The sequence below is a fragment of the Methylocapsa sp. S129 genome, assembly GCF_009765995.1.
In the GTDB taxonomy this organism is placed as follows: Bacteria; Pseudomonadota; Alphaproteobacteria; order Rhizobiales; family Beijerinckiaceae; genus Roseiarcus.
The window spans coordinates 56362-170044 of the sequence record NZ_LMUI01000047.1 but is presented as its reverse complement, the minus strand read 5'-3'; the positions used below and the strand labels follow the sequence as shown (position 1 = coordinate 170044).

The following is a 113683-nucleotide window of genomic DNA, read 5'->3' as shown; positions in this document are numbered from 1 at the left end:
CGCACTCCCGAGTTCGTAGACAGGGCGCTTGATCACCGACATCGCCGGCGCAATCACCTTTGCCCACGGCGAATCATCGAAGCTAATCAGCGACACCTCCTTGCCGATGGTGAGGCCGAGTTCGCCGCAGGCCGCTAGGACGCCCAGCGCCATCTCCTCGTTGGTCGCAAGTATAGCGGTCGGGCGCGGCCGCTGCCTCAAGAGCTCCAGCGCGGCGTCGCGACTCGCCTCAAGGTCGCTGCGGCTGTAACGGATAATCGGCTCGGGAGCTCCATTTGCAGCAAGCGCCTCTAGCGCGCCGGCTGCGCGTTCCCGCACTGTAGAAACAACGCCTTCGGGCTGCGATGTTTCGGCGCCATGCGCAGCCGCCGTCGCCAGTAGAAGCGCGATCCGGACATGCCCACGTTCAAGAAAAAGCTCTATGGCGGCTTTGGCGCCGCCTCGATCGTCGGTGCAGGCGCTGGCGACGCCAAGCCCAATCACGCTGCGATCGAGCAGCACCAGCGGCTTCGCCAAGTCGTCGTTCAGGACAAGATGATCAAAGCTTGTCGCCGACGATGGCACGACGATGAGTCCATCCACGCGTTTCTCGATAAGCAGACGCACGGCGTCGATCTCTTTGGCGAGATCGTCGTCAGTATTGAGAACGAGGGTCTGGTAACCGGCTTGCGCTGCGGTGTCGATGATGGCGCGGGTTGCGTAACTGAAGAACGAATTGCTGATATCGGCGACGACGACCCCGATGGTCTGGGTCGTGCCCGCGCGCATGGATCGCGCCACGACATTCGTGCTGTAATTCAACTCGCGAGCGGCCGCCGCTACGCGTTTGCGTGTTTGCTCGCCGACGAAACCATAGCCGCCCAGCGCTCGCGCCGCGGTGGCGCGGGACACTTTGGCGCGCCGGGCGACATCGATCAAACGAGCCGGCCGCTCGACGTTGCCCTTGCCGTTCCCGTTCGCCTTGTCCGCCACTTATTCCACCACCGCTTGTTCTTGTTGCAATTTAGACACCTAATGCGAACGCTGCCAGAGGCGTCGGCGTCGCCATTGGCGGGCCTTCGACGTCATGCAATGTTCCGACGGTGCGAAATGAAAAGCGGAAGCGCCGCGAGAGACGCTTTGCCAGCCGACATTGTACGGGCGGCAGGTCCTTCCCCCCGGCGATAGACCATTATTGAGAGCTTACGCTCGGAAGGCGGAATTGTCGACGATCCTGAATTGCTCCCCTTCGCTGAGGACAAGTGGACGGCTTCACGCGCTCAGCGATGGGCCAATCACACAGTCTTGAACGCATCCCATGCAACCGGGGAGCGCGCATCAATCGTTAGGCGCGCCCGTTTAGCATTGGCAAGCGTCATTCCGGGCGCGCCATCGCTTAAACGCCATATCAGCGCGAAGGTCGAGAGCCGCGGTTGCTGTCATCTCGGCTTGCCTGGAACCCGGAACGTTCGCAAATTGGGCTCGAACCAGTGACCATCTGGCGAATGTCGGTTAGACTTCATTGGCGGCGACGCAAGCCGCGACAATCCTCGACGCATCCGATCGTCAAGCGAGCAAAGGCTGATGGCCGAAAGTCAGACCGATCAAGAGAGCAACAAAGACCAATCCGTGACGGGCGAAGCGGCGGCCGGCGAACCCGGCAATTCCGCTGCGCAAGCGCCTGGCAAGGCCAAGGGTGGTCGGGACGACGCGGATAAGGGAGGCGACGCGGGCGAGGCCGCCCGGCGCCGCCGCCGCCCCGTCGTCTGGCTGATCGGCGTCGCGGTCATCGCTTTGCTCGTCGCTGGCGGCGCCTATTACTGGATCACCACCCGCGGCCTCGAAAGCACCGACGACGCCTATACCGACGGCCGTGCGGTCGACATCGCGCCGCAGGTCGCCGGCGAAGTCGCCTCGCTCGACGTGAAGGACAATCAGTTCGTGCACAAGGGACAGGCGCTGATCCACATCGACCCGCGCCAATATCAGATCGCGCGCGATCAGGCCGAGGGCGCCCTGGAGACGGCTAAGCGCCAATATCAGGGCCAAGTGTACGGCGCCGAGATCGCGCGCAAGAATTTTCCAGCGCTGCTGGAGCAGGCGCAGGCGCAACTCGCCAGCGCCAAGGCGAACCAGCTCAAGGCCAAGGCCGACGACGACCGCCAGAAGAGCCTGCCGAAACTCGCCACGACACAGCAGGAGGTCGACGCGGCCAACGCCGCGCTCGCCCAGGCCGACGCGCAGGTGATGCTCGCCGACGCGCAGGTCCAGCAGAATTCGCCGGTGCAGCAGCGCATCGGCGAGACGGACCAGCAGGTCGGACAATTGAACGGACAGGTCGAGCAGGCCGAGGCGCGGCTCAACCAGGCCAATCTCAACCTCTCGTGGACGATCGTCAGCGCGCCGCAGGACGGCTGGATCACCAAGCGCAACGTCGAGATCGGCAATTATGTTTCGCCGGGCCAGCAGATCTTCTCGATCGTCTCGCCCGACGTCTGGATCACCGCCAATTTCAAGGAGAACCAGCTCGCCCAGATGCGGCCGGGCCAGTCGGCCAAGATCAGGGTCGACGCCTATCCGCAGCTTGACCTGCGCGGCCATGTCGACAGCATCCAGATGGGCTCGGGCTCGAAATTCGCCGCCTTCCCCGCCGAGAACGCGACCGGCAATTTCGTCAAGATCGTGCAGCGCGTGCCGGTCAAGATCGTCATCGACAGCGGGCTCGATCCCGACCTGCCGCTGCCGCTCGGCCTATCCGTCGACCCGACAGTGACGGTGACGGGGCAATGAGCGACGCGCACGCGGCGGGCGCCGGATGGAAGCCGCGGTTCAATCCGTGGCTGATCGCAGTGTCGGTGACGCTCGCCGCCTTCATGGAGATTCTCGACACCACCATCGTCAATGTCGCGCTGCCGCATATCGCGGGCACCATGTCGGCGAGCAGCGACGAGGCGACATGGACGCTGACGTCCTATCTCGTCGCCAACGGCATCGTGCTGACGATTTCCGGCTGGCTCGGCGACCTGCTCGGCCGCAAGCGCTATTTCCTGATCTGCCTGACGATGTTCACCGTCTGCTCGTTTCTGTGCGGCATATCGACCAGCCTCGGGCAGCTCATCGTGTTTCGATTGATGCAGGGCTTTTTCGGCGGCGGCCTGCAGCCGAACCAACAGTCGATCATTCTCGATTCCTTTCCGCCGGCAAAGCGCGGCGCCGCCTTTGGCGTGGCGGCGATCGCCACCGTTGTCGCGCCGATTCTCGGGCCGACGCTCGGCGGCATCATCACCGACAATGCGACATGGCGCTGGGTGTTCTTCATCAACGTGCCGGTCGGAATCATCGCGGTGTTCCTGAACTCGATCCTGGTCGAGGACCCGCCCTGGGAGAAGAACAAGAAAAGCCGCGGCATCGACTATGTCGGCCTTTCCCTCATCACCATCGGCCTGGGCTGCCTGCAGATCGTGATGGATCGCGGCGAGGACGAGGATTGGTTCGGTTCGTCGTTCATCGTCACGATGTCGGTGATCGCCTTTGTCGGCATCGTCGCCGCCGTTCTCTGGCTGCTCGTCGCCAAGGACCCGATCGTCAACCTGGACGTCTTCAAGGACAAGAATTTCACCGGCGGCTGTCTGATGATCGCTGCGATGGGCGCGATCCTCTACGCCAGCGCGGTGATCATCCCCGTCTTCGCGCAGCAAATCCTCGGCTATACCGCGACCTGGTCCGGTCTCATCCTGTCGCCCGGCGGAATCGTCGTCATCCTGCTCATTCCGGTCGTTGGGCGGCTGATGACGTTCATGCAGACACGGGTGGTGATCGCGATCGGCTTCTTCATCATGGGCTGCGCGATGGTCTATTCGAGCGATCTCGTGCCCGACATCGATTTCACGACGCTGGTGCTCATGCGCAGCTTTCTGACCGCCGGCCTCGCCTTCCTGTTTGTGCCGATCAGCACGGTCGTCTACCTGACGCTACCGCGCAACTTGCGCGGCGACGGGGCGGCGCTCTATTCGATGTTCCGCAACGTGTTCGGGTCGATCGGCATATCCGCCTCGACGGCGCTCGTCGTGCAGCGCAGCCAGATCGAGCAATCCTATCTCTCGCAATGGTTGTCGCCGTTCCACCAGCCCTATAACGTGCTGGTGGCCAAATACGAGCAGGCGCTCGCGGCGCTGGGCCACAATGCCGGCAGCGTGCACGCGATCGCGGTGGGGCGCGTCTATCGCGACTTCATGACGCAGGTGGCGGTGCTCGCCTATTCCGACGTCTTCTTCCTGCTGGCGATGGTTTCGTTTGCGGTGGTTCCGTTCTGCTTCCTGCTGTCGGGCAAGACCGCGAGCGCGGGCGCGGCCGGCGCGCATTAGACGGCGCGGCGGATAGGGTTGGGACGATAAGGTCTATTCCGGCCAATCGATCTCGCCTTAGTCTATTGGAAAAGCGCGGCTGCGGCGGCGCGGGGTTCGCGTGCGATCGTCTCGATTGAGGCGACGCCCGCCGGCGTGAGGTTGTTCGCTATGTCAAAGAAGCGCATCGCCGCCGTTGCGGTCGCAGCGTCGGTTCTCGCGGCCTGCAACGTCGGGCCGGATTTTACGCCGCCGGACTCCGGCCTGCCGCAAGCCCGCTTCGCCAACCCAGCGGCGGCGACGTCGGCCAAGGAGGCCTCGCCGAGTTCGGCAATCTCCAGGCCGCCAGACCCCACTTGGTGGAAGGCGTTCGGCGATCCTGCGCTGACCAGCCTGGAGGCGCGCGTGGCGACCGCCAATCTCGACCTGAAAACGGCCACGTTGCGCATCGCCGAGAGTCGCTTCCAGCGTAGCGCCGCGGCGTCGGCCGAACTTCCGTCTCTCGAGGGGACCGCCAAATACCAGCGCGAACTTTACAGCCAGAACGGCATCGCCAGCCTGCTCTCGGGCCTGCTGCCGAGCGGGGGCGCGGCGCCGGCGCCGATCGGCGCGATCAACGAATACACCACGGGGTTCGACGCCTCCTGGGAACTCGATCTTTGGGGCCGCGTGCGGCGTCAGGTCGAAGCCGCCGATGCCCAGGTCGAGGCCTCCGAGGACCAGAGACGCGACACGCTGGTGTCGATCCTGGCGGAGGTGGCGCGCGATTATATCGAACTGCGCGGCGCTCAGGCGCTGCTCGGCAACGCCAACGAGAATCTGAAGATCGAGCGGGACCTCCTGGACTTGACCCGCACGCGCCAGGAAAAGGGCCTGACGACCGGCCTCGACGTTGAGAACGCGGCGGCGCAGGTCGAGGCCGTGCGCGCCCAGATTCCCGGTTTCGAGCAGCAGGAGGCGCAGCAGATCAATGCGCTGAGCCTGCTGCTCGATCTGCCGCCGAACGGCCTGCGCGCCGAGCTTGCGCGCGCCAAGGCGGTGCCGCCGACGCCGGCCCGCGTGCCGATCGGCATCCCCTCCGAACTCGCGCGCCGGCGCCCCGACATCCGGCGCGCCGAAGACCAGTTGCACGCTGAGACCGCCGACATCGGCGTCGCCGTCGCGTCTTTCTACCCGACCGTCCAGTTGAACGGCACGCTCGTCCTCGACTCCCTCACTTCCAGCAATCTGTTCAAGGGAAGCTCGCTTCAATATTTAGCGGGCCCGAGCCTCTCACTGCCGATCTTCGAGGGCGGCAAACTCAAGGCGATGCTTGAATTGAGCAAGGCGCAGCAGCAGGAAGCGGCGATCGCCTATCGCAAAGCCGTCCTGCAGGCGTGGCACGACGTCGTCAATGCGCTGATCGCCTATCGCACCGAGCAGCAAAAGCGGAGCCGCCTGGCCAGTCAGGTCGAGCATTCCCAGCAGGCGCTGACGCTGGCGCGCGCGCGCTACAACGACGGCGTCGCCGATTTCACCACCGTGCTGGACACCGCGCGCACCGTTCTCCAGGCGCAGCAGCAATTCGTGCAGAGTACGGTCAACGTCTCCGTCGACCTTGTCCAGCTCTATAAGGCGCTCGGCGGCGGCTGGGAGCCGACCTATCCGAACCCCGCGACGGCGTCGCCGGTCGAGCAAGCGCAGGTCGACAAGTGAGCGGGCGTCGAGACGTCGTGGCCCCGCCGGACAACGCTTTGCGCGCTTCGCCGACCTCCTCGAAGGACCGAGCGATCCCGACATGATGGCGCGGCTATGCCGGGGCGAAAACATCGCCCGGCCGATCGGCTTGGCGTCAGCCCGTCGGCGGCAGGCCGAAGGCGGCGAACAGGTTCGCGCCGAGCGGCGGGGCGTAGAGGACGATCTCGCCGACCTGTCCGCCGCCCGCCAGGACATGCAGGGAATGCGGTAGATAAGGCGCTTCGCCGCGGCGGGTGTAGACGGCGGCCGCCGGCTGCCCGTTGGCGACGACGGCGACGGCGCGGAAGCCGTCATAGCGCGGCCAGACGCCGGTCATGAAGCGCGCGACCGCGTCGCGGCCAATGAATGTGCGGCGCCACGGCGGCATGGTCAGGACAATGTCCCTGCGCAAAAGGCCGATCAGCGCGCCGACGTCGCCCGCGTTCCAGGCGTCGACATAGGCCTCCACCGGCGCGTCGTCCCCCGCCGCGACATCGGGCGGGGGCAGGGCGGTCCGCGCCCGCTGTAGGGCGCTGCGCGCCGCCGCCACGCTGATGCCGAGCGCGGCCGCCGCCTCCGCCGCCGTCATGCCCACGCCCTCGTGCAGCAGCAGCACGGCGCGGGCGCGCGGCGACAGCCCGTGCAGCAGCGAGACGAAGGCCAGCCGGATATCCTGTCCACGTTCGGGCCCGGTCGGGGGAACCTCGCCCGGCCATGGTTCGACCCACGGCTCCGTCCCCGGCTCGATCTCATCGAGGCTGGGGCCGAACAGGGTCTGTCGCCGTCGGCGCGTGCGCAGGGCGTCGAGACAGACGCGGGTGGCGATGCTGTAAAGCCACGATCGCCCCGCCGTCCCGTCGCGCAAGCTGGCGAATTCGCGCCAGCCGCGCAGCAGCGTCTCCTGGACGCAGTCTTCGGCGTCCTGCAAGCCGCCCATCATGCGATAGCAATGGCGCTTGAGCTCGCTGCGCATGGCGCCGGCCAGCGCGGAAAAGGCGCCCGACGCATCGGGCGCGCCGGAAGCATCGGCTATGGCGATCGACGTCTCCATTCGCATCAGCTTAGCGCCGCTACGCCATCGGGGGAAACGATGAAATTGCCGCCCGGCGGCGCATCCGCGATCAGGTCGAGCAGCGCGTCGGCGACTTGTTGCGGCGTCTGTCCCGGGCCCATCGCCTGGAGGAAGGCGGCTTCGCTGGCGCCGGTATAGGCGGCATAGCCCTTGACCCCCGCCGCGCCGATATCCGTCTGCGGCATCAGGCGCGCCGGAGCCAGCGATAGGAACCGCAGGTCGAGGCCGGCGCGGTCGGCCGACTTCTGGGCATAGCCGGTCATGAAGATCTGCATCTGTTTGGCGCCGGCATAGCCGCCGGAAATCGGCGAGCCCTGGCGCACGGCGCCGCTGGTGATGGTGACGATGGTGGCGCCCGGCGGCAGAGGCCGCTTCAGCGCCGCCTGCAGGAAATGGAAGCTCATGCGCACATCGTTGTTCCAGTTGTCGCTGAACGCCTCCCAGTCGACCTCGGGGAAGGGGCGGCATGGCGGCATCGCGCCGCCGCACAGGATCAGGATGCGCGGCGCCTGGACGGCGAAGACGCGGTCCGGCGCATCGGCCGCCGATGCGTCGCACGCCAGCACCGCTGCGCCCGGCAGGTCGCGCGCCAGGGCGTCGAGGCCGGCCTGGCCTCGCGCCACAACCAGCGCCTGCGCGCCGAGACGATGAAAGTTTTCGGCCAGGACACGGCCAAGACCGCGGCTGGCGCCGATGAGAGTGACGGGGATGCGGGATAAATCAACCATTGCGGGGCTCCTCCATGCGAGTGACGTGGAGTAGGACGCCCCGGCGCCCGGCGATGCATCGCGCCGGCCGGAATTATTTTCAGCGCTCGCGCTTTACCCTGGCTTTACGGGTATTGCGGCGACGGCCTGGACAGCGCTCCCTCAGATGGCTGGCTCAACGACAATCTCCCTTCCTCCGGGGAGGAAGGGAGCGATTTGCGGCGGGCGTGTCCGCCTCAGATCACTTCACGCCCCAGATTTTCTTGTATTCGTCGCGATAGCCGTTGTCGGGATCGAAGATGTTCTTCGGGCCGCCGTCGAACGCGATATTGTCGGGCGTCACGAGATGGATGCCGGAGATGAAGCCGGACCACGGCGCTTTATTGAAGGCGCGATTGAGTTCGTCGACGAGCTGCCAGCCCTGCTCGTTCAGCGGCTCGGGCACCGTTCCCGCCTGATATTGCTTGGCGCGAATGCGCTGGAAAGCCGATTCCGAGCCGTCGCCGGCCGAGATCGCTTTGGGCGCGCCGTCGCCCTTCATGCCGGCCGCCGCGAGCGAGGGCCCCATGAAGTCGAAATAGAGATCGTTGATCGCCAGCGAATAGGTCCATTTGGCGCCGTATTTCTGCAGCAGCGTCGTCGTCAATTGCGGCATGCGTTGCGAACTTTCGCCGATCGGCGAATCGACGAATTCAAGCACCGTGCAGCCGCCGCATTTCTTGATCGCAGCCTCCATCGTGCGCGCCTTGAACACGGCGATTTCATATTGCGTGTCGGTAAAAATGACGACGCCCGCCTTGCCGCCGGAATCGGCGATCGCCTGAAAGGCGGCTGTGTCCGAGACGTCTTGCGGCGAGGTCGTCACATTGGCGTAAATGCCGGCCTCGGGTTCTGGCCCTGGACGGGTTCCCGCGTGCCAGCCAACCACAATGGCTCCCGCTTTGGCGGCGGCGTCAAAAGCGACCTGTTGCTCCTTGGTGTCGAACCCGCCCACGACAATGCCGTCGGGCTTGAGCGTCAACGCCTGGTTCATCGCGGCGGTGCGCGCTGAAACGGACCCTTGCCCATCGACGACCGTCACCTTCCAGCCGGCCGCCGCCGCCGCTTCCTTCAAGCCCTCGGAGGCGCCCAGAATGCCGCCGTTCTTGAGGTCGCCGGCGACAAAGACGATGGTTTTGTTGGAGACGATTTTTGGTCCTGTCGTCGGGCCGTCCCATTTATCGGCATGCGCGGTCGCAGCCTTGGCCTTCGCCGCCGCCATGTCGCTATATTCGTCAGCGCGGGCCGCGCTGGCGTTGACGGCCAGCGCGCACACGCTCGCCAAAAGAACTGTCTTCAACATGCTCATTCTCCCTTGGGGGTCGCCGCGGGCTTGTTTGAATTCCCGTTGGCTTGCGCCAGTGACGCTGGCGCGCGTAGTGCGCCGACTCCGCGCCTTCTCTGCGCGTAGCCGGCAATGCCGATGGCGACCAAGAGAGTGGCGCCGTTGAACAAGGGTTCGACGAAAAACGAAGCGCCGAACTGCTGGATGCCTGAAATGCCGATGGCGAGAATGGCGACGCCGACGATCGTGCCCCACACATTGACGCGCCCCGGTTTGATCGTGGTCGAGCCCAGAAACGCGCCGACCAGCGCCGGCAGCAAATATTCGAGTCCGACGCTGGCCTGGCCGATGCGCAAACGGGAGGCGAGCAGAACGCCGGCAAAGGCGGTCAGCGCGCCCGACGAGACGAAGGCGATGATCGTGTAGCGCCGCACCGGAATGCCGTTCAGCGCGGCGGCCTTCGGGTTGGCGCCGATGGTGTACAAATAACGCCCGATCGGCAGATATTCGAGAATGACCCAAAGAGCGAGCGTCAGGGCGAGCACGTAATAGCCCGTGATCGGCAGATCGAGGAAAAACGATCCGGCGATCGCATAGAAACCGTCCGGCGCGACGCCGATGACCTGATGTCCTTGCGTGTGCCACATGGCGATGGCGTAAAGGACGGTGCCTGTGCCCAATGTCGCGATGAAAGCATCGATCTGCGCGATTTCGACCAGCACCCCGTTGAGGAAACCGACAAGACCGCCCAAAGTCAGAACGGTGAGAACCGCGAGCGGCCAAGGAAAGCCGTATTTTGTCTGCAGGGAAATCGCCAGAATGTGCCACAGGACGATCCCGTAGCCGACGGTGAGATCGATCTTGCCGGTGACCATCGGGATCATCACGGCCAACGATAGAATGGCGATGATCGCCTTATCGCCGATGATCGAGCGCAAATTGATCATCGTCGGAAATGTCTCGGGAAGCAGAATCGAAAAGAGCACGCCGAGTAGAACGGCCAGAATGACAAGGCCATAGACCGGCGCGAATCGTTTGACGCGCTCAAAGGGCGTCGCGTGCTCCATCTCGAAACGTGTCGGCTCCAGAGCGGTGGATTTGATCGACGAAGCCAATTCGTCCTCCCTTAAGCAGCGCGCCCGGAAACGGAGGCGGCGTGTATCAAGCGCTCGATAGTGATGTCCTTGTCCGACAATTCGGCGACGATTTCGCCGCGCGAGAAAACCAGGGCGCGATGGCACAAACGCGCGACTTCCTCGAAGTCGGTCGAGACAACGACGACGCAAAGCCCCGTCTTCAGCGCCTCATCGAGCAAACGGTAGATTTCGGCCTTTGCGCCGACGTCCACGCCCGCGGTCGGATCCTCCGCGATGAGCACCTTGCCGCCGATCGCCAGCCAGCGGCCGACGACAACCTTTTGCTGGTTGCCGCCCGACAGAGCCTCGATCGGTAGGTCCGGGGCGTTCGGCCGCAAGCCGACGCGCGCGCCGATCTCACGCGCCATGCGCGCTTCTCTGCGCGGCGATAGAAAAGACGCAATCCCTCGCCCGACAGCGCCGGGATTGACGAATGTATTCTCGCGAATGGACAGGCCGGCGGCGGTCGATTCATCGACCCGTTCACGCGCGACGAGGCCTATTCCCGCCGCCATCGCCGCCGCGGCGTCGATCAGGTTGAGCCGCTTTCCGTCAAGCCATATTTCGCCCTTATGCGTCATGGAGCCGAACAGAGCCCGGCCGATCCGTTCGTGGCCGGCCCCGCGCAATCCCACCAAACCGACAATTTCCGATTTCGCCACCGCGAAATCAACCGGGCCTGCGCCTTCGACCGCGAGCTTTTTGGCCTCCAGCCGCGGCGCGTGGTCCTCGACGCGCGTCGAACCTTCGAAGCGCTCCAGCGCCTTGCCGACAATCAGCGAAACGAGTTCTTCGGGTGACGTCTCCGCAACGCTGCGTTCGCCGACAAGACTGCCGTCGCGCAGGACGGCGATGCGGTCTGCGATCTCGAAGACCTCGTCGAGGCGGTGGGAGACATAGATCATGCCCACGCCCCGCGCCTTGAGCGGACGCAAGGCGTCGAACAGACGATGCACTTCATCGGCGGGCAGGGAGGCCGAAGGCTCGTCCAGAACGAGCACGTTTGATTCGACCGCAAGCGCGCGGGCGATGGCGACAAGCGACTTTTCGGTGCGCGTCAGGTCGCGCACGCGCATTGTGGGATCCAGCGGGCAATTGACCTGCGCCATCGCAGCGCTGGTCGCCGCTTCCGCGGCGCGCCAGTCTATGATTCCGCGTTTCTGCGGATAGCCGATCGCGAGGGCGATATTTTCGGCGATGGTCATCCAGTCGACCAGGCCGAGATCCTGATGGATGAAGGCGACCGGCTGGCGCTGGCCGAAAGTGGGCGGACGATGTCGGTAGGGCGCGCCCCGATAGTAGATGACGCCCTCGTCAGGGTCGTGAATGCCGGCGAGCGTCTTGATTAGGGTGGACTTCCCTGCTCCATTTTCTCCAAGGAGCGCCAGAATTTCGCCCGGGCGAACGCTGAGAGTCACGCCTCTGACGGCCGTCACGCCGCCAAAGCGCTTCACGATCCCATCGAACTGGATGAGCGGCGTTTGCGTCGCGCTTGTTTGGTTGTGCACCGCTCCTCCCCCCGCCAATCGCGTTTGTTTTTAGTTTCGCTCAATCGACGAAGGATGTTATCGATAACATCGATCTCGTGCAAGCGATCGGTCGTGGTGGCCTCAATGATGAAAGGGCGGCTGTCTCTTTGGCGGCGAGACGGCCATGAAATTTAAGTCGTCTCACGCGCGATTACCTTAAATTCCATCGTCACCCGCGCAGGCGGCATAGCCCCTCGCCGGTCGCGGGCCCCTATGGCGTCCAATACGATCTCCGCCGCACGTTCCCCGATGCCGACGCAGTCGATTCCGATTGTCGTCAGGCGCGGCCATGCGCAACGTCCGACGTCAAAATCGCCAAATCCAGCAATGGCGAGTCGGCCGGGCACCGCAATGCCGCGGCGGTGGCACTCCATCAGGACCCCAAAGGCGGACAGGTCCGAGACGCAGGCGACCGCGTCAACATCAGGCCATTGCTCGAGCATCAGTCCCAAGGCTTCGCCTCCCTGCTCGATCGAGACAGGCGGCTTCCCGAAGGCGACAATCCGCCCTTCCGGGAGGCCAAGTTCTTTCACCCCCTTGATGTAACCGGCGCGGCGCTCCGACCCGCGAATGTCACGGTTGGTCGTTCCGCCGATGAAGCCGATGCGCCGGCGCCCGCGATCATAGAGATAGCGCACCATAGCGCGACCTGCCGCCGCATTGGAGAAGCCGACGACATGTCCGAGCGGCGCTTTCGGCAGATCCCAAATTTCGACAATCGGAATATCCGCGGCCGCGAGCATTTTGCGGGCTTCCGGCGTGTGCACGCCGCCCGTCAAGACGATCGCTTCAGGCCGCCGTTTCAACAATATGCCGATGAGAACTTCCTCGCGCTTCAGGGAGTAACCGGTGTCGCCGAGCAGGATCTGCAGTCCAGCCCGCTCGAAGGCGCCAGTCATACCGCGCGCGGTATCGGCAAAATTTGAACTGTTGATTGAGGGGACGAGCACCGCGACAAACCCGGACCGGCCCGAGGCGAAGACGCGCGCCGTGGCGTCGGGCACGTAACCGGTCTGCTTGACGACCTTGAGGACGCGGTCTCTCGTCAGCGGCGAAATAACGGCGTCGCTTTTGAGCGCACGCGAAACCGTCATCGCAGAAACGCCGGCGAGTTTTGCAACCTTTTGCATGGTGATATTTGGCGGCGAACCGTGAGATGCGCCATTGCGGGCGGCGCCCTGCTTGGGCCTTCTGCCAGCAGAAGACTTCTTCGATTTCATGCGCGCAACTTCCTCGACGTCGTAGAGCATCGCGCCGGCAATGTGATCGATACCATTCTTCGCCGTCTTTTGCATCATTTGGCGTTCGCAAACGTTGGCAAGGCCGGGGAGGTTGGTCGGGCCGCGGTCTGGCCGGGAGCCGACAGTGGTCAATGTTTCCCTATGGCGCCATTCGGCTCTATATTGCGCGGCCTAAGCGGCTGTGCAGGGCGTTGCGCCATAGCCGGGCCCTCGCCACGCCCCCAATTGGCGTCTTTTGCGTTTTCAGAGGGAGAGCGGCGGCATGTCCGACAAGCCAAGTTTCAAAACTCCGACGGAAGCGGCTGCGATCATGGCCGCCATGCTCCGCGTGCAGCTTAAGCCGCATGAGGAAATGAAGCGGGGAAAATCCAAAGGCCAAATCGGCCCCAAGAACAAGCCGCCGCGGCGGGGACCTGGCAAATAATTTTGAAAAAAGCAAACCTCTCCAACATCTACAGAGACTACATCGCTTGCCTTAATCAGCAGGACTGGCCGAGGCTGGAGCAGTTTGTCGACGATGAAGCGCGCCACAATGGTCAGCGGCTCGGAATATCGGGCTATCGCGCGATGCTGGAAAAAGATTTTTATGAAATTCCAGACCTTTATTTCCATATTCAACTGCTGGTTGCCGATCCCCCTTACATAGCGGGCCGGCTGGAATTCAACTGTGCGCCAAAAGGAAAATTCCTTGGGCTCCCTGTCAACGGGAGGAAAGTTTCCTTTACCGAGAACGTATTCTATGAATTTCGGAGAGAGAAGATTTTCGAGGTATGGTCGGTTATCGATAAGGCGGCTATCGAAGCTCAGCTTTAGCGCGAAAAATCATTCCGGATGACCGGAATTGGCTTTACCGCGCGCTCCAGTAAAGCGTCGCCGCAATTCCGGTCGTTGGTGCTGGCGACCGCCATCAATGTCCGCAAAAGTGCCTGCCAAGCGGGCAGACCAACATATTGTTGGGGCAGCAGCGCGTATCCCCTGGCGCCGCTTGCCATGCGGGATTGTACGAGGTCCCGTACGAGGGGCGGTAGACGACATAGCGTCGTCGATGGATCGTCTGCCCGATCTGCGCACTTGCAGCGGACGCTTGTCGCAGCATCGGCAAACGCGCCGGTATCGGGTCGCGGCTTTCCGGGTCGACTTGCTGCGCGCGAAGGCGAAGCGCTCCGGCCTTTTCCGGATTGGGCGGCCCGAGATAGCCGCTCTCGTACATGTTGGCCAGGAACTTCATCGACCGTCCGTCGCCGATGTCCGCGGCTTGCTGAAGATATTGCGCCGCCATCGGATAGTCGCGAGGCACGCCAGCGCCATTGAAGTAATGATCCGCGACGATCTTGAGTCCGAACGGATTGCCGGCCTCGATCGCTTTCTCGGCAAGATCCAACGATTTGGCGTCGTCCCTGGCGACGCCGACGCCGTCGCCATACATGGCCGCGAGATTGGCCATTCCGCGGTTCGACCCCGCGGCCGTAGCCTTGCTGAAGTAGTCGAACGCGGTTGGGTAGCTTTGGATCACGCCGTGCCCTAAATAATAAAGCGCGCCGAGGTCGACCATCGCTTCTGTGAAGCCTGCGCCGGCGGCGGTTTTGTAGTCGCGCAACGCCTCAATGTAGTTCTTCAGATGGTCCTGCGCGCGGCCGAGCTGGTATACAAAACGCATCTCGTCAGGATGCGCCTGCACTTCCGCCGCGCAAGCCTCGACGCCTTGGCGCCAGTCGGTTTCGTTTATCTCATGCACCGCGTCGGGCGACGAAAACGGCGCGCGCAGCGCGGCGATCTTGTCGCATTCGGTGGCGGGCGCCGACGGCGGCGCGGAGGCGTCGCGCGGCTCGGCTGGCGCCTCTTTGGGAGTGAAGGGCGCAGGCGTCCGTGTGTTGGCGAGAGGCGCCGCGGCAGCCGGCGCTTGTGGGGTGGAGTCCGCAAGATAGACGCCATCGGCCCCGGCGAGCCGGTCAGAAAAATCATGCGTCGCCTCGGCCATCGCATCGCGATGCGCGATGACGTCGAACCCGACGCCCCCAAGCGCCTGAACCAGATCCTGGGCGTCGTTTGCCGAATTTCCGGGTTCAGGGGCGTTTTGATGCTCGCCGTCGCTCAGGATGAGCGCCGGCCGCGCATCGGCCGCCGCCGGTCCGGGCGCGGCCAGAACAAGAGCAACGGCGGCGCAAAGTCCCAGCGCCGTCCTCCGAAACAACAAGGACATTCTTACCCCGAAATCAGCCCAAGCCACGGCGTCTATCCGGCGTCCCAGCAGACGCGGCGAACGCCAAGACGGCGCACGATGTACGATCTTGACGGAGAAGGGAAGCGCAAAAGGGCGCGCGAAACCTCTGCACCGAACGGACCAGCGCCAGGTCCGAAGCCCTTCAGGATCGGCGACCCCATGATCACGGGCAGGCCCTTGACCGCCGCCAGGTGTTCTTCACCGCGAGCGGAAAGGCATGCAACGGCCACGGAATCACGCCAGAATCTTGCGTTCGTTTCGCGCATGAGGTTGCGGCGACGCGACGGTGTTTGTCCAATGCGGGAGCCCGAGAGAAATGGGACGCAGAAGTCAGCGATGCGCCGGAACATTGCTCATCATCGCGATGTGACGAGCCTCCGTTGCTTCATCGGCCGGAAACATGCACTCGATACGCAATTCCTGCGCGGCGATCGTTTGCGGGGTTCCGACGGTCGTGACCATCGAAAAATAATTCATCGCCTTGTCGTCTTTAACAAAGCTGATGGGTATGACGGGCATGGCGCGCAGAGCGATGGGCGTCTTCCATTCGGTTTTCACATCGGGATAGGCGAGCAACGCGGCCAGCAGTTCTTTGGTTCTTTCGTCGATGACGCGCCCGACGGATTCACGATAGACGCGCTCGAACAGGCTTTTCGCGACGTTTTCCCAATTGGCGATAAACGGGCGCATGCCTTCCGGGTCGAACATCAGATGCAGCATGTTGCGCGGACTCCGACGCGCGGCCATATCCGTGAAGCAATTGAAGAAGCGCGGCGCCGATTCATTGGTCATCAGCACGTTCCAGTAGCGATCCATCACCAATGAGGGGAAAGGGTCATGCTGGCGCAAAATACGCCCGAGCGCGCTCGTTACGCTTTGCATTTCCGGACCATTCCAGGCGCCCTCGGAATAGATGGGGGCGTAGCCCGCCGCCAGCAGCAATGGGTTGCGATCGCGAAGGGGAATATCGAGCGCTTGCGCAATATCCAGCAATGTCTGGCGACTGGGAACGCTGCGCCCGCTTTCGATGAAGCTGATGTGCCGCTGCGACACGCCCGTATCGAGGGAGAGATCGAACTGGCTTTTGCCGCGCCTGTCGCGCCAATGGCGCAACAGCACGCCCAACTCGTTAGCGAGCGGCTTTATGTTGAGGTTTGATGCCTTCATCAGCGTTCATTCTCTATTGCGGCGAACGCGCATGGCGCGGCGCGAACCGAGCCATGCGCGATCGCGCTATTCAGGCGGCGGCCCAGATATGGGCCTTGAAGCGGTCGTCGACCGGCGTGCCCGCCATATTCGTCGTCGTGGCGGTGATCATGGAAATGCCGAGGCCCAGGACCACTTCGAAAATTTGAGCCTTCGAATATCCAGCCGAAGTGAACTTTTCGATTTCGACCTCGGTCGCATTCCCTTTGCGTTCGAGAAGCGTCTTACTGATTTCCGAAAGCGCGGCATATCGGGCGTCTTTGGGGAGCTTGCCGTTGCGAATGGCCATGACGTCGCTCTCCGGGACGCCATCTTCAACCGCAAAAGTGGAGTGAGCCGCAATGGTCCATGGGCACTTGAGGGCGACCGCATTGGTCAGCAGCAAGATCTGCTTCTCCGCCTCATCGAAGCCTCCGCCATGAAAGCTTCCGAAACTGGCGGCGAACCCATTGAGGAGAACCGGGTTCTCAGCCATTGTTCCCATGATGTTTGGCAAAAATCCAAACTTCTGTTGCATGCCGCTCAGCGTCTGCCGCGACTTTTCCGGGGCCGACTCGATCGTGTGAACGTTAAATTTCTGCATTTTCTTGGTCCTTATTTACGACGCGAAACATGATTGCATGGGCATCTTCTCGGCCGCGCTGTTTCTTCCGCACGGCAGGCGACAGAAGACGCTCGCTTTATTATCGATCGCCCGCAGCGGTTCAATTACATCGCAGGTAATAAAGCGCATCCGCACGCCGCCGAACCGGAAGGCCATGTCGCAAGCGCGCTGGAGCCGCCGCGTCGCGTCAATAGCTCCGGGTGGGGCGGTCCATGACGCGGCGGCCCATCAAACTCGCCACGAGATCGACGATCAGCAAGGCGGTGCGCCCGCGCTCGTCGAGAAACGGATTGAGTTCGACAAGGTCGAGGCTCGCGACAAGCTGGCTGTCGTGCAGCATTTCCATCACCAGATGCGCCTCGCGAAAGGTCGCGCCGCCGGGAACGGTGGTGCCGACGCCGGGCGCGATGCCGGGATCGAGGAAATCGACATCGAGGCTGACATGCAGGATTCCATTCGCCGCTGCGACGCGCTGCAGGAAACGGTCGAGCAGCGGCGCAACGCCTTGTTCGTCGATCGCGCGCATGTCGTGCACGACGATCCCCGTCGCGAGCGCGGCGCGCTCGGCGGAATCGACGCTGCGGATTCCCATCATGCAGATGTTCTGAGGATTCACTGGCGCGGCCAGCGGCGGAAACAATCCGGCAAAGCCAGGCTGTCCCGTCGCATAGGCGATCGGCACGCCATGCAGATTGCCGCTGCGCGTCGTCTCGAGCGTGTGAAGATCCGGGTGGGCGTCGAGCCATAGGACAAAGAATTCCCGCCCGTCCTCGGCGGCGCGGCGTCTCAGGCCCGAAAGCGTGCCGGCCGCCAGGCTGTGATCGCCGCCGAGCACGATGGGCATGCCTTCCGCGCTCGCGCGATAGGCCGCATCGGCGATCGCCTCAGTCCAGGCGACGATCGCCGCAAGATTCCTGATCGCGGCATTGGGGTGGCTGATCGTGTGCATCGGCGCCGGCGCAATATTGCCGCGGTCGAGCGCGGGATAACCCAATTCTTCAAGCGCGGCAGCCAGTCCCGCCGCCCGGAACGCGCTTGGCCCCATGTCGCAACCAAGCCGTCCGGAGCCTTCCTGCACGGGCGCGCCCAAAAGAATGCACGGCTTTCTGGTCATTCGCTCATCCCTCGACGCATCGACGGCGTTTATCGCCGGCGCGATGAGTTTTGATCGGCCTTACGGGTCGCGTCAAAGCCGTTTTACCGCGTAGGCCGGCATAGACGCACGTGTCATCCTCAACGCGCCGCGCGCGCATATTGCGCGGGCGTGACGCGCATGGTCTTCTTGAAGTGCCTCGTGAAATGGCTTTGATCGCCGAAGCCGAGGATATGCGCCGCTTCCGCAGGGGGCGTTCCGTTTCGCAGCAGCGTCCGCGCGCGTTCGATGCGAACCCTTATCTGATAGGCGTGCGGCGGCGCGCCGACATGCCGCGTGAAGCTGCGCACCAGATGAAACGGGCTGAGCCCGGACAGCGCGGACAATTCGTCAAGCGTCACCGGTTCGCTGAACCGCTCCAGCAGGCATTCCTTGACGCGCGTGATGGCGCGATGGCCGCCGATCGCCGCTTTCGGCAGGCTTTGCTCGACGTGCCGCAGCGCGACGCGCAGACATATCGCGAGGCGCGATTGCTGTTCGAGGACGGTCTCCTGATTTTCGACGGATGCTGAGAACTTGTACACCGCATCGATGAAATGCGGATCGTCGACGAATCCGGCGCGAAAATCGGGAATGGCCGACAAGCCATGTTCGCGGCCAGCCGCGTCGAATTGAGCAGGTGTGAGGTAGACGACCTTAAAATTCTGCGGCTGCAACACTGCGGGATTGCGATGCGATTCTCCCGGCTCGACAAGGAATGTGACGCCGTCGCGCAACGTCAGCCTTTTTCCGCGATAGATGAGGTCGGCGGACGCCGAATCGCAGGCGCAAAAGCCGTAGGTTTCGTGAAAATGATGCCACGCTGTCTGGTCGTTCTTGGCGACCAGAATATCGACTCCTGGCGACTCGGCGGGAACCAGCCATTCGATCTTCGCGGCTTGCGGCGACGACATGACCGACCCCGTTCTATCGCACCGCGCGCGCATATTGCGCTGGCGTGACGTGCATGATTCTTCTGAAGTGCCTTGTGAAGTGGCTCTGATCGCCGAAACCGAGGAGGTGCGCGGCTTCGGCGGGCGCAGTCCCGTTTCGCAGCAGCGTTCGCGCGCGCTCGATGCGAACCCTTATCTGATAGGCGTGCGGCGGCGCGCCGACATGCCTTGCGAAACTGCGCACCAGATGAAACGGGCTGAGCCTCGATAGGACAGACAGCTCATCGAGCGTCACCGATTCGTCGAACCGCTCCAACAAATAGGCTTTGACGCGCTTGATCGCGTCATGTCCGCCATCCGCCGCTTTCGGCAGGCTCTGTTCGACGTATCGCAGCGCAACGCGCAAACAGACGGCCAAGCGCGATTGCTGCTCGAGGATCGTTTCCCGATCTTCGACGGATGCGCAGAGCCGGTACGTCGCCTCGAGAAAATTGGGATCATCGACAAATCCGGAGCGAAAATGCGGAGTAGCCGACAACCCGTGCTCCCGGCCGGCGGCGTCGAATTGAGAGGGAGCGATGAAGACGACTTTAAAGCTCTGAGGCCGCGGCACCACAATATTGCGATGCGACTCGCCCGGCTCAAGCAGGAAGGTGGTGCCGTCCTGCAACGTATGTTTTTTTCTCCGATAGAGGATATCGGCGGACGCCGAACCGCAAGCGCAGAAGCCGTAGGTCTCGTGAAAATTGTGCCAAGCCGTCAGGTCGTTCTTCGCGATCAGAATATCGGCTCCCGGCAAATGAGCGGGGACCAGCCATTCGATCTTCTCGGCTTGTTGCGACGACATAATCGCCTCTTCACTATTGATCGCCAATGCGGCCGATGCCGTATTAGCGGTCTTCTGCAACAACGGGATTTCAGCGCGCCGCAGCAAGAACGTTCTATCCGATTTTTCGAACTTATCATAGAACTCGCGCAAGTACAGTGAGAAAAACAGCGTAAGGAAAACCGTTTTCTTCTGAGATACGGGACGTATTTCTTTGTCGCCTTGCAGCCATGCTGCTGCGGAGGGGCGCCTTCTTGCGCCCATGCTGTGGTCGGTGTGTGCGGGCTTGTCTAAATTCGGGGGCTGTATGCTGAATAATATTCGCTCGGCAGGCGAGCGTGCGGATGCTGACGCCGCGGGGGCCGAGTCGGTGGCGGCCGAGCGTGGAATTGGGAGGCGCTATTTTCTCTGGCCGCAATTTCCGCAAGCGTCGCTGTTCAAGTTTCGCCAACGCGCTTTACGCTTCGAGAGGCCGGGCCGCTCGCTTCTTTGCGCTTTGCTCGGCGCGACCGCGCTCACGCCGGTTGGGGCGCAATGGGCGCACACTCAGACTGTTCCCGTTTCCGGTTATGCGGCCACCCCGCTGACGGCGTCAGGCACGACCGCCGCGGGAACGGCGATCGACCATACGGTGGGCGTCGGAATCAATGCGAACGAAGGCCCCCCGGACGGCTCCTCCGGCAGCTTTCTCGTCATTGGCGAGGCCTTCGATTCCGCGGGACATGAATTCCCGGTCTTTTGGTCGGCCAATGGCGGCGCGATGCAATTCGGGCAGGCGCCGCTGCTTCCCTACGCGGTCGCCGCCTTTACCGACAGCTCGCAGGCGCCCGGCTTTTCTTCGTTCAATCCGTATGCCGCGGTTGAAGGCGTCGCCGCCGACGGCAAAAGCGCCGTCGGCTATTCCCTGACGGAAGTCGGCGGCGTCGCCACCGCTCACGGCGTCCTCTGGTACAATGCGACGCCGGGCGGAAGCGAAACCATCCAACCCTTCGATTTGGGCGTCTTGAGCAGCGACCCGGGCGGCTCGTCGAACGCGCGCGGAATCAACGCCAACGGGACGATTGTCGTCGGCAACGCCAGCACAACGCCCGGGCAAAGCACAACCCATGCAACGGCCTGGTATCTGACGGGCGTCGAGACCGGCGGCCCGGCGCTCAACGCTGTCGTCAATCTCGGCGTCCTGCCCGGTGCGCCGGCCGGCGCCAATTCGCGCGCATTTTCGGTGGACGCGGCCGGCGACGCGATCGTCGGCTCCAGCAATTTCTCCGGCGAGACCTCATCAAGCGTACTGCAGGCGACCGTCTGGACAGGCCTCAGCGCGACCGGAGCCGGAACTGTCGCGGCGACCGATCTTGGCGTGCTGAGCAGCGTGCCGGCGGGCTCTGTCGCGGGCGCGAGTTCTTACGCCTATGCGATCAATCAGGCCGGCACGATCATCGTCGGCCAGTCCAACACCGGTTCGACTTACGCTTCAACCGTCAATGGCGCGCAGCCGATCTTCAGCGCCGTCGAATGGACGGGAAGCGCTGCAAGCGGCTTCGGCGCGCCGATCAATCTGCAGACGGGCCCCTCCCTCACCATCACGGACGGAGGCGGAACACACAATTACGAATCTTCGTCCGCCGCGGCGATGAGCGACACCGGCCTCGTCGTCGGCCAGATGTACGATATGGATTCGACGCTGACTTCAAGCAGCATCAGCGGTGGTTCTTATTCGCGGTCGCGCGCGTTCATCTATAACTTCAACAGCAGCGGCGCGATGCAATATCTCGGCGCGGCGCTTTCGAGCGCCGGCGTCAATATGAGCGGGATCATCCTCTCCACGGCGCAGGGGATCACCGCCGACGGCAAGTATATTGTCGGCTCCGGAGAGTTCAACGGCCAGACCGGCGCAAGCGCCGCGCAGGCCTATGTCGCCACGCTCGTGAGCGTATCGACGCCAACTCCCACGCCCACGCCCACACCGACCCCGACGCCTACACCTACTCCCACGCCCACCCCAACGCCGACGCCAACTCCCACGCCGACACCGACGCCAACTCCTACGCCGACACCAACACCGACGCCGACTCCCACGCCAACGCCAACTCCCACGCCGACACCAACTCCCACGCCAACGCCGACACCAACGCCAACTCCCACGCCGACACCAACTCCAACACCGACACCAACACCAACACCAACACCAACACCAACACCAACACCAACACCAACACCAACACCAACACCAACACCAACACCAACACCCACGACAAGATGGATCGGCGGCCTCACCACGGTCGGCTCGGTGCAGAATTCGGTCGATCAGCTCGCGCGCGGCGCGAATGCGGCGCTCGCCCAGCAGCAAGGGCTGATGTCCTATCTGCTGTTCCGCAACGATCCGATCGCCCGCGGCCAGGGGTCGCAAGCGGGCGCCTTCGCCGCCGGCGGATCGGCGATGGGCGGCGTGCGCGGCCAGGTCAATTTCGGCAACGGGTTGTCCGTGCTCGGCGGCTTCGCCTATGGCGAGGAATTTTATGAGAGCGCCAGGCTGAACGACAGCCCGTGGGGCGCGCTCGCCGCCCGCTATGTCTGGAATTCCAGCAGCGCCTTCCGGCCGTTCGCCGAAATTGGCGGCTGGTGGGCGCCGTCCGCTTCGCTGAGCTTCACTCGCACCTATATGAACGGCGCGGGGACAGCAGTCGGGACGAGCGGTACGACCGGCGCGCTGAGCTATTATTACGGACGGGCCGGCGCCGCCTATGAGCTTGGCCCGACCGACGAAGCCGGCCTAGCGCTCGAATTGGGGCGCGCCGACATCCACGTCAACGGTTATACGGAAACCCTGTCCGCCCAGAATCCGTTTCCGGCGATCGTGAACTCCGGCGACGATGTGATGACGATCGGCAAGGTGGAGGGTCAGTGGACCCATGCGTTCACCGACGCCGTGGACGGTACGCTCTCGACCGGCTACGCGCATGGTTGGGTAGGTAAGTCGGGCATCGTGGCCGACGTGCCTGGCGTCGGAGTGCTCACGCCGATCGGCAATCGGAGCCTGAATTGGTTTGAATATGGACTGCGGCTGGGCTACCGCCTCTCGCCTGCCGTGCGGCTTGACGTCTTCGCCGACGGCGAGGCGGGCGGCCAGGGCATCGGCGGAAAGATCCATATCGGCGTCGGCGTCAACGCCAAGTTCTGAACGCTCGGCGACGGGATCAGCGGTAGACCATGTCCGATTTTTTGTCGTCGTTGCCAGATTTCCATTGCTTCCGGGAATATGCGGATCCGCCGCAGATCATTCCAGGTCGCGCGGACCGCGACTGGATGGACGCGACCGCCAGCCGTTTCGCCTATCGTTGCACGCCGCTGCCGATCGCCAACGCCAGCGGCTGGGAAATCATCCTGCCGATGTCGTTCACGGCGACATGGACCGGCGGCGCGTCGACGTCCGACGTCAAGATCGTCTCCACCGATGGAAATCCCCGACTCGGCCAGGTCGTCTCTTCGGTTTTCGGTCATGGAATCCTGACGTTCCATCCGGGCTATCTGTTTCGCACCAGCCCCGGCTGGGCGATCTGCGCGCGCGGCGCGCCCAATACGATCAAGGACGGGATTGCGCCGTTGGAAGGCTTGGTGGAGACCGATTGGCTGCCCTTCACTTTCACGATGAATTGGCGATTCACGCGCCCGACCGGCGCGCGGTTCGAGAGAGGCGAGTCGTTTTGCTTCCTCTCTCTGGTTCCTCACGCGCTGCTCGACGCAATTCAGCCGAAGATCCGGGATTTCGCCGACGATCCCGCGCTGAAAGGGGCTTATGACGCTTGGCGTCAGTCGCGCACCGATTTTCAGGCGCGCGTCGCCGGGGGCGAGCCCGAGGCGCTCAAACAAGGATGGCAGCGCGGTTACGCTCAGGGGCGCGAGCCGAGCGGAGCATCCGAGCCGCTCTTCCATCTGTCGCGCCGCAGGCTCAAGGCGCCGCGTTAGGCGATGTCATTCCTTTGGCTTGTCGCATTGCGTTCAATCGCAAGACACGTGAGCGGGGATCGGAGAAAGTTTTAAGTCCGCCTCTTCGCCATTCGCATAACAAGGGCGAATGGCCGGGCAAACAAGAAAAGAGCCCCTAAGCACAAGATGTCGGCGCCGCGCGCCGAATTGACCGCGGTCAGAAATTGCGAGTGATGTAGAAGCGCCCGGCAAAGCCATCCGTATTGTTGGGGAACGGCGAGAGCTTGCCGTCGATCGTGCCGACCGTCGGCGTGTAGAGGCTCGGCGTCGACTGATGGGTGTTCTCGTACAAAAGCTCGAAGGCGAAATCGAGCAGCGGCGCTGGGTCCCAATGAGCGACGCCGCCGACGATCCAGCTTTGCGAATTGGACGAAAGCTGCCCCATCGAGCCGCTCCAGTTCAATTGCGCGTAGGAAATCTCTGGATCGATAGAGAAAGCGGCCGAGAAGTGATGCTCGTAGAGCGCCGCCGCCGACCAGGCCGACGGCGTCGCCCAACGTCCGCCGCCGACCGAATAAGTGTCGCCGGCCGACATGGCGAGACCATTGCCGTTGGCGGCGCCGTTCTCGCCCCACAGGCCTTCGGGTATGCCCGAATACCAGATCGCGTTTCTTGTGTAGACGCCGTCGATCGAGAGCTTGTCGCCCGCTCCGAGCGTCGGCAGGTTGAATGACGCGCCGCCCAATATTCCCCAGCCCCATTTATCGAGCGAATTGCCGACGGCGTCGTAGACATGCACCTGGTGGGCGACGCCCGACAATTGCGCCGAACCCCAGCTCTGATCGACGCGGATATTGGCGACGAAATCGGGAAACGTCATGCCGTAATTGGTCGTATTGATATTGAAGTTTGCGCCGCCGCCGCTGGAGCCATTGTTCGTCAGACCGGTGGCGGAAAACGAGTTCGCGCCTGGGCTCTGGATGGAGGCCGTCGCCGAGAAGCCGCCGCCGAAGGTTGCGGTATAGGCGAGCACGTCGGGCTCGTTGGAGCCTCCCTCAGCCTGGGCGGGAGAAAAGATGTTCGCCCAGCCATAACCGCCGCCGAAGAAACCAAAAAACGACGCCGTCTTGCCGGCCGTGATGCCCGCCCATTGAAGATAGGCGACATCGATATAGGCGCCCGTGCCGTCCGTATCGAAACCGTTGCCGTTCTCAAACCGGATCTGCGTGTAGCCGCGCAGCACGCCATAGGACGTCTGCTGGCGTATATCCAGATCGAGCTCGGCGCGGGTGGTCCAGCCGAACGAGCTTCTCAGGCTCGCGGGGCTCGAAATGAGCGCTGTGCCCTGTCCGCCGGGGCTCCAGGAATAGCCCTTCTTGAGGTTGCCCGCCTCGACCTGTGCGCTGACGTAACCGCCAATCTTCAAGCAGGTGTCGCTGCCGGGGATGACGAAGCCAGCCATGCCGCCGACGTTGCAGATCTTGACATATTCCGCTGGCGCCGACTTTCGCGTCGGAAGATCGGCGGCGTGGCTGGCCGCCGCGCCCACAATGCACGCCGCCGAACTAAGCAGAGTGCCTCTTGCGCTCATCATCATTTGATCTCCGACGTCCGCGCGATTTGACCGCGCGATGATCCCAGACTACGGCGCGGCGCCTATGTTTGTCCAATGACGCGACGAAAGTCGGCGAAGCGCGTTCTGAGGCAAAGACGCGCGTATCGTCGACGAATGGAGGCGGGGGATCGGACGTGGTCAACGACCGCGTCTAAACCTCTGCCGTAGCGTCCGGATTCCTCGTGATCTTCGACAACACCAGCCGCACGTCGGCCTGCATCTGGGCGATCGCTTGCGCGTCGCCGGACAGGTGCTTGAGCAGGCATTGCTGAAACAGCCCGTCGATCATCGCATAGATCACCGGGGGCGGCAGGGTCTGTGGCTCGCCGGTCAGTTCCGCGAAGCGGCACATGATGCGCCAGATCATGTTCTCGAGACTCTTGTCGAGCTCCGCGACATCGGCGCGGAACGCCGTCTCGAACAAAGTCTGCGAGCGAATGTCGTACCACAGGCGGTGCATATGCGCCTCTTCGCGCATCGTCTGGGCGAGGACCGTCACAAAGCCGGTCATCAGCGCATCGTATGAATCCGCATCGGCGGTGATCTGATCATAGCGCGTCACGCATCGCGTCTTGTATTGGCGCACGCTGCACAGGATCAAATCGACCTTGTCGCTGAAGTAATAGTGCAGGACGCCGTGCGTGAATTCGGAGTTCTGGGCGATCTCGCGCAAGGACGTGCGGGCGTAGCCGAGCTCCGAGAGCGTCTGCAGAGCCGCCTCGGCGAGTTCGGCTCGCCGCTCGGCGAATTTGTCGACCCGCTGGCGCGGAACCCTGTCCAGTTTTGTCACGGTCTGCGACGTCATTGCGGTTTTGCCACCCGTTTATGTCTTGCGCGAGAGGGATAACACGGAAGCGGGCGAGATCAAGGCCGGTCCCGCGACCGCGCTTTCCCGAGACCGCGACCGTCCCGGTCGCTTTCTCGAGTTGTGCTTGACGATTGTCCAAAGATATTTGTACGACTGTATAATAAATACTTGACACCTGTCAAAATTTTCTCTTCCATCGCGAAGTCCCCGCCAGAGGGACCATCGGAAAAGGGGAGGAAGCCATGAGTAAATTCGACCTGACGGGCCGCAAGGCGCTGGTGACCGGGGGCGCGCGCGGGCTTGGCGCCGGAATGGCAGAGGCCCTGGCGAAAGCCGGCGCTGCGGTGATGATCGGCGATATCCTTGACGAAGCGGGCCGCGCGACGGCCAAGACGATCGCCGCGAGCGGCGCCAAGACTGGTTTCGTCAGGCTCGATGTGACGGACGACGCGAGCTGGCAAAAGGCGGTCGCCGCGACGATCGCCGAACTTGGCGGCTTCGACATCCTCATCAACAATGCTGGCATCGAAATCACTTCGCTGCTGATCAATGTCGAGGCGGCCGATCTGCGCCGCATGTGCGACGTCAATATCGTCGGCGCGAGTCTGGGCATGAAACATGCGTTCCGCGCGATGCGCCCGGAAGGTCCGGCCGGGAAGGGCGGCGCCATCGTCAGCATTTCCTCCGTCGCCGCGACCATCGCCTTCCCCGGCATCGCTGGTTATTCCGCGACCAAATCGGGCGTCGATCGGCTCACCCGGGTCGGCGCGATGGAATCGGGCAAGCTTGGATATGGCGTGCGCGTCAATTGCATCTATCCCGGCCTCGTCCCCACCGACATGGGCATGCAACTCGCCGGCGATGTCGTGGCGGCCGGCCTGTTCCCGAGCGCCGAAGCCGCGATCGGCGGCGTGATCGGCCAGACGCCGCTGGCCCGCCTCGGCGAGGTCGCCGATATGGCCGACGCCGTCGTGTTCCTGTGTTCGGACGCGGCGCGCTTCATCACCGGCGCCGGGCTGCCGGTCGATGGCGGCATGGGCATGTGACGATCGGTTCGGATCAAAAGAATCCGGCCAGCAGAGGAAACACAAAGGAAGGATCATGACATGAGCGACAAGAAACCCGTCGTCGTCTATGGCGCGTCCGGCTATACCGGCCGCCTCGTCTGCGAATATTTACGCGAACTGCATATGCCCTTCATCGCCGCCGGCCGCGATCGCGCCCGCGTCCAGGCGGTGATGGACAAAATCCCGGGTATCGAGACCGCCGATTACGAGGTGGCCGCGGTCGAGCACAATGTCGACGCGCTGACCAAGTTGTTCCGCGGCGCCAAGGTCGTCAGCAATATGGTCGGCCCGTTCAGCAAATATGGACCCGAAGTCGCTGAGGCATGCCTTGCCGCCGGATGCCACTACACCGACACGACAGGCGAACAGGATTGGGTGCTCGACGCCAAAACGCGCTTTGGCGCCAAATTCGCCGAAAAAGGCCTGCTGCTGTCGCCCGGCGTGGCGCAGATGTACACGACCGGCGAAATCGCCGCCAACATCTGCCTGGAGACGCCCGGCCTCGATACGCTCGACATTCTTGTGCTGTGGAAGGGCCTGCCGACCTATGCCTCCACGCAAACCATTTTCGCGATCCTGCAGGCCAAATGGTACTATCTCGAGCAGAACAAATATGTCGAATGGGCGCAAAACACCCATTTCGACGTCAACGTTCCCGGTCAGCATGTCCATGCTTTGGTGACGCCCTGGGCCGGCACTTCGCATCCCGTCTGGTTCAAAGACGACCCGCGGGTGGCCAATTGCAAGGCGCTCGGCGGGGTCTTCGCGCGCGAAGTGATGGAGGGCTTCGTGTCGACGCAAAAAATGTTCGAGGAGCAGATCAAGCCGCTGCCGCCGGACCAGCAGCAAGCCACGCTCGCCAATATCGCCGCCTCGATTCAAGCGGGCATACCGCCGCGCGAGAATCCGCGCGTCAACATCTCGCTCGATTCGGTCTACGCGTCGGGGCCATTGGGGCGCGCCCATTGCGTGATCCATGGCGTCAGTAATTACAAGCAGACCGGCTTGCTGCAGGCCCATGCGGCTTATTCCTTGCTGCAGACCGCGCCGAAGAAAGCCGGCTTCGCCTCGGCGTGCCAGGCCTTCGGACACCGCGAGCTTCTCGGCGTGCTGAAAAGCTTCGGGCTCGTCATGGACCCGGTTGTCACCATCCACAAATGAACGGACGCGTGGCAGGGGCGGCGCCGCCGCCGCCTCTGTCCAGCGCGGAGAGCGCCATGCGGTTGATCGACTATCTCGACAAGGGCGCCACGCTGGGCGCCGCCGCGCCATGCCTGACCATGGGCGAAAAGGACATGTCCTATGGCGAGGCGCAACGCTTCACCTACCGCGTCGCGCGCGCGCTGCGGCGCTCGGGCGTCAAGCCGGGCGATAAGGTGGCGGTGCTGTCGGGCAATGACCCGATCGCCTTCGCCTGCGTCTTCGGCATCTCGCGCGCCGCGGCGGTCTGGTGTCCGATCAATCCCCGCAACGAGGTGGCCGAAAATCGCTTCATCCTCGACGCTTTCGACTGCACGAGTCTGATCTTCCACAGCGCCTATGCGCCGCTGGTGGAGGAGATGCGCGCCGATCTGCCCAAATTGTCCCTCCTCGTCTGTCTCGACAGGCCCATGCCTTTCGCGCCGGCGCTGGAGACCTGGCTGGAGGGCGTCGGCGATGAACCTCTGCAAGTCGAAACCATCGACGACATCGCGATGATCGCCGGCACCGGCGGCACTACCGGCCAGCCCAAAGGCGTCATGCTTTCGGGGCGCAATCTGGAGACGATGTCGGCGCTGACGCTGATGAGCTATCCGTTCGACGGGCGCCCCGTCTATCTCGCGCTGGCGCCGCTGACTCACGCCGCCGGCGTCTTGTGCTTCCCGATCCTGGCGCTGGGCGGCCGCGTCGTCGTCATGCCCAAGGCGGACCTCACCGAATTTCTCGACCTCATCGCGCGCCGCCGCGTCACCCATACGTTCCTGCCGCCGACCCTGATCTACATGCTGCTGGAGCATCCCAAACTCGCCGCGACCGATCGACGCTCGCTGCAATGCTTCTGGTACGGCGCGGCGCCCATCTCCGTCGCGCGGTTGGAAGAGGCGATCGTCAAGATCGGGCCCGTCATGGCGCAATTGTTCGGCCAGACCGAGGCGCCGATGATGATCTCGACGATGGCCCCGAAGGATCATTTCAATCCTGACGGAACCATCGCGCGCACGCACCTGGCTTCCGCGGGGCGGCCAGCGCCGTTGATGCAGGTGGGCGTGATGGACGAAGAAGGCAATCTTCTGCCGATCGGCGTGCGCGGCGAGATCGTCGTGCGCGGTTCCCTGGTGATGGAGGGTTATTACAAAAACCCCGAGGCGACGGTGGAGGCTTCCCGCCATGGCTGGCATCACACCGGCGATGTTGGCTATCTCGATGAGGACAATTTCCTCTATATCGTCGACCGCGCCAAGGACATGATCATCACCGGCGGCTTCAATGTCTATTCGATCGAGGTCGAGCAGGCGTTGCTACAGCACCCGGATGTGATGGACAGCGCGGTGTTCGGCCTTCCCGACCCGAAATGGGGCGAGCGGGTCGCGGCCGTCGTGCAGCTTCATGCTGGTCGCGCGCTAAGCGCCGAGGAGATCAAGGCCTTTGTCAAAGGGCGCATCGGCAGCCTCAAAACGCCCAAGCAGATAGACATCTGGCCAGACCTGCCACGCTCCAAAGTCGGCAAGGTGCTCAAGAAGGAAATTCGCGCCAAGGCGCTTGGGGAGATCGAGCGGATGGGCAATAGGCAATAGGCAGTGGGGAATATCCACTATCTCAGTCACTGCTCACTACCGCCCACCGCCTCCCGCACAGAACTCATCCCGCAATTGCGCGGCGGCCCCTCCCAACCGCCGCGCATGCGCCCATCTCAGTCGGCGGTGACTTTGTCGTCGTGAACCCGAATGTGGCTGATTTTGCACCAGTCGACTGTATATTGTTCGGTCTCGATGTCCTTGTAGATGATGCGGAACGGCACGTTGCAATCGCCTGCGCTGGACTTCCAGTCCATGCCGATCGCTTCGCCGGGCGCAATGTCGACGCCCGTCCACTTGCTCCACTTGCCGTCCTCATAGGTTTCGAAGCCGGTGATCGCGTATTTCGAGTCGTTGTGCATCGTAAATTTGTAAGATTCGGCCAAGGCCGGCGTAATAATCAGGGCGCTAAACAGGCCAAAGAACGTAAAAAAGCGACTGGACATGCAAATCTCCCCCTCAAGCGAGCCGCCGCTTTTACGACGGAAGTCATCTGGGATAGAGTATGGGACCCCCGCACGCAATGTGGGTTCTCTGCGCCTTATCGCTCCGGCCGGACTATTTTTGGGCTCGTTTCGCTCTAAACGGTAGCCGCTTTGCGTTGCTGCAGCAGCGCGCGATAGATTTCGTCGTCGCCGCACAGGCCGGCCATGCGGCCGAGCTGGTCGACGAGCACGATCGGATTGCCCGACGCGCGCCGGAGTTCGATCGCCGAGCGCATCCTGAGATCGATGGGCGCGACAATGACGTCGGAATCGGCCGCGGCTTTGGGCGACAGCCCGACCTCGCCGTCCGCCACCGCCAGCAGGCCCGCCCGCCCGTCCAGCGTACAACTCATCGGCCTGCCTTCCGCGCTGAGCTGAACGCGAATGCGCCCGTTGGCGTCGAGATGAACTTCGCCGTCCGCCTGCTTGAGCGATGCGGCGGGGGTCATCAGCGCGCTGCCGCGCAGTACATTCAACGGATTCATGTGCTTGACAAATTCGGCGACATAATCGTCTGCAGGCCGCAGCAGAATGTCCTCCGCCGTGCCGCATTGAACGATGCGTCCGCCTTCCAGAATCGCGATGCGGTTGCCGATCTTCAACGCCTCGTCAAGATCGTGACTGACGAAGATGATCGTCTTCTTCAGCTCCTTTTGCAGGATGAGAAGCTCGTCCTGCAGTTTATCGCGGATCAGCGGGTCAAGGGCCGAGAACGGTTCATCCATCAGAAGGATGTCCGCATCCGTCGCAAAGGCGCGTGCGAGGCCGACCCGCTGCTGCATCCCGCCCGATAATTCGTGCCCGAATTTTTCAGCCCATTTCGATAGGCCGACCATCGCGAGCTTTTCGTTGACGATGCGGTCCATTTCGGCTTTCGGAACGCCCCGCAATTCGAGCCCGAACCCGACGTTCTCGGCCACCGTGCGCCAGGGCAAAAGCGCAAATTGCTGGAACACCATCGCGATCCGGCTGGTGCGCAGCATCCGCAACTGGTCCGCGCTGCAACTTGCAACATCGATCGCGCCATCGTCATGGGCGACCAGCACCTTGCCGCGCGCAACCTTGTTGAGCCCGTTCACGGCGCGCAGGATCGTCGACTTGCCCGAGCCCGACAGGCCCATCAGCACGCAGATCTCGCCCTTTTCGATCGCGAGGTTGATGCCCGCCGCGCCAAGCACGGCGCCGGTCGCGGCAAGGATTTCGTCGCGCGTCTTACCCTGGTCGATCAGGGCGAGCGCCTCGCGGATACGCTTGCCAAAGACGATGTCGAGATTCTCGAAGACGACTGCGGGCATTCAGGCGCTCGCCTTTCGTTCAGGCCGACGGCAAACGCGATCAAGCACGATGGCGAGCAGCACGATCGATATGCCCGCCTCGAAGCCCATCGGAATATTGACCTGGCCGAGCGCGCGCACGACCGGCGTCCCCAGGCCTTCGGCGCCGACCAGCGCCGCGATGACGACCATGGAGAGGCTCAGCATGATGCATTGGGTGACGCCCGCCATGATCGTCGGCAGGGCGTAGGGAATCTCGACCTTCCAAAGAAGCTGGCGCTTGGTGGCGCCGAACGCCTCGCCCGCTTCCTTCAGCGGCAGAGGCACCGACGTTATGCCCAGATGCGTCAAGCGTATGGGGGCGGCGATCGCGAAGATCACGGTCGATATCAGGCCGGGCGCGGCGCCTAGGCCGAACAGCACGAGGGTGGGAATGAGGTAGACGAAGGTGGGCAGCGTCTGCATAAGATCGAGCACAGGGCGCAACGCCGCGTAGAGCCATGGGCGGTGCGCCGTCGCGATGCCGAGCGGCACTCCGATCGCGACGCTTGTGATCGTCGAAAAGCCGACGAGGGATATAGTTTGCACCGTCGCCGTCCAATAGCCAAGATTGGTGATCAGCAGAAAAGCGATAATGACGAAAAGCGCGAGCTTCCAGGAGCGCTGCAGCCAATAGGCTAACGCCGCGACCGCGAGAATCAGCAGCGCCGCCGGCACATGCAGGAGGATCGCGGTGAGGCCGTCCACCGTGAAGCCGATCCCATCGGTGATGAGGTCGAAAAACCAGCTCGCATGGGCTTGCAGCCAGGCGATGAACTGCTTCACGGCCCAACCGAGCGGCAATTTATGTCCTGTGAGCCAATCTTCCACGACGCGCCCCCTCGCCAACCGACGCCCGATAGGTCGGGAGCGCACTCGCCGCGCGCTCCCTGAAGCAAGCTTGGTTCAGAGGCCGAGGCTCTTCTTGACCGCGGGCAGCCCCGGCTGGCCGTCGAATGTCGTCACGCCCGCGAGCCAGGCGTCGAGCTGACCCGGATTGGCCTTCAGCCATTCCTGCGCCGCCTTCGGCGCCTCTTCGCTGTCGGTGAGGATCTTGTTCATCACAACGTTTTCAATATCGACGGTAAACTTCAAATTGCTGATGAATTTCGCCGCGTTCGGACAATCGGCGGCAAAGCCGGCGCGCTCGTTGGTGTAAACGACGGCGCCGCCAAAATTCGGGCCGAAGCTGTCGTCGCCGCCGCTCAGATATTGAATCTTGAAGTTGACGTTCATCGGGTGCGGGGCCCAGCCGAGGAAGACGACATCCTCGTTGCGGCTGGTGGCGCGCTGGACCTGGGCGAGCATGCCTTGCTCGCTCGATTCGACGAGCTGGAAATCCTTCAGGCCGAACTTGTTGTCCTTGATGATGTCGAGCACGAGCCGGTTGCCGTCATTGCCGGGCTCGATGCCATACATCTTGCCCTTCAGGGAATCCTTGAATTTGACGATATCGTCAAAGCTCTTGAGGCCCTTGTCGTAGGTGTATTGAGGGACAGCCATCGTATATTTGGCGCCCTCCGGCAGATTGGCGCCGACGACGACGACCGATTTGTCGTCAACATAGGGTTTGCGGTCGTTGTCCATGCTCGGCTCCCAATTGCCGAGGAAGACGTCAATGTCCTTGTTTTTCATCGAAGCATAGGTGACCGGCACGGCGAGCACGTCGATCTTTGGGGTATAGCCGAGACCTTTCATGATTTCGGTGGTGATGGCGGTCGTCGCCGTAATGTCGGTCCAGCCGACGTCGGAGAACTTGACAGTCTTGCAGCTTGCCGGATCGGCCGCCGCCGAGGGATGCGTCATCCCGACAAGAGCGCCTGCCGCCATAATGAATGCAAAAGAGACTCTCATGACTCGATCTCCCTGTTTCGTGGCAATCGGCAACAAGCGGTCGCCGCGAGAATGCCTGACCGGGGAGACTAGGGGTCATGACGATCCTCCGTCAAATCCTGATTTGCGGGCGGTCGTCCGATGTTTTCGCGTCCATGGAAAAATAGCCTTGAAAGACTCACGGCTCCAGGGTTTCGCAAGCGGCCCTTCGCCAAGTTGATATCTTCGAAGCGTGGACGCGGATGGCGACGCCGTCGCGATATTGCGGTCTGGCCAGGACGCTTGTGAAGGACGATGGTTGGGGGATTGCGAGCCCGTCGCGCTCCATTTCGTCGAGATGAACGGCCAAAGCTTCGGCGGCCGCGTCTGAGGCTTCTTCAAATGTTGCCGCGGATGCGACGCACCCCGGCATGTCGGGGAACACGACGCCGAAACCGCGGTCAGGATCATCGAGGATGACGGCGATGAACTGACGCATCACAATGACACGGTTTTGCGCATTCACGGTCTATCCCGGCGTCATCGCCTTGCGCGCAGCCGGCGCCACCTCTGCGCGCGGCGCCTCGGCCCCCACATTATGAGGCCGCGCAGCCATTCCAGCAGCCGTTTCATGATGAATCCTCAGCGCGATCAGCCCCGCCGCCGCCAGCAACGCGAAGGCGACGATCAACGAAATCCCAAACTGGCGGCGCGCCATGACATTGACGGCGCCGTCAGTCAGCGCGACGTCAACATGATCGCCGTCGAAATATCGACCATTCGTCATGTTCGCTTTCCGTCTTTAACCGACGCCAACCGGATAGCCGCCCGGCGCGAGGCCCGTAACCTTGGCGCGCGTCGCGCCGAAGATGCGTGTAGTCTTGGTCAATCTCGATCGTGGTGACGGCCGTGGTGCAGGAACTCGCGGAACAGCAGGCCGAAATCACGCTTCTGGCCATCGTCGAGGCTCACATAGAGCGGGGTTGCGGCGTCGGCGAGCGCCTTCAAATCCACCGAGCCTTTGGCCAGCCGATCCGACCGCATGCGCATACGATCGATCGGCGAAGGCTGCTCGTCCGCATCCTGCTGCTTGCGCATTTCGCGGAAGCGCTCGGCGCGAGCCTTGGCGGCGTCGCGCACCGCAGTTTCGAACGGGGTCCAACTCTTCTCCTGATCGGCGTTGAGCTTCAGGCCGGCCTTAAAGCCGGCAAGGCGCGCGTCGAGCAATGCGGCGCGCTCCTCCATCCAATGATGATGACCCTCGGCCGACGAATCGTCCGCTGCGGCATAGGCGCTGATTGCAAGGGGGGAGCCGGCGAGAGCCGCGATTACGAGGCTGGCGAGGACGAGTTTTTTCATGGGACGCCTGATGAGCTAGAGTGAGAACTGACAATTCTTTTGAAGAGGATAAGCGCGCGATTGGCGAGCGCCTTTCACCAGAATTGCCTGCGATGTCCGAACTTAAGAGCGAGGCGAGAAGAAGTCACATTAAGTGATGTTAAAACATGTTTCGGTTGCGCGGCCGCAGGTTGCGGCTCGCGGCCAGAGGAAACAAAAAAACACATTTCACAGGCTGACGTGCGCATAGAGATCGACGAGATTGCGGAGACCGAGGTGCGACTTATGCTTGATACGCCAATGTCATCCACCCCATCGACCGTCGCCGAAGCGCCCGTTCGCATATTGCTCGTGGAGGACGATTCAACGATCTCCGGGATGCTGGCGGAGATTCTCGCGGAAAATGGATTCGCCGCCAGCGCCGTTGGCTCGGCCCCTGAGATGGACCGCGCCCTGGAGCGGGGCGACGTCGATCTCATCGTGCTCGACGTGATGTTGCCGGGCGAAGACGGGCTTGCAATTTGTCGGCGGTTGAGAGCGGCCTCCAGCGTGCCGATCATCATGCTGACGGCCCTTGGCGAGGAAGTCGACCGGATCGTCGGGCTTGAAATCGGGGCGGACGATTACGTCACAAAGCCATTCAATTCGCGCGAACTCATCGCGCGGATCCGTGCGCTTCTGCGCCGCTGCCGCGCGACCGGCGCGCCAACCGCAACCGGCGCCCGCTTGCGGCCCTTCCGCTTCGCAGGCTGGCGCGTCTATCCGGCGGAGCGTCAACTCTATAGTCCTGAGGGCGTGCGGGTGACGACGACAAGCGCCGAATTCGATCTGCTTCTCGCCTTCTGCCAGAATCCCGGGCGGGTCCTTTCACGCGAGCAATTGCTCGATCTGACGCATGGCGGGCTCGCAGGACCGATCGAGCGCACCGTCGATGTCCATGTCAGCCGCATCCGGCAGAAGATCGAGGCCGATCCGCGCGACCCGGTCCTGATCAAAACCGTGCGCCTGGGCGGCTACGTCTTCACGCCTGGCGTGGAGGCGGCTTAATGGGCTTTCTTCGCCGTTTCGCGCCGCAGACCATAACGGCGCAAATCGCCGGCCTTGTCGTCGTCGCCGTGCTGCTGGGCGTCAGCCTCGCTTCGGCGGTCCTCTTGTATTTTTTCTACACGGGGCAACCCGGGGTGAGCCCGGAAATCATGGCCGCCGTCCGCGCCGCGCGCATCGCCGCCATCGTCAAGGAGGCGGAGGCGGCGCCATCGCCCATAGAGCTCGCCCAGGCGCTCAAGGCGGCGCGATCGCACAGTCAGGATGTCGAATTGATTCCGATCGCCCGTCTTGTCCCCGTGCCGGAAAGCGCGCCGCGCCACCCCGCCATCGCAAGATTGGTCAAAGCCGCATTGGCCGATACATGGGGGATCGTTCCGCTTGCGAGCGCGCCTCCTTCCGACGATAAGGACTCTATCGTCATCAAGATTAGCGACGACAACGCCTTGGTTTTCGAGGCGCCCTCGCACACGCCGTTTTACAATCTTGTCCTCGTCCAGACCACTTGCGCCCTCGCGATCGTCATTTTCATTATCTCGTTTTTGTCGCTCTATGCCGTGCGCTGGGTAACCTCCCCGCTATCGTCGATCGCAGCGGCGGCGCGCTCGTTCGGGCATTCTTCCGCCGAGGACGGAACGCTGAGCGCGGATGGGCCGCGCGAGATCGCTCAGGTCGCGGAGGCGTTGAACGACATGCGCAAGCGCGTTCGCTCGCTGGTCGATGAGCGGACACAAATGCTCGCCGCCATCAGTCACGATCTGCGCACGCCGCTCACGCGATTGCGTCTTCGCACCGAGCGCCTGACGGATGTCAATTTGAGAGACAGCATGTTGCAGGACATCGCGACGGTGAACGACATGCTCGGCGAAACCTTGGCCTATCTGCGCGAGGGCGGCCAGCTCGAGCCCGTCCATCTCGTCGATCTCCCGAGCCTGCTGCAGACGATCTGCGCGCAATTTACGGATTTCGGTTATGACGTGTCGTATCAGGGCCCAGACCGGTTCGCCTTCGCCTGCCGCGCTCACGCCTTGAATCGCGCGGTGACGAATGTCGTCGATAACGGAACCAAGCATGGCGCGATTGTCACGGTGGCGCTGCGGGTTCTTAATGAGACGTCGGTGCAAATCGAAGTGTCCGACGATGGTCCCGGCATCCCGCTCGCGCTGCGGGACAAGGTTTTCGAACCGTTCTTCAAGGGCGATAGCGCGCGACCCTCTTCGGGACGCGTTGGTTTCGGCCTCGGCCTTTCGATCGCGCGCGACATCGTCAGGCGTCACGGCGGCAAGATCGACCTGCTCAACGATGCGCCGCAGGGGCAGATTGTCCGGCTATCCGTCGCCGGACAACCCGGGGCGAAAATATGGAATTTTGCCGTCGCCGCCGACGCGTGATGTGAGACAATACGGATGAAAGAAGCCCGCATGCCTGGCATGCGGGCTTCTTTCATGTTTGCTGGTGGGGAAGCGGGCCGGGGATTACCTTCGGCGGTCCCGCCGCCGCGCCGGCGATCAGTTCTTTGAAGGCGCCGAGTTGGCGGAGGCGCCGCCGTCATCGTTCTTGTGATGGTGATGGCGATGTTGCGTCGTATCGCTCTTGGCTGCGCCCGATGTTCCGGCGGCGCCTGACGTTCCTGAATTATCCTGGGCGAGCGCCGGGACGAGCATGAGCGCGGTCGAGACGCCGAGTGCGGCGAGAAATTTCATCATCGATGTTCTCCATGGGAATGCGGCCTGCGTTCGCGCGGGCCGCGACGCCGGCAAACTGGGCGCGAACTATGGCCGCCCGGCGCCGCCGATCGGGCGGAAATGAAATGAAATATTCTCGAGCAAAATGAAATATTCCGCCGACAGGACGCGCAGCAAGCGTCGCCAAATTAACTGCCCGTGGTTCACGCTGGACACGCGCCTGACGGGAGGAGACAATCGCCTTCATGCCGACGCTTCACCCCGCTCTCGCCCGCGCGCAAGCCTTCTGCAAGGCCCATGATCTTCGCATTCCGATCCTGCTGGCGCCGATGGCGGGGGCGTGTCCGCCATCGCTGTCGATTGCGATCGCCAATGCGGGCGGGCTTGGCGCCTGCGGCGCGCTGCTGCTGCAGCCTGCTGCGATCAAGGCGTGGGCGTCGGAAGCGCGCGCCGGCAGCAATGGCGGCTTCCAGATCAATCTCTGGGTTCCCGATCCGGCGCCGACGCGCGACGCCGCCGCCGAAAGTGCTGTGCGCGCCTTTCTTGGCCATTGGGGGCCTGACGTGGCGCCCGAAGCCGGCGACGCGGCGCCGCCGGATTTCGAGGCGCAATGCGAAGCGATGCTCGAAGCCGGCCCTACCATCGTCTCCTCGATCATGGGCCTTTATCCCGTCGCCTTTGTCGAAAAGATGAAGGCGCGCGGCATCAAATGGTTCGCCGTCGCGACCACGGTCGCCGAGGCGAAAAGCGCGGAAGATGCGGGCGCCGATGCGATCGTGGCGCAAGGCATGGAAGCGGGCGGCCATCGCGGCGCATTCGATGCGGCGAAGGCGGAGGCCGGCATGATCGGCCTGTTCTCGTTGCTGCCGGCGATCGTCGATTCTGTGAAAATACCGGTGATCGCGACGGGCGGCGTCGCGGATGCGCGGGGCGTGGCGGCGGCCTTGATCCTGGGGGCTTCGGCCGTCCAGATCGGCACGGGGTTTTTGCGCTGTCCCGAGGCGAAATTGCCGCCCGCATGGGCCGACGCCATCGCAAGCAGCGCGCCGGAGCAAACAATGGTCACGCGCGCATTCTCGGGCCGTCCGGGACGCGCCATCGCGACCGCCTATGCGCGCGCGGCGGCGGGCGCCGACGCGCCCTCGCCGGCGCCTTATCCGGTGCAGCGCGGGTTGACGCAGGCGATGCGCAACGCGGCGACCCGGGATAACGACATCGATCGGATGCAGGCTTGGGCGGGACAATCGGCCGCCCGCGCACTGGCGCGCCCGGCCGCCGAAGTCGCGCGTGAATTATGGGAAGGCGCTCAAGCCATTCTCGGTTAGGCGCGTCGCGTCATTCTTCACGGCGGCGACGATCGCGGCGAGCGCCGCCGGCTCGCGCACGGCGCCCATATGGTCGATCCCGGCCAGCAACGAAAGATGGACCTTGCCCGCGAAAGGTTCGAGGGCGGCCTGATAGCGGCCCGCGTCCATCAATTCGTCCTTCTCGCCCTGGATGACTTCGATCGGCGCGGCCGTCGCCGCGAAGGCGCCCTGCCAGTCGGTCGGCGGCCCGAAATTTGTGGCGAGCCGGTAGGAATAACGCGAGGTGACGTTCTTATGAGCGCTCGGTGCGTTGGCGAAGGCGACGACGGGCAGGGATTGCGCCCAATCGACGCCGATGCGCCGCAGCAGCCCGAGAGCGATGATGCGGGGAACGTCGGCGTCGGCCCAACGGCCGGCGCCTTCGGATGGACGGTTGGTCGGCGCGAAATAGCCGAGATAGGGCGCCAGCAGAACGAACCGATCGAACAGCTTGCCCTCAGATTCGCCGGCGATGCGCAGAGCGAAGCCGCCCCCCGCCGAATGGCCGATCAAGCTGAGGCGCGCGGACGGATAGGCCTCGCGCAATTGTGCGACGAGATCGGCAAGATCGTCGTCGAGCTGGCCGATATAGGCGATGTCGCCGCGCGTTCCCGAGGCGCCATGGCCGCGCGTATCGATCGCCGCGGCTGCGACGCCATTGTCGGACAAAGCTTTGGCCACCGCGTGCATATCGGCCGACGTCCCGGAGGAGCCGTGAACGACAATCGCCAGCCGGTCCGTCGCGCCGTTCTTGGCGGGATAGAGGCGGTAGGCGAGCGACGTGCCGTCGCGCGCCTGGAAGCGGCTGAGGGCTGGGCGATCGACGTCGCCGATCGCGACGGCGCCTTCGTGGACAGAGGCGAGTACCGGCGGCTGCGAGAGCGGCGCCGCGAGCAAGCAGGCGATCGCCAGCGCGCCCGCGCCGGCGGCCGACAGCGCCCAGCCGATCGGGCGCAACAGGGTAGGGAGGTGCATGATCAGTTCTTTATTCAGATAACTCTGTATAATAGAGTAATCTGAAATTGTCAAAGAGAGATCAATGCGGTTCAAGCCTTGCGGCGGCGAAACGGCGCGCGGGCGAAGGCTTCGCATCCGCTCGCGGGCGGCCGAGGTCCGTGCATCAAATGCGACCTGAGAGCCGCGCTTTCAAAATCCAGGCGTCAGCCGTTTGCTTTGCGGATTACCGGCGCGCCATGCGCGCCAATCGCTCCGGGCGCGGTGCGGATGCGCGATGTTGGCTGACGCGCCGCCGCGGCCGCATCGTCGCCGGCTGCGACGGCCGGCCGGAAGGCGTGCGGCGCAATCTTTTGCAGTTCGCGGCGCATCGAAGCGTCGTCCGCCTGCGAGCCGACCTGGAACCGGCCGATCAGAGCGGAAAGTTGTGAGGTCTCTTGCGACAGGGAACGGCTTGCCGCTGTCGATTCCACGACCATCGCTGCGTTCCGCTGCGTCATTTGATCGACCAAATTGATCGCGGAATTGACCTCGTCGAGCCCCGTCGCCTGCTCTTTGGCCCCCGCGGCGATGCCGATGATGACATTATTGACATCGGCCACCTGCGCCATGATCCGCTCGAGCGACTTGCCCGTCTCAGCCACCAGCTTGACGCCGTGATCCACCTGAACTGTGGATGCGGAGATCAGGCCCTTGATCTCCTTGGCCGCTTCGGCCGAACGTTGCGCGAGCGCGCGCACTTCGGAGGCGACCACCGCAAAGCCGCGACCCGCCTCGCCGGCCCGCGCCGCCTCGACCCCGGCATTGAGGGCGAGCAGATTGGTCTGGAACGCGATCTCATCGATGGCGCCGATGATCTGGCTGATCTGCCGCGCCGATTGGGCGATGGCGTCCATCGCCGCGACGGCCTGGCGGACCACCAGCGTGCTTTTCTTGGCGTCGTTGTCGGCGGCGGCGACGACCGCGCGCGCATGGCTGGCGCCCTCGGCCGCCTTCTTCACCGTCGCGGTGATTTCATCGAGCGCCGTCGCGGTCTGCTCAAGACTGGCCGCTTGCTGCTCGGTGCGTCGCGACAGATCGTCCGACGCCTGCGATGCTTCTTCCGCATTGACGCTGATCCGTTGGGTCGTTCCGGATATGACCGTCATAGTCTGCTGCAATTGCGCGATGGCGGCGTTGAAGTCGCCCTTCAGCTTCTGATAGTCCGGCGCGAAGGCCTGTTCGATACGGAACGTCAGATTGCCCTGCGACAATTGCTCGTGGCCAGCAGCGACGATGGCGACGACGCGCTCCTGCTCGCTGGCCCGCGCCGCGCGCTCCGCCTCGTTGCGCTGGCGTTCGGCCTCGGTCATGCCGCGTTGGTCGTGCGCTTCATGTTCGAGGCGCTCGCGGTCCATCGCGGCTTCCTTGAACGTCTGGACGGCCTTCGCCATCTGGCCGATTTCGTCGCGCCGGCTGAGCGCCGGAATCTCGGCGTGCAGATCGCCGCCCGCGAGGCCGAGCATCGCGTCGCGCAACTGGCCAAGCGGTTTGGCGGTGGTGCGCCCGACGAAGAGAGCCGAAGCGAGACCACCGGCGAGCGCGAGAAGCATGGTGATCAGGATGATTTTCTTCGTCAGCGCTTCGGCCGCCGCCAGCCTTGCGCCGGCCGCCTCGCCTTCGGCCGATACTTTCGCATCGAGATCCTGCAATATCGGGCCGATCAGATCGAATCCGCCCGTCACTTTCTCCGCGGCGAGCATGAAATCTTTTTCAGCCGCGCTCCAGGCCCTGAAAGCGTCGGCATATTGCCTGAAGACGCCCTCGAGGCTCTCTTTTGTCTCCTGGGGGATTTCGATGCGCTTGAGAACGCGTTCGAAGCGGCCGAAACTGACCTCCCACTCGCCCGTCAGGCTGTAATCGAACGTCGCCTTGAATTCGGCTTGATCGCGCCGCATCGCGGTCAGAGCGCCAAGCAGGCGTTCGGCGTCGATCGTATCTTCGTCGGAGATGAGCGCCTTGATGCGCGTCGTCAGCGTCTGGCTGGACTGCTCGACCTGATCGGCAAGCCCTCCCGATCCCGTGGCGCCGAGTCCTTCCTGCAATTTCTGCACGATCGCGAATTGCTGCGTAATCGCGCCTATCTCGGCTTTCATGGCGGAGATTTGCTGGCTGAACGCTTCGCCGCGCGGCGCCTTGGCGAGCGCGTCGACGCCGTCCGAAAGCTCTGTCGCCCCCTGGCTGAATTTTTGCAGGTCGATCGAGTCGCGTCCAAAGCGGACGTCGCGGCTGGCGACCTTCAACGCGATTGTCGAAGCCGCGACATCGCTGGTCCTGTGTTCCAGCGCAGCAAACGCTTTGGCGTCTTCGAATGCGGCGGCGACCTTGCCGCTCCCGATGAGATAGACGCCGCCGATGATAACCAGTCCCGCGATGAAGGCGACGCTAACTAGGGCGATGCGGACCTTGATTGTTAAACGATTTGAAAGAAAAGACATGCGCTGCGCCCCGCCAGCTCAAATAGAGGATCGAATATACTTGTTTCGTCCTAACGTCTGGTCAACGATGCGGCGGTGCACCATTCCAGCCTGCAAGGCTTGCGTACGACATCGACATCTTTCCCCTGGATACGGACGAAGAGGGAGGCCAGTCGTGGAGCCGTATCGCGAACGCGCTTCCGACCAGCGCCTCCTTGACGCAACCGCGGGCAATTCCCTGCGGCCTGGTTCGCCGAGCGAGATTCTTCGCGTCTTTTTGAAACTCGGCCTCACGTCTTTTGGCGGTCCGGTCGCGCATCTCGGCTATTTCAGGGCCGAATTCGTCGAGCGTCGCGAATGGCTGAGCGAGTCCGCCTATGCCGACATCGTCGCGCTCTGCCAGTTCCTGCCGGGTCCCGCCAGCAGCCAGGTCGCCGTCAGCCTTGGCGTTTTGAGGGCCGGGCTGGCGGGCGGCCTGACGGCCTGGTGCGGATTTACGCTGCCCTCCGCTCTCATTCTGATCCTGTTCGCCTATGGCGTCGACCGGGTCGGCGACCTCAGCCACGCCCATTGGCTTCATGGTCTGAAGATCGTGGCGACGGCTGTCGTCGCCCAGGCGATTTGGGCCATGGCGCGCAACCTTTGTCCCGACCGCCAGCGCGTCACGCTGGCGGTCGGCGCGGCCATGCTGGTGTTGGCTGCGCCTTCAGCCTTGGGGCAGGTGGGCGCCATTATCGCCGGGGCGTTGATCGGGTGGCGCTTCTTGCCCGCGGCGCCGGCGCCGATCGCGGGCCGTCTTGGCTTTGGATTGAGCCGCCGCCTCGCGCTTGCGGCGCTGGCGCTGTTTTTCGCCTTGCTGTTGCTTCTGCCTTTGGCGAGCGCGGCGTCGGGCAGCCATGCGCTGGACCTGATCGCCAGCTTCTACCGCTCGGGCGCTTTGGTGTTTGGCGGCGGCCACGTCGTGCTGCCGCTGCTGCAACAAGCTGTCGTTCCGCCCGGATGGATCGGCAACGACGGATTTCTCGCCGGCTATGGCGCCGCCCAAGCGGTTCCCGGTCCTCTCTTCACTTTCGCCGCTTATCTCGGCGCAGCGATGAACGGTTCGCCGAGCGGCTGGCTCGGCGGCTTGATTTGCCTGACGGCCATCTACCTGCCGTCCTTCCTGCTGCTCGTCGGCGTCTTGCCATTCTGGGACAGTCTTCGGCAGCGGGCGAGCGTGCAATCGGCCCTGAAGGGCGTCAACGCCGCTGTGGTCGGATTGCTTCTGGCGGCGCTCTACACGCCCGTCTGGACCAGCGCCATGGGCTCGTCGACCGATTTCGCGATCGGCCTTGCCGCTTTCTTGCTTCTCGTATTCTGGCGCGCGCCGCCATGGCTGGTTGTAATCCTCGGCGCGGCGACGGCCTGGGCGCTGAGCGCCTAGCCGTTTCGTATCCGCGCGCCAGCGCCTTCATGTCCCTGTCACACGATTCCCTTAGCCGCTAGTCATCGCAGTCCGGCTTCAGAGAATCATGTGGCAAATTCGACGCGGGTGATTCGGCGCGCGACCAATGAGGGATTGAGCGCGGCTGTCCATCAGAACAAGGCCCTGTCGAAGACAGGCGTCCTGGAGCGCCTGTTCACCTTCGCCTTTCAGCATCTGGTCTATCCCCAGATCTGGGAAGATCCGCTGGTCGATATGGAGGCTTTGCGCATCCGGTCCGACGATCGCATGGTCGCGATCGCTTCGGGCGGCTGCAATGTCCTGTCCTATCTCACGGCCGACCCCGCGCGCATCACCGCCGTCGATCTGAACGGCGCGCATATCGCGCTGAACCGGCTGAAACTGTGCGCCCTGAAGAACCTGCCTGACTACGAGGCCTTTTTCAGCTTCTTCGGTCGCGCAAACAATCCGGCCAATGTCTCGGCCTATCAGACGCAATTGCGCGCTTTGCTCGATCCCGACACGCGCGCCTATTGGGATGGACGCGGCATCGGCGTGCGGCGCCGCATCCATGGATTCGCCGATAATTTCTATCGCCACGGCCTGCTTGGCCGCTTCATCGGCGCCGGCCATTGGCTCGCGCGTCTCTATGGCGTCGACCTCGGCGCCATCCTCAAAGCGCGGACCATCGAGGAGCAGCGCGCCGTCTTCGACAAGCAGCTCGCGCCTGTCGTTGACAAGCGCTTCGTGCGCTGGCTCGCGCGCCAGCCGGCCACGCTTTACGGCCTCGGCATTCCGCCTTCCCAATATCGCGCTCTGAGCGGCGATTCGCCCGACGGCATCGCCGCCGTCCTGAAACAGCGCGTCGAGCGCCTTGCTTGCGGCTTTCCGATCGGTGACAATTATTTCGCCTGGCAGGCGTTCGGGCGGCGCTACGCGCCGGATGCGAACGCGTCTCTGCCGCCCTACCTCCAGCGCGACAATTTCGACGCCGTGCGCGCGCGCGCCGATCGCGTTCGGCCCCATCACGGCTCCATGACCACGTTCCTCGCCGAGAGCCCGGCCGAAAGCCTCGATTGCTACGTCCTGCTCGATGCGCAGGATTGGATGAGCGACGCCGACCTGACGGCTTTATGGACGCAGATCCTGCGCACCGCGCGTCCCGGCGCGCGCGTGATTTTCCGCACGGCGGCCGATGAGCGGCTGCTGCCGGGACGCGTGCCGCAGGACATTCTCGGCGCCTTCGTCTATGACGCGGATCTGTGCCGGACGCTGGGCCGCAAGGATCGCTCCTCCATCTATGGCGGCTTCCATCTCTACACGCTGGCGGACCGGCATTGACGGAAGCTTTCGCCGAACGGGATGACGCCGCCCGCTTGATGGATCGGATGTATCGCCATCAGCGGCACTTTTACGATGCGACCCGCAAATTCTACCTGCTCGGCCGCGACCAGCTCATCGCCGATCTCCATCCGCCGACGGGCGGCCGCGTGCTCGAAATCGGTTGCGGCACTGGGCGCAACCTTGTGCGCGCCGCCAGAGCCTGGCCTTCGATCCAGGCGTATGGAATCGACGTCTCGGCGGAAATGCTGGCGACCGCGCGTCGTTCCGTCGCCGCGGCCCATCTCGATGGGCGCATCGCAACGGCGCAGGCCGACGCGACATTGCTCGATCCGCAAGCTCTGTTCGGCGTCGCGACCTTCGACAGGATTTTCATCTCCTATGCCCTCTCGATGATCCCGGCGTGGAAAGAGGCGCTGGCGCGCGCCTGCGATTGTCTGGCGCCGGGCGGCTCTTTGCACATCGTGGATTTTGGCGATCAGGCCGGACTTCCCGCGCCGTTCCGGTCGGCGCTGGCGCGCTGGCTGGCGCTATTTTCCGTCCATCCCTGCCTGACCCTCGAGGCCGAGCTGTCGCAATTCGCCGCCGCGCGAAATATGCGCTGCCGTTTCAGCGCGCGCTTCCGCCGCTATGCCTTTCTGGCGACGCTGGAGGCAGGCGCGAGAGCTTCCTGATCTGCCGGCGCCTCGGCTATCGCGAAGCGGCCTTCCGATAATAGTCGTCAAGAAATTCATAGCGATCGCGGCGCCATTCGCCCTGGACACCAATGTCTTTGCCGAGTTCCATCACCCGCCCCGCGCCGCCCGGTTCGTAGGTGGGCCATGGCGGCAGCCCGTCGCCGTTGGGATTGCCGGTCTTGGCGAAATTGACCCAATAAGACGCCATGGCGTCGGCGAGCCGGCGGTCAGCGGCTTCCCATGGCCAATCTCTGATCTGAAGGCAGTCCCAGACGTAACAGATTTCAGCGCTGTGATAGGAGCCCGGCGCCGTCAGCGGGTAGATCGACAGTTCGGGCGCCCCTGGCGGCCGGCGGTTGAAATAATAGCGGTAGACCGGCGCCGCGCCCGTCGCGGCCGTACGTTCGGCCCAGGCCCATCCGCCATAGGAAATGATCTCGTCGCCAAACAGCGCGGCGAACGAAGCCTTGTCGTCTTCGAGCGTGGCGCCGGGCGGGTAAAGCGAGAGAACCCCCTGCGCATGGTCTTTATACTGCGTGCGAATGCGCTCGGCGTAAGAGGGCAGGTCGGGCCCCCAGGCGACCATGCGGGCGGCGAACAACGTTCCCTCATCCGCATTCCAGCCGACGAGCAGCGGAACGGCGTGCTGCTTGCCCTCGGCATAGATTTTGGCGGGATGGTCGGGCACGACATAGCCGTCGACAACGCCAAATCCATAGGCGATCGGGCTCGCGAGCGCCGCCTTCAGCACGTCTTGCGCCGGCCTGGCGCGAAGCTCGGCGATGGAATCCGCCCCCAAGCCTCGCGCGAACTTCAGTCCGTCTTCTTCGCCGGTCCGTAACGGCTTGGGTCCGAAGACAGCGGCGGGCTTCAGCGCGCCGCCGCTTTGCCCGATCGCGCGCGCAAACAGGCCCTTGGTCAAAGGCGAGACCATCAGCAGGCTGATGTTCATGGCGCCGGCGGATTCGCCAAACACCGTGACTGCTCCGGGATCGCCGCCGAAAGCGGCAATGTTGTTTTGCACCCATTGCAGCGCGGCGATTTGATCCAGCAGCCCATAATTTCCCGAGGCGCCGACGCCGGACTCCCTGGTCAAATCGGGATGCGCGAGGAAGCCGAACACATCGAGCCGATAATTGATCGTGACCACCACCACGCCCCTGCGGGCGAGGGCGCCGCCGTCATATTCCGGTTGCGATCCGGCGCCGGTATTGTTGCTGCCGCCATGGATCCAGAACAGGACCGGCAATTGGTCGATCGCCGACTGCGCCGGCGTCCAGATGTTCAAATAGAGGCAATCCTCGCTCATGCGCTTGTTGAGCGGGTCGATGTCGCCAAGGCGGTCGCCCTGCATGCCGCGCGGGCCCCAGTCGTCGGCCTTCAACACGCCGTCCCATGGCTTGACCGGCTCAGGCTTCCTCCAGCGCAATTCCCCGACGGGCGGCGCGGCATAGGGAATGCCCTTGAAGACGCGAATCCCCGAGGCGTCCCCCGCCCGATCGGCGATCTCTCCGCCCTCGATCCGAAGAGGCTTCGCGCGCGAGTCGGACAGGGTCATGTTTTCTCCTCAACTTGCGGTGCGGCTTTGCAGCGGGGCGCGCCCTTCGCGCCGATGATGCCACGCGCGATAGGGCGCGCCAAACGTGGCGCCGCGCGCACGGGTGCGGAGAGTGGAGCGGGAAGGGCCGCGGAATAGCCGAGGCCCTGGAAGGAACCGACTCGGAACGTCAAAACCGCCGCTAAGTCCTTGATTCTCACGGGCGCGGAAGCGTGGTTCTATCCGCGAAACGAGCGATATCAAGGGCTTAAACCCATTCGGCCTTCCCTTTCGAAATTTCGGGCGTGAAACGCGGCTTGCGGCGCGCGATGACCCGGCGTTCAGGCGAAGAAAACGGGGAGCGTTCAAGGCGAAACTCTTTGCGGACAGGCTTTAGAAAACGAGCCCTCGAAGACTACCATTGATTCTAATTTTCAGAAATAACTTTTTGGCTCTTATGGCGTTAGCTGTTGTTTCAAAAATCATAGACAGAGCGAGATGAGAATTGATTGAATCGAACGGCCATCGGCGGCAGCTTCGTTATTGAGCCATTGTTCGCATGGAGGCATTTTTTTCACCTCAGAAGGTTCGTCAAGTGTCGCCTTTCAGGCGACCGCCGGAGGCGGCGCGCCTTTGGGCGCGCACTTGACGAACCTTCTGAGGTGAAACACGCTCCGCCATGCGAAACGATGGATCACCCTCGACCGTTTCGATCAAAAATCATCAGGCTCTAATTCAAAGCGATATCCAATTGATAGGGGTGGGGATTGGCGTATCCCTCCCAATCACTTCGCGAAAAGGAGGGCGAGCCCTCCGGCCAACCCGCAGCGCGCCAGATCGTATCCAACGTTGAACGAAGCACGACGCCTAATGGCCGCGCCATCTGGATGAGGTCAAGCACCTCTGTCGAAATAAACGGCCGATCGAAACCTTTTGTGTGGCCGGCCGTCGACTTGGCGATCCTGAGACCGAGGACACCTATCAGTTCCACCTGGACGAAGGCAGGCGATCGCAATTGCAGCTTTTGGTACGCATCGCAGACAGCATCTAGAGTGCATACAATTGCTCGTTCGAGTGGATGCCCTCGAATAACGCCGGCGCGCCGCTCTTCAGTTTCCTCAAAAAGCGTCTGCGCGACCTCAACATAGCCATTCCAGTCTAAACGACTGTGCCACCAGGAAACCGGGTTGGGGAGGCCAATCGGTGTCGGCGGGTCACGCCAGGTCCAGCCCTCCTTGCGCGTCCGATCCTCGTATTTTTCAAATCCATCGGGAGAAAGGAGGTGACCGAGCAGTCTCGGTGCAGCGTGCTCAATGTCACGGCCACCTTCGAGCCCCGACAAAGGCACAACCCTCAACACCAGCTTGGGACCTCGTCGTAGTACGGCCGGAACGTCTATTCCGGCGTTCATGTGAGCCGCTCGCCCGGCAAAGAACTCTGCCGCACGCGCAAGGGTGTCCGGTGAGACGGGCTGTGGCGTCACTCCTTCCTGGGGTTCGAGCAAAAATTTCACTCGTCGGCTTTGGACAGGCGCCTCCGCTAATCCTCCCAAATAAAAAATCTTCTTGGAATTCGTTTTGAGATCGATGAACGAGAGTTGTCGCGCTGCCCATTGGAGAGAATGGGCGGCGGAGGAATCAATGCCCGTTGCAAGCAGATAGGCGGGGGCGACGAAGCGGCGGTATGATGCAGCTCCACCTGCGTCTTTGATCGTCTCAATATGAGCATCAAACAGAGTGATGGTCTTGCACGGGATGGTTAGTTGGTCCGATGTTTTATTGAGGTAGTGAGCGGCGAGTGTGATGTTTTGAACGCTCCAACTGCCGAGTTGCGGATGCGGCCAGAGCTCAAGAGCCTTTTCACGATTTACATGCAGATCGGAGTAGTCTCGCAGGGCTGACCGTGCGATTTGGTTCACATGCACGTCCCGTTCATGCCCATCTAAAAGGAAAACAAATGTGAACCGCGCTGCTCGCCAATAGGTGGCGTCGATGGCCGCAAGGCTTCTGAAACTCGTCGTCACGCCACGACTTATCTCTCGCCCCCAAGCCTGCAGTTGGCCCGAGGAAAGCTTGTCTAAGACCTCCTCGGCCGCCTCGTCCCAAAGCGCTGTCGGTCCGGCAGGATCAAGCTTCGACCGGAGATACAAAAACAGATCCTGAATCGTCCAGTCTGGAGTGCCGGCTATTGGCGCGGCTACCGAAAGGGAATTGAAATGTATCGCTTCGGTATTGACAGTATTTGCGGTTATCCCGCCCGATTGATTCGTTGATGATACTGTCTGATTGAGAAAAAGATACATCGCTTTGTCGACAATTTGTTCGTCCAAGCGGGCAGGGTTGCTCTCGTGTTCGGTCTTACGTCTTGTAAGAAACTCGACGGTAAAAGCTTCCTCATTGTCATCAACGATCGTGTGATGCGGCCCGCACATGAGAATGAGATTCGCGAACCCGTGCCGGTCGTCGGCCGTTTGTTGATTATCATAGCGAGGGCCGCCTCGGCTGGCCGCTTTGATGTGGCAGACCTCTCCGACAACTGTCTCCCCGACAATTAGCGGGCATGTGCAATGCCGGAAGGCGCAGCGATTGCTTGAGAGCGCGAAAAGCCGCTTGATCGTGCTCGCTGTCGGTCCTTTCAGCCCCAATTTTTCTTGCACAATACACCTTTCGAACGCGGCGCCGTTGGTCGCTATTCTGCTACATCTCCATCAGGGTGGTTCGCCTGGAACCAGTTTGCGGAATGTTCCGACCATGCGGCGCTTGATGAGCGGTGAGAAGCCCTCAATATGTTGCCTTGGCCGTTCTCGGCCGCCGCGCGCGCCGCGCCGCCTCAAACCAGCCCAGCGCCCGTCTTGCCCGCTCGCCCCGAAACAGGCTTCGCCGCTTTCGCCGCTTCAAGGATCGCGGCGCGCGTGCCCAGCGCTTTGGCGAGGCGGCGGGAGAGGGCGGTTTCTTTCGATAGGGGATGGCCCATATCCTCGGTCGCCCCCTTCATGCGGCGCATGAGGTCGTAATCATGCTCGTCGCGATAGGGCTTGAGGTCGAGATCGCCAGGCAATTTGGTCAGGCGCTCGTCGCCCATTTCCTTGACATATTGCTGCATGAAACGGTCGTAGGCGCGCCATGAAACGCCGTCGGCGCGCACGGCGGCCTCTTCGGCGCGCGTCGCGATCTGGTGGGCGTGCTGATAATGCAGGTCGAGCTGGTCGATCAGCGTCTTTTCGACCTCCTCATGCAGCAGGAGATAGCGGTCGACCTCGATCTTGCGGCCCTTGTAGAGGAAGCTCGGCGGCAAATGACGGTCGATATAGATCCGCTTGCCGTCCGTGCTGTAGCCGGCGAGATAGGGAATGTCGTGATTGCGGTCGATCGCGCCGGCGCGGCGGGCGATGGCGTTGAGCGCGCGGTCGAGCATGAGGCTCGACACGTAGGTGTCGGGCAGGCGCAGGCGCTTATGCGCGCCGACGGGGTGACAGCAATTGGCAGGCATGAATCCTCCCAATAATCACGCGTAGCGAGAGCGCCGCTCCTGCAAACCATGGAGCGGCGCATGGTCGGCGGCGGCTGAGGCCGTCAGCCGCCGGTCAGTCTCAAGGACGCTTCTCGTTCTTGGCGGCGACGGCTCCGGCGGCGGTCGCGTCGGCCTCGCACATATAAGCGCCTCTCTTCGTCTTCCCGTAATCGGCGGCGTTAGCGTAATGATATTTCTTCGACTTGGTGTTCACCCAGACGACGGTGTCGGACGGGCACTTGGCCTTGGCTTCCGTATCGGTCGTAAACTGTCCCGGCGCGGCGGCCATGCCTTTGGCTCTGGTGGTTTTCTTCATCGGCGCCGCTTCGGCGGCGGGAGCCGCGGCTGCGGGCGCCGGCGCGGGAGCCGCGGCGGCGGGAGCGGGTGCAGGAGCCGCGGCGGGGGCCGGCGCTGCGGCCGGGGCCGCGCCGCTCTTCTGTTCGGTGCGGCATTGAGCGAGGAATTCAGGCCAGGTCTTGCCGCCGGTGGTGCCCGCGGCCTTCGCGGCTTTCCATTGTTCGCCACAGATCTTCATCACGCTTTCAGCGTTGGCGGCGCTGGTTGACGCAAAGCCGAAAGCGCCGGCCAGAATGGCGACCGAAAATGCAATCCCTATGGTTCTATTCAACATAGCCAATCCCTCCACGTTTACCTTGCTCGGCGCCGCCGGCGCTAGAGCCACTATTCTCCGCCGCGATTGTACGCAGTGAAGTCGTTAATGCCCCGCCGCTGCTGAACCGGGAATGAACATTCGCGTGAACTTCTTGAATTTGGTGGAGAACTGGTGGCGGCGCTGCTCGCTGTCGACCACGTCCTGGGTGGTGACCCAGTTGAGCTGGATGGCGCGCCTGGGGCCCGAAGTCGGCTTATGGCCGTGCCATGAATTGTCGGCGCGGCGAAAGATCAGCAAAGTCCCGCCATAGGGCGGCACTTCGGCGACGTAATCGTCGAGATTGTCGGGGCCGCGCAGCAGACGCAGACGCCCGGCGTCCTCCTGCCAGCGCTCATTCATATAGAGCAGCACGGTGATGATCTTGGTGGTCGAGTCGGTATGGATCGAGCCGTCCTTCTCGCGCACGAAGCCGCGCACGGTGTACATGGTCGGGCGGCCCGCAAGATCGATGGCGAATTTGCGCTCGACGGCGGCGCGGAACTCTGGCCCGAGCAATTCGCCCATCAGCTCCTCGAACTTGCCGTGAATGTCGAGCTCGGCGGGCGGATGCGAGCCTGGGCCCGGCACGGTGGGATAATCAGCGATGACGGAGGCGAATTTTTCGGCCTTGATGAAATCGGGCACGACGAGGAATTCAAAGGGATCGCGTTGGAGCGGCGTCTGCTCCAGCGCTTCAAAATCGCAATAGGTCAAACGATGCTCCCTGACGGCGAGGCTCGCGATGAGCGCTGGCTTCGGTGTCGATCTCATCAGCTTATAGCAACCGAGCCGCCGCGCGCCAAATGCGCGGCCCCCACCCCCTGCCCCTCCCCGCAAACGCGGGGAGGGGAGGCGCCAAGATTTCCCCTCCCCGTGCAACGGGGAGGGGCCAGGGGTGGGGCGGTTTGGAGGGGCCAAGGGTGGGGCGCTTTCGAGCGCAAGCCGAGCGCGATATTATCCCCGTCCAGGCAGGAACGATCCATGCGCGAAGACGAAGATCCGCGATTGCGCGCGCGCGCCAAAGCGATGCGGCGGGAGATGACGGAGCCGGAGCGTCGATTGTGGTGGGCGCTGCGTCATCGGCTGGCGCTCAGCGGAACGCACTTTCGACGGCAAGTCGTCATCGGCCGAGCGATTGTCGATTTCGCCTGCGTCGCCAGCAAGACGATCGTCGAAGTCGATGGGAACCAGCACGGCGCCGACCGCGCGCTCGCCTATGACGCGCAACGAACGGCGTCTTTGCAAGCTGCGGGCTGGCGCGTCCTGCGCTTCTCGAACGCACAAGTGATGCGCGATGACGATGAGGCGCTGGAGACGATCCGGGCGGCGATCGAGGGAAAGCTGTAAGGCGCCGCCGCCCCACCCCCGGCCCCTCCCCGCAAACGCGGGGAGGGGAGGCGCCCAGATTTCCCCTCCCCGTTCTTACGGGGAGGGGCCAGGGGTGGGGCGGTGCGCTGCCCGTCCTACCTAACCCACCGCGAACATCGTCATCACTCCCGCCGCCTGATGTTCGGGGATCGCCGATTCGATGGGCCAATGGCCGGGATTGTCGGCGACAAAGGCGACATGGCTCGTCTTGCCAGGCGCGATCAGCACGCTGTCGCGCCAATAAGGCTCCCAGCCGTCGTCCATCCCATGCAGCAGGCGCATGAAATGATCGTAGACGCGAATGGCCTGCGTGACGGCGGTGTTGTTGACGATCCCCAGCGTGACGGGCGCGCCGCGCGCCACCGAGAATAATGGTTTGGCGGGCCAATCGCGCGCCGTCGCGCCATTGAGCGAAAAGGGAACGCTCCCGCCGCCGGCGATTGTCATGTCGACCCGCTTGGCGCGCTGCAGGTCGATTTCGATGGGCAATAGGGGATTGGCGTCGAGGCCTGCGAGGGGCGGGCGCTGCGCGAGAGGATCGCCGGTCGCCGTGAAGACGATCAGCGGACGATCGGTCTCGCCGGCGATCGCCGCCGCGCCGCCGCCCAGCAGCACGAAACGCACCGGCTTCCCGTCGCGCGGCATGTCGAACATCATGTCGAAGCGCGCCCCCGGCCCGATCGGGAAATTGTTGTGCAAGGGCTCGAAGGCTTCGGCCGGTTGGCCGTCGAGCGCGATAATGAGCGGCTTCACACCCTCGACGCCGATGACCATGATCCGCGCATTGGCCGCATTGGCGAGGCGCAGACGCATGCGGGCGCCCGGCGCCGCATTCAGCGTGAGCGGCGTCGCGCCATTATTGGCGGCGAGCAGGGCGCCCAGATGGCCCGCGCCATGCGCCGCGACGGGATCGGAGAAATCGTCGCGCGCCTGACCCTGCGCATCGAGGCTCCAGTCCGCGAGGGCGACGATCGCTTCAAGATCACGCGCCGGCGGCGCAACCTCATCGACGATGAGCGGCCCATAGAGCCCGCGCCCGATCTGGCCCGCCGTCGCCGCGCCGGCGTGCGGGCGATAGAGGTTGAAGCCGGAATCGGGCGGCGTGAAGCGATAATCGAAACTGGCGCCGGGTGACACGGCGGGTTGCGTCAGGCCGCCTATGCCGGCCATCGCATTGGCGATCCGCAGGCCGGGCCAGCAGAGGCTGGTCGGCTCGGCGAGTTTGTTGGTCAGTCTGACTTTCAGTTCCTCGCCCTTGCGCAGCCGCAGCAGCGGCCCGGGCGTCGCGCTGTCATAACCGAGCGCGGGGACGGCCGGGGCGGGGGCGGCGAGAAGCTGCGCATGCGCCGGCCCCGCCTCAAGGAGCCGGAAGCCGTCCGCCGCGACGCGCGCGGGGGCAGGCTGCGCGGGGGCGCCCTCGCCGAACGCCGCCCAAAGCGCCGCCGAAACGCCCGTGCGCAATATCAGACGGCGGTCGCGATTCACGGCTCGTCCCTCCGTCGCGGCGCGCCGATCCCGCCACCGCTCTGTCCCATTTCGATCCACTTCACGCGGCGCGGACCTTGCGTCGCGTCAGGGCCCCTGTCGCGTCGGCGTCCGAAGCGAAGGTGGCGCGTTGGAGAGGCGTTTGTGAGCAAGATCGTCGCTTTCGCATGCTTCGCCGCGGGGCTGGCCCTTTATCTATGGTTCGGGCCGTGGCGATCCCTGATGGCTCAGTCCCATGAGGCGGCGCCTGCGATTCTGATGGCGGGCGGATTGTTCACCGTCGCGATCGCCGTGCTGATCCGGGACTAGCCGGTTTCCGCCGCAAATCCAAGCCGGCCGCTTCCTTCGTTTTTTTCTGGCGCGGGCGGCCCAAGATGCTATAGACGGCGCCCAAAGCGGCGGGTTCTCCCACGCGAGGCGCCTTGATGCGGGCGTGGCGGAATTGGTAGACGCGCCGGATTTAGGTTCCGGTGATGAAAGTCGTGGGGGTTCGAGTCCCTCCGCCCGCACCATAATCGATGCGAGGCTTTCGGCCGTCCGTCGGCGCCGATTGGGTTTTTGGGCTTCGGCCGCCCGCGCTGCGGGAAGTCGAAGGTTTTTGGTTTTTTACAGGGCGGGTTTGACATGCAAGTGACCGAGACGCTTTCGCAGGGGCTTAAGCGCGAATACAGCATCAATTTGTCGGCGACCGACCTTGCCGCGCGCCTTGACGGCCAGCTTGCCGACATGAAAAACAAGATCAAGATCAATGGCTTCCGTCCGGGCAAGGTTCCCGTGGCGCATCTGAAGCGCGTCTACGGTCGCTCCGTGATGGCCGATGTCGTGCAGGAGGCGATCACCGAGGCCAACAAGCAGATCGTCGACGACAATGGTCTGCGCCTCGCCCAGGAGCCGAAGGTGGAATTGCCGACCGATCAGGCGTCCATCGAGGCGGCGCTGGAAGCGCGCGGCGATCTCAATTTCACGGTCGCGCTGGAAGTGCTGCCGAAGTTCGACGTCGGCGCGTTCGACGACGTCTCGCTCGAGCGTCCGGTGGTCGAGGTGCAGGAATCGGATGTCGACCAGGCGCTGGAGCGCTTCGCCGACAATCGCCGCACCTATGCCGATAGGCCCGAAGGCGCCAAGGCCGAAAACGGCGACCGCGTCACGGTCGATTTCGTTGGCACAATCGCGGGCGAGGCGTTCGAAGGCGGGACGAGCGAGAATATCGAGGTGATTCTCGGCTCCAACACCTTCATTCCCGGCTTTGAAGAACAGCTCGTCGGGGTCGCCGCCGGCGAACGGCGCGCCGTCGAGGCCACTTTCCCCGAAGCCTATGTCAATCGCGCGCTGGCGGGCCAGAAGGCCGCTTTCGACGTGACGGTCAAAGCGATCGCCGCGCCCGAGGCTTTTACGATCGACGACGAATTCGCCAAGAGCCTGAATTTCGAGAGCCTCGACAAGCTCAAAGAAATGATCCGGGAGAATATTAGCAACGAATATTCAAAGGCTTCGCGCGAAAAGCTCAAGCGCCAGTTGCTTGACAATCTGGATAATCGCTATTCCTTCGAGCTTCCCGAAGGGCTCGTCTCACAGGAATTCGACTCGATCTGGCGCCAGGTCGAGCAGGAGCAGAAGGCGTCCGGCCGCGGTTTCGCCGATGAGAATACGACCGAAGAAGCGGCGCGGGCGGATTACCGCCGCATCGCCGAGCGGCGCGTGCGCCTCGGGCTGCTGCTGGCGGAAGTCGGCTCCAAGGCGGAAGTTAAAGTCACGGATGAGGAAGTCACCAGCGCGCTGATCGCCAGGGCGCGCGCCTATCCCGGCCAGGAAAAGCAGATCTGGGACTATTACCGCAAGAATGCGCAGGCCCTGGCTGAATTGCGCGCGCCGATCTACGAGGAAAAGGTCGTCGACCATATTCTGACGCTGGCCAAAGTGGGCGAGCGCAAGATGACGCGCGAAGAGCTGATGAAGGCCGATGACGACGAGACGCTCCCGGCCAAGTGAGCGAACCTGTCGGCGTCGATGATCGGTTCGCGGCTGGCGAACAAAGCGCGCGGCGCGATGGCGCCTCGCACCCTCCTGCTTGAAATCGTGCCCGCCGGCGACCCTTCGCGGCGCGACTGACGCAGCGCACGTTGGTCGCCTCGGCCCGCAACACGTCGCCGCCTTGGCCCTTTAACAAGTCTCGCATCGCCACTATGTTGCGTTCGGCGGCGACGCCTGATTCCCCCTGAAAGCGAGATCCATGCGCGACCTGGTCGATTACTATACCAACAATCTGGTGCCGATCGTCATTGAGCAATCGGCTCGCGGCGAACGGTCGTTCGATATTTTCTCACGCCTGCTGCGCGAGCGGATCATCTTCATGGTCGGGCCGGTCGACGACGGTTCTGCCTCGCTGGTTGTCGCGCAATTGCTGTTTCTCGAAGCGGACAATCCCAAGAAGGAGATCGCGCTCTATATCAATTCGCCGGGCGGCGTCGTCACCTCGGGCCTGTCGATCTACGACACGATGCAATTCATTCGCCCGAAGGTGTCGACGATGTGCATCGGCCAGGCGGCGTCGATGGGCTCGCTCTTGCTATGCGCCGGCGAGAAAGGCATGCGTTATTCCTTGCCCAACGCCCGAATCATGGTCCACCAGCCCTCGGGCGGCTTCCAGGGACAGGCGTCCGACATCCAGCGCCATGCCGAGGACATCCTCAAAATCAAGCGCCGGCTGAATGAAATCTATGTCAATCACACCGGGCGCGATTACGACACGATCGACAAGACCCTGGATCGCGATCATTTTATGTCGGCGGAGGAAGCCAAGTCCTTTGGCATCGTCGATCAGGTCGTGACGAAGCGGTCCGACGAAGTTGAAGAGGCTAAAACTTAGCCTTAATCAATAGATTAGATACAGGTCTTTGAGTGTTGCATTAAGTGTTCTGCGTCGGGCGTTCGTGTGGTTTGCGCCACTGTTGCGCCCGGCGTTGAGAACCGGCGCGGCGCTGTTGCGGCGCAGCACTTGATTTGCTTGTGCTTATCGTGGTTGCATCCTTATTCGCGCCATGCGTCGCGGAGAGAATAAGCGCCGACATCGTCGCGGGAAGAACTCGATCGCTACGCTTTGTTAGGATGCTGCATTTAAATTGTCATATTGGGCGTCCGCTGAACCGTAAGACATAAGCGGAGGTATGGAGAAGAAAATGGCCAAGGCCGAAGGCGACGCCAAGAACACACTCTATTGCTCATTCTGCGGCAAGAGCCAGCATGAGGTGCGCAAGCTCATCGCCGGGCCGACGGTGTTCATCTGCGACGAATGCGTCGAACTATGCATGGACATCATCCGCGAGGAGAGCAAGACCTCCCTCGTCAAGAGCAAGGACGGCATCCCGACGCCGCGCGAGATCTGCAAGGTGCTCGACGACTATGTCATCGGCCAGCCGCAAGCCAAGCGGGTGCTTTCGGTCGCGGTCCACAACCATTACAAGCGCCTCAATCACGCCACCAAGCACAGCGATGTGGAGCTGGCCAAGTCGAACATCCTGCTGATCGGTCCGACTGGTTCGGGCAAGACTTTGCTCGCGCAGACGCTGGCGCGCATCCTCGACGTGCCCTTCACGATGGCCGATGCGACGACGCTCACGGAAGCGGGCTATGTCGGCGAGGATGTCGAGAACATCATTCTCAAACTGCTGCAGGCGTCCGACTATAATGTCGAGCGCGCGCAACGCGGCATTGTCTATATCGACGAAATCGACAAGATCAGCCGCAAGTCCGACAATCCGTCGATCACACGCGACGTATCGGGCGAGGGCGTCCAGCAGGCCCTATTGAAAATCATGGAAGGCACGGTCGCCAGCGTTCCCCCGCAGGGCGGACGCAAGCATCCGCAGCAGGAATTCCTGCAGGTCGACACCACCAATATTCTGTTCATCTGCGGCGGCGCCTTCGCAGGGTTGGAGCGCATCATTTCGGCGCGCGGCAAAGGCACGTCGATCGGCTTTAGCGCCAAGGTGCAATCGCCCGACGATCGGCGCACCGGCGAGGTTTTCCGGCATGTCGAGCCTGAAGATCTGCTCAAGTTCGGTCTGATTCCCGAGTTCGTCGGCCGCTTGCCGGTGATCGCCACGCTCGAGGATCTCGACGAAGAGGCGCTCAAGAAGATTCTGACCGAGCCGAAAAACGCTTTGGTCAAACAATATCAGCGGCTGTTCGAAATGGAGAACACCGATTTGACGTTCCAGGACGAGGCGCTGAACGTCGTCGCCAAAAAGGCGATCGAACGGCGCACCGGCGCGCGCGGCCTGCGCTCGATCATGGAGGGCATCCTGCTCGACACCATGTTTGACCTGCCGGGCCTCGACAGCGTCGAGCAGGTGGTGATCGGCCCCGAAGTGGTCGATGGCAAGGCGCGTCCGCTCTACATCTATTCCGAACGCGCCGAAAAAGCCGGCTAAACCGGCCCAAAACCCAAGAGATGGCGCTTCCGCTCTTTCATGCGACGCAGGTTCTGCACAGGAACCTGCGTCGTATTCGTTTGAACCGCCTTAATCCTGAGGACACGCTCGGGAGAGTCCTTGAAACGCTAGCCGTCCACCGCCATCTTGGTGAGGATCGTTTTGGCGTAATTTCTTGCGTTGATTCGATTAAGCGTTGAGTCGCGTGAGGCCTGAGCGCATGATTGCAGGAGGGGACGCGAGCGACGGTCAAGCCTAAGGCTCTTCGGAGGTTGGGATCGACCGGTTCATTGACGCTTCAAGCCCGAGATGGGAGCTGCCCATGCCCGGGTCGTCACGAAACAGGAACTTCCATGACCAGCAATCGCAAGCCTATCGCACCCGGCTTTGTCGACGTTTACCCGGTTCTGCCGCTCCGCGATATCGTTGTATTTCCCCACATGATCGTGCCGCTCTTCGTTGGCCGCGAAAAGTCGATCCGCGCGCTTGAAGAGGTGATGAAGGCTGACAAGCCGATCTTGCTCGCCACGCAGATGAATGCGGCGGACGATGATCCGGCGACCGACGCCATCTTCACGACCGGCACGCTCGCCACCGTTCTGCAATTGCTCAAGCTGCCCGACGGCACCGTCAAGGTGCTGGTCGAGGGCGCTTCGCGCGCTCATGTGCAGGAATATCTGCCGACCGAAGGCTATTTCGAAGCGAGAGCTGAGGCGATCGGCGACGAGGCGCTCGACAAGGTCGAAGCGGAGGCGTTGTCGCGCTCCGTCGTTTCGGAATTCGAGAGCTACGTCAAACTCAACAAGAAGATTTCGCCCGAGGTCGTCGCGGCCGTCGGCCAGATCAACGATTACGGCAAGCTCGCCGATACGATCGCTTCGCATCTGGCGGTCAAGCTCGCCGACAAGCAGGCCATTCTCGAAATCAATTCCGTCGCCAAGCGCTTCGAGAAATGTCTCGCCTTGATGGAGAGCGAAATCTCGGTGCTGCAGGTTGAGAAGCGCATCCGCACGCGCGTCAAGCGCCAGATGGAGAAGACGCAGCGCGAATATTACCTCAACGAGCAGATGAAGGCGATCCAGAAGGAGCTGGGCGACGAGGACGGCAAGGACGAAATGTCCGAGCTCGAAGCGCGCATCAAGAAGACCAAGCTCTCTAAGGAGGCGCGCGACAAGGCGACCGGCGAGCTCAAGAAGCTGCGCCAGATGTCGCCGATGTCGGCTGAGGCTACCGTCGTGCGCAATTATCTCGACTGGCTGTTGTCGATCCCGTGGCAGAAGCGCACCAAGGTCAAGAAGGATCTCGGCGCGGCTCAAACGATCCTCGACGCCGATCATTTCGGCCTCGATAAGGTCAAGGAGCGCATCGTCGAATATCTCGCCGTGCAGCAGCGCGCCAACAAGCTGACGGGGCCGATTCTCTGCCTCGTGGGGCCTCCCGGCGTCGGCAAGACTTCGCTCGGCAAGTCCATCGCCAAGGCGACGGGACGCGAATTCGTACGCATGTCGCTCGGCGGCGTGCGCGACGAAGCGGAGATCCGCGGCCATCGGCGCACCTATATCGGTTCGATGCCCGGCAAGGTCATCCAGTCGATGCGTAAGGCCAAGTCGTCAAATCCGCTGTTCCTGCTCGATGAGATCGACAAGATGGGTATGGATTTCCGCGGCGATCCGTCCTCGGCTTTGCTCGAAGTGCTGGACCCCGAGCAGAACTCGACCTTCAACGACCATTATCTCGAAGTCGACTTCGACCTCTCGCATGTGATGTTCGTCACCACGGCCAATACGCTGAACATCCCGCCGGCCCTGATGGACCGGATGGAGATCATCCGCATTGCCGGATACACCGAAGACGAGAAGGTCGAGATCGCCAAGAAGCATCTCCTTCCCAACGCGACGACCAAGCATGGCCTCGACGCGAAGGAATGGGTCGTCGAGGACAGCGCGTTGCTGGAACTGGTGCGTCGCTATACGCGCGAAGCCGGCGTGCGCAGCCTTGAGCGCGAAATATCCAACCTTGCGCGCAAGGCGGTCAAGGAACTGCTGACGACCAAGAAGAAGAAGATCGTCGTCTCGGGCGCCAATGTTTCCGAATTTCTCGGCGTGCCGAAATATCGTTACGGCGAGATTGAAAGCGACGATCAGGTCGGTCTGGTCACAGGCTTGGCCTGGACGGAAGTTGGCGGCGAATTGCTGACGATCGAAGGCGTGATGATGCCCGGCAAGGGGCGCATGACGGTGACCGGCAATCTGAAGGACGTGATGAAAGAGTCGATTTCGGCGGCTGCTTCCTACGTGCGTTCGCGCGCGGTGGATTTTGGCATCGAACCGCCTCTGTTCGACCGGCGCGACATCCACGTCCACGTTCCCGAAGGCGCGACCCCCAAGGATGGGCCGTCGGCGGGCGTGGGCATGGCGACGGTCATCGTCTCGATGCTGACGGGCATACCGGTGCGTCACGATATCGCCATGACCGGCGAAGTCACGTTGCGCGGCCGCGTTCTGCCGATCGGCGGCCTCAAGGAGAAGCTGCTCGCCGCGCTGCGCGGCGGCATCAAGAAAGTCCTGATTCCTGAGGACAACGCCAAGGATCTCGCCGAGATCCCCGATTCCGTGAAGAACGGCCTGGAAATTGTGCCGGTGTCGCGGATGGAGGAAGTGCTGAAGCATGCTTTGGTGCGCCAGCCTCGCGCGATTGTCTGGGAAGAGGACGTGAAAGCCGCGACAAAGGCGCGCGCAGGCGATGAGGACATCGCTGGAGTCGTCGCGCACTAAAGGAGGCGCAGGAGCCTTCTTCCGGTCAAATTATCCAGTGCTGGGCCGCAAATCTTCCGGGTTTGCGGCCCTTTTTGCGATGCGGCGATGCAAAACGCGCGGAAAACTTATCTTTTTTGACGAGTCTTGGTCGGTATCCCTTGCGTTTGCGCGAGATTTTGAGGAGCTATGGAGCGTATCCAGGCGTCGATTCGCGCGAAGCACGGTTTGCAGGCTGCGAGGACGACGAGAGGAACGCGTCAGGCGTCGCGCACCACGTCAGGTCAAAAAGGAGAGGCCAAATGAATAAACTTGAACTCGTCGAACATGTCGCCAAAGAAGCCGAATTGTCCAAGGCGAGCGCGGCAGCCGCTCTCGACGCCATTCTGGACGGCATCGGCAAATCGCTGAAGAAGGGCGACGAAGTGCGCCTTGTGGGATTTGGCACATTTTCCGTTCGCGAGCGCGCCGCCGGCAAAGGGCGCAATCCCGCTACCGGTAAGGAAATCAAGATTCCCGCCTCGAAGAACGCCCGTTTCAAAGCTGGCGCCGCTCTCAAGGCCAGTCTCAACAAAGCCAAACCGGCGAAGAAATAATCCCCAAATGAATTAGTCGCCGATGGCGGCCGGCTGGCCGCCGATTCAGCGCTTGATTTGCATAAGAAATTGGGCGGCCCTGGCGGCCGCCCTCTTTTTGCCCGGACATTGGCGATATTGATCGGGCGATATTGCTTGCGCGGCCCTCGCGCCTGTATAGGCTTTCGCGTCGCGCGGAACGGATTTGCGCCAGGGCGGTTAGCTCAGTTGGTAGAGCATCTCGTTTACACCGAGAGGGTCGGCGGTTCGAGCCCGTCACCGCCCACCATTTGGAAGATTGGACGCATGGCGAAGACGCGAAGTCAGGCGATCCTCTTCCTTTTTGCACTGGTTTTTGGCGGCGCGGGGTTCTTCGCCCATTTGGAGCCCGCGACGGCGCAGAGCTCGGCGATGAGTTTCCGTCTGGCCAAACTCGAGGGACGCGCCTGCGGGGCGCGATGTCCGCGCGTCATCGTCGCGGAAGGAATCATCGAGGAGGACACGCCTGAGGCGTTCGTCGATTTCCTGAAATCGGTCGCCGACGCGCCCAACTTGCGCGACGTCATCGTCCTCAATTCGCCCGGCGGGCGCGTCGTGGCTTCGATGCGCCTGGGCGCGGCGCTGCGCAAGCTGCGGGCTGCCGTCGTCGTCGCGCGTTTTGACAAGGACGACGATCTCGATTTCCCGAGCGCCGGCCAATGCATGTCCGCCTGCGTTTATGCGCTGATGGGCGGCGCCAGGCGGATTGTGCCGCCTCAGAGCCGGCTCGGAATCCACCGGATGTCGAGCAAGGACAATAGCGCCAGTCTGGGCCGCCTGTTTGCGGCCGCCACGCCGTCCTACGCCTCTCCTGACATGGTTGACGCTTTGGCCGGCTATGCCGCCCAGATGGGCGTCAGCCCGACGGTCATCCGTGTGGCCGAGCGCATTCCGCCAGAGGAAATCCACATTGTGAGCCCCGCCGAATTGCGACGCTGGCGGTTGGCCTCGCCAAAGTTTTAAGGGAAAGCGGACCTCGTCACGCTTGACTTAGAAGGGGGCGTGCCCTATCCGGCACTCCTCCCATACGGGGGTGTAGCTCAGTTGGTTAGAGCGCCGGCCTGTCACGCCGGAGGTCGCGGGTTCGAGTCCCGTCACTCTCGCCATTCTTCCCCTGAAATCTTGAACCCATCTCCCGCACGCGGTCCAGGCCGCGCGGCATCTCAATCACGTGAGATTTCGCCGCAGAAGCGCCTTTCGTCTTGCATGGTTCGCTGCGCTGCGATACGCCTTCGCCATCAACGATTTCTGGCTTGAGGTTATAATCATTTCAAGCTGCCGCAGGCGGGGCCCGCGCTCCGCTCCCGCCAACCGAACGCCTCGGAGACCGCATGCCGAGTCTCATATCGGACTACCTGCCGCTCGTTGTTTTTATCGCCATAGCGGCGGTCATTGGCGGCGTCTTGCTCGTCGCGCCATTCATCGTGGCCTATAAGAAGCCGGATCCTGAAAAAGTCTCGGCCTATGAGTGCGGTTTCAACCCGTTCGACGATGCGCGCATGAAATTCGACGTGCGCTTCTATCTCGTCTCCCTGCTGTTCATCATTTTCGATCTTGAAATCGCGTTTCTGTTTCCGTGGGCGCTGGCTTTTCATGACATCGGCGCCTTCGGATTCTGGTCGATGATTCTGTTCCTTGGCGTCCTGACCATCGGCTTCGTCTACGAATGGAACAAGGGAGCGCTGGAATGGGATTGATCGCCAATCCGCTTGTTCCGTCGACGGCTGTCGCGCCGGCCCCGCGCGGGATCATCGATCCGGCCACCGGCAAGCCGATCGGCGCCGACGATCCCTATTTCGGCGCATTGAACGATCAACTCGCCGACAAGGGTTTCATCGTTACGACGACGGACGACCTTATCCAATGGGCGCGCACCGGTTCGCTGATGTGGATGACCTTCGGGCTTGCCTGCTGCGCCGTCGAAATGATGCAGCTCTCGATGCCGCGCTATGATGTCGAGAGATTCGGTTTCGCGCCCCGCGCGAGCCCGCGCCAGTCCGACGTGATGATCGTGGCGGGCACGCTGACGAACAAAATGGCGCCGGCCCTGCGCAAGGTCTACGACCAGATGCCGGAGCCGCGCTACGTCATCTCGATGGGCTCCTGCGCCAATGGCGGCGGCTATTATCATTATTCCTACGCGGTGGTGCGCGGCTGCGACCGCATCGTGCCGGTGGATATCTACGTGCCGGGATGCCCGCCGACCGCCGAGGCGCTGCTCTATGGCGTGCTGATGCTGCAGAAGAAAATCCGGCGCACGGGGACGATCGAACGCTGAACGTTTCTCCCACGTGCGGGAGGGGGCGCGGACGACGCGGATTGGGAACGGGGCGAGATGGACGAGGCGTTGAAAACGATCGGCGACAAGATCGCCGCGGCTCTGCCGGGCGCGGTCACGGGCGTTCAATCCGCTTTTGGCGAATTGACGCTTCTGGCTGAGGCCGCGCGCATCATCGAAGTCCTCACTTTCCTGCGCGACGACCCCTCCTGCCAGTTCATCTGCTTCACCGATATTTGCGGCGCCGATTATCCCGAGCGCGAAAAGCGCTTCGACGTTGTCTACCAACTGCTGTCGCCGAAACTGAACCTGCGCGTGCGCGTCAAGATCGAGACCGATGAAGCAACGCCGGTCCCCTCCGCCATCCCGGTTTTTCCAGCCGCCGATTGGTGCGAGCGCGAGACTTACGATCTGTTCGGCGTTCTCTTCGACGGCCATCCCGACCTGCGCCGCATTCTCACCGACTACGGTTTCGAAGGTCATCCGCTACGCAAGGATTTCCCGATGACCGGCTTCGTCGAAGTGCGCTACGACGATGAAGAGAAGCGCGTCGTCTATGAACCGGTGCGCCTCAATCAGGAATTCCGTCAGTTCGATTTCATGAGCCCTTGGGAAGGGGCTCCGTTGCCCGGCGACGAGAAGGCAGGTGGGCATTAGGCAATAGGCAGTGCGGATGTGAGTGAGATCAAGTCTTATCGCGATCTGAAAATTTGGCTGGACGCGATGACGCTTGTAGAAGGTTGCTATTTATTCACCAAGATTTTCCCGAGAGATGAGATGTACGGCTTGACGTCGCAAATTCGTAGAGCTTCGGTTTCCGTGCCGGCGAATATCGCCGAGGGCTATGGTCGCGACAGCACGGGTTCGTACGTCCAATTTCTCAAAGTCGCGCAGGGGTCACTCAAAGAGCTGGAGACCCACTTGATATTGTCGCAGCGCCTAAAACTTGGGAGCTTCGACATTGCCGAACAATTGCTTGGTCAAGCGGACAGGATCGGGCGGATGTTGCGCGCGCTGGTGCGGAGCCTCCAAACCTCGAACGAACGATAAGATGATGGCGAACTTCCAACCCACTGCCTATTGCCTAAGCCCGACTGCCTTTGCGCGGTCCCGCGGAACCGTGCGCCTGGGATGCCGCCCATGAACGAACACAATCTTCGCAACTTCTCGATTAACTTTGGCCCGCAGCATCCGGCCGCGCATGGCGTTCTTCGTCTGGTGCTCGAACTCGACGGCGAAGTTGTCGAGCGCGTCGATCCGCATATCGGCCTTTTGCATCGCGGCACCGAGAAGCTGATGGAGGCGCGGACCTATCTGCAGAACGTGCCCTATTTCGATCGGCTCGATTATGTCGCGCCGATGAACCAGGAGCATGCTTATGCGCTGGCGGTCGAGCGCCTGCTCGGCATCACCGTGCCGCGGCGCGGGCAATTGATCCGCGTGCTGTATTGCGAGATCGGCCGCCTTCTTTCGCATCTGCTCAACGTGACGACGCAGGCGATGGACGTCGGCGCGCTGACCCCGCCGCTATGGGGTTTCGAAGAGCGCGAAAAGCTGATGGTTTTCTACGAGCGCGCCAGCGGATCGCGCATGCATGCGGCCTATTTCCGCCCGGGCGGCGTTCATCAGGATCTTCCCGCCAAGCTTGTCGACGACATCTATGATTTTTGCGATCCGTTTCTGAAGGTCTGCGACGATCTTGAGACCTTGCTGACCGGCAACCGCATCTTCAAGCAGCGCAATGTCGATATCGGCGTCGTTTCGCTTGCCGAATGCTGGGCCTGGGGCTTTTCGGGCGTGATGGTGCGCGGTTCCGGCGCGGCCTGGGATTTGCGCAAATCGCAGCCTTACGAATGCTACGAGGAAATGGATTTCGACATTCCCGTCGGCAAGAATGGCGATTGCTACGATCGCTATCTCATCCGCATGGAGGAGATGCGCCAGTCCGCCAGCATCATGAAGCAATGCTGCGACAAGCTGCGCAGCGCCACGGGCGGCGGCCCGGTCTCATCCGACGAAGGCAAGATCGTGCCGCCCAAGCGCGACAAGATGAAGCGCTCGATGGAAGCTCTGATCCATCATTTCAAGCTCTATACCGAGGGCTATCACGTGCCCGCCGGCGAGGTCTACGCGGCGGTCGAGGCGCCCAAGGGCGAGTTCGGCGTCTATCTCGTGGCCGACGGCACCAACAAGCCGTATCGCTGCAAGATCCGCGCGCCGGGTTTCACCCACCTGTCGGCGATGGACTTCATGTGCAGGAAACATCTGCTGGCCGACGTCTCGGCGATTTTAGGCTCGCTGGATATCGTGTTTGGCGAGGTGGACCGGTGATCGCGGAGCAGGGGAACTCCTCTACCCTCGCCGTCATGGCCGGGCTTGTCCCGGCCATGACGGCTGCCAGAGCGCCATTGCAAAGTTTGAGGGAAGAATGACCGTCCGCCGCCTCGCCGAGATTCAGCCGGCCTCTTTCGCCTTTACGGCGGAGAACGAAGCCTGGGCGCAAAAGGAAATCGCCAAATTTCCGCCGGGCCGGCAGGCGTCGGCGATCCTGCCTTTGCTTTGGCGCGCGCAGGAGCAGAACGCTTATTGGCTGCCCAAAGCGGCGATCGAGACCGTCGCGGCGATGCTCGACATGCCGCCGATGCGCGCGCTCGAAGTGGCGACCTTCTATTCCATGTTCAATCTCTCGCCGGTCGGGCGCCATCACGTCCAGCTCTGCGGCACGACGCCCTGTATGTTGCGTGGCTCCGAGGACCTGAAGAAGGTTTGCGAACAAAAGATCGGCCATCAGAACCATGTCACCGCCGACGGCGCGCTTTCATGGGTCGAGGTTGAGTGTCTGGGCGCCTGTTGCAACGCGCCGATGGTGCAGATCAACAACGATTATTACGAAGACCTCGACCCGCAGAATTTCACGAAACTGCTCGACGATCTGGTCGCAGGGCGGCCGGTGGTCAAGGGATCGCAGACCGGGCGCGTCAGTTCCGAGCCGGTCGGCGGGCTGACGTCGCTGACCTCGCTCTATGGCGTCGACGGGCGCGGCGCGCCACCGGCCCAAGCGTCCGCGCCCGTGGCCGCGGAGCCGATTGCCGCCGATATCGAGGCGCATGCCGCCGCCGAAGAGGCCGATATCAAGGCTAAGCTCGCCACTTTGCCCAAAGACGCGACGCCGGAAATGAAGGCCGATTCCGTCGGCGCGCGGCCTGCAGGTTTGAGCGGCGCCCGCGCCGACAAGGCCGACGACCTCCAGCGCATCAAGGGCATCGGCCCGGTCAATGAGCGGCGGTTGCACGAATTGGGTATCTTCCATTTCGATCAGATCGCGGCCTGGACGCGGCCCGAGATCAGATGGGTTGGGACTTACCTTTCATTCCCGGGTCGCATCGACAGGGAACAATGGGTCAGTCAGGCGGCCTCGCTGGCGGCGGGCGGCCCGGGGTTGAAAACGCATGATTCATCGCCTGTTTCTGGCGTGAAGACAGGGGCGGGCGATGTTGCAGGATAAGGACCGCATCTTCACCAATCTCTATGGCCTTGGCGATTTCGGGCTCGCCGGCGCGCGCGCGCGCGGCGGCTGGGACAACACCAAGGCGCTGATCGACAAGGGGCGCGACTGGGTCATCAACGAGATGAAGGCCTCAGGCCTGCGCGGGCGGGGCGGGGCGGGTTTCCCGACCGGCCTCAAATGGTCGTTCATGCCCAAGGTTCCAGATCCGGCGCGCCCGTCCTATCTCGTCGTCAACGCCGACGAATCGGAGCCGGGCACCTGCAAGGATCGCGAAATCCTGCGCAATGATCCGCATACGCTCGTAGAAGGCTGCCTGATCGCCTCTTTCGCAATGGGCGCCAACGCCTGCTACATCTATGTGCGCGGCGAATATATCCTCGAACGTGAGCGCCTGCAGGCGGCGGTCGATCAGGCCTATGAAGCCAAGCTGATCGGCAAGGACAATATCCACGGCTGGCCGTTCGACCTCTATGTCTATCATGGCGCCGGCGCCTATATCTGCGGCGAAGAGACGGCGCTGCTGGAATCGCTCGAAGGCAAGAAGGGCATGCCGCGGATGAAACCGCCATTCCCGGCCAATATGGGTCTCTATGGCTGCCCGACGACGGTCAATAATGTCGAGTCGATCGCGGTGGCGCCGACGATCTTGCGGCGCGGCGCGGCCTGGTTCGCGGGCTTTGGCAAGCCGAACAATCTCGGCACCAAGCTCTTCTGCGTCTCCGGCCATGTGAATAAGCCGTGCAATGTCGAAGAAGAAATGTCGATCCCGTTCCGCGAATTGATCGAGCGCCATTGCGGCGGCGTGCGCGGCGGCTTCGACAATCTGCTCGCCGTCATTCCCGGCGGCGCCTCGGTGCGCCTGCTGCCGGCCGATCAGATCATCGATTGCCCGATGGATTTCGATTCGCTGAGCAAGCTGCGCTCGGGGCTCGGCACGGCGGCGGTCATCGTGATGGACAAGTCGACCGACATCATCCGCGCGATCGCCAGGCTCTCTTACTTTTACAAGCACGAGAGCTGCGGCCAGTGCACGCCGTGCCGCGAAGGCACCGGCTGGATGTGGCGCGTGATGACGCGCATGGCGGAGGGCAGGGCGCAGAAGAAAGAGATTGACATGCTGCTTGACGTCACCAAGCAGGTCGAGGGCCATACGATCTGCGCTTTGGGGGACGCCGCCGCGTGGCCGATCCAGGGCCTCATCGCCCATTTCCGTCCCGAAATCGAAAAACGCATCGACCAATATGCGGGCAACCCGCATAGCGATCCGGTGCGGATCGCGGCGGAGTAGGGCGATGTTTGCAATCAGTCGCCAGTCGGTGGCTCGCGCGATGCGCGGATCGCGCTTGGAGGTGTCCGATGCCTTGGGCGGCTTGGGTCATGGCGGCGTTGATGACGGCCGTTTGGGTTCCGGTCGTTGGCGAATGGGCAGCCGATGCGATCATGATTCTCACCTCGTTGCCGATCGCTTTCTTGTCGGCGCTCTCTCAAGGGCGATCGCAGTTGCTACCGAACCCGATCATCTCAGGGGGCGAGCTCGAGCCAAGCCACTCGCCGCTCGGCCTATTTGTGATCTATTTGAAGAGCCTCGGCTTCCCCGGCGGAATCTGGTTCGCCATCCTGGTCGTCTTGTTCGCATGGATAACGCGAAGACTGCGCGCGCAGCGAAGCGTTCGCGGTCTCGTCAATGCGTTTATTCTGATCGCCGGTTGGCCGGTTTGTTTTTGGACCGCGATGGCGGCGGAGTTCGTATTGGCGCATCCGTAGCGATCGGCGTTTCCAGCGCCGCGGCGCGTCGAGCGACGCAAGTCGTTGCAGCAAGGCTCGAAGAGGCCAAATGACCAAGATCATCATCGACGGCAAAGAGCTCGACGTCCCCGCGGAATACACGCTGCTGCAGGCTTGCGAGGCGGCGGGCGCCGAAATCCCGCGCTTCTGCTTCCACGAGCGCCTATCGATCGCCGGCAATTGCCGCATGTGCCTCGTCGAGGTGAAAGGCGGCCCGCCCAAGCCGACCGCGTCTTGCGCGATGGCGGTGCGCGACTTGCGGCCCGGTCCCAAGGGCGAGCCGCCGGTGGTCGAGACCAATTCGCCGATGGCGCGCAAGGCGCGCGAAGGCGTGATGGAATTCCTGCTGATCAATCATCCGCTCGACTGCCCGATCTGCGACCAGGGCGGCGAATGCGATCTGCAGGACCAGGCGATGGCCTATGGCGTCGACACCTCGCGCTATCACGAGAACAAGCGCGCGGTCGAAAACAAATATATCGGCGCGCTGGTCAAGACTTCGATGAACCGCTGCATCCATTGCACGCGCTGTGTGCGCTTCACCACGGAAGTCGCCGGCGTTTCCGAGCTTGGCGCGATCGGCCGCGGCGAGGATATGGAGATCACCACCTATCTCGAAAAGGCGATGACGTCCGAGCTGCAGGGCAATGTCGTCGACCTCTGTCCGGTCGGCGCTTTGACCGCCAAACCCTACGAATTTCACGCCCGGCCCTGGGAATTGTCCAAGACCGAATCCGTCGATGTGATGGACGCCCTGGGTTCGGCCATTCGCATCGATTCACGCGGGCGCGAGGTCGTGCGCATCCTGCCGCGCATCAACGAAGCGATCAACGAGGAATGGATTTCCGACAAGACGCGCCATGTCGCCGACGGCCTCAAGACGCAGCGTCTCGATCGTCCCTACCTGCGCGTCGACGGCAAGCTGACGCCCTCGACCTGGCCGCAGGTCTTCGCCGCGATCGCCGCCAAGGCCAAGGCGACAAGCGCCGCGCGCATCGGGGCGATCGCGGGCGATCTGGCGAGCGTCGAGGAAATGTTCGCGCTGAAAGCGCTGATGGATAAGCTGGGCGTCGCCAATATCGACTGCCGGCAGGACGGCTCCAGGCTCGATCCGAAGTTCGGCCGCGCCTCCTATCTCTTCAATTCGACGATCGCCGGCATCGACGAGGCCGATGCGATCATGATCATCGGCGCCAATCCGCGCATCGAGGCGCCGGTGCTCAACGCGCGCATCCGCAAGCGCTGGCTGAAGGGCAATTGCCTGATCGGCGTCGTCGGCCAGAAACTCGATCTCACCTACCCGTATAATTACCTCGGCGCCGGGCCGGAATCGCTCGCCGCCTTCGCCGATCATCCACCCGCCGACAAGGCCAAGCCGATGTTCATCCTGGGCGCCGGCGCCTTTGCGCGGCCCGATGGCGAGGCGGTTCTGTCGCTCGCCGCCAAGGCGGCTTTGTCGCTCGGCGTCGTCAAGGACGGCTGGAACGGCTTCAACATCCTGCATAGCGCGGCTTCCCGCGTCGGCGGCCTCGATCTTGGCTTCACGCCGGGGCAGGGCGGTCTCGACGTCTCGGCGATGGCCAAGGCGGGCGGCCTCGACCTGCTCTTCAATCTGGGCGCCGACGAGATCGACATCGCGTCCGGCGCCTTCGTCGTCTATATCGGCACGCATGGCGATCGCGGCGCGCATCGCGCCGATGTGATCCTGCCCGGCGCCGCCTATCCCGAAAAGACCGGCGTCTACGTCAATACCGAGGGGCGTCCGCAATTTGCCGAGCGCGCGACTTTCCCGCCCGGCGATGCGCGCGAGGATTGGGCGATCCTGCGCGCTCTGTCCGATGCGCTCGGCGCCAAACTGCCCTTCGACTCCTTGAGCCAGCTTCGCGCCGCGCTCAACGCCGCCCACCCGCATCTGGCCAAGCTCGACGAGATCGAGCCGGCGCAGGCTGATTTCGCGGCGCTGGCGGCGATCGGCGGTGCGCTCGACAAGGCGCCGCTGGTCACGACGATCGCCGATTTCTATCTGACCAACCCCATTGCGCGCGCCTCCAAGACCATGGCCGAATGTTCGGCCTTGGCTCAGGCGCGTCATCTTCAGGCCGCGGAGTAGCCGATGTTGGATGCTGGCTGGCTATGGCCGATCTTGGTTTCCGCGCTGAAAAGCGTCGTGTTGCTCGTCGTCCTGCTGATCTACACCGCCTATGTGCTCTATGCCGAGCGCAAGATCTGGGCGTCGGTGCAATTGCGTCGCGGGCCCAATGTGGTCGGGCCTTGGGGACTGCTGCAGAGCTTCGCCGATCTCCTCAAATTCGTGCTGAAGGAGCCGATCATTCCGGCCGGCGCCAACAAGGGCGTGTTTCTGCTGGCGCCTTTGGTCACCGCCGTTCTCGCACTGTCGGCCTGGGCGGTGATTCCGATCAGTTCGGGTTGGGCGATCGGCAATATCAATGTCGGCGTCCTCTATCTCTTCGCGATCTCCTCGCTCGGCGTCTACGGCATCATCATGGCCGGCTGGTCGTCGAATTCGAAATATCCGTTCCTGGCGGCTTTGCGTTCGGCCGCTCAGATGGTGTCCTATGAAGTCTCGATCGGTTTTGTCATCATCACGGTTTTGCTTTGCGCGGGATCGCTGAACCTGACCGACATCGTCAACGCGCAGGACACCAGGCTGGGCATTTTCGGCTGGTATTGGCTGCCCTTGTTCCCGATGTTCATCATTTTCTTCGTTTCGGCGCTCGCCGAAACCAACCGGCCGCCCTTCGATCTCGTCGAGGCGGAGTCGGAACTGGTCGCCGGCTATGCCGTGGAATATTCAGCGACGCCGTTCCTCTTGTTTTTCCTCGGCGAATATATCGCGATCCTGACGATGTGCGCGATGACGACCGTGCTGTTCCTGGGCGGCTGGCTGTCGCCCATTCCGTTCGCGCCCTTCACCTGGATTCCGGGCGCGATCTGGTTCGTGCTGAAAGTATCCTTCGTCGTTTTCATGTTCGCGATGGTCAAAGCCTTCGTGCCGCGTTACCGCTACGACCAATTGATGCGGCTCGGCTGGAAAGTCTTCCTGCCGATTTCGCTGTTCATGGTCGTTCTGGTCGCCGGCGTGCTGGAGGCGACCGGCTGGGGCGTTCACCACTAGGAAGATCAGATGGCGATGAAACTGGATCAGGCCGCGCGATCGCTCTTTCTGGGGGAGTTCGTCTCGGCATTGGCGCTGTCCTTGCGCTATATGTTCAAGCCTAAGGCGACGCTGAACTATCCCCATGAGAAAGGGCCGCTGTCGCCCCGGTTCCGCGGCGAGCACGCCTTGCGCCGCTATCCCAATGGCGAAGAGCGCTGCATCGCCTGCAAACTCTGCGAGGCGATCTGCCCGGCTCAGGCGATTACGATCGAAGCAGGGCCGCGGCGCAACGACGGCACCAGGCGCACGACGCGCTACGACATCGATATGGTCAAATGCATCTATTGCGGCATGTGCCAGGAGGCGTGCCCGGTGGATGCGATCGTCGAAGGGCCGAATTTCGAATTCGCGGTCGAGACGCGAGAGGAATTGTTCTACGACAAGAACCGGCTTTTGGAGAATGGCGCGCGCTGGGAGCGCGAGATCGCGCGCAACATAGCGATGGACGCGCCTTATCGGTGAATGAGCCCCTCTCCCGCTTGCGGGAGAGGGTAGGGTGAGGGCCTATCTGGAAGGCGCGAACATGGAGAGGCCCTCATCCGGCGCCATAGGGCGTCGAGAGACGCCCGTCTGAAGGACGGGCTAAGGCGCCACCTTCTCCCGTTTCACGGGAGAAGGGACAATAGGAGATTGAAATGTACGGCGACGCGATATTCTTCTGGGTTTTCTCCGCGACGCTGATCGTCTCGGCGTTGGCGGTGATTCTCGCCCGTAATCCCGTTCATTCCGTCTTGTTCCTGATCCTTTCCTTCGTCGCCGCGTCAGGTCTGTTCCTGCTGATGGGCGCCGAATTTCTCGGCATGATCCTGATAGTCGTCTATGTCGGCGCCGTCGCCGTCTTGTTCCTGTTCGTCGTCATGATGCTTGATGTCGATTTCGCCGAACTCAAACAGGGTTTCCTGCAATATCTGCCGATCGGCGCGCTGATCGCCCTCTTCGTGGCGTTCGAGCTTGGCTATGTCGCGGTCGGCTGGACGCGCTCGACGGCGGCGGCCGCCGCCGCTTCGCCGGCCGGCGCCATCGCCAATACGACGGCGCTCGGGCGTGTGCTCTACACCCAATATTTCTACTTCTTCCAGGCGGCGGGGATGATCCTGCTGACGGCGATGATCGGCGCGATCGTTCTGACCTTGCGCCACCGCGTCGGCGTCAAGCGCCAGGATATTTCGATCCAGGTCGCGCGCAATCCGGCCACCGCCGTCGAAGTGCGCAAAGTTCCTTCCCGCGTCGGCATCTAGAGAGCGGTCCCATGATCATCGGCCTTTCGCATTATCTGACGCTCGCGGCGATCCTGTTCACGATCGGCGTCGCCGGCATCATTCTCAATCGCAAGAACATCATTATCATTCTGATGTCGGTCGAATTGATCCTGCTGTCGGTCAATATCAATCTCGTCGCCTTCTCCACGAGCTTCGGCGATCTGACGGGGCAGGTGTTCGCGCTGTTCATCCTGACGGTGGCGGCGGCGGAGGCGGCGATCGGCCTGGCGATCCTGGTCGCCTATTACCGCAATCGCGGCTCGATCGCGGTTGAAGACATCAACGCGCTGAAGGGTTGAGACGAGCATGTATCATCTGATCGTCTTTCTTCCCCTTCTCGGCTTTCTGATCGCCGGCCTGTTCGGCCGCCAGATTGGCGACCGCAATGCCGAACTCGTCACGACGATTCCGCTCGGACTTTGCGCGTTTCTCTCCTGGATCGCCTTTTTCATGGTCGGCGTGTTCGGCCATGACGATCATGCGCAGGTCATCGATATCGCCAACTGGATGACCTCGGGCAAGCTCGCGGTCGCATGGGCTTTGCGGGTGGATACGCTGACCGTCGTCATGCTCGTCGTGGTGACGACCGTTTCGTTCCTCGTCCATGTCTATTCGATCGGCTATATGGCGGAGGATCCGGCGCGGCCGCGCTTCTTCGCCTATCTCTCGCTATTCACCTTCGCCATGCTGATGCTGGTGACGGCCGATAATCTCGTCCAGATGTTCTTCGGCTGGGAAGGCGTCGGTCTCGCCTCCTATCTGCTGATCGGCTTCTGGTATGACAGGCCTTCCGCCAATGCCGCGGCGATCAAGGCGTTCATCGTCAACCGCGTCGGCGATTTTGGCTTCGCGCTCGGCATATTCCTTGTCTTCACGCTGACCGGCTCGGTGACGTTCGACGCGGTGTTCGGCGCCGCGCCCGCTATCGCCGGCAAGACGATCCATGTTTTCGGCGCGGATTTCGATGCGCTGACCATCACCTGCCTGCTGCTGTTCATGGGCGCGATGGGCAAGTCGGCGCAGTTCCTGCTGCACACCTGGCTGCCGGACGCGATGGAGGGCCCGACGCCCGTTTCCGCGCTCATCCACGCCGCTACCATGGTGACGGCCGGCGTGTTCATGGTGGCGCGTCTGTCGCCTCTATTCGATCTGGCGCCGGTGGCGCTCAGCGTCGTGACCATTGTCGGGGGAACGACGGCGTTTTTTGCGGCGACCGTCGGCCTCGTGCAGAACGACATCAAGCGCGTCATCGCCTATTCCACCTGCTCGCAGCTCGGCTATATGTTCGTCGGCCTCGGCGTCGGCGGCTACAGCCTCGGCATATTCCACCTGTTCACCCACGCCTTCTTCAAAGCCTTGCTGTTCCTTGGCGCCGGTTCGGTCATCCATGCGATGCATCACGAGCAGGACATGCGCAATATGGGCGGCCTGCGCAAAGACATCCCCTTCACCTATTGGATGATGCTGATCGGCACGCTGGCGCTGACCGGCGTCGGCATCCCCTTCACCTCGATCGGCTTTGCCGGCTTCGTCTCGAAGGATGCGATCATCGAGGCGGCCTATGCCTCGCAGCGCCCCGGCGCCGTTTATGCTTTCCTCTGTGTCGTCATCGCGGCGGGTTTCACCTCGTTCTATTCCTGGCGTTTGATTTTCATGACGTTCTTTGGTGAGCGCCGCTCGATGAGCGACGCGCATGGGGCCGACGATCATGGCCATGCCGCGGCCGACGACCATGCCCACGACGATCACGGCCACGACCATACGCCGCATGAATCGCCGCAGGTGATGCTCGTTCCGTTGGCGGTGTTGGCGCTCGGCGCCGTCATTGCCGGCCTTGCCTTCCGCCATGTCTTCATCGGCGGCGGCTTCGAAGGCTTCTGGAAGGGTGCTTTGTTCCTCGGGCCCGACAATAAAATCTTGGAAGAGATGGAAACCGCGCCCTGGCTGGTGTCGCTGCTGCCGACGCTGATGATGCTGGGCGGCTTTGGGCTCGCCTATTTCATGTATATCGTCCAACCCGCCGCGCCGCGCGCTTTGGCCGCGGCCAATCCGATCCTCTACCGCTTCCTGCTCAACAAATGGTATTTCGACGAGTTCTACGACTTCCTGTTCGTGCGCCCGGCCTTCTGGATCGGCAACCTGTTCTGGAAGGGCGGCGACGGCTTCATCATCGACGGGCTCGGGCCTGACGGCGTTTCAGCGCGCGTCCTCGACGGCGCGCGCAATGTGGTGAAGCTGCAGAGCGGCTACATCTATCACTACGCCTTTGCAATGCTGATCGGCGGCGCGGCCTTCGTCACGTGGTTTCTGATCGGGGGAATCCGCTGATGTTCGGCTTTGGAATCCTCTCCGGCCTGTTGATCCTGCCGATCGTCGGCGTCGTCTGCCTGCTGCTGCTGCGCGGCGATGACGAGGCGACGAACAACAACGCGCGTTGGATCGCGCTGTGGACGACGATCGTAACCTTCCTGCTGTCGCTGTGGGCCTGGGCGGACTTCAACACCAGCGTGGCGGGCTTCCAGCTTGTCGAGCAGCGCGCCTGGTTTAGCCAGGCGATCACCTACAAGCTCGGCGTCGACGGCCTGTCGATGCCCTTCGTGCTGCTGACGACCTTCCTGATGCCGTTCTGCATCGGCGCTTCGTGGCTGTCGATCACGACCCGCGTCAAGGAATATATGATCGCCTTCCTCGTGCTGGAGACGCTGATGATCGGCGTCTTCGAGGCGCTCGATCTCCTGCTGTTCTATCTGTTCTTCGAGGGCGGCCTGATCCCGATGTTCCTCATCATCGGCATCTGGGGCGGCAAGCGGCGCGTCTATGCCGCGTTCAAATTCTTCCTCTACACCTTGCTCGGCTCGCTGCTGATGCTGCTGGCGATCATGGCGATGTATTGGTACGCCAAGACGACCGACATCACCGTCCTCCTGCACACCGATTTCCCGCTGGGCATGCAGAAATATCTGTGGCTCGCGTTCTTTGCGTCCTTCGCGGTCAAAATGCCGATGTGGCCGGTCCATACCTGGTTGCCGGACGCGCATGTCGAGGCGCCGACCGCCGGCTCGGTGATCCTGGCGGGCATTCTCCTGAAGATGGGCGGCTACGGTTTCATCCGCTTCTCGCTGCCGATGTTTCCGGACGCCTCGCAATATTTCGCGCCGCTGGTCTTCGCCCTTTCGATCGTCGCGATCATCTACACCTCGCTGGTCGCCCTTGTTCAGACCGACATGAAGAAGCTGATCGCCTATTCCTCCGTCGCCCATATGGGCTTCGTGACGATGGGGCTGTTCGCCATGACGGCGCAGGGGGTGGAGGGCGCGGTCTTCCAGATGGTCTCGCATGGTCTGGTGTCGGGCGCTTTGTTCCTTTGCGTCGGCGTCGTCTACGACCGGATGCATACGCGCGAAATCTCGGCCTATGGCGGGCTCGTGCAGCGCATGCCGCGCTACGCCGTCGCGCTGATGATCTTCACCTTGGCCAATGTCGGCCTGCCGGGCACTTCGGGTTTTGTCGGCGAATTCCTGACCCTGATCGGGACTTTCCAGGTCAATAGCTGGGTCGCGCTGCTGGCGACGACAGGCGTCATCCTGTCGGCGGCCTATGCGCTCTATCTCTATCGGCGCATCATCTTTGGCGTCATCGACAAGCCCAATCTGACCGGTATCGCCGATCTGTCGATGCGCGAGATCGTCATTCTGGCGCCACTCGTCGTGCTGACGCTTTATTACGGTGTGCATCCGCAACCGATCATCGACGCCAGCGCCGCTTCCGCCGAAGCTCTGATCAAGGGCTTCGATCAGGCGCTTGCTTTGACCAAAACAGCCGGGCTCTAGGGGTTCTGGATATGAATGTGACGGCCTTGTCTCTGCCGACGGTTCTGCCGGAATTTATTCTGGCGGGCGGCATATTGGCGCTTGTGTTGTTGGGCGCGCTGCGCGGCGAGCGTTCGGTCTGGATGGTGACCGAAATCGCCGTGGCCTTGCTCGGCGTCGTGCTGATCGTGCTCATCGCCAATCACGGATCGAAAGGCGTCACTTTCTACGGCGCCTTCACGGATGACGCGTTCAGCCGGTTCATGAAGGCGCTCGCGCTGATCGGCTCGCTCGTCACGCTCGTGCTGTCGGTCGATTTCATGCGCAAGGAAAAGATCGCTGGTTTCGAGTTCCCGATCCTCATTCTTCTGGCGACGCTCGGCATGATGATGCTGATCTCGGCCAGCGATTTCATCGCGCTCTATCTCGGCCTCGAATTGATGAGCCTTTCGCTTTATGTCGTGGCCGCCTACCACCGCGACGATGCGCGGGCTTCCGAAGCCGGCCTCAAATATTTCGTGCTCGGCGCCTTGTCCTCCGGCATGCTGCTCTATGGCGCATCGCTGATCTATGGCTTTGCCGGCACGGTCTCGTTCGCTGGCGTCGCGGTCGCGATTCATGGCCAGGCGAGCCTTGGCGTCATCTTCGGCCTGGTCTTTCTGCTGGCCGGCCTCGCCTTTAAGATTTCGGCCGTGCCGTTCCATATGTGGACGCCTGACGTCTATGAGGGCGCGCCGACGCCGGTCACCGCCTTTTTCGCTTCGGCCCCGAAAATGGCCGCGATGGCGGTGCTGGTGCGCGTCGTCACGACAGCGTTCCCCGGCGTTGAAGGCGAGTGGCGCCAGGTGATCGTATTCATCTCCATCGCCTCGATGGCGTTGGGCTCTTTCGCCGCCATCGGCCAGACCAATATCAAGCGTCTGATGGCCTATTCGTCGATCGGCCATATGGGTTTTGCTTTGGTTGGGCTGGCGGCGGGCACCACCGATGGCGTGCATGGCGTGATCATCTACATGTCCATCTATCTCCTGATGACGCTGGGAACTTTCGCCGCCATCCTGTCGATGCAGCGCGACGGCCATTATGTCGAGAATATCGCCGATCTGGCGGGGCTTGCCCGCACCAACGGGCCGATGGCGTTTTTCCTCGGCGCCATGATGTTCTCGCTGGCCGGCATTCCGCCGCTCGCCGGATTCTTCGCCAAATTCTATGTCTTTGCCGCGGCGATCGAGGCCAATCTTTTCGCGCTCGCCGTGATCGGCGTGCTGTGCAGCGTGGTTGGCGCCTTCTACTATTTGCGCATCGTCAAGATCATGTATTTCGACGAGCCGGCCAAGGCGTTTGATCAGGCCGGAATCGCGGCGCGCGTGGTGCTCGCGCTGTCGACGGCGCTGATTATTTTCTACGCCATAGCGCCGGCTCCGCTGACCGACGCCGCCATGGCTGCGGCCAAGTCGCTGTTTTGAGAGACAGCGACGCATTGGACGAAACGACGCAGAATCTCGCATCAGACTGGCGCGTCGAGCGCCTGGCGAGCACAGGCTCGACTAATGACGAAGCGCGGCGGCGCGCGCTGGATGGCGATGCCGGGCGCTTGTGGATTATCGCGCGCGAACAGACGCAGGGCAGGGGCCGCCGCGGGCGCGTCTGGACGTCGCCGCCCGGCAATCTCTATGCGAGCGCCTTGCTGATCGATCCCTCGCCGGTCGCGATCGCCGCGCAGATCGGTTTTGTCGCAGGGGTCGCATTGCGTCGCGCGCTCGATGAACTCGGAGCCGGCGACGAAGTCAGGCTGAAATGGCCCAATGACCTTGTCTGGCGCGGCGCCAAGCTCGCCGGTCTTCTCGTCGAGGGCGTCGCGCTTGGCGACGGAAGGCTCGCCTGCATCGTCGGAATCGGCGTCAATTGCACGAGCGCGCCAACGGGCCTGGCCTATGCCACCGACCATCTCTCCAACGCTCTTGGCCGTGCAATCTCCGCCGAAAATCTGTTCGCGCGCCTCGCGCCTTGCTTTGTTGAAGCCTTGGCCCTATGGCGCTGCGGCGCGGGTTTTGCTGCGATCCGCGCGCAATGGCTGACGCATGCCGCCGGTCTTGGCGGCCCCATCCGCATCGCGGGCGCGCAAGGCTCGCGTGAAGGCGCGTTCGAGACCTTGGACGAACAGGGCCGCCTCGTCCTGCGCGGCGCAAACGGCCTTGAGGCTGTCGAGGCCGGCGATCTATTCCTGATCAAGGAAGGCGCCGGCGGTTAGAAAGCGGTTGCTTTTTCCGGCGAAACGGGCGCGGGTTCGCGCCAGCACACCAACACATACGACGATCCAAATCATTTTAAGAAAGCATCGGATTAATGACTGAACAGAACGAACTGGTCTTCGCCCCGCTTGGCGGTCTTGGCGAGATCGGCATGAATTGCGCCCTCTACGGCTTCGGGCCGGCCAAAAAGCGCAAATGGCTGCTCGTCGATGTCGGCGTCGCCTTTGCGGGTGACGACCTGCCCGGCGTCGACCTCATCTTGCCCGATGTGAGATTCGTCGAAAAGATCAAGAAGGACCTCGTCGGCATCATCATCACCCATGCGCATGAGGATCATATCGGCGCTTTGGCTGAGCTTTGGCCGCGTCTTGGCGTCAAGGTCTACGCGACGCGCTTTGCCGCCGGATTGCTGGAGGCGCGGCGCCTGAACGAGCCCGGCGCGCCGAAGATTCCGCTCGAAATCGTCGCCCAGGGCGGCCACGCGACGATCGGCCCCTTCGATGTGGAGTTCATCGCCGTCGCCCATTCGATTCCCGAGAGCTGCGCTCTCGCGATCCGCACGCCGGCCGGGCTGATCGTACATACCGGCGACTGGAAGATCGACGCGACGCCGCTGGTCGGCAAGCCGACCGACGAGGCGCGCCTCAGGGCTCTGGGCGACGAAGGTGTCCTCGCGTTGATCTGCGATTCGACCAATGTGCTGCGCGAAGGCGAAAGCCCTTCTGAGGCGGATGTCGCGCGCAACCTGTCGGCGTTGGTTGGCAAAGCGTCGGGCCGTGTAGTGATCACCACCTTCGCCTCGAATGTCGCGCGCCTTCGCGCCGCGGCGGAAGCGGGGCTCGCCAATGGCAAGCAGGTCATGGTGATCGGTCGCGCGATGGAGCGCGTGCTCGCGGTGGCGCGCGAATGCGGCTATCTCGACGGTCTGCCGGCGTTCCTGGGCCAGGATCATTTCGACCGCATTCCGCGCAGCCAGGTCCTCGCTTTGGCGACGGGCAGCCAGGGCGAGCCGCGCGCCGCGTTGGCGCGCATCGCCGAGGACGAGCACCCCACCGCCACTTTGGCGCCGGGCGACATCGTCGTCTTCTCTTCGCGCACGATTCCGGGCAATGAAAAGGCGGTCGGCGCCATCGTCAACGGCCTTGTCGCGCAAGGCATCGAGGTCGTCACCGACCGCACCCAGCTCGTCCATGTGTCGGGCCATCCGCGCCGCGCCGAACTGGCGAAAATGTATGCGTGGCTGCGGCCCAAAATCGCTGTTCCCGCGCATGGCGAGGCGGTGCATCTGTCCGAACATGCGACTTTCGCCCGCGCCCAGGGCGTCTCCGAGGTCGTGCGCGCGTTGAACGGCGACATCGTCTTGCTGGCCGCCGGCCAGGCGGGAATTATCGGGCAGGTCGATCATGGGCGGCTCTATAAGGATGGCGACATCCTGCTGGCGGCGGGCGATGATTGCGTCGCCCAGCGCCGCAAACTGTCGTTCACCGGAATCGTCACCATCGCGCTCGGGTTGTCGGCCAAAGGCGATCTGGCGGGCGACCCCGATGTCCTGATCGCGGGCCTGCCCAATCGCACGCGCCAGGGCGCCGGCATGGATGAAGTCATCGACGCCGCGATTTTCGAGACGTTCGAGAGCCTGCCCCGCGGTAAGCGTCGCGACGCCGATGCGGTTTCCAATGCGATCGAAAAGGCGGTGCGCAATGCGGTCAATGCCGCCTGGGGCAAGAAGCCGGCGGTGCATGTGCTCGTCGTCGAGGTCTAGGGGAGAAAGCTGGTGATCGGACGCCTGAACCATGTCGCGATCGCGGTGAAGGACGTCGCTGCGGCGAGCGCCCATTATCGCGATCGGCTTGGCGCCGAAGTCTCGTCGCCTTCGTCCCTGCCGGAGCATGGAGTCACCGTCGCCTTTGTGGAATTGCCCAATACGAAGATCGAACTGCTCGAGCCGCTCGGCGCGGATTCGCCGATCGCAAGGTTTCTCGAAAAGAACCCGGACGGGGGCATGCATCACCTTTGCTACGAGGTCGACGACATCCTGTCGGCGCGCGATCGGCTGATCGCGGCGGGCGCACGCATCCTCGGCGACGGCGCGCCCAAAATCGGCGCGCATGGCAAGCCCGTGCTGTTCCTCCATCCCAAGGATTTCAGCGGGACGCTGGTGGAGTTGGAGCAGGCGTAGGAACGTCTAACGCCCCAGGAAGCCCAGAAGGCTGGCGAAGGCCGCGCTGGTCATCGTCGCGCGACCATTCGCGCGCACGATCAGTTTTGGCCCGTCCTGCGCGAATGTCGCGTTTTCGATCGTCACTTCGAGCCCCGGCATCGGCGGCACGGCGGCGCGGGCGCGGGCGGTGTCGAGCAGCTTGCTCAATTGCGCCGTCAATGCGCCGTTCACGTCGCCGAGGAACGGGCTCGCCGCCTCCGTTATCGCCGGATCGCTCGTCTTCAGCGTCGCCGGCCCCGTGAGCCGCAGCGCGACCGCCTGCGGATTTGGCACATACAATTCCACCGGCGCCGAAATGCTGACATTGTCGGAAGCGATCTGAGTTTTGAGAACCGTTCCGAGGATCTTCTTGCACAGCCAGACGGTGACGTGGCCGGAGAGATCGACGACCGCGCTCTCGTCGTGCGGCGTGATCGTCGCGGCGTCGATGCTGTCGACGACGATATTGACGTTCTTATGGGCGCAGGGGTCGCGCGGCAGTTTCAGGCCGCGCGCGATGGCGAGGGCGTGGTCCTGGATCGACCTGAGGTCACCGGTCGCCGACGCTTTGAGCGTGATGGCGTCAGCGTCCGTATGCACGTCGATCGAACCGGCCACGGGAATTTGCACAGGCACGCCGCCGACAGTCAGAGGCAGGTTCTTGGGCCCGACATCGAGCGCGCGCGCGGCGCAGGGGGCGCCGCACGCGAGGGCGGCCGCTAAAAGACGAGCCACGAAGTGGCGCTTCACTAAATTCTTCATGACGAGCGGCCTCCGTAGCGCTTCGGAAGCGGTATCTCAGCCCACCGGTGTGCGCAACGCCGGACGCTGACGTTGCGCGTTCGCCCGGGATGCGCATCCATAGCGCGTCGCCCTAACGCGGCCGCGTCTCGCGCGGCGGCGGCCCGACATAGCGGGCGCGGGGACGAATGAGGCGCCCCGTCGTCGTCTGCTCCAGCACATGCGCGATCCATCCCACCGAACGCGCGATCGCAAAGATCACGAACGGCGCCGCGGGCGGCAAGTCAAAAGCGTCGGCCATGGCGGCGATGGCGAAGTCGATATTGGGCCGCTCCCCCGTCAAATCCTCGACGGCCGCGCGCATTTCGACAAAGGGTTTCGTCGGCGCGAAATGCCCGAACAACGCGATCGCGCGCGGATCGCCATCGGGATAGAGCGGGTGGCCGAAACCCGGCGGGCGATGTCCTTGCGCGAGAATGTCGCGAACAGCCGCCGTTGCGCCCGTGCGCAGAGCGGCTGTCGTCAAGGATCGCACGCCCGTTGAGGCGCTGCCATGGAGAGGGCCCGCAAGGGTCGCTAATCCGGCCAGAAGACTGGCGGACAAAGGCGTGCCGGTTGAAGCGGCGACGCGCGCGGCGAAAGTAGAGGCGTTGAGCTCATGGTCCGCTAGAAGCACCAGCGCCCGTCGAAGAATGTCCTCGGCGGAGAGCGCGCGCCAGACGACAGCCATGCGGCGATGCAAGGGCGCGCCAACGGGCTTAGCCGAGCCAAGCATGGCGGTGGCGATATCGTCGATGAGCTCGCACGCCTCATGGATCAGAACAGGGCGCGAGCGACCATGCGACGGCGGGTCCTTATCCGCGCGCTTTGCAAGAACCAACAGCGCCGCTTCAAGGGGCGAGGCGGGAAGGCGTTCGGCGTCGCCCTGTTTGCTTCGCACGGCGCCGATGCGAACGCCGTCGGCCTGCCATAACAGCGCGGCGATTTGCTCCAGTGTCGCAGTGTCGGAGAGCGCAGCCGCATCTTCCCCACAATACCAGAGGCGGCCCTCCATGACCGTGGAGACGCCCGAGGCCAGCACCGGATCGCCCCATTCGAGCGTTTCCGCGGCGACCGCGGCGACGGTCCGCCGCCCGGCATGCCGACCCGCCAAGCGCGCGACGTCATCGCCGTTGTAGAGGCTGCGGCGCGGATCTTTCGGATCGGGCTTGGCCCGAATGCGCCCGCGGCTCACGTTCGCGTAAAGCGTCTGGCGCTGAACTTCGAGTGTGGCGAGCGCTTGCGCCGCGGTCAGCCAGGCCATGTCGCCTCATATTGATCAATAACATCAAGATTGACGTCAATCTTACCTTGGTCGATCCTCCATGCAAATAGCCTGGAGATACCCATGAACAATGGTCTTGACGACGTGCTGGCGACTGAAACTGTGCTGTCCGATGTCGATGGGGCGGCTGGCGCCTTGATCATCCGCGGCCGCTCGCTCGACGAACTGGCTGGCCTCGCTCGTTACGAAGACGTTCTTGCATTGCTGCTGTCGGGGTTCTTCAGCGACCTTCCTCGTCCCGACAGGCTCGGCGCCGACCTCGGAAGCGCCCGTCAGCGCGTGTTCTCGCGGCTCGCCGCACAAGATGAGCGCCTGCTGCGATTGCCTGTCACCGAGGCGATGCGGGCCCTTCTGGCGCTGATCGAAGATGGCGACGATCTCGCGACGGCCTTGAACCTGATTGCCGCGCCAGCCGTATTCACGCCGGCCCTTGTGCGGCTGAAGCAGGGCCACGCCCCGATTGCGCCGGACCCGTCCGCGGGCCATGCGAAAGACGTGCTGCGCATGCTGCACGGGAAGGAGAGCCGCGACGAAGAGGCTGCCGCTCTTGACGCCTATCTTGTCACGGTCAGCGATCACGGCCTCAACGCTTCCACTTTTGCGGCGCGCGTCGTCGCTTCCACCCAGGCCGGCCTCACCTCCGCCGTCATCGCAGGTCTCTGCGCCCTCAAAGGGCCGCTGCATGGTGGCGCGCCCGGGCCCGTGCTTGATATGCTGGATGCGATCGGCCACCCAGAGGACGCTGAGGCCTGGCTCGACGGGGCCCTCGATCGAGGCGATCGGCTGATGGGTTTCGGACATCGCATCTATAAAGTGCGCGACCCACGCGCGGATGCACTCATGGGCGCTGTACGAAACCTGGCGGCCGCGAGGCGCGACAATGCCGGCCGTTTTTCGCTGGCTGAGAGCGTTGAAGCGGCGGCGATACGAATCCTCGCCCGGCGCAAGCCGGATCGGTCGTTGAAGACGAATGTGGAATTCTATACGGCGGTGCTTCTGGAAGCCTTGGGCTTTCCGCGCGAAAGCTTCACCAGCGTCTTCGCGATGGGCAGGGTCGGAGGCTGGATCGGGCATGCCCGCGAGCAGGCTCTGTACGGGCGCCTGATCCGTCCGCAATCGCGCTATGTAGGTCCGCGGCCCGATAGAGCGGCGTGACCTGCGACGGCGCAGCGTCTTGTGCGCTGCAGCAATTGGCGCTATGCACGTCTCTATGCTGGATCACCTGAAGGCGAAGAACCGCGCCTGGGCGAAGCGGAAGGTCTCCGCCGACGCAGATTTCTTTACGCGGCTTTCACGCCAGCAGGCGCCGGAATATCTGTGGATCGGCTGCTCCGACAGCCGCGTGCCCGCCAATGAAATCGTCGATCTCGACCCCGGCGAGCTGTTCGTGCATCGCAATGTCGCCAATCTCGCGCCGCCGCAGGACGCCAATTACCTCTCGGTCCTGCAGTTCGCTGTCGACGTCATCAAGGTCAAGCACATTATGGTGGTCGGCCATTACGGCTGTGGCGGCGTCGCCGCGGCGGTGGACGGCAAGCGGCGGGGTCTGGTGGACCATTGGCTGCATCCGATCCGCGAGGTCTGCTACGAGCATCGCCACGAACTCGATGCGATTCCTGAGGAACGGGCCCGTCTCAACCGCCTGTGCGAACTCAACGTCATCCGGCAGGTGCGCAATGTCGCGTCCGATGTTTTCGTGCAGGACGCCTGGGCGCGCGGGCAGCCTATCAGCGTCCATGGCTGGGTCTATTCGCTTGCTACCGGCCTGATCACCGACCTCAACGTGACGGTGAGCAGGCCGGAAGAGCTTGAGCGGACGAGCTGACCTCGGCGCGGCGAAGCTTGAGGCGATCGCGCGATCGCCTCAAGCCGCGTCCAATTTAAGAAACCCGCCCGACTGGCGCCGCCACAGCGACGCGTAGATCCCATCGCGCGCCAGAAGTTCGCCATGCGTGCCAGTTTCCACGATGGCGCCTCCGTCGAGCACGATCAGCCGGTCCATCGCCGCGATGGTGGAGAGCCGGTGGGCGATAGCGATCACAGTCTTGCCTTCCATCAGGGCGTAGAGGCTCTCCTGGATCGCGGCTTCGACCTCGGAATCGAGGGCAGAGGTCGCCTCGTCGAGGACGAGGATCGGCGCGTTCTTCAGCAAGACGCGCGCGATCGCGATGCGTTGGCGCTGGCCGCCGGACAGCTTCACGCCTCGCTCCCCCACCTGCGCGTCATAGCCGCTGCGCCCCAGCGGGTCCGCCAGGCTCTGCACGAAATCATGCGCATGCGCTTGGCGCGCCGCCGCGATGACGGCCTCCATCGTCGCCTCCGGCCGACCGTAGAGAATATTGTCCGCCACCGAGCGGTGCAGCAGCGATGTGTCCTGCGTGACCATGCCGATCTGTTGGCGCAGGCTGTCCTGGCTGACCGCCGCGATGTCTTGCCCGTCGATCAGGATGCGGCCGCTCTCGACGTCGTAGAAGCGCAACAGAAGATGTGCGAGCGTCGATTTGCCGGCGCCTGAGCGTCCGACAAGCCCGACCTTCTCGCCAGGACTGATGGCGAGCGACAGATTGTCGATCACGCCTCCTGCCTTGCCATAATGGAACCGCACATTCTCGAAGCGGATGGCGCCGCGCGAAGCCAGCAGCGCAGGCGCGGCGGAGCGATCGACCAGCGCGTGCGGCCGCGCGATCGTGCGCATGCCTTCCTGCACCGTTCCGATATTCTCGAAAATGCCGATCGACACCCACATGACCCAACCCGACATATTGGTGATGCGGATGGCGAGGCCGGCGCCGATGGCGATATCGCCGAGCGTCACCGCGCCCCTCATCCATAGCCATATGGCCAAGCTGCCCGTGCTCATGATGAGGACGCTGTTGAGAACCGACACGGTGCTGTTCATCAGGGTGATCAGCCGCGTCTCGTATTGAAACGTCGCGGTGTGGTCGGCGAGCGCGTCGCGGGCATGCGCATCTTCGCGCTCGATGTGAGCGAACAGCTTCACCGTCTGAATGTTCGCATAGCTGTCCACCATGCGGCCCGTGACGATGGCGCGCCGATGCGCGATCTGCTCGGATCGCCGGCGGATCTCGGGCACAAAATAAGCCAGGGCGCCGACATAACCGAGTATCCAAAGCGCCAGCGGACAGGCGAGGCGCCAATCGGCCTGCGCGAAGATGACGAGCGCGCTCACCGAGAAGATCGCGACGAACCATAGCGCGTCTATGATCTGCACGACGGATTCGCGCAAGGACGGTCCGGTCTGCACCACGTTGGAGGCGATGCGGCCGGCAAAATCATTGGCGAAATAATTCAGCGACTGGCGCAACACGAAACGATGCGCCTGCCAGCGGATCAGATTGGTCAGGCCGGGCGCGATCGCTTGCTGGGTGAGCAGATCATGCGCGAGATTGGCAAGCGGCCGCGCCAGCAGGATCAGCAAGCCCATCGACACAAAAGTCGCGCCGTAATCGTGCAGAACCTGGTCCGGGCTTGTCGCGCGCAACATGTCGACGAGCGAACCGATGAAGCGCAGGATCGACACCTCGATCAGCGAAACAATCAGGCCGATCGCCATCAGGCAGGCGAGGAAAGGCCACACCTGCCGGCAATAGCGCCAGTAGAAGCCGAGAAGATCGGCGGGTGGCATGGATTCGTCATGCGCCCGGAAAGGATCGATGCGGGTCTCGAAGAAGCGGAACATGATTCAATGTCCAGTCGGGCTCGCGGCCGGCGCCCGCTTTTGCAGCGTGCGCCGCGACAGCTCTGGCGAAGAGCGACGCGAACGTGGAAAGCCGAAACGCGATGAGGAAAACGCGGCGCCGAGAACGCGCCGTTCAGACCGGGTCGGGTCTGGTCAGAATACGCTCAACCCGAAAACGGGTTCATCCTGGATGCGCGGCCCATGAGGCTGAGCGGGAGGACGGCGAGCGAAACGGACCGGATGGCGGTTCGTTGAATTCGCTTCATCCACTCCTCCTTGCGCTGCCGATACCCAACTTGATTCGCAGGAATCATTCATCCGCAAATCTGCTTTCGCGTATAAACGAGTTTGGCGGACGCGGCTGCGGGAATTTGGCGCGCGGAGCGTTTCGCTGCGCCACTGTTGCAGGCAGGTGACAGCCGTGGCGATGCGCTCAGCGGCTCATAACTTCAGTTTTCTGCCTCGCCGCAGCCATCGGCTGACTGAAATAAGCGAATGGGTTCAATTTATTAGTTATTGATTTGCATCCCGAACTCGTAGGCGTGGACGACCTGGTGGCGCTCTCACGGCTGATTTTCCAAATATTCCGGGTGTTGCTCCAACGCGCTGACGACATGTTTGTAGGAAGAATCGAGGTGCGTCTTCATCGCCCGCTCGCATAGATCGGGATCTCTAGTCCTGAGGGCGTCGAGAATGGCGAGATGCTCGTCGATCGGCTCTCTGAGCGGGCGCGGCAGACGAACCGACAGGTGGCGCACGCGCAGGATTTCATCCATCGCATGCTGCAGAATGGCCCAGGTCGCATTGAGGCCGCTGATCTCGGCGATTGCGCGATGAAACTGACTGTCGACGACAATGTTTTCGATGAGGTCTGGGACTTCCAGCGTGGCGATCTGCCGGTCGATGAGATCGCTCAACATAACGGCGGCGGAATCATCGAACCTTTCGGCCGCGAGCCGGACGATCATCGACTCGAGGCTCGTCCGGATCAGGTTGAATTCCTTCACCCTCGCGACATTGATCAGCGAAACGGAGGTCCCGACATTGGGGATGATGGCGATCAGGCCATTAGCGGAGAGCCGGTTGATCGCTTCGCGGATGGGCGTGCGCGATACGCCGAGCCAATCGGCCAGCCAGCGCTCATTGATCGACTCGCCGGGCTTTAGCTGAACGGTGAGAATCTTCTCGCGCAGCACCTCATAGACCTGCGGTGGGACGCTGCGCCCTCGATCGATCGCGACCGCCGCGTTCTTCTTCCTTCCGACGATCGACAGGACATTGCGCGCCGTCCCCATTCGCCCAGCTCCCCATTCATCATACTTCTTGCGCCGGATTTTGAACCGGTATACCACTATATCCGCGTCATCCTAGATCAATTTAGGGTGTAGAAGTTTCTGTCGTTCGACCAACGAAAAAGAAACAAAGCAAGAGGGAGGAAGACCGTGAATCACAATCGCTATCTCTGTCGCGGCGCTGCTGTCGCAGCGCTGCTCGCCGGCGCCTGCATCCTGAATGTCGCGCCTTCGTTCGCTGGCCCCAAAGTTGTAGCCGGCCCGTCCGCCGATCCCGAGTGTTTTGTCCCGTGGACCGCGCAGACGAAATTCTTCCAATATCCCACCAAGAAGGGGCCGTATCGCATCGCGCTCGCCAATGGCTTCGTCGCCAACACCTGGCGCATCCAGATGATCCAGACCGCCAAAGCCTATGCCGCGCAGCCCGAAATCGCCGCCAAGCTGAAGGAATTCAAGGTTGTCTCCACGGGTGAGGACGTCGCCGCTCAGATCGCGGCGATCAATAATTTCATCGATTCGGGCTATGATGCGATCGTCACCGACGCCCAGAACCCCGCGGCGTTCAAGCAGGTGATCAAACGCGCCAATGACGCGGGCGTCGTTCTCATCGCCTTCGACAATATTCTCGACACCGAAGATACGATCAACGTCAACGTCGATCAAAAAGGCCTCGGCGTCTATTGGGCCGACTGGCTGATCAAGAATGTGCCGAACGGCGGCAAGGTCTTGGAAATCCGCGGCGTGGCGGGCACGTCCGTCGACACCGATCGCCACAACGGCATCCATGAGACGCTCGATAAGTCGGGCAAGAAATGGGACGTCGTCGAAGTCGTCGGCAAATGGGACGATCCGACCGCGCAGAAGGCGACCGCCGACGCCATCGCGGTGCAGAAGCATTTCGACGCGTTCACTGCGCAGGGCGGCGATACCGGCGTAGTGCAGGCCATGCTCGACGCCAAGCATCCGATGGTTCCCTTCGGCGGCGAGACGGAGAACGGGTTCCGCAAGTTCTGCGCGAAATTTTCGGGCGACGGCCTGAAATGCGCTTCGGGCGGCACGGGGCCGGCGCAGGTCGCGGTCGCCATCCACACCGCAATCGTGGCGCTCGAGGGCGGTATCCTGCCGCAGTCCATCAAGCTGCCGCTGGCCGAGGTCGAGGATCCGAACTTCAAGGACGACGAGAACTACTATTCCAAGCAATCCGATAATTTCTTCGTCGGCAATTCCTTCCCGACCTGCCACATCAACTTCACCGCCCAGGAAATCATGGGCCAGACCAAAGACAACAAATAACGAGATCAGGGCAAGTCGGCGCCGCGGGAGAATATGTCCCGCGGCGCTTGTTTTTTGAGGAGAAGAGGATGGCGTCGCCCGCGGTCCCATTGTTCAGCATGGATGGCGTCTCCAAGCGGTATGGCGGCGTCAAAGCGCTGGAAAAGGCGAATCTGACCGTGGAGGCGGCGCAGATTCACGCCATTCTGGGCGAGAACGGCGCCGGGAAGTCCACGCTGATCAAGATCATGTCCGGCGTCGTCGCCCCTGACGAAGGGCGGATGTTGCTTGACGGCCGCGAGATCCAATTCGCTTCTCCCGCGGCGGCCAATCAGGCGGGCATCGTCTGCATCTTTCAAGAACTGTCATTGGTTCCCGATCTGTCGGTCGCCGACAATATTTGCATCAGCAATCCGCCTAAGCGTTTCGGTCTGATCGACAGGCGCGCGCAGCGACGAATAGCGGAAGAAGCGCTCGCCAGGGCCGGCGCGCAGGACATTCACCCGATGGCGCCGGTCAAGGATCTGCCGCTGTCGCGCCGCCAGATGGTCGAAATCGCCAAGGCGCTGGCGCGCAATCCGCGCGTCCTTATTCTCGACGAGGCGACTTCGGCGCTGACCGCCGCCGATGTCGCCAAAGTGTTCGTGGTGCTCAAACGGCTGCGCGCCGAGGGCCTGGCGCTGCTCTACATCTCGCACCGCATGCATGAGATCGCCGAACTGGCGGACCAATGCACGGTTTTCCGCAACGGCCGCAATGTCGCGACCTATCGGGCGGGAACGAAGAGCGATGATGAAGTCGTGGAATTGATGATCGGGCGCGAATACAGCCATGTCTTTCCGCCCAAACAGGCGCTGGCGCCGAGCGCCAAGCCGCCCGTGTTGGAAGTTCGCCATCTCTCCTGGCTCGATCGGCTCAAGGACATTTCGCTCAGCGTTCGCGCCGGCGAGGTGGTGGGTCTGGGCGGCCTGGACGGGCAGGGGCAGCGGGAGCTTCTGCTGGCGCTGTTTGGCGTGCTGCGCGGCGTCTCCGGCGAGATCTTGATCGATGGAGAGCGGGCGTCGGTGTCGAGCCCGAGCGCCGCCAAGGCCAAAAAAATCGGCATGGCGCTTATCCCCGAGGACCGAAAGACCGAAGGCCTGATGTTGCCGATGTCGGTCAGCGTCAATCTATCCTTCGCCGCGCTCGATCGCATTTCCAGCGGCGGCATCGTCGACCGCGCCAAAGAGCGCCAATTGATCGACGAGATGATCGAGCTGCTCGCCATCCGCACCGCGGGGACCGACATTCCCGTCGGATCGCTCTCCGGCGGCAACCAGCAGAAGGTCGTCATCGCCAAATGGCTGATGGTGAAGCCGCGCATCATCCTACTCAACGATCCCACTCGCGGCATTGATGTCGGCACCAAGGCTGAGATTTATCAGCTCCTGCGCAAGCTCGCCGCGACCGGCGCCGCGATCATCTTCTATTCGACCGACTATGACGAATTGATCGGCTGCTGCGACCGCGTGCTCGTTCTCTATGACGGCGCCGTCAAACGCGTTCTTGTCGGCGATGAAATCACCGAGCGGGCGCTGATCAGCAGCGCGCTCAACATGTCGGCGCAGAGCGAGGGGGCTGACATGGCGTCGGCGACATCAGCGTGAAGGACTGGCGCTATCGATTGAGCGAGCATAGGGGGACGCTGCTCGCCTTCGTCTTTTTCATCCTCATGTTCGTCATTTACGCCAGCAACCATCCCGCCGGCTTCACGGCCAATGTCGTTCAGACGGCGGCCAACAAGGGCGTGCTGCTCGCGCTTGTCGCGGTGGCGCAAACTTTCGTCGTTCTGACCGCCGGCATCGACCTTTCCGTCGGCATGGTGTTCGTCCTGACCAATTGCCTCGCCTCGGCGATCGTAGTCGGCTCGCCAGCGATGGTCGGCCTCGGGATCGTCGGCGTTCTTCTGACGGGCCTGATCTGCGGCGCGATCAATGGCGCGATCGTCATCTATGGACGCCTGCAGCCGATCGTGACGACGATCGCCACCGGCGCCGTCTACTTTGGCATCGCGCTGGCGATGCGGCCGGTTCCCGGCGGCGATGTCGATTCGGACCTTTCCGACGCCCTCACCGGCCGTCTGTTTGGTGTGCTTCCGGTCAGCCTCATTGCGCTTTTCGTGGTTGTCCTCGTGATCTGGGTTCCCTTCCGGCGCTCGGCGATCGGACGCGCCACTTACGCGGTCGGCTCGTCCGAAGTCGCCGCCTATATGTCCGGCGTGCCAGTGCAGGCCGCCAAATTCTTCGCCTATGTCCTGTCCGGTCTGATCGCTTCGATGGCGGGCCTCTTCCTCACCTTCATCACGGCTTCGGGAGAGGCTTCGGCGGCGAACGGAGGATCCTATACGCTCTATTCGATCGCCGCCGTCGTTCTGGGCGGCGTCTCCTTGTTCGGCGGATCGGGTAGCGCGATCGGCGCCATTTTCGGCGCGCTGATGTTTCGCACCATCGGCGATCTCTTGTTCGTTTTCGATCTCGACCCCCTATGGCAGCCTTTGTTCCAGGGCGTCGTTCTCCTGGCGGCGGTGTGCCTGGGGTCGGTCCGGCTGTTCCAGATCCGCAACCGTCTCGACCTGTTCGAATGAGGCCCGCTTCGATGAATACGCGCGCCGGCGCCCTGTGGCGAAAGGTCGATCCCGCGGTAGCCACCGCCTTTGGCTGCATCGTCCTTCTCTTGTTTCTGGGGAGCCTCTATTCCTCAAGCTTCCTGTCGCCCGAATATCTGCTGCAGCAATTGAAGGTCGCCTCCTTCCTCGGGGTGATCGCCACCGGCATGATGCTGGTGATCCTGCTCGGCCAGATCGATCTGTCGGTGCCCTGGGTCGTCGCGGTCGGCGGCATGATGTCGACGGCGGCGACGGGATGGGGTCCCACCGGCGAGGCGTTTGCGATCCCGTTCGGCATTCTGTGCGGCGTCGCGCTTGGCTTCGCCAACGGTTTCGGCGTCGCGTATCTGCGCATTCCCTCGATGATCATCACGCTGGCGGTGAATGCGGTCGCGCAGGGGCTGATGGTGGTGCATACCGGCGGTTTCTCGCCGCAGGATTCGTCTTCGGCGGCTATGCGCTTCATCGCGACCGGGCATACGCTGCTGGGCGTCCCCAATGCGCTGCTTGTCTGGGCGGTCGTCGGCGGCGCGACGGTCTTCCTGCTTTCGCGCACGACATTCGGGCGCGCCATCTACGGCATCGGCAACCGCGAGCGCGCCGCCTATCTCTCAGGAATCAGAACCCAACGCGTCGTGCTGCTCACCTTTGCGATCGCCGGCGGCCTGTCCGCCTTTGGCGGCGTATTATTGGCGGGCTATGCGAGCAAGGCGGCCCAGGCGATGGGCGACGCCTACCTGCTTCCCTCGATCGCCGCCGTCGTGCTCGGCGGCGCCTCGATCCTTGGCGGGCGCGGCAGTTATATCGGCACGATCGCCGGCGTCATCCTGATCACGCTGCTGCAATCGATCCTGTCCGTCGTGCAGATCGAGGAAGCAGGGCGCCAGGTGATCTATGGCGCGGTCATTATCGCGATGCTGCTGCTCTACGGGCGGGAGAAGGTCGCGCGGTAAGGCGTCCAGGCCGCACGCTGTGCCGAGGCGTAGCCACGCTTAAGCGCCGTGAATGGCTCGCGCGGCGCCGACGACTTCGGCGATATCGGAAAACGCCTTGGCCTCGAGCAGCAATTGGCGACCAAGCTGAAGCGCTTTGCTTTCACACTTGGCGCGCCGCTCGGCGTTCGCGATGCTTTCGAGATCCTCGACATGGGCGAGGCCGAGGATTCGGCGGATCATTTTGGCGCCGGCGAAGGCGAGCGAATCTTCAAAGATAACGCGCATGAACCGTTGGCGCTCGGCCTCCATCGCCGAACGATCCTCGACGGACGTAAAGAGACTCGCGGGATAGGCGTCGCCGCCGCGCGCGTCTCGCCAAAGCGCGAGGAAGCGGTCATGAAATCCCGTCCACACCGCTTTGACCTGATCGAATATCCATTCACGATAGCTGTCGCGCTGGCGCGGCGCGGCCTCATGACCCTCCTGCGCAAAATAGGCGATGAGGAGATTGCCAAGCACCGCGCCAACATCGAAGCCGATCGGCCCAATGAAGGCGAATTCAGGATCGATGACGCGCGTGTCCGTCGACGTCAGCATGATCGACCCGGTGTGCAGGTCGCCATGGATCAACGCTTGAGCGCTGGTCATGAATTGATATTTGCGAGCCTGCGCTGCCGCCTTCAACGCGGCGTCGCGCTCGAAAGCCTGCTTTTGTGCGTCGAGCCAGGGCCGGTTCCAGCGATTGAGCGGCGCCTCGCGATAAGGGTCGGTGAAGACGAGATCCTCGGTGATCTTGCAGAGCGCAATATTGGGCGCAAATAGCGCGACGCGCGCCTTGTGTTCGGCGGCCGAGCCGGCGAGCACGGATGTGTTGAACAAAGTCGCAGCGAGGAATTCGGCGATATCGGCGGCGAAATGGGGGTATTCGACGCCGCGGATCAAGCCCTTGCGCATGATGACATGCGGATGCAGATATTCCATGACGATCATCGCCTGTTCGCGATCGAAATGAAAAACCTGCGGCGTCAGACGCGGCGCATAGCGGGCCTGTTCGGTCAGCGCATTATATTCGAACCATGAGCGTTCCAGCGGCAAAGGCCAGGAATCGCCGACCAGCCGCACATAGGGGAGGGCCTGTTTCACCACGATTCCGCCCGCCTCGCCTTCGACGATGAAGACGAGGTTGAGATTGCCGTCGCCGACCTCGCGAATGCGCCAGTCCGTCGCCTTGCCGCCCAGCCTTTCGCTGATTGCGGGAAGCGCCGTCAGCGTCGCGGCAAGCGTGGCGCCGTCGACGGGCGCATAGACCGCATGCGACATTCAGAACGGTCCTCTCAGGCTCTATGCAATCGCTTCACGCGCCTTTACCGGCGGTCCGCGCCGTGCGCAATCGCTCGGCGTAAATATTGACGATCAGCGCGATGAGCAGGATGACCCCGCGAATGAGAATTTTCAGGAAACTATCGATCTTCACATAGTCGAGGCCGTTGTTCAGCACGCCCAGAACGAACAGACCAACAATCGTATTGCCTATGCCGCCCCGCCCGCCGAACAGGCTGGTGCCGCCAACCACCACGGCGGCGATCGCGTCGAGCAGGAACGTGTCGAATTCGTTCTGTTGCGCGCTGCCGAAATAGGCGACGCCGAGCATGCCGGCGACGCCCGAACACATCGCCGAAATCACCATGACCGCGCCGACGATGAAGCGGACGTTGACGCCTGAATATTCCGCCGCCTCCCTGTTGCCGCCGACCATATAAACATAGCGGCCAAAACGTGTGTAGGTCAGCACGAGATGGGCGACAAGCAGGAAGATCGCCGCGACGATGATGATCCAGGGAACGCCGCCGATCGACTTCGAGCCGAGCGTCAGGATCAGGCTCGGGACGGAATAGGCGATCTGGCCGCGCACCAGCACCGCCGAAATGCCCGCGCCGATCTGCATCATCGCCAGCGTCATGATGAACGAGGGAATGCCGATGCGCGTGACGCCGAAGGCGGTGATCAGGCCGAGCCCGCAGCAGGCGAAGAGCGTCAGGATAATGGCGATCGGCCCTGCCATCGGCAGGTTCGCGATGTTCACATAATCGGGCTGCAGCGTGAAGAACGTCAACACGATCGCGGTGGCGTTGGCGACTGCCGCGACGCTGAGGTCGATTTCGGCGGTCAGAATGACGAAAGTAAGCCCGACTGCAATGATCGCCGTCACCGACACCTGCTGAAGAATATTCTCGAGATTGTCGAGCGTGGCGAAGGAGGGGCTCGCCAGGCTGAAGAAGATGACGAGAAACAGCAGCGTGATGAACGGCGCGATATTGCGTAATTGATCACGCAGGAAGTCGCCGAGGCGAAACGTGCGGGCAGGGGGGCTGGCATTTGCGCCTTGCGTGTCCATCAATCTAAAAGCCCCATCGTCAAGCCGCCGCCAGCAGGCGGTCTTTGCTGATCGCCTCGCTCGCGAATTCATGGGCGATCTCGCCCTTGCGCATCACCAGAACGCGATCGGCGAGCGAAAGAACCGTCTCGGGCTCGGTCGAAAAAACGATGACCGCAATGCCCTGATCGCGCAGCGCGCGAACGATTTTCACGACATCCTCCTTGGCGCCGACGTCCATGCCGCGCGTCGGCTCGGCGAGCAGGAGGATGCGCGGCGGGTGGGTCAGCCATTTGGCGAGCGCGACCTTTTGCTGATTGCCGCCGGACAGACCGCCGAGACGCGCCTCGATGTGGGGGGGGCGTATGTCGAGGCTCTTCACCTGCGCTTGGGCGATCACACGTTCGCGATCGGGCTTGAGCAGCCAGCGCGACAGCCGTTCGAGGATGGCGATCGAAACGTTCTTGAAAACAGGCTCCTCGCTGAACAGCATCGCGCGCCGGCTCTCCGCGACATAGGCGATGCCGGCCCGCTTGCCGGCGGTCGTGTTGGCGAGCGTCATGGGCCGGCCCGCAATCTCCATGACGCCATGATCGGCGCGCAGCCGGCCAAACAACGTGCGTGCGAGTTCAAGTTGGCCGCATCCCATGAAGCCGTAGACGCCGAGCACTTCGCCAGCCCGCGCCTCGAAGGAGACTTCGCGATAAGCCGGCGCCAGGGTCAATCCCTTCGTTGCAAGCACGACCGGCGCCTCGGGGCGGCTGTCGAGCCTTATCTCGCCGAGATAACTCTCTTCCAGCTCCTCGCGGCCAAGGCCGATCATGCGCTCGATGATCCAGGCCTTGTCGATCGCCGCCGTCACTGGCGTCGTCGCAACCTTGCGGCCGTTGCGAAATATAGTGATCTCGTCAGATATTTTCAGGATGTCATCGAGGAAGTGCGAGATGAAGACGATGCTGCGGCCGCTCGCCTTGACCTTCGAGAGAACGCTGAACAGGCGCTCGATTTCCGGGGGCGAGAGCGCTGAGGTCGGTTCGTCAAGAATGATGATGCGCGCGCCGGAAAAGAGCACGCGGGAAAGCTCGACAAGTTGTTGCACGCCGATCGGGAAATCGCCGAGGCGGGCGCGCGGATCGATGTCGAGGCCGAGGTTTTTCAACTGCTCCGCCGCGGCGCGCGCCATATCGCGCCACGCGACAATTCCGAGGCGGTTGACCGGTTGCGCGCCCAGGAAGACATTTTCCGCGACGCTGAGCTCCGGCGCGACGCTGAGCTCCTGATGCACCATGCCTATCCCGGCCGCCAGCGCGTCGCGCGACGAGCGGAAGCGAACGGGCTGACCGTTGATCTTCATTTGACCTTCATCGGCGCCATGGGCGCCGGCGATGATTTTCATCAGCGTGCTTTTGCCGGCGCCATTCTCGCCGGCAAGACCGTGAATCTCGCCAGCGAGCAGGGTGAAGTCGACGTCTCGAAGCGCTTGGACGCCGCCAAACGACTTCGAGACGCCGGTCAGTTCGAGCAGCGCGGACGCCATCGCCGCGTTTCCGCCGGTGTCGATCAGATCAGGAACTGCTCTTCCATCCAGAGCATGCCGTCGGCATTGTCTTTGGTGACGACCGGGCCGTCGGTGACGATATTTTTTGGAATGTCCGTTCCTGTCTTGGCGCCGTTGATCGCCGCGGAGACGCCGGCGATGATCGCGCCGCCGTGGATACGGCACGACGGGTTGCGCACGGTGGCGAACATCTGGCCCCCCTGCACAGCCTTGATGGCGGGCGGCATGGCGTCGACGCCGCCGATCTTGGTTTCCGTGCGGCCCTTGGCCTGCATCACCTTTGAGGCTGCGAGCGCCATATCGTCATTGTGGAAGAAGGCCGCGTCGATCTTGGGATATTTGGTCAGCAGCGTTTCCCAGATGCGCGCAACCTTGGTGACGTCCCAATCGGCGGGTTGCTCGTCGAGAAGCTGGATTTTGGGGAACTTGGAGAGGACGGAGTGGAAACCTTTGGCGCGGCCCTGAGCTCCGGTATGGCCGAGCGCGCCCTGCGTCATGACGATTGTGCCATCGCCATTGATCGCGTTGACGAGCGCTTGCGTCACCGACGCTCCCATGAATTCGTTGTTGGGCGCGAGCAGCGACAGGACGTTGATCGTGTCGAGCGGTGCAATCAGCGTGTCCATGTCGATCACCGGAATCCCGGCGTCGATCATCTTGTTGACCGGAGCGGTCAGCGTGCCGATGCCGAACGCCTGGATCGCGACGAAATCCCATTTCTGCGAGGCCATGTTGTCGATCGCCGAGCGCTGCTTGACCGCGTCGAGCTGGCCGTCGAACCACGTGACCTCGACGTTGAAGAGGGAGCCCCAATATTCGGCGGCCTGCTTGCCCTGCGCGCACCAGGTCGCCTGCAATCCGGCGTTCGAGAAAGCCGCCTTCAAAGGCCGCGTCGCCTTGCCCGCTTCCTTCGCCATGGCGGCGCCGATTAGGGGATTGAAGCCAAATCCGCCGAACAAGGCGGCCGCGCCCGCGCCGGTCGCGGCGCCGCGCAACAGATTGCGCCGGGCTTGAGATTCCGGATTCGAGATATCCATGGTATTTTTCCTCCCGCTATCATGGCGCTTTTCGCCAATATTTTAGTCTGACAAGCTAGCATGACACAGAAGTTGATTTGACTTCAAGCGAGCCCATCGATCGCTGCCGGTTCTTACTGCGGCGGCAAGACGTTCGTCTTCCGTCATGGCCTGGACGGGCCCGGCTCGGATGCAAGGGACGCCAAAAATGAGAACTGTTGATTGATCGCGACCGAGCCGGCGCACGTAAACGGGCGCGGAGAGGCGAGTTTATTAAAGAAGGGCGCTGCGCCCTATGCCGCCGCCAGTGAAACGTCGCGCACGCGCTCGATGAGTTCGGGAATATTCGCGGCAGGGACCGGCCGGCTGAAATAATAGCCTTGGGCCTCGTGACAGCCGTCGTCGCGCAGCCATTTGAACTGCTCGTAGGTCTCCACGCCCTCGGCTGTTGTGCGCATCGAAAGGCTATCAGCAAGGGTGCGAATGGCGCGCACGATCGGGCCGGGTCCGTCGGCGGCCTCCAAATCCCGGACAAAGGATTGATCGATCTTGATCTTGTCGAATGGGAAAGCTCTGAGATAGCTGAGCGAAGAATATCCCGTGCCGAAATCGTCCATCGCGATGCGGATGCCGTAACCGCGCAGCGTATGAAGCACGGCGAGCGTCGCCACATTATCGGCGAGCAGCACGGATTCGGTAATTTCCAATTCGAGCCGGCGCGGCGCCAGGCCGGCGGCGGCAAGCGCGTCTTGCACCGTCTGGACGAGGGACGAGCCCTTGAATTGCACTGCCGAAACATTCACCGCCAGCGTGATATGAGTTGGCCACTCGCATGCCTCGGCGCAGGCGCGCCGCAACACCCATTCTCCAAGCGGAACGATCAGTCCGATCTCCTCGGCCAGGGTTATGAACTCGCCCGGCATGATGAGGCCGCGGGTCGGATGCCGCCATCGCACCAAAGCCTCGAAACCGCCAATCCGGTCATGCGTCAGATCGTAGATCGGCTGATAATAGAGTTCGAATTCGTCCCTTTGGAGCGCATCGCGTAGGTCAAGCTCCAACGTGCGTCGCGCCTGAAGCCGCGTGTCCATTTCCGCTTCGAAAAACCGCCAGGTGCCGCGGCCGTCCGATTTGGCGCGATAGAGCGCGACATCGGCGCTCTTGAGCAGCTTGTCGCGGGTGAGGCCGTCTCCCGGCGACAGCGAAATGCCGACGCTCGCGCCGATCGTGATGCGATGTCCCACGACATCGTAAGGAGCGCTCAACGCCTCAATGGCGCTATGAGCCAGAGTCGCGGCCGTCTCGGGACGATCCACCCTGCGTTGCACAATAGCGAATTCGTCGCCGCCGAGCCGGGCGACGGTGTCAGCTTCCCGCGCGCAATGCTGCAAACGTTTTGCCGCCAGACGCAGCAACTCGTCGCCGACATGATGACCGAGCGTATCGTTCACTTGCTTGAAGCGGTCGAGGTCGAAAGAGAGCACGGCGAAGCCTCCCTCGCGCCCGGCATTGGCAATCGCTTCCTCGACTTTTTCGCCAAACAACACGCGGTTGGGCAGGCCGGTCAGCGCGTCGTGGCGCGCCATGAACGCGATTCGCGCTTCGGAGTGGCGCTGCTCGGTGATATCCTCATAGGTGGCAACCCAGCCGCCATCGGCCATCGGCTGATGAACGATCGCGACGACGCGGCCGCCGCTGAGCTCCTGGTGGTAGACGCCGCCCTTGCGTCGGCTGGCGAACGCGGTCTGTTCCGCCATCAGATCGGACGCGCTCTTGCCCTCATGGACGCCGGCTGCGATTCTCAGTTCGAGGATATCGCGGAACGTAAGCCCAGTCCGGACCGCGGCCGGCGACAGTTCATAGATTTCGCAAAAGCGCCGATTGACGACCTTGAGCCGGTTCTCAGAGTCGAACAGGCACAGGCCTTGCGACATATTGTCGAGCGCCGCGTCGAGACGCAGATTGGTCGCTGTGGCCTTCTCTTCCTGTTCCTTCAATTCGCTGATGTCGCTCCAGACGGCGACCGATCCGCCGTCCCGAGTCATGCTTTGACTGATCCTCAGCCAACGCCCGTCCCGAAGATGCGTCTCGCCGGTAACCGGCAGGCGGCCGTCCAGCCGAAGCATCGGGGCGCCATGGCCCACAGCATGGGTCAAAGCGGAGGAAAGCTCTGCGACTGCGGCGCCCTGATGCAGGAGAGCGGAGGCGTCGCCGAGAAAATTGGCGGCCTGCGAATTGGCCAGAGCGATCCGGCCCTCGGCGTCGACGACCACCACCCCTTCGCGCGAGCCCTCAAGGGCGTCGGCGAGCCGCGTCTGCGCTGAACGGCGCTCGGCGACCTCACGCTCCATCATCGTGCCGATCTGGTCGCGCATGACGCCCATCGCGGCGAGCAGCACGCCCAGCTCGTCCGCGCCGCCCTCTGGGATCGCGCCATCCAGCTTGCCCTGGGCGATGCGTCCGGCGATCGCGGAGGCGGCGGCCACCGGTCCGATGATGCGCCGAGCCAGCAACCAGGCGACCACGGCTGAAAGCAATATTGCGAGCGTGGTTCCGAAGAGATTGAGCCGCAGATCCGCCGCCACGCTCGCCAGCGCGCGCTGGCGGTTGGCGAAGCCGTCGCCGGCCGTCGCGTTGACCAGCAGATTGATCTCTTGATTGACCGCTTCCGCATAGCGGTCGAGCGTCCCCCAGGAGGCGTCCGGCGCGTTGGCGTCGATCGAAGCGCCGCGCTGATCGCTCCAGGCTTCGAGCGCGCGCCGCGCATTTTGCACGGTTTGCGCAGCGCGAGCCGAATGCGATCGATCGGCGGCGATCTGCAGGTCCTCGTTCAGGGACTGGCCGAGCCCATCGATGGTCTCGTCGAGCTTTCGTCGCAAGCCCGCGTCTTGAGCGATCGAACGGCGCGTGAACGCGGCTTGCATCGCGGCAAAGTCGGCCGCCGCCGCATGGGCGTAGTTGGTCGACATCAAGGATTCGTCAAAGGTCTTGGCCACGAGCGCGCCAGCGTGCTTCATGCCGAGCGCGGCATATCCGCCCAGCGCGCCGGTAATGACGCTCATGGCGAGAAACGCGATCAGGATGCGCCCCCGGATCGTTCCGAGTAGCGAACCCCAGCGCGTGCTCGTCCAACCCCGCCAATTGGGCCGGATCGGACGATCCAATGCGGTCATGATATTGGCCATCGCGCGCGACTTTTCCCTAGTACATCTGAAAAATAGACGCGGTCCGTTAAAGCGCTCTTAAGCAAGGCGACCTAAATCGATCAATGATTTAGCGGAATCGGAGATGTTGATGGGGGTATTTCCGCCGCGACCGACGCTTCGGGCGTTTGGGGAAATCTGGCGATTGATCGCGCAACAGCCGCATAAGGCCTTCCCGGCGTGGGGAAGGCCTTTTTCGGCGTCGTAGCTTTCTGCTTAAGTCCGCCCGCAAATTGGGCACGCCCATTTTCAGGGCGTGCGGCCGGGCGCGGCGCTCCTGCCCGGCGAACGCGTCATCCGTCGCGGCGGCATCGTGCGGATCGTCATTGATAACGGCGATCCAGGGCGCTACGTCCGCATCAAATCAGATGGATTCAAGGCGGTGGGGACCGATCGGGCCGCAAGTGGTCTTGCCATATCCCCGACAGTCACTCCGTCGATCGCGCCATACTGACGAGGACCGGGTCCTGCCGGTATGAATCGGGGAACAATTGCTTCAGGGCCTCGACCTTGGGCAAATCGTTGATCGCGATATAGGGATAGTTCGGGTTGAGCGTCAGAAAATCCTGATGATAATTCTCGGCCGCATAGAATCCCCTCAGCGCCTCGATTTTGGTGACGATCGGCGCGCCGAACGCTCCGGCCTTGTCGAGTTGCGCGATGTAGCTCTTGGCGATTCTGGCCTGATCGGCGTTGCCGGCGAAAATCTCCGAGCGGTATTGCGTGCCGGTGTCCGGCCCCTGGCGGTTGAGTTCGGTCGGGTCATGAGCTACCGCGAAATAGATTTGCAGCAGGCGGCCGTAGCTCACCTGCCGCGGATCGAACGTGATTTTCACCGATTCCGCATGGCCGGTCGATCCCGTGCTGACGGTCTCGTATTGCGCCGTGCTCTTTTCGCCGCCCGCATAGCCCGAGAGCGCATTGGTCACGCCCTTGACGTGCTGGAACACGCCTTGAACGCCCCAAAAGCAGCCGCCCGCAAAGACCGCGACTTCCGAACTCGCGCTGGATTGCTCATCGACGACCGGCGCGGGCAGGGGATGCGACTGCTCGGCGGCCATCGGACGGGAAAGCAGGAGGCTTGCGCCAAGGCCCAGAACTGTTGCGACAAGAAAACCCGGCCGCGCGAACCGCGCTATGCGCGGAGCGCTAAATTCATTCTTCGGTGCGGTCATGTCTCACTCCTCTGCTGGTCGTAGGCGCCTCGACCTATCCCTGTAACCCATACGAAACGGGCGCTGTTTTGTTACAGACACGGTGAGTCTCACGGCGATTTGATCATTTCAGCCTTATCGGAACCGAACCATGCGCCGTAGAACGTCGTCGCGGTCGAGGAAATGGTGCTTTAGAGCCGCGGCAATATGCAAAACAAGCAGCCCCATCAGGAGCCGAGAGACCATATAATGCAAAAAGGTCATTTCGGCCGATAGCGTCGCGTCGGCGTCGACAAGATTGGGAATGACGAAAAGATCGAAAAATCGTGTCGGGATGGCGATGATCGCGGCCGAGGCCAACAGCCAGCCCGACAAAACCGCGACCAGCAGCAGCACGTAGAACGTCGCATGCGTCAGACCGGCGAGACGCCGCTCCCAATGCGGCATTGTAGGGGGCGCCGGCGGAGAAGATTGGACGAGGCGCGCGCCCAACCGAAGCAGCAATAAGGCCAGGCTGAGGAAGCCAAGCGATTTATGAAGCTGGTAGAGGTCGAATTTCGTCGCCGCCCCGAGGTCGGCATGGACCATGAACCAGCCAAGCCCGAGCAGGACAAGAATAAGAGCCGCCGACAGCCAGTGCAGCGCGATCGTCGGCGCGCTCCAACGTTGCTCCGATCCCCCGTCCATGCTCATTGCTCGATAGCTTCGCTCGCCACCAGCAGGTCGACATCGCGTGAAATAACGGGAAAACCCGAATTCATGCCAAATGCGAGTCGATCGATTTTCGCGTGCGCCGTAAACCCGAGCCGCGCGCGCGATTGCCCTGTCTGACGGCTTACCGCGACATCGACGGTCAAGGGCATCGTCACCCCAAGCATCGTCAGGTCGCCGGTGACGCGGATTTCGTGCTCGTCGATTTTTTCCACGGCTGTGGAAGTAAAGACGATTTCTTTGAAGCGGGCGGCGTTCAGAAACGCCGCGCTGCGAAGATAGTCGCTGAACGACGCGGAGCCGACATCGATCGACTGAGCTTCGACATGGAAACTCACGCGACTCTGTCCGGGATGGTCGAAATCGACGCTGATACGGCCGTCGAATTGGTGGAATTCGCCTTCGGTTTTGGGATAGCCGACAGCGTCGATGGAAAAGGATATGCGCGTGCGCGCCGGATCGATCGCCCAGTTGGAGCGCGCCGCCGCGTCGCCGGCCTGCCCGATTGTCAGGGCCGTAAGCGCCAGCGCCACAATAGCTGGATGTCGATAGATTTTCGGCGCAAAGGGTAAAAACATGGAGTTTCGGCCTTCTTGAATGCTGGCGCTCCAGCGTGAGACGCGTCGCCGCAATTGCGGCGGCTCGGCTTGGGATCAAGGAAACAGCTCAAGACGAGGAATTATACGACCGAAGATGCGAGGCGCCGACACAGGCGCGTTTAAAACCGGCGTTCAAGCGAGTTCGCGAGTTCGGCCATTTGATCGACAGGCAGCCGTCCGATCAACATATAGCCATGGCCCGCGCGCGCCCATGATGATACCGTGAAGCCCCCGCGCTTCTCTGCTTTCATCGCAGCGTCCGGTTCCGAATCGCGGATGATGCAGAAGAGCACTGGCCCGGTCGCCGGATCGATATAGCCGAGTTGACCGAGCGGAGCGCCATCGTAGCTGAAAATCTGCGCGCCCCTGAATTGCAGGCTCGTCAAGGCAATCCGCTCGGGCGTCAGAGCCAGGCCGATTTTCGCGCCAAGCGCGCTGAGTTCGTCTGGCTGCGACGCCGTCTTCGCGGCAAAAGTGTCAGGGGTGTAGAGGCTCATATATTCGGCGACCGCCTGTCGCCAGTCTTCATGCTGGCCGCTTGCAGGCGCAGCTATTTCCGGAGAGGCGGTCGACCAAGACGGACCAAAGCGGCCGACAGCGATGCCTGCGCAGAACAGGATGATGGCCGCGGCGGCGGCGAAGCGATTTGCGCGAAAAGCCGACAACGCGCGGAAGGATGCGCTCTCGTGTTCCCCTCCGTCGAGCGCGGCAAGGAAGGCGTTCAGCCGTTCGACGGGCGCTTCATCGAGCAGGCTCTGGAACGCCGGCGCGAATGGCCGGCCGCCGTCCCGCAGCCTCGCTAAGCGTTCGCGCAGATCGGCGTCGCCCGCCAAGCGCGCCTCGACGGCGCCGCGCGCGCTTTCGTCGAGGCGCCCGTCGATAAAGGCGACGAGCCGGGCGTCGTCATCATCGCCAGTCATGTTGCCATCCTGTTTTCATCGCCTACCTCCAGCCGCCGTCGTCTGGGCGGCGCGCCTGATCAGGTTCGGACGCCGCCCCCATTTTCCCAAGCGTCAATCGCGCCGCCGCCAGCCGGCTCATGATCGTGCCGATCGGAGCGGCGAGGACTTCGGCCGCCTCGCGATAACTCAAGCCCTCGACATAGACGAGCAGCACGGCCTCCCGTTGCGCTTCGGGAAGTCCGCCAACTTCTCTCAACACTTGAGCCGCGAAAATATTCGTTTCGATTTGATGGCCGCCGTCGACGACAAGCGCTTCGCTGGCGTCAACGAAGCCGCCGCCCTCGCGCACGCGTCGGGAGCGTAACTCATTGAGCCAGATGGAGCGTAGAATCGAAAACAGCCACCGATCGAGCTGCGTGCCCGGCTGAAATTGGTCAGCCCGCTCGATGGCGCGCACGCATGTCGCCTGAACGAGGTCGTCCGCCACATCGCGGGCGCCGGACAGCACGAGGCCATAACGCCAGAGACGCGCGAGATTTGCCGCCAAACCGGCCTTCACCTCTTGCGGACCGATCGCCTTCATGGGGCGCCCTTCATTGCAGACCTATGTCGCCCCGCGCGCCGCGGGCGTCGGGAACCGATCGGCGAAAAATCATGCGAAGGCGAATGAATATTTCGCGACCCCGACGTGTTTGTTGTTCGCTCGTCGACAAGGAGGCATAGGTCATGACACCGACATTATCACACGGACGCGTTCGTCTGCTCGCCGCGCCAATGGCGCTTGTCCTGGGCCTCATGCTCGTGAGCGCCCCACGCGCTTTGGCGAGCGGAGGAGCCGGCGGCGGGGGAGGAGGCGGAGGTGGGGGCGACGGCGCGATGGGCGCGGCGCCGTCCGGGCAGCGCAATAGTCAGACCGACCTGACGACTTGCGACAGGGGCAAGGTCTGGGATGCGAAAAACAAGAAATGCGTCGCCAAACACAGCGGCGTTCTGCCCGACGCGGCGTTGACTGAATATGCCTACGCCCTCGCCAAAGCGGAACGCTATCAAGAGGCGTTGGATATTCTGGACACATTGCAGGATTCCAATACGCCGCGGGCCTGGAACTACCGCGGCTATGCAACCCGCAAACTCGGCCGCACCGAAGAGGGAATAGGCTATTATCTGAAATCGGTCGCCCTCGATCCGAACTATGCGCAAGTGCGCGAATATCTCGGCGAGGCCTATGTCATCCAGAACAAGCTCGATCTGGCGAAAGAGCAGTTGCAGACGATTCAAAAACTCTGCGGTTCGACCGAATGCGAGGAATATGAGGACCTCTCGGAAGCGATCGGCAAAGCGCAAAATCTGTAACTGGAAATGATCGGATTTCGCCGCTCGCCCCGCGATGCGCGATTGGGCTGAAACAGGAAGGTTGCGCATGTCGACTGGCGAACGGCGGAGCCGTGACTGGAATGCTGGCGTTCCGCACGGACTCGTCGACCCGATTGTCTTCGTTGGACGGGCGCTGATGGCCTATATTTTTGTCGTCGAAGGCTATGGCAAAATCGTCCATTATTCCGACGTCGCGGGCTATATGCTGGATCACGGCGTCACATCGCTTCTATTGCCGCTGGCCATCCTCACGGAACTCGGCGGCGGCCTGATGATCTTGAGCGGCCTGATGACGCGCTGGGCGGCGATCGCCTTGGCCGGATTCGCCATTCTCACCGCGCTCATTTTTCATAGCGACGCCGCCGACGCTGGGCAGGTCATAAACTTTCAGAAGAACCTCGCCATCGCCGGCGGCTTTCTCGTGCTGGCCGCCTTGGGGCCCGGCGCGTGGTCGCTCGATGGCTGGCGCGCGCGGGCGAAACAGCGCGGATCGGCCTCGAAGCCAGCAAATTAAGGGTTGTCGCCACTTCGGTCCGGGTGCAAACTCGCGCCCAATGAAACGACCATCGCCAAAGATGGCGCTAAGGGCGATGCGCGATGTTGCAAAAGGGAGCGATATATTGGGCGGCGGCGTTCGGCGCCGTAGCGGCTGTAGGGGCAGGGGGCGTCGTCTGGCGTTACCAGCGTCAGGCAGTCCAGGCGGGCCCCCCGGCGCAACTGCTCAGTCCGGCGTCCCATGCCCCAAACAGCCCTCCGCAAACGGTTGCGGCGGCGCCCGCCAGCGCGCCGACTATAGTCGGGTCGGCGCCCCCAGCGCAGGCGGTCCCTGCCGTTTCGCCGCCAGCGCCAAAACAGCCGGCGCCCGCTCCGCAAGCAGATTTGCCGAGTCCACAATTCGATATCGTTCGCGTTGAACCGACGGGGGAGGCGGTCATCGCCGGTCACGGCGCGCCGAAGGCGAAAGTGGCGATGACCGATCACGGTGAGGTGGTCGCCGAAGCGGATGCCGACGAGGCTGGACAATTTGTGATGATTCCGCCCGCCTTTGCGCCTGGCGCCCATGCGCTTGGCCTGACCGCACGCGTCGGCGATGGTCCGCCTGTCCAATCGCCCGGGATCGTGGGGATCGATGTGCCGCAGCCGCCGGCGAAGCCGGCGCCTGGTCCCACGATCGCCTCCGCGGCGTCTATCCCCGCGACGACGGCGAGCCCACCGTCTGCGTCCGCTCCGCCCGCGAAGGTGGCGTCTGCGCAGCCCGCGAAAAATCCTGCTCAGTCGAGCGCCGTCGCGCTACCGGCGCCGGCGGTGCGCGCGATTGAGGCTCCCGCCCAGACACCAAAGAGTCCTCCTCAACAAAATGCCGCGGCGCCAGCGCCCGCAAAGCCAGCCGAACCCATCGTCGTCGCCAGGAGCGAAGCGTCCGCGCCCGCCGCCGCGGCGGCGGCGCGCACCGTTATCTCCGGCGTCGCCGCCGATGAAGCGGGCCGCATGGTGGCGACTGGCGCGGCGCCGGCCGGCGCGTTGCTGCGCCTCTATCTCAACGGCTCTTTCCTCGCCAATGTCACGGCCGGGGCCAATGGACTCTGGTCTCTCACCGTCGAACACGGCATGAGCGGCGGCGCCTATTCCATCCGCGCCGATGAGATCGATGCGACCAAGGATTCCGTGATTTCACGCGCGGAAGTGCCGTTCAACTATCCCCAGCATCTGGCCGAACTGGTCGCGCCCAAGCCGCCTCCCTCCGCGCCGCCCGTCGCCGCGCCGGCGCGGCCCCCTGCGCCGGAACCGCAAAAGGCGATTGCTGCGCTGACGCCGGCGCCAGCGCCTGCCGCTTCCCCGCCTGCCGCCGCTGCGCCTCCGGCGGTCCCGCCCGCGACTGCTTCGCCGCCGGCCGTCGCTGCTTCCGGCGCGTCGGGGGTCGCATCCGCGCCGCCCGCAGCCAATTCAGCGGTCGCGCCGCTTCCAGCGGCGTCTGCGCCGCCGGCCTCGGTCGCAGATGCGCAACCCGCGGACGCGGCCCATGCCATCGTCAGGCGCATCGACACCAAGAGAGTCGTTCCCGGCGACAGCCTCTGGGCGATTAGCGCGCAGATTTACGGCAACGGCCTTCGCTATACGCAGATTTACGCCGCCAATGCCGGGCAAATCCGCAATCCCCGGCTCATCTATCCCGGTCAGATTTTCGTGCTGCCGCAGCCGACGCCCTTCTGAAGCGGCGCACTCTGTCAGCATCGCTGACCTTTTACCACATTTGGTTTTGCGGCCTTTTGCACGGCGCCGGCGCTGGCCCATCGAGGCTTTGACGCAATCTCGCCTCATCCCGGCTTTAAGGGGCCCGGCTCCAGAGCCTGCGCGCTGCGTCGGTCTCGTTCCACGCAGCCCGCTGCATCAACAAGAGAAGCCTTAAAATATGATCTATAACAAAGCCCGCCTCGCGGCGGCGGCCTTCGCCTGCCTATGCGCTGGCCCCGCCTCCGCCCAATGCCTTGTCATCGGCGACAGCATCGCCGTCGGCCTCGCCGGCCAGTTTTCCCGATGCGAATCCCGCGCCAAGGTGGGACTGCCGTCCGGCGCGATCGCGCGCCTCGCCACGGGCGCGCCGACCGCCGAATGGGCGGCGATCAGCGCCGGATCGAACGATCCCGCCAATAGGGCCTTGCGGGGCAATCTCGAAGCCATACGCCAAAAGGTTCGCGCGGGCCGGGTCATATGGATCGTGCCCCGCAACGCCCAGGCCGCCGCGGCGGTGCGCGCCGTGGCCGGCGCGCATGGCGATTCCTCGGTCGCGTTCTCAAGCGGCCGGGATGGCGTTCATCCCCGATCCTATCCTACGCTCGCCAGGGGCGTAGGGGCGTCGTAACGCGCCTGCACCCCGGCAGGACGAGGGTCTTGCGGGCCGCCGAGATGTGGCCATCTCAAGGCGGCCCAGCCGCGACGAACCGGGAGGAGAACAGTCGCGGCTTCGCCGAAACGGACAAGTCCGCCAAAGGTTCCATCTCCGCCGTTGCTTATTTGCGCCGCGGCCGTTCGCCAGCGAATGAGCGGCTTGCGTCGATCCGCCCCCGCATCGTCGCGCTCCCTAACCGTGCGGTTTGACGGGCGCGACGACGCGCGGAGCGCTCATGCGCTGATGCGCCGCGTATGGCGATCCGGGAAATGCGGGGGCGCCCGACCCAACGGGGGGCGAGGGATAGGCCGGGGTTTGCGGCGCCGGGGTGGTTGAAGGCGTCACCACCTCTGGCGTCGAAGTTCCGGTAATGTCGCCGATGCCGCTGGCGGCGGCGCCGGTCGCCATCGACGCCATGAAGGCGATCAAAAGCGCGCAGCGTCTACGTACATTGTTGGTCATAACCTTGCTCACATGCCGACCATGATGCGGCATATGGTAAACGCCGTCTGTCCTGTCCAGGTTCCAGCGCGCTAGCGCGACACGTTGCGCGCCACCGCTAAAGTCGCGACAGCGGCGGCGACGATCTTGTCGCGGTCCTGAACGCCGGCGTTCACCTGATCGATGATCGCGCTCGCCAGGAGCTGACGCGTCAGATCCGCGTCTTGTTCGACGATCTTGACCTTGAGCCACGCCTCTTCGAAGGCGTCTTTCATCAGTCTGGTCGCCTCAGGACTATAGGCCTGCGATTCAAACCGCTTCGGCATGACCGCTCTCCCTTCTCCGCCGTGCAGTCAAGCATTGGGAGGGAATTGAGTCGAATCGTCGGCGTTTTGGAATTTGGCGGCTTTCGCTGCGCCGGTCTGACGCTATTCCTATCCCGGCGGACGCAAAATCGCCGCCCCGGATATTTTTTAAAAAGTCGCGGAACCTTCCGCCGCGTCGTCTGTTTTGAGGGCGCGCCGTGATGAATGCCCCCCAGCCCTTCACGGCTCTGGGCCGCCTGAGAGAACCCCTTCCTCTCGGCGGCCCTTTTTTCGTGAGGCTGCGAGGCGCGGCGGTCTCATGTAGCCGCGCTCGCTGAGCGCGGCGGGCGCCTAACTGAGCGGGCCGCGGTCAGCGACCGCGGCTACACGAGCCACGCCACGTCCAAAACCCGGCGCGGAACGATTGCGCGCGCGCGACGTTAACCCTGGCCTTTAGGAGAACAGATCGATGCGCGCACTGATTGCCTTGATAGTGATCGTCTACCTCGTCGGCGTTGGCGTCGCGCTTTCGCCGACGATTCAGGCCAAATGGAGCAGCGCTTCGGCGGCGGAGCTCGCTTCGAGCGTCACGCAGGCGCTGCCCAATGCCGTCGCATGGCCGGCGAGGGCTTTCCACAGCGTGACCGACCACGGCTGATTGCTGCGGGAGCTCCCGCCTAGCGAGACCCCCAAAAAAAACGGCCCACGCCAAAAGAGAAGCGCGGACCGAAGGAATAAAATCGGAACTGGGGAGAGTCCGAAGGTTGCTTAAATCGGATGACCGATGCGGGGATAATTCCCGCAAGCCCGAAACGGTTCCCGCCGGCCGGGGGCAAGTTCCTGTAGCCGCGCTCGCTGTGAGAGTTCGAACGGCGACGGGACAGCCTCATTCAAAACGCGAGCTCGAAGGATAAAAAGCGGCCCGCGCCTCTGCGGGAGGCGCGGGCCGCGGCGCGAGAGCCGGAAATGGGGGGCAGGACCAGCTCAATCGCGCAAGTCGTCCGAAGGTATGGGGACCCCAAGCCGACGCTGTGGAGATATGAATGACCGCGAAAACTTGAAGCCCCGGTAACGCGAACGTTACGCGGGCAAACGCCGCCCGCGCCCCTCGACCAAGCCTGCTTCCAAAATCATCCCACCCGACGCTGAAATCCGCCTGTAGGGCTTTAAGGGCGTGGGGCGGGAGTTTGCGAAAGGTCGCGCTTAGTCGGGCGGATGCGCCTTGCTGGAGCAGCCTCGTTTCCCATGTTCGCCGTCGCCGAAACCCGCCGTCACCTTTGTGAGCTTCGCGCGTTGTCATGGACCCTCCGCGTCCTGCGGGCGGGGTTCCCCTATCCAACCCGGGAGGTTGTCATGGCGATCTATGTCGCGTTCGGAACCTATACCGATCAAGGAATCCGCGAAATCGATCAGACCGTCAGCCGAACAAATGACTTCAAGGCTCTCGCGAAGCAATTCGGGGTGACCGTAAGAGATGTTTTCTGGATGCGTGGCCAGCAATACGACATGGTGACGATCCTGGAAGGGCCCGACCAACCAGCCGCGGACGCGCTTCTCCTCATCATGAACAAGAAGGGCTTCATCCGCACGCAATTGCTTCGCGCTTACACAGCCGCGGAAATCGAAATGTTCTTGGCGACGGCCGCCTAACGCATACGGCGCCGCGACCGAGGGAGGACGTCAGGCGGACAGGGCGACCTGCACGCCGCTCTCGCGCAGTTTCGAAAGAACGCCGCCGTCGCGCGTGAGCGTTCCGACCGCCACCATCAGGAACGCCCGATCCTGCGGCGTCTGGACCGCCTGAAGGGCGCGCGCAAGAATCGTTTCTTCGAGCGTGCTTGTGGGGAGCAGGTCAGCCGTGGTCAGCGCGCCATGTTGTTTCATCTCGACGCCAAGCTTGCTGAGATCGTCGGTGCGGCGCGCCGTATAGAGGCTCTCTTCATATTTGCCGATCGGACCGAGCCTGTCTCGAAGATCCAGCAGATAGACGAGGGTCTGTTCGTTGATCCGCTGATCGAGCGCCACGGGATCAGGCGGATGGAACGCGGCCTTCGCTTCGTCCGCCGAGACGAGATAGGCGATCGGCTTGCCCGTGGCCTGGGCGTGCTCCGCGATCGTGCCGCCGACGCTGGGCTGGGCCGGCGTCTGGCCTTCGGCGTGCAACAGCAGCGCGGTCTCGAAACCGGAAAGCTTGTCCTTGTTTGGCAAAGAGGAAAAACTCTTGTCTATCACGGCGCGGATGCGATCCGCCGTCGCCGCCGAGACGCGGCCCGAGATCGGAGGCAGCCGATCATGCGGCAGCGAGATGCGCGCGAACTGCACATTGGGAATGTCCGCGACCACCCGTTGCGCTTGCTCCGCGAAACGGTCGCCGTCCTTGACGATGTCGGCGGTCACGGCCGCGGCGGTGCGCGCATAACCGAACAGAAACGACGGCGGCTCGCCCGGCGGCGTCGCAGTCCAGAAGAGCCCGCGCGCTTCCGCGCCGGCCGCGCGCGCGGCGCCGCTCGCCGCTACGGCGAGACCCGTCATGAAAACTCGTCGGTTGATCGGCATGGGGAACCTCGTCGGCGTCGAAACGCAAACGACAGCCGATTGTTCCCTAGCGTCTCCCGCGCAGAGTTGGCGACAGCCGGCCGACG

The 113683-nt window shown here is 62.9% G+C and carries 102 protein-coding genes and 3 tRNA genes (1 of these 105 cut by a window edge); 57 read left to right on the top strand and 48 right to left on the bottom strand.

The window, feature by feature from the left end; translation table 11 throughout:
* Positions 1 to 972: the 5' portion of a LacI family DNA-binding transcriptional regulator gene (locus tag GSQ90_RS25035; RefSeq protein ID WP_158817686.1), read on the bottom strand. The gene continues 132 nt to the left of window position 1, outside the view; the window shows 972 of its 1104 coding nt (coding positions 1-972); it begins with the start codon at positions 970 to 972; its stop codon lies beyond the left edge, outside the window.
* A 591-nt stretch (positions 973 to 1563) separates the two neighbouring features.
* Between GSQ90_RS25035 and GSQ90_RS25030 the strand changes: the two genes are divergently transcribed.
* The 3 genes from GSQ90_RS25030 to GSQ90_RS25020 all read left to right on the top strand — a co-directional run bounded on the left by GSQ90_RS25030 (position 1564) and on the right by GSQ90_RS25020 (position 6017).
* A complete protein-coding gene (locus GSQ90_RS25030) occupies positions 1564 to 2769 on the top strand; it encodes an HlyD family secretion protein (protein ID WP_158817685.1) in 1206 nt (401 codons plus the stop codon).
* Positions 2766 to 4343, top strand: coding sequence for a DHA2 family efflux MFS transporter permease subunit (locus tag GSQ90_RS25025; protein WP_158817684.1), 1578 nt, complete (start codon positions 2766 to 2768; stop codon positions 4341 to 4343). Before GSQ90_RS25030 ends, GSQ90_RS25025 begins: the two co-directional genes overlap by 4 nt.
* Before the next feature lie 150 nt (positions 4344 to 4493).
* Entirely contained in the window at positions 4494 to 6017 is a 1524-nt protein-coding gene (locus tag GSQ90_RS25020; RefSeq protein WP_158817683.1) for an efflux transporter outer membrane subunit, read from the top strand.
* A gap of 136 nt (positions 6018 to 6153) precedes the next feature.
* Here the strand turns inward: GSQ90_RS25020 and GSQ90_RS25015 are convergent, their stop codons facing one another.
* The 6 genes from GSQ90_RS25015 to GSQ90_RS24990 all read right to left on the bottom strand — a co-directional run bounded on the left by GSQ90_RS25015 (position 6154) and on the right by GSQ90_RS24990 (position 13026).
* The gene (locus GSQ90_RS25015; RefSeq protein ID WP_158817682.1) at positions 6154 to 7095 is read right to left on the bottom strand and encodes an RNA polymerase subunit sigma-70; all 942 of its coding nucleotides are present in this window, start codon (positions 7093 to 7095) and stop codon (positions 6154 to 6156) included.
* Positions 7095 to 7838 (bottom strand): SDR family oxidoreductase, encoded by a 744-nt coding sequence (locus GSQ90_RS25010; RefSeq protein WP_158817681.1) that lies wholly within the window; start codon positions 7836 to 7838, stop codon positions 7095 to 7097. The genes GSQ90_RS25015 and GSQ90_RS25010 overlap by 1 nt, the downstream gene beginning before the upstream one ends.
* Before the next feature lie 220 nt (positions 7839 to 8058).
* Complete coding sequence (locus GSQ90_RS25005) at positions 8059 to 9159, bottom strand: substrate-binding domain-containing protein (RefSeq protein WP_158817680.1); 1101 nt, start codon at positions 9157 to 9159, stop codon at positions 8059 to 8061.
* A 2-nt stretch (positions 9160 to 9161) separates the two neighbouring features.
* The gene (locus GSQ90_RS25000; protein ID WP_158817715.1) at positions 9162 to 10208 is read right to left on the bottom strand and encodes an ABC transporter permease; all 1047 of its coding nucleotides are present in this window, start codon (positions 10206 to 10208) and stop codon (positions 9162 to 9164) included.
* Positions 10209 to 10267: 59 nt separating this feature from the next.
* Complete coding sequence (locus tag GSQ90_RS24995) at positions 10268 to 11785, bottom strand: sugar ABC transporter ATP-binding protein (RefSeq protein ID WP_158817679.1); 1518 nt, start codon at positions 11783 to 11785, stop codon at positions 10268 to 10270.
* A gap of 152 nt (positions 11786 to 11937) precedes the next feature.
* Entirely contained in the window at positions 11938 to 13026 is a 1089-nt protein-coding gene (locus GSQ90_RS24990) for a LacI family DNA-binding transcriptional regulator (RefSeq protein WP_210254980.1), read from the bottom strand.
* Positions 13027 to 13473: 447 nt separating this feature from the next.
* Between GSQ90_RS24990 and GSQ90_RS24985 the strand changes: the two genes are divergently transcribed.
* Positions 13474 to 13860 carry an ester cyclase gene (locus GSQ90_RS24985; RefSeq protein ID WP_158817678.1) on the top strand — a complete coding sequence of 129 codons (387 nt, stop codon included), beginning with the start codon at positions 13474 to 13476 and terminating at the stop codon, positions 13858 to 13860.
* Between the two features lie 94 nt (positions 13861 to 13954).
* Here the strand turns inward: GSQ90_RS24985 and GSQ90_RS24980 are convergent, their stop codons facing one another.
* The 6 genes from GSQ90_RS24980 to GSQ90_RS24955 all read right to left on the bottom strand — a co-directional run bounded on the left by GSQ90_RS24980 (position 13955) and on the right by GSQ90_RS24955 (position 19950).
* Positions 13955 to 15247, bottom strand: coding sequence for a tetratricopeptide repeat protein (locus GSQ90_RS24980; protein ID WP_158817677.1), 1293 nt, complete (start codon positions 15245 to 15247; stop codon positions 13955 to 13957).
* A 351-nt stretch (positions 15248 to 15598) separates the two neighbouring features.
* Positions 15599 to 16435, bottom strand: coding sequence for a helix-turn-helix domain-containing protein (locus GSQ90_RS24975; RefSeq protein WP_158817676.1), 837 nt, complete (start codon positions 16433 to 16435; stop codon positions 15599 to 15601).
* Positions 16436 to 16505: 70 nt separating this feature from the next.
* Entirely contained in the window at positions 16506 to 17057 is a 552-nt protein-coding gene (locus GSQ90_RS24970) for a carboxymuconolactone decarboxylase family protein (protein WP_158817675.1), read from the bottom strand.
* 208 nt (positions 17058 to 17265) lie between these two features.
* Positions 17266 to 18192: an arginase gene (gene rocF, locus GSQ90_RS24965; RefSeq protein WP_158817674.1), complete on the bottom strand. Its 927-nt coding sequence runs from the start codon at positions 18190 to 18192 to the stop codon at positions 17266 to 17268.
* Between the two features lie 119 nt (positions 18193 to 18311).
* Positions 18312 to 19124 carry an AraC family transcriptional regulator gene (locus tag GSQ90_RS24960; protein WP_158817673.1) on the bottom strand — a complete coding sequence of 271 codons (813 nt, stop codon included), beginning with the start codon at positions 19122 to 19124 and terminating at the stop codon, positions 18312 to 18314.
* A 13-nt stretch (positions 19125 to 19137) separates the two neighbouring features.
* Positions 19138 to 19950: an AraC family transcriptional regulator gene (locus GSQ90_RS24955; protein WP_158817672.1), complete on the bottom strand. Its 813-nt coding sequence runs from the start codon at positions 19948 to 19950 to the stop codon at positions 19138 to 19140.
* Positions 19951 to 20236: 286 nt separating this feature from the next.
* Here GSQ90_RS24955 and GSQ90_RS32170 point away from each other — a divergent pair, with 286 nt between their 5' ends.
* Both GSQ90_RS32170 and GSQ90_RS24945 read left to right on the top strand, forming a co-directional pair.
* The gene (locus GSQ90_RS32170) at positions 20237 to 23107 is read left to right on the top strand and encodes a hypothetical protein (RefSeq protein ID WP_210254976.1); all 2871 of its coding nucleotides are present in this window, start codon (positions 20237 to 20239) and stop codon (positions 23105 to 23107) included.
* Positions 23108 to 23136: 29 nt separating this feature from the next.
* On the top strand, positions 23137 to 23892 hold the full coding sequence (locus GSQ90_RS24945) for a DUF6065 family protein (protein WP_158817671.1): 756 nt from the start codon (positions 23137 to 23139) through the stop codon (positions 23890 to 23892).
* Between the two features lie 178 nt (positions 23893 to 24070).
* Here the strand turns inward: GSQ90_RS24945 and GSQ90_RS24940 are convergent, their stop codons facing one another.
* Positions 24071 to 25450, bottom strand: a complete 1380-nt coding sequence (locus GSQ90_RS24940) for a porin (RefSeq protein ID WP_210254975.1) — start codon at positions 25448 to 25450, stop codon at positions 24071 to 24073.
* Positions 25451 to 25619: 169 nt separating this feature from the next.
* Positions 25620 to 26273 carry a TetR/AcrR family transcriptional regulator gene (locus tag GSQ90_RS24935; protein WP_158817669.1) on the bottom strand — a complete coding sequence of 218 codons (654 nt, stop codon included), beginning with the start codon at positions 26271 to 26273 and terminating at the stop codon, positions 25620 to 25622.
* Between the two features lie 245 nt (positions 26274 to 26518).
* On the opposite strand from GSQ90_RS24935, the gene GSQ90_RS24930 reads away from it, so the two are divergent.
* Genes GSQ90_RS24930 through GSQ90_RS24920 form a run of 3 tightly spaced genes read left to right on the top strand, consistent with a single transcriptional unit; the run spans position 26519 to position 30117 of the window.
* The gene (locus GSQ90_RS24930; protein WP_158817668.1) at positions 26519 to 27322 is read left to right on the top strand and encodes an SDR family NAD(P)-dependent oxidoreductase; all 804 of its coding nucleotides are present in this window, start codon (positions 26519 to 26521) and stop codon (positions 27320 to 27322) included.
* A 60-nt stretch (positions 27323 to 27382) separates the two neighbouring features.
* On the top strand, positions 27383 to 28504 hold the full coding sequence (locus GSQ90_RS24925) for a DUF5938 domain-containing protein (protein WP_158817667.1): 1122 nt from the start codon (positions 27383 to 27385) through the stop codon (positions 28502 to 28504).
* 56 nt (positions 28505 to 28560) lie between these two features.
* On the top strand, positions 28561 to 30117 hold the full coding sequence (locus tag GSQ90_RS24920; protein WP_158817666.1) for an AMP-binding protein: 1557 nt from the start codon (positions 28561 to 28563) through the stop codon (positions 30115 to 30117).
* Positions 30118 to 30233: 116 nt separating this feature from the next.
* Here the strand turns inward: GSQ90_RS24920 and GSQ90_RS24915 are convergent, their stop codons facing one another.
* From GSQ90_RS24915 to GSQ90_RS24885, 7 genes are all read right to left on the bottom strand, one after another.
* Entirely contained in the window at positions 30234 to 30563 is a 330-nt protein-coding gene (locus GSQ90_RS24915; protein WP_158817665.1) for a hypothetical protein, read from the bottom strand.
* A gap of 134 nt (positions 30564 to 30697) precedes the next feature.
* Complete coding sequence (choV, locus tag GSQ90_RS24910) at positions 30698 to 31897, bottom strand: choline ABC transporter ATP-binding protein (RefSeq protein WP_158817664.1); 1200 nt, start codon at positions 31895 to 31897, stop codon at positions 30698 to 30700.
* A complete protein-coding gene (gene choW / locus GSQ90_RS24905; protein ID WP_158817663.1) occupies positions 31898 to 32746 on the bottom strand; it encodes a choline ABC transporter permease subunit in 849 nt (282 codons plus the stop codon).
* A 75-nt stretch (positions 32747 to 32821) separates the two neighbouring features.
* On the bottom strand, positions 32822 to 33745 hold the full coding sequence (locus GSQ90_RS24900; protein ID WP_246731765.1) for a choline ABC transporter substrate-binding protein: 924 nt from the start codon (positions 33743 to 33745) through the stop codon (positions 32822 to 32824).
* A 181-nt stretch (positions 33746 to 33926) separates the two neighbouring features.
* Positions 33927 to 34253, bottom strand: a complete 327-nt coding sequence (locus tag GSQ90_RS24895; protein ID WP_158817661.1) for a type II toxin-antitoxin system HicB family antitoxin — start codon at positions 34251 to 34253, stop codon at positions 33927 to 33929.
* A 3-nt stretch (positions 34254 to 34256) separates the two neighbouring features.
* Positions 34257 to 34514, bottom strand: coding sequence for a hypothetical protein (locus GSQ90_RS24890; protein ID WP_158817660.1), 258 nt, complete (start codon positions 34512 to 34514; stop codon positions 34257 to 34259).
* Positions 34515 to 34612: 98 nt separating this feature from the next.
* Positions 34613 to 34954, bottom strand: a complete 342-nt coding sequence (locus tag GSQ90_RS24885) for a Spy/CpxP family protein refolding chaperone (RefSeq protein ID WP_158817659.1) — start codon at positions 34952 to 34954, stop codon at positions 34613 to 34615.
* Between the two features lie 411 nt (positions 34955 to 35365).
* Here GSQ90_RS24885 and GSQ90_RS24880 point away from each other — a divergent pair, with 411 nt between their 5' ends.
* Both GSQ90_RS24880 and GSQ90_RS24875 read left to right on the top strand, forming a co-directional pair.
* Positions 35366 to 36112 carry a response regulator gene (locus tag GSQ90_RS24880; RefSeq protein WP_158817658.1) on the top strand — a complete coding sequence of 249 codons (747 nt, stop codon included), beginning with the start codon at positions 35366 to 35368 and terminating at the stop codon, positions 36110 to 36112.
* Positions 36112 to 37500 carry an ATP-binding protein gene (locus tag GSQ90_RS24875; protein ID WP_158817657.1) on the top strand — a complete coding sequence of 463 codons (1389 nt, stop codon included), beginning with the start codon at positions 36112 to 36114 and terminating at the stop codon, positions 37498 to 37500. The genes GSQ90_RS24880 and GSQ90_RS24875 overlap by 1 nt, the downstream gene beginning before the upstream one ends.
* Before the next feature lie 117 nt (positions 37501 to 37617).
* Here GSQ90_RS24875 and GSQ90_RS24870 read toward each other — a convergent pair whose 3' ends face one another.
* Positions 37618 to 37815: a hypothetical protein gene (locus GSQ90_RS24870; RefSeq protein ID WP_158817656.1), complete on the bottom strand. Its 198-nt coding sequence runs from the start codon at positions 37813 to 37815 to the stop codon at positions 37618 to 37620.
* Positions 37816 to 38039: 224 nt separating this feature from the next.
* On the opposite strand from GSQ90_RS24870, the gene GSQ90_RS24865 reads away from it, so the two are divergent.
* Positions 38040 to 39119, top strand: a complete 1080-nt coding sequence (locus GSQ90_RS24865; RefSeq protein WP_158817655.1) for a nitronate monooxygenase family protein — start codon at positions 38040 to 38042, stop codon at positions 39117 to 39119.
* Here the strand turns inward: GSQ90_RS24865 and GSQ90_RS24860 are convergent.
* Positions 39087 to 40115, bottom strand: a complete 1029-nt coding sequence (locus GSQ90_RS24860) for an alpha/beta hydrolase (RefSeq protein ID WP_158817654.1) — start codon at positions 40113 to 40115, stop codon at positions 39087 to 39089. The genes GSQ90_RS24865 and GSQ90_RS24860 overlap by 33 nt on opposite strands.
* Positions 40116 to 40300: 185 nt before the next feature.
* Positions 40301 to 42571, bottom strand: a complete 2271-nt coding sequence (locus GSQ90_RS32535) for a methyl-accepting chemotaxis protein (protein WP_246731760.1) — start codon at positions 42569 to 42571, stop codon at positions 40301 to 40303.
* Positions 42572 to 42788: 217 nt separating this feature from the next.
* Between GSQ90_RS32535 and chrA the strand changes: the two genes are divergently transcribed.
* The 3 genes from chrA (at position 42789) to GSQ90_RS24840 (ending at position 45988) form a co-directional block, all read left to right on the top strand.
* On the top strand, positions 42789 to 43973 hold the full coding sequence (gene chrA, locus GSQ90_RS24850; protein ID WP_246731764.1) for a chromate efflux transporter: 1185 nt from the start codon (positions 42789 to 42791) through the stop codon (positions 43971 to 43973).
* Between the two features lie 90 nt (positions 43974 to 44063).
* A complete protein-coding gene (locus tag GSQ90_RS24845) occupies positions 44064 to 45314 on the top strand; it encodes a DUF3419 family protein (protein ID WP_174247532.1) in 1251 nt (416 codons plus the stop codon).
* A 47-nt stretch (positions 45315 to 45361) separates the two neighbouring features.
* Positions 45362 to 45988, top strand: coding sequence for a class I SAM-dependent methyltransferase (locus GSQ90_RS24840; protein ID WP_158817710.1), 627 nt, complete (start codon positions 45362 to 45364; stop codon positions 45986 to 45988).
* Between the two features lie 16 nt (positions 45989 to 46004).
* On the opposite strand, the gene GSQ90_RS24835 is transcribed toward GSQ90_RS24840, so the two are convergent.
* The 5 genes from GSQ90_RS24835 to GSQ90_RS24815 all read right to left on the bottom strand — a co-directional run bounded on the left by GSQ90_RS24835 (position 46005) and on the right by GSQ90_RS24815 (position 52461).
* A complete protein-coding gene (locus tag GSQ90_RS24835) occupies positions 46005 to 47549 on the bottom strand; it encodes a carboxylesterase/lipase family protein (protein ID WP_158817653.1) in 1545 nt (514 codons plus the stop codon).
* Between the two features lie 709 nt (positions 47550 to 48258).
* The gene (locus GSQ90_RS24830) at positions 48259 to 50184 is read right to left on the bottom strand and encodes a hypothetical protein (protein WP_158817652.1); all 1926 of its coding nucleotides are present in this window, start codon (positions 50182 to 50184) and stop codon (positions 48259 to 48261) included.
* A gap of 173 nt (positions 50185 to 50357) precedes the next feature.
* On the bottom strand, positions 50358 to 51017 hold the full coding sequence (locus GSQ90_RS24825) for a hypothetical protein (protein ID WP_158817651.1): 660 nt from the start codon (positions 51015 to 51017) through the stop codon (positions 50358 to 50360).
* A gap of 100 nt (positions 51018 to 51117) precedes the next feature.
* The gene (locus GSQ90_RS24820) at positions 51118 to 51669 is read right to left on the bottom strand and encodes a hypothetical protein (protein ID WP_158817650.1); all 552 of its coding nucleotides are present in this window, start codon (positions 51667 to 51669) and stop codon (positions 51118 to 51120) included.
* Between the two features lie 84 nt (positions 51670 to 51753).
* Entirely contained in the window at positions 51754 to 52461 is a 708-nt protein-coding gene (locus tag GSQ90_RS24815; protein ID WP_158817649.1) for a 2OG-Fe(II) oxygenase, read from the bottom strand.
* Positions 52462 to 52671: 210 nt separating this feature from the next.
* Between GSQ90_RS24815 and GSQ90_RS24810 the strand changes: the two genes are divergently transcribed.
* Positions 52672 to 53037: an endonuclease domain-containing protein gene (locus GSQ90_RS24810; protein ID WP_158817648.1), complete on the top strand. Its 366-nt coding sequence runs from the start codon at positions 52672 to 52674 to the stop codon at positions 53035 to 53037.
* Between the two features lie 120 nt (positions 53038 to 53157).
* Here the strand turns inward: GSQ90_RS24810 and GSQ90_RS24805 are convergent, their stop codons facing one another.
* On the bottom strand, positions 53158 to 54543 hold the full coding sequence (locus tag GSQ90_RS24805; protein WP_158817647.1) for a multicopper oxidase family protein: 1386 nt from the start codon (positions 54541 to 54543) through the stop codon (positions 53158 to 53160).
* Between the two features lie 144 nt (positions 54544 to 54687).
* Here GSQ90_RS24805 and GSQ90_RS24800 point away from each other — a divergent pair, with 144 nt between their 5' ends.
* The 29 genes from GSQ90_RS24800 to mce all read left to right on the top strand — a co-directional run bounded on the left by GSQ90_RS24800 (position 54688) and on the right by mce (position 82588).
* Positions 54688 to 54852 (top strand): hypothetical protein, encoded by a 165-nt coding sequence (locus tag GSQ90_RS24800; protein ID WP_158817646.1) that lies wholly within the window; start codon positions 54688 to 54690, stop codon positions 54850 to 54852.
* A gap of 118 nt (positions 54853 to 54970) precedes the next feature.
* A tRNA-Leu gene (locus GSQ90_RS24795) sits at positions 54971 to 55055 on the top strand.
* A 112-nt stretch (positions 55056 to 55167) separates the two neighbouring features.
* The gene (gene tig / locus GSQ90_RS24790) at positions 55168 to 56532 is read left to right on the top strand and encodes a trigger factor (RefSeq protein ID WP_158817645.1); all 1365 of its coding nucleotides are present in this window, start codon (positions 55168 to 55170) and stop codon (positions 56530 to 56532) included.
* Positions 56533 to 56773: 241 nt separating this feature from the next.
* Positions 56774 to 57409 carry an ATP-dependent Clp protease proteolytic subunit gene (locus GSQ90_RS24785; protein ID WP_158817644.1) on the top strand — a complete coding sequence of 212 codons (636 nt, stop codon included), beginning with the start codon at positions 56774 to 56776 and terminating at the stop codon, positions 57407 to 57409.
* Between the two features lie 310 nt (positions 57410 to 57719).
* Entirely contained in the window at positions 57720 to 58973 is a 1254-nt protein-coding gene (clpX, locus tag GSQ90_RS24780; RefSeq protein ID WP_158817643.1) for an ATP-dependent Clp protease ATP-binding subunit ClpX, read from the top strand.
* 353 nt (positions 58974 to 59326) lie between these two features.
* Entirely contained in the window at positions 59327 to 61747 is a 2421-nt protein-coding gene (gene lon, locus GSQ90_RS24775) for an endopeptidase La (protein ID WP_158817642.1), read from the top strand.
* A gap of 62 nt (positions 61748 to 61809) precedes the next feature.
* Entirely contained in the window at positions 61810 to 62322 is a 513-nt protein-coding gene (locus GSQ90_RS24770) for an HU family DNA-binding protein (protein ID WP_371418442.1), read from the top strand.
* A gap of 192 nt (positions 62323 to 62514) precedes the next feature.
* Positions 62515 to 62590 (top strand) — tRNA-Val (locus GSQ90_RS24765).
* Between the two features lie 17 nt (positions 62591 to 62607).
* Positions 62608 to 63303 carry a hypothetical protein gene (locus GSQ90_RS24760; protein WP_158817640.1) on the top strand — a complete coding sequence of 232 codons (696 nt, stop codon included), beginning with the start codon at positions 62608 to 62610 and terminating at the stop codon, positions 63301 to 63303.
* A gap of 66 nt (positions 63304 to 63369) precedes the next feature.
* Positions 63370 to 63446 (top strand) — tRNA-Asp (locus tag GSQ90_RS24755).
* 225 nt (positions 63447 to 63671) lie between these two features.
* Positions 63672 to 64037 (top strand): NADH-quinone oxidoreductase subunit A, encoded by a 366-nt coding sequence (locus GSQ90_RS24750; RefSeq protein WP_158817639.1) that lies wholly within the window; start codon positions 63672 to 63674, stop codon positions 64035 to 64037.
* Positions 64007 to 64618, top strand: coding sequence for an NADH-quinone oxidoreductase subunit B family protein (locus GSQ90_RS24745; protein ID WP_158817638.1), 612 nt, complete (start codon positions 64007 to 64009; stop codon positions 64616 to 64618). The genes GSQ90_RS24750 and GSQ90_RS24745 overlap by 31 nt, the downstream gene beginning before the upstream one ends.
* A gap of 57 nt (positions 64619 to 64675) precedes the next feature.
* Entirely contained in the window at positions 64676 to 65275 is a 600-nt protein-coding gene (locus tag GSQ90_RS24740; RefSeq protein ID WP_158817637.1) for an NADH-quinone oxidoreductase subunit C, read from the top strand.
* A gap of 18 nt (positions 65276 to 65293) precedes the next feature.
* Positions 65294 to 65668 (top strand): four helix bundle protein, encoded by a 375-nt coding sequence (locus GSQ90_RS24735; RefSeq protein ID WP_158817636.1) that lies wholly within the window; start codon positions 65294 to 65296, stop codon positions 65666 to 65668.
* Positions 65669 to 65758: 90 nt separating this feature from the next.
* The gene (locus GSQ90_RS24730; RefSeq protein ID WP_158817635.1) at positions 65759 to 66949 is read left to right on the top strand and encodes an NADH-quinone oxidoreductase subunit D; all 1191 of its coding nucleotides are present in this window, start codon (positions 65759 to 65761) and stop codon (positions 66947 to 66949) included.
* Positions 66950 to 67046: 97 nt separating this feature from the next.
* Positions 67047 to 68123 carry an NADH-quinone oxidoreductase subunit NuoE gene (gene nuoE / locus GSQ90_RS24725; RefSeq protein WP_158817634.1) on the top strand — a complete coding sequence of 359 codons (1077 nt, stop codon included), beginning with the start codon at positions 67047 to 67049 and terminating at the stop codon, positions 68121 to 68123.
* Complete coding sequence (gene nuoF, locus GSQ90_RS24720; RefSeq protein ID WP_158817633.1) at positions 68110 to 69414, top strand: NADH-quinone oxidoreductase subunit NuoF; 1305 nt, start codon at positions 68110 to 68112, stop codon at positions 69412 to 69414. Before nuoE ends, nuoF begins: the two co-directional genes overlap by 14 nt.
* A 68-nt stretch (positions 69415 to 69482) precedes the next feature.
* A complete protein-coding gene (locus GSQ90_RS24715; protein WP_158817632.1) occupies positions 69483 to 69890 on the top strand; it encodes a hypothetical protein in 408 nt (135 codons plus the stop codon).
* Between the two features lie 70 nt (positions 69891 to 69960).
* Positions 69961 to 72021 carry an NADH-quinone oxidoreductase subunit NuoG gene (gene nuoG / locus GSQ90_RS24710; RefSeq protein ID WP_158817631.1) on the top strand — a complete coding sequence of 687 codons (2061 nt, stop codon included), beginning with the start codon at positions 69961 to 69963 and terminating at the stop codon, positions 72019 to 72021.
* Positions 72022 to 72024: 3 nt separating this feature from the next.
* The gene (gene nuoH, locus GSQ90_RS24705; RefSeq protein WP_158817630.1) at positions 72025 to 73047 is read left to right on the top strand and encodes an NADH-quinone oxidoreductase subunit NuoH; all 1023 of its coding nucleotides are present in this window, start codon (positions 72025 to 72027) and stop codon (positions 73045 to 73047) included.
* Positions 73048 to 73062: 15 nt separating this feature from the next.
* Entirely contained in the window at positions 73063 to 73551 is a 489-nt protein-coding gene (gene nuoI, locus GSQ90_RS24700) for an NADH-quinone oxidoreductase subunit NuoI (RefSeq protein ID WP_158817709.1), read from the top strand.
* A 173-nt stretch (positions 73552 to 73724) separates the two neighbouring features.
* A complete protein-coding gene (locus tag GSQ90_RS24695) occupies positions 73725 to 74327 on the top strand; it encodes an NADH-quinone oxidoreductase subunit J (protein WP_158817629.1) in 603 nt (200 codons plus the stop codon).
* 11 nt (positions 74328 to 74338) lie between these two features.
* Entirely contained in the window at positions 74339 to 74647 is a 309-nt protein-coding gene (gene nuoK / locus GSQ90_RS24690; protein WP_158817628.1) for an NADH-quinone oxidoreductase subunit NuoK, read from the top strand.
* A 7-nt stretch (positions 74648 to 74654) separates the two neighbouring features.
* A complete protein-coding gene (gene nuoL, locus GSQ90_RS24685; protein WP_158817627.1) occupies positions 74655 to 76676 on the top strand; it encodes an NADH-quinone oxidoreductase subunit L in 2022 nt (673 codons plus the stop codon).
* Entirely contained in the window at positions 76676 to 78178 is a 1503-nt protein-coding gene (locus GSQ90_RS24680) for an NADH-quinone oxidoreductase subunit M (RefSeq protein ID WP_158817626.1), read from the top strand. Before nuoL ends, GSQ90_RS24680 begins: the two co-directional genes overlap by 1 nt.
* Positions 78179 to 78189: 11 nt before the next feature.
* Complete coding sequence (nuoN, locus tag GSQ90_RS24675) at positions 78190 to 79623, top strand: NADH-quinone oxidoreductase subunit NuoN (protein ID WP_158817625.1); 1434 nt, start codon at positions 78190 to 78192, stop codon at positions 79621 to 79623.
* Positions 79624 to 79637: 14 nt separating this feature from the next.
* Entirely contained in the window at positions 79638 to 80408 is a 771-nt protein-coding gene (locus GSQ90_RS24670) for a biotin--[acetyl-CoA-carboxylase] ligase (protein ID WP_158817624.1), read from the top strand.
* Between the two features lie 95 nt (positions 80409 to 80503).
* Positions 80504 to 82171 carry a ribonuclease J gene (locus tag GSQ90_RS24665; protein ID WP_158817623.1) on the top strand — a complete coding sequence of 556 codons (1668 nt, stop codon included), beginning with the start codon at positions 80504 to 80506 and terminating at the stop codon, positions 82169 to 82171.
* A gap of 12 nt (positions 82172 to 82183) precedes the next feature.
* Complete coding sequence (gene mce / locus GSQ90_RS24660; protein WP_158817622.1) at positions 82184 to 82588, top strand: methylmalonyl-CoA epimerase; 405 nt, start codon at positions 82184 to 82186, stop codon at positions 82586 to 82588.
* Positions 82589 to 82594: 6 nt separating this feature from the next.
* Here mce and GSQ90_RS24655 read toward each other — a convergent pair whose 3' ends face one another.
* Both GSQ90_RS24655 and GSQ90_RS24650 read right to left on the bottom strand, forming a co-directional pair.
* Positions 82595 to 83371: a hypothetical protein gene (locus GSQ90_RS24655; RefSeq protein ID WP_158817621.1), complete on the bottom strand. Its 777-nt coding sequence runs from the start codon at positions 83369 to 83371 to the stop codon at positions 82595 to 82597.
* A gap of 112 nt (positions 83372 to 83483) precedes the next feature.
* Positions 83484 to 84653: a citrate synthase gene (locus tag GSQ90_RS24650; RefSeq protein WP_158817620.1), complete on the bottom strand. Its 1170-nt coding sequence runs from the start codon at positions 84651 to 84653 to the stop codon at positions 83484 to 83486.
* A gap of 84 nt (positions 84654 to 84737) precedes the next feature.
* Here GSQ90_RS24650 and GSQ90_RS24645 point away from each other — a divergent pair, with 84 nt between their 5' ends.
* Both GSQ90_RS24645 and GSQ90_RS24640 read left to right on the top strand, forming a co-directional pair.
* Positions 84738 to 85829 carry a citrate synthase/methylcitrate synthase gene (locus tag GSQ90_RS24645; RefSeq protein ID WP_158817619.1) on the top strand — a complete coding sequence of 364 codons (1092 nt, stop codon included), beginning with the start codon at positions 84738 to 84740 and terminating at the stop codon, positions 85827 to 85829.
* Between the two features lie 55 nt (positions 85830 to 85884).
* Positions 85885 to 86499: a carbonic anhydrase gene (locus GSQ90_RS24640; protein WP_158817618.1), complete on the top strand. Its 615-nt coding sequence runs from the start codon at positions 85885 to 85887 to the stop codon at positions 86497 to 86499.
* A 39-nt stretch (positions 86500 to 86538) separates the two neighbouring features.
* Here GSQ90_RS24640 and GSQ90_RS24635 read toward each other — a convergent pair whose 3' ends face one another.
* Together GSQ90_RS24635 and GSQ90_RS24630 are read right to left on the bottom strand one after the other, a co-directional pair.
* Positions 86539 to 88374, bottom strand: coding sequence for an ABC transporter ATP-binding protein (locus GSQ90_RS24635; protein ID WP_158817617.1), 1836 nt, complete (start codon positions 88372 to 88374; stop codon positions 86539 to 86541).
* A 563-nt stretch (positions 88375 to 88937) separates the two neighbouring features.
* Complete coding sequence (locus tag GSQ90_RS24630) at positions 88938 to 89669, bottom strand: GntR family transcriptional regulator (protein ID WP_158817616.1); 732 nt, start codon at positions 89667 to 89669, stop codon at positions 88938 to 88940.
* A 192-nt stretch (positions 89670 to 89861) separates the two neighbouring features.
* Here GSQ90_RS24630 and GSQ90_RS24625 point away from each other — a divergent pair, with 192 nt between their 5' ends.
* The 4 genes from GSQ90_RS24625 (at position 89862) to GSQ90_RS24610 (ending at position 94535) form a co-directional block, all read left to right on the top strand.
* Positions 89862 to 90959, top strand: a complete 1098-nt coding sequence (locus GSQ90_RS24625; RefSeq protein WP_174247535.1) for a sugar ABC transporter substrate-binding protein — start codon at positions 89862 to 89864, stop codon at positions 90957 to 90959.
* A gap of 68 nt (positions 90960 to 91027) precedes the next feature.
* Positions 91028 to 92584 (top strand): sugar ABC transporter ATP-binding protein, encoded by a 1557-nt coding sequence (locus tag GSQ90_RS24620; protein ID WP_158817614.1) that lies wholly within the window; start codon positions 91028 to 91030, stop codon positions 92582 to 92584.
* The gene (locus GSQ90_RS24615; RefSeq protein ID WP_158817613.1) at positions 92581 to 93561 is read left to right on the top strand and encodes an ABC transporter permease; all 981 of its coding nucleotides are present in this window, start codon (positions 92581 to 92583) and stop codon (positions 93559 to 93561) included. Before GSQ90_RS24620 ends, GSQ90_RS24615 begins: the two co-directional genes overlap by 4 nt.
* Before the next feature lie 11 nt (positions 93562 to 93572).
* Positions 93573 to 94535: an ABC transporter permease gene (locus GSQ90_RS24610; protein WP_246731758.1), complete on the top strand. Its 963-nt coding sequence runs from the start codon at positions 93573 to 93575 to the stop codon at positions 94533 to 94535.
* Positions 94536 to 94574: 39 nt separating this feature from the next.
* On the opposite strand, the gene mtnK is transcribed toward GSQ90_RS24610, so the two are convergent.
* From mtnK to GSQ90_RS24560, 10 genes are all read right to left on the bottom strand, one after another.
* Entirely contained in the window at positions 94575 to 95837 is a 1263-nt protein-coding gene (gene mtnK / locus GSQ90_RS24605; protein WP_158817611.1) for an S-methyl-5-thioribose kinase, read from the bottom strand.
* Positions 95838 to 95871: 34 nt separating this feature from the next.
* Positions 95872 to 96912: an ABC transporter permease gene (locus GSQ90_RS24600; protein WP_158817708.1), complete on the bottom strand. Its 1041-nt coding sequence runs from the start codon at positions 96910 to 96912 to the stop codon at positions 95872 to 95874.
* Positions 96913 to 96931: 19 nt separating this feature from the next.
* Positions 96932 to 98428 (bottom strand): sugar ABC transporter ATP-binding protein, encoded by a 1497-nt coding sequence (locus GSQ90_RS24595; protein WP_158817610.1) that lies wholly within the window; start codon positions 98426 to 98428, stop codon positions 96932 to 96934.
* Positions 98429 to 98451: 23 nt separating this feature from the next.
* Positions 98452 to 99486 (bottom strand): sugar ABC transporter substrate-binding protein, encoded by a 1035-nt coding sequence (locus tag GSQ90_RS24590; RefSeq protein WP_158817609.1) that lies wholly within the window; start codon positions 99484 to 99486, stop codon positions 98452 to 98454.
* Between the two features lie 272 nt (positions 99487 to 99758).
* Positions 99759 to 102650 (bottom strand): EAL domain-containing protein, encoded by a 2892-nt coding sequence (locus tag GSQ90_RS24585; protein ID WP_246731757.1) that lies wholly within the window; start codon positions 102648 to 102650, stop codon positions 99759 to 99761.
* 446 nt (positions 102651 to 103096) lie between these two features.
* The gene (gene msrA, locus GSQ90_RS24580; RefSeq protein WP_158817608.1) at positions 103097 to 103843 is read right to left on the bottom strand and encodes a peptide-methionine (S)-S-oxide reductase MsrA; all 747 of its coding nucleotides are present in this window, start codon (positions 103841 to 103843) and stop codon (positions 103097 to 103099) included.
* A gap of 114 nt (positions 103844 to 103957) precedes the next feature.
* On the bottom strand, positions 103958 to 104509 hold the full coding sequence (locus GSQ90_RS24575) for a cytochrome b (protein ID WP_158817607.1): 552 nt from the start codon (positions 104507 to 104509) through the stop codon (positions 103958 to 103960).
* A gap of 2 nt (positions 104510 to 104511) precedes the next feature.
* Positions 104512 to 105111 (bottom strand): YceI family protein, encoded by a 600-nt coding sequence (locus tag GSQ90_RS24570; RefSeq protein ID WP_158817606.1) that lies wholly within the window; start codon positions 105109 to 105111, stop codon positions 104512 to 104514.
* 140 nt (positions 105112 to 105251) lie between these two features.
* Positions 105252 to 106052, bottom strand: coding sequence for an anti-sigma factor (locus GSQ90_RS24565; protein ID WP_158817605.1), 801 nt, complete (start codon positions 106050 to 106052; stop codon positions 105252 to 105254).
* Between the two features lie 22 nt (positions 106053 to 106074).
* The gene (locus GSQ90_RS24560; RefSeq protein WP_158817604.1) at positions 106075 to 106617 is read right to left on the bottom strand and encodes an RNA polymerase sigma factor; all 543 of its coding nucleotides are present in this window, start codon (positions 106615 to 106617) and stop codon (positions 106075 to 106077) included.
* A gap of 143 nt (positions 106618 to 106760) precedes the next feature.
* On the opposite strand from GSQ90_RS24560, the gene GSQ90_RS24555 reads away from it, so the two are divergent.
* The 4 genes from GSQ90_RS24555 to GSQ90_RS24540 all read left to right on the top strand — a co-directional run bounded on the left by GSQ90_RS24555 (position 106761) and on the right by GSQ90_RS24540 (position 110268).
* On the top strand, positions 106761 to 107387 hold the full coding sequence (locus tag GSQ90_RS24555; RefSeq protein WP_246731756.1) for a M48 family metallopeptidase: 627 nt from the start codon (positions 106761 to 106763) through the stop codon (positions 107385 to 107387).
* Between the two features lie 67 nt (positions 107388 to 107454).
* Positions 107455 to 107922 (top strand): DoxX family protein, encoded by a 468-nt coding sequence (locus tag GSQ90_RS24550; protein ID WP_158817603.1) that lies wholly within the window; start codon positions 107455 to 107457, stop codon positions 107920 to 107922.
* Positions 107923 to 108377: 455 nt separating this feature from the next.
* The gene (locus GSQ90_RS24545; RefSeq protein ID WP_210254973.1) at positions 108378 to 109619 is read left to right on the top strand and encodes a LysM peptidoglycan-binding domain-containing protein; all 1242 of its coding nucleotides are present in this window, start codon (positions 108378 to 108380) and stop codon (positions 109617 to 109619) included.
* A gap of 199 nt (positions 109620 to 109818) precedes the next feature.
* On the top strand, positions 109819 to 110268 hold the full coding sequence (locus tag GSQ90_RS24540) for a hypothetical protein (protein ID WP_158817601.1): 450 nt from the start codon (positions 109819 to 109821) through the stop codon (positions 110266 to 110268).
* Positions 110269 to 110487: 219 nt separating this feature from the next.
* Here the strand turns inward: GSQ90_RS24540 and GSQ90_RS24535 are convergent, their stop codons facing one another.
* Both GSQ90_RS24535 and GSQ90_RS24530 read right to left on the bottom strand, forming a co-directional pair.
* Positions 110488 to 110757 (bottom strand): hypothetical protein, encoded by a 270-nt coding sequence (locus GSQ90_RS24535; RefSeq protein WP_158817600.1) that lies wholly within the window; start codon positions 110755 to 110757, stop codon positions 110488 to 110490.
* A 71-nt stretch (positions 110758 to 110828) separates the two neighbouring features.
* Positions 110829 to 111062: a hypothetical protein gene (locus GSQ90_RS24530; protein WP_158817599.1), complete on the bottom strand. Its 234-nt coding sequence runs from the start codon at positions 111060 to 111062 to the stop codon at positions 110829 to 110831.
* A gap of 448 nt (positions 111063 to 111510) precedes the next feature.
* Here GSQ90_RS24530 and GSQ90_RS24525 point away from each other — a divergent pair, with 448 nt between their 5' ends.
* Positions 111511 to 111699, top strand: a complete 189-nt coding sequence (locus GSQ90_RS24525; protein ID WP_158817598.1) for a hypothetical protein — start codon at positions 111511 to 111513, stop codon at positions 111697 to 111699.
* Positions 111700 to 112394: 695 nt separating this feature from the next.
* The gene (locus tag GSQ90_RS24520; protein WP_158817597.1) at positions 112395 to 112691 is read left to right on the top strand and encodes a GYD domain-containing protein; all 297 of its coding nucleotides are present in this window, start codon (positions 112395 to 112397) and stop codon (positions 112689 to 112691) included.
* Positions 112692 to 112721: 30 nt separating this feature from the next.
* Here the strand turns inward: GSQ90_RS24520 and GSQ90_RS24515 are convergent, their stop codons facing one another.
* On the bottom strand, positions 112722 to 113573 hold the full coding sequence (locus GSQ90_RS24515; RefSeq protein ID WP_158817596.1) for a hypothetical protein: 852 nt from the start codon (positions 113571 to 113573) through the stop codon (positions 112722 to 112724).
* Positions 113574 to 113683 lie beyond the last annotated feature (110 nt).

Excerpts from the sequence above, each read along its gene's own strand:
- GSQ90_RS24630 (WP_158817616.1), bottom strand. The coding sequence starts at position 89,669 with ATGGGGACGGCGCGCAATGTCCTGTCGATCGTCGGAAGGAAGAAGAAC.
- tig (WP_158817645.1), top strand. The coding sequence starts at position 55,168 with ATGCAAGTGACCGAGACGCTTTCGCAGGGGCTTAAGCGCGAATACAGC.
- GSQ90_RS24960 (WP_158817673.1), bottom strand. The coding sequence starts at position 19,124 with ATGTCGTCGCCGCAAGCCGCGAAGATCGAATGGCTGGTTCCCGCCGAG.
- GSQ90_RS24535 (WP_158817600.1), bottom strand. The coding sequence starts at position 110,757 with ATGACCAACAATGTACGTAGACGCTGCGCGCTTTTGATCGCCTTCATG.
- GSQ90_RS24760 (WP_158817640.1), top strand. The coding sequence starts at position 62,608 with ATGGCGAAGACGCGAAGTCAGGCGATCCTCTTCCTTTTTGCACTGGTT.
- GSQ90_RS24940 (WP_210254975.1), bottom strand. The coding sequence starts at position 25,450 with ATGATGATGAGCGCAAGAGGCACTCTGCTTAGTTCGGCGGCGTGCATT.
- clpX (WP_158817643.1), top strand. The coding sequence starts at position 57,720 with ATGGCCAAGGCCGAAGGCGACGCCAAGAACACACTCTATTGCTCATTC.
- GSQ90_RS24665 (WP_158817623.1), top strand. The coding sequence starts at position 80,504 with ATGACTGAACAGAACGAACTGGTCTTCGCCCCGCTTGGCGGTCTTGGC.
- GSQ90_RS25020 (WP_158817683.1), top strand. The coding sequence starts at position 4,494 with ATGTCAAAGAAGCGCATCGCCGCCGTTGCGGTCGCAGCGTCGGTTCTC.
- GSQ90_RS24740 (WP_158817637.1), top strand. The coding sequence starts at position 64,676 with ATGGACGAGGCGTTGAAAACGATCGGCGACAAGATCGCCGCGGCTCTG.
- GSQ90_RS24810 (WP_158817648.1), top strand. The coding sequence starts at position 52,672 with ATGCGCGAAGACGAAGATCCGCGATTGCGCGCGCGCGCCAAAGCGATG.
- GSQ90_RS24525 (WP_158817598.1), top strand. The coding sequence starts at position 111,511 with ATGCGCGCACTGATTGCCTTGATAGTGATCGTCTACCTCGTCGGCGTT.
- GSQ90_RS24565 (WP_158817605.1), bottom strand. The coding sequence starts at position 106,052 with ATGACTGGCGATGATGACGACGCCCGGCTCGTCGCCTTTATCGACGGG.
- GSQ90_RS24560 (WP_158817604.1), bottom strand. The coding sequence starts at position 106,617 with ATGAAGGCGATCGGTCCGCAAGAGGTGAAGGCCGGTTTGGCGGCAAAT.
- GSQ90_RS24915 (WP_158817665.1), bottom strand. The coding sequence starts at position 30,563 with ATGTCCAGTCGCTTTTTTACGTTCTTTGGCCTGTTTAGCGCCCTGATT.
- GSQ90_RS32535 (WP_246731760.1), bottom strand. The coding sequence starts at position 42,571 with ATGTCTTTTCTTTCAAATCGTTTAACAATCAAGGTCCGCATCGCCCTA.
- GSQ90_RS24680 (WP_158817626.1), top strand. The coding sequence starts at position 76,676 with ATGTTCGGCTTTGGAATCCTCTCCGGCCTGTTGATCCTGCCGATCGTC.
- GSQ90_RS24835 (WP_158817653.1), bottom strand. The coding sequence starts at position 47,549 with ATGACCCTGTCCGACTCGCGCGCGAAGCCTCTTCGGATCGAGGGCGGA.
- GSQ90_RS24975 (WP_158817676.1), bottom strand. The coding sequence starts at position 16,435 with ATGAAGGCATCAAACCTCAACATAAAGCCGCTCGCTAACGAGTTGGGC.
- GSQ90_RS24575 (WP_158817607.1), bottom strand. The coding sequence starts at position 104,509 with ATGGACGGGGGATCGGAGCAACGTTGGAGCGCGCCGACGATCGCGCTG.
- GSQ90_RS24530 (WP_158817599.1), bottom strand. The coding sequence starts at position 111,062 with ATGCCGAAGCGGTTTGAATCGCAGGCCTATAGTCCTGAGGCGACCAGA.
- GSQ90_RS25010 (WP_158817681.1), bottom strand. The coding sequence starts at position 7,838 with ATGGTTGATTTATCCCGCATCCCCGTCACTCTCATCGGCGCCAGCCGC.
- nuoH (WP_158817630.1), top strand. The coding sequence starts at position 72,025 with ATGTTGGATGCTGGCTGGCTATGGCCGATCTTGGTTTCCGCGCTGAAA.
- choV (WP_158817664.1), bottom strand. The coding sequence starts at position 31,897 with ATGCCCGCAGTCGTCTTCGAGAATCTCGACATCGTCTTTGGCAAGCGT.
- GSQ90_RS24990 (WP_210254980.1), bottom strand. The coding sequence starts at position 13,026 with ATGAAATCGAAGAAGTCTTCTGCTGGCAGAAGGCCCAAGCAGGGCGCC.
- GSQ90_RS24645 (WP_158817619.1), top strand. The coding sequence starts at position 84,738 with ATGAACAATGGTCTTGACGACGTGCTGGCGACTGAAACTGTGCTGTCC.
- rocF (WP_158817674.1), bottom strand. The coding sequence starts at position 18,192 with ATGACCAGAAAGCCGTGCATTCTTTTGGGCGCGCCCGTGCAGGAAGGC.
- GSQ90_RS24610 (WP_246731758.1), top strand. The coding sequence starts at position 93,573 with ATGAATACGCGCGCCGGCGCCCTGTGGCGAAAGGTCGATCCCGCGGTA.
- GSQ90_RS24880 (WP_158817658.1), top strand. The coding sequence starts at position 35,366 with ATGTCATCCACCCCATCGACCGTCGCCGAAGCGCCCGTTCGCATATTG.
- GSQ90_RS24730 (WP_158817635.1), top strand. The coding sequence starts at position 65,759 with ATGAACGAACACAATCTTCGCAACTTCTCGATTAACTTTGGCCCGCAG.
- GSQ90_RS24930 (WP_158817668.1), top strand. The coding sequence starts at position 26,519 with ATGAGTAAATTCGACCTGACGGGCCGCAAGGCGCTGGTGACCGGGGGC.
- GSQ90_RS24695 (WP_158817629.1), top strand. The coding sequence starts at position 73,725 with ATGTACGGCGACGCGATATTCTTCTGGGTTTTCTCCGCGACGCTGATC.
- GSQ90_RS24715 (WP_158817632.1), top strand. The coding sequence starts at position 69,483 with ATGCCTTGGGCGGCTTGGGTCATGGCGGCGTTGATGACGGCCGTTTGG.
- nuoL (WP_158817627.1), top strand. The coding sequence starts at position 74,655 with ATGTATCATCTGATCGTCTTTCTTCCCCTTCTCGGCTTTCTGATCGCC.
- nuoG (WP_158817631.1), top strand. The coding sequence starts at position 69,961 with ATGACCAAGATCATCATCGACGGCAAAGAGCTCGACGTCCCCGCGGAA.
- GSQ90_RS24585 (WP_246731757.1), bottom strand. The coding sequence starts at position 102,650 with ATGGCCAATATCATGACCGCATTGGATCGTCCGATCCGGCCCAATTGG.
- GSQ90_RS24970 (WP_158817675.1), bottom strand. The coding sequence starts at position 17,057 with ATGCAGAAATTTAACGTTCACACGATCGAGTCGGCCCCGGAAAAGTCG.
- GSQ90_RS24955 (WP_158817672.1), bottom strand. The coding sequence starts at position 19,950 with ATGTCGTCGCAACAAGCCGAGAAGATCGAATGGCTGGTCCCCGCTCAT.
- GSQ90_RS25015 (WP_158817682.1), bottom strand. The coding sequence starts at position 7,095 with ATGCGAATGGAGACGTCGATCGCCATAGCCGATGCTTCCGGCGCGCCC.
- GSQ90_RS24840 (WP_158817710.1), top strand. The coding sequence starts at position 45,362 with ATGTATCGCCATCAGCGGCACTTTTACGATGCGACCCGCAAATTCTAC.
- GSQ90_RS25000 (WP_158817715.1), bottom strand. The coding sequence starts at position 10,208 with ATGGAGCACGCGACGCCCTTTGAGCGCGTCAAACGATTCGCGCCGGTC.
- GSQ90_RS24920 (WP_158817666.1), top strand. The coding sequence starts at position 28,561 with ATGCGGTTGATCGACTATCTCGACAAGGGCGCCACGCTGGGCGCCGCC.
- GSQ90_RS24590 (WP_158817609.1), bottom strand. The coding sequence starts at position 99,486 with ATGGATATCTCGAATCCGGAATCTCAAGCCCGGCGCAATCTGTTGCGC.
- nuoI (WP_158817709.1), top strand. The coding sequence starts at position 73,063 with ATGAAACTGGATCAGGCCGCGCGATCGCTCTTTCTGGGGGAGTTCGTC.
- GSQ90_RS25025 (WP_158817684.1), top strand. The coding sequence starts at position 2,766 with ATGAGCGACGCGCACGCGGCGGGCGCCGGATGGAAGCCGCGGTTCAAT.
- GSQ90_RS24935 (WP_158817669.1), bottom strand. The coding sequence starts at position 26,273 with ATGACGTCGCAGACCGTGACAAAACTGGACAGGGTTCCGCGCCAGCGG.
- GSQ90_RS24635 (WP_158817617.1), bottom strand. The coding sequence starts at position 88,374 with ATGTTCCGCTTCTTCGAGACCCGCATCGATCCTTTCCGGGCGCATGAC.
- msrA (WP_158817608.1), bottom strand. The coding sequence starts at position 103,843 with ATGACCGCACCGAAGAATGAATTTAGCGCTCCGCGCATAGCGCGGTTC.
- GSQ90_RS24815 (WP_158817649.1), bottom strand. The coding sequence starts at position 52,461 with ATGAGATCGACACCGAAGCCAGCGCTCATCGCGAGCCTCGCCGTCAGG.
- GSQ90_RS24640 (WP_158817618.1), top strand. The coding sequence starts at position 85,885 with ATGCTGGATCACCTGAAGGCGAAGAACCGCGCCTGGGCGAAGCGGAAG.
- GSQ90_RS24655 (WP_158817621.1), bottom strand. The coding sequence starts at position 83,371 with ATGAAGAATTTAGTGAAGCGCCACTTCGTGGCTCGTCTTTTAGCGGCC.
- GSQ90_RS24890 (WP_158817660.1), bottom strand. The coding sequence starts at position 34,514 with ATGACGAATGGTCGATATTTCGACGGCGATCATGTTGACGTCGCGCTG.
- GSQ90_RS24925 (WP_158817667.1), top strand. The coding sequence starts at position 27,383 with ATGAGCGACAAGAAACCCGTCGTCGTCTATGGCGCGTCCGGCTATACC.
- GSQ90_RS24550 (WP_158817603.1), top strand. The coding sequence starts at position 107,455 with ATGTCGACTGGCGAACGGCGGAGCCGTGACTGGAATGCTGGCGTTCCG.
- GSQ90_RS25005 (WP_158817680.1), bottom strand. The coding sequence starts at position 9,159 with ATGTTGAAGACAGTTCTTTTGGCGAGCGTGTGCGCGCTGGCCGTCAAC.
- lon (WP_158817642.1), top strand. The coding sequence starts at position 59,327 with ATGACCAGCAATCGCAAGCCTATCGCACCCGGCTTTGTCGACGTTTAC.
- nuoK (WP_158817628.1), top strand. The coding sequence starts at position 74,339 with ATGATCATCGGCCTTTCGCATTATCTGACGCTCGCGGCGATCCTGTTC.
- GSQ90_RS24545 (WP_210254973.1), top strand. The coding sequence starts at position 108,378 with ATGACCGATCACGGTGAGGTGGTCGCCGAAGCGGATGCCGACGAGGCT.
- GSQ90_RS24870 (WP_158817656.1), bottom strand. The coding sequence starts at position 37,815 with ATGATGAAATTTCTCGCCGCACTCGGCGTCTCGACCGCGCTCATGCTC.
- GSQ90_RS24555 (WP_246731756.1), top strand. The coding sequence starts at position 106,761 with ATGACACCGACATTATCACACGGACGCGTTCGTCTGCTCGCCGCGCCA.
- GSQ90_RS24825 (WP_158817651.1), bottom strand. The coding sequence starts at position 51,017 with ATGCCTGCCAATTGCTGTCACCCCGTCGGCGCGCATAAGCGCCTGCGC.
- GSQ90_RS24900 (WP_246731765.1), bottom strand. The coding sequence starts at position 33,745 with ATGGCGGCAGGCGCTCTTGTCGGGATGACGCATCCCTCGGCGGCGGCC.
- nuoF (WP_158817633.1), top strand. The coding sequence starts at position 68,110 with ATGTTGCAGGATAAGGACCGCATCTTCACCAATCTCTATGGCCTTGGC.
- GSQ90_RS24540 (WP_158817601.1), top strand. The coding sequence starts at position 109,819 with ATGATCTATAACAAAGCCCGCCTCGCGGCGGCGGCCTTCGCCTGCCTA.
- GSQ90_RS24750 (WP_158817639.1), top strand. The coding sequence starts at position 63,672 with ATGCCGAGTCTCATATCGGACTACCTGCCGCTCGTTGTTTTTATCGCC.
- nuoE (WP_158817634.1), top strand. The coding sequence starts at position 67,047 with ATGACCGTCCGCCGCCTCGCCGAGATTCAGCCGGCCTCTTTCGCCTTT.
- GSQ90_RS24875 (WP_158817657.1), top strand. The coding sequence starts at position 36,112 with ATGGGCTTTCTTCGCCGTTTCGCGCCGCAGACCATAACGGCGCAAATC.
- GSQ90_RS24945 (WP_158817671.1), top strand. The coding sequence starts at position 23,137 with ATGTCCGATTTTTTGTCGTCGTTGCCAGATTTCCATTGCTTCCGGGAA.
- GSQ90_RS25030 (WP_158817685.1), top strand. The coding sequence starts at position 1,564 with ATGGCCGAAAGTCAGACCGATCAAGAGAGCAACAAAGACCAATCCGTG.
- GSQ90_RS24620 (WP_158817614.1), top strand. The coding sequence starts at position 91,028 with ATGGCGTCGCCCGCGGTCCCATTGTTCAGCATGGATGGCGTCTCCAAG.
- GSQ90_RS24570 (WP_158817606.1), bottom strand. The coding sequence starts at position 105,111 with ATGTTTTTACCCTTTGCGCCGAAAATCTATCGACATCCAGCTATTGTG.
- GSQ90_RS24865 (WP_158817655.1), top strand. The coding sequence starts at position 38,040 with ATGCCGACGCTTCACCCCGCTCTCGCCCGCGCGCAAGCCTTCTGCAAG.
- GSQ90_RS24650 (WP_158817620.1), bottom strand. The coding sequence starts at position 84,653 with ATGGCCTGGCTGACCGCGGCGCAAGCGCTCGCCACACTCGAAGTTCAG.
- GSQ90_RS24745 (WP_158817638.1), top strand. The coding sequence starts at position 64,007 with ATGGAACAAGGGAGCGCTGGAATGGGATTGATCGCCAATCCGCTTGTT.
- GSQ90_RS24600 (WP_158817708.1), bottom strand. The coding sequence starts at position 96,912 with ATGGACACGCAAGGCGCAAATGCCAGCCCCCCTGCCCGCACGTTTCGC.
- GSQ90_RS24860 (WP_158817654.1), bottom strand. The coding sequence starts at position 40,115 with ATGCACCTCCCTACCCTGTTGCGCCCGATCGGCTGGGCGCTGTCGGCC.
- GSQ90_RS24980 (WP_158817677.1), bottom strand. The coding sequence starts at position 15,247 with ATGTCCTTGTTGTTTCGGAGGACGGCGCTGGGACTTTGCGCCGCCGTT.
- GSQ90_RS32170 (WP_210254976.1), top strand. The coding sequence starts at position 20,237 with ATGCTGAATAATATTCGCTCGGCAGGCGAGCGTGCGGATGCTGACGCC.
- GSQ90_RS24820 (WP_158817650.1), bottom strand. The coding sequence starts at position 51,669 with ATGTTGAATAGAACCATAGGGATTGCATTTTCGGTCGCCATTCTGGCC.
- GSQ90_RS24785 (WP_158817644.1), top strand. The coding sequence starts at position 56,774 with ATGCGCGACCTGGTCGATTACTATACCAACAATCTGGTGCCGATCGTC.
- GSQ90_RS24520 (WP_158817597.1), top strand. The coding sequence starts at position 112,395 with ATGGCGATCTATGTCGCGTTCGGAACCTATACCGATCAAGGAATCCGC.
- nuoN (WP_158817625.1), top strand. The coding sequence starts at position 78,190 with ATGAATGTGACGGCCTTGTCTCTGCCGACGGTTCTGCCGGAATTTATT.
- mtnK (WP_158817611.1), bottom strand. The coding sequence starts at position 95,837 with ATGTCGCATGCGGTCTATGCGCCCGTCGACGGCGCCACGCTTGCCGCG.
- GSQ90_RS24515 (WP_158817596.1), bottom strand. The coding sequence starts at position 113,573 with ATGACGGGTCTCGCCGTAGCGGCGAGCGGCGCCGCGCGCGCGGCCGGC.
- GSQ90_RS24595 (WP_158817610.1), bottom strand. The coding sequence starts at position 98,428 with ATGGCGTCCGCGCTGCTCGAACTGACCGGCGTCTCGAAGTCGTTTGGC.